At 65.5% G+C, this 90905-nt stretch carries 81 protein-coding genes, 1 tRNA gene and 2 pseudogenes (1 of these 84 only partly in view); 43 read left to right on the top strand and 41 right to left on the bottom strand.

From position 1 onward, the window contains the following. Window positions 1-90: 90 nt before the first annotated feature. Window positions 91-753 (bottom strand): response regulator transcription factor, encoded by a 663-nt coding sequence (locus tag QX132_RS04715; protein ID WP_316160229.1) that lies wholly within the window; start codon window positions 751-753, stop codon window positions 91-93. 565 nt (window positions 754-1318) lie between these two features. Between QX132_RS04715 and opgC the strand changes: the two genes are divergently transcribed. Together opgC and QX132_RS04705 are read left to right on the top strand one after the other, a co-directional pair. After that, window positions 1319-2686, top strand: a complete 1368-nt coding sequence (gene opgC, locus QX132_RS04710; protein WP_316160228.1) for an OpgC domain-containing protein — start codon at window positions 1319-1321, stop codon at window positions 2684-2686. A 415-nt stretch (window positions 2687-3101) separates the two neighbouring features. Further along, window positions 3102-3233, top strand: a pseudogene (locus QX132_RS04705) (IS3 family transposase); the annotation flags it as partial. Between the two features lie 53 nt (window positions 3234-3286). Here QX132_RS04705 and QX132_RS04700 read toward each other — a convergent pair. The 3 genes from QX132_RS04700 to QX132_RS04690 all read right to left on the bottom strand — a co-directional run bounded on the left by QX132_RS04700 (window position 3287) and on the right by QX132_RS04690 (window position 8061). Continuing rightward, the gene (locus tag QX132_RS04700) at window positions 3287-4519 is read right to left on the bottom strand and encodes a GGDEF domain-containing protein (RefSeq protein WP_315797391.1); all 1233 of its coding nucleotides are present in this window, start codon (window positions 4517-4519) and stop codon (window positions 3287-3289) included. Window positions 4520-4674: 155 nt separating this feature from the next. Continuing rightward, the gene (locus QX132_RS04695; protein ID WP_316160226.1) at window positions 4675-6183 is read right to left on the bottom strand and encodes a class I adenylate-forming enzyme family protein; all 1509 of its coding nucleotides are present in this window, start codon (window positions 6181-6183) and stop codon (window positions 4675-4677) included. A gap of 51 nt (window positions 6184-6234) precedes the next feature. Further along, window positions 6235-8061 (bottom strand): extracellular solute-binding protein, encoded by a 1827-nt coding sequence (locus QX132_RS04690; protein ID WP_316160225.1) that lies wholly within the window; start codon window positions 8059-8061, stop codon window positions 6235-6237. A 261-nt stretch (window positions 8062-8322) separates the two neighbouring features. On the opposite strand from QX132_RS04690, the gene QX132_RS04685 reads away from it, so the two are divergent. After that, complete coding sequence (locus QX132_RS04685; RefSeq protein WP_315757443.1) at window positions 8323-9099, top strand: invasion associated locus B family protein; 777 nt, start codon at window positions 8323-8325, stop codon at window positions 9097-9099. Between the two features lie 149 nt (window positions 9100-9248). Here the strand turns inward: QX132_RS04685 and hspQ are convergent, their stop codons facing one another. Beyond that, on the bottom strand, window positions 9249-9581 hold the full coding sequence (gene hspQ, locus QX132_RS04680) for a heat shock protein HspQ (RefSeq protein WP_315711998.1): 333 nt from the start codon (window positions 9579-9581) through the stop codon (window positions 9249-9251). A 142-nt stretch (window positions 9582-9723) separates the two neighbouring features. Between hspQ and QX132_RS04675 the strand changes: the two genes are divergently transcribed. Next, the gene (locus tag QX132_RS04675) at window positions 9724-10677 is read left to right on the top strand and encodes an AEC family transporter (RefSeq protein WP_315737913.1); all 954 of its coding nucleotides are present in this window, start codon (window positions 9724-9726) and stop codon (window positions 10675-10677) included. A gap of 6 nt (window positions 10678-10683) precedes the next feature. On the opposite strand, the gene QX132_RS04670 is transcribed toward QX132_RS04675, so the two are convergent. Next, complete coding sequence (locus tag QX132_RS04670) at window positions 10684-11883, bottom strand: UbiH/UbiF family hydroxylase (RefSeq protein WP_315772113.1); 1200 nt, start codon at window positions 11881-11883, stop codon at window positions 10684-10686. A 118-nt stretch (window positions 11884-12001) separates the two neighbouring features. Between QX132_RS04670 and pcsA the strand changes: the two genes are divergently transcribed. The 3 genes from pcsA (at window position 12002) to QX132_RS04655 (ending at window position 14617) form a co-directional block, all read left to right on the top strand. Beyond that, window positions 12002-12736 carry a phosphatidylcholine synthase gene (pcsA, locus tag QX132_RS04665; protein ID WP_316160224.1) on the top strand — a complete coding sequence of 245 codons (735 nt, stop codon included), beginning with the start codon at window positions 12002-12004 and terminating at the stop codon, window positions 12734-12736. Then, complete coding sequence (locus tag QX132_RS04660) at window positions 12733-13458, top strand: TerC family protein (protein ID WP_315772109.1); 726 nt, start codon at window positions 12733-12735, stop codon at window positions 13456-13458. The genes pcsA and QX132_RS04660 overlap by 4 nt, the downstream gene beginning before the upstream one ends. A gap of 184 nt (window positions 13459-13642) precedes the next feature. After that, window positions 13643-14617, top strand: coding sequence for a quinone oxidoreductase (locus tag QX132_RS04655; protein ID WP_315772107.1), 975 nt, complete (start codon window positions 13643-13645; stop codon window positions 14615-14617). Window positions 14618-14641: 24 nt separating this feature from the next. Here the strand turns inward: QX132_RS04655 and QX132_RS04650 are convergent, their stop codons facing one another. The 3 genes from QX132_RS04650 to QX132_RS04640 all read right to left on the bottom strand — a co-directional run bounded on the left by QX132_RS04650 (window position 14642) and on the right by QX132_RS04640 (window position 17385). Next, window positions 14642-15397, bottom strand: coding sequence for a hypothetical protein (locus QX132_RS04650; RefSeq protein ID WP_316160223.1), 756 nt, complete (start codon window positions 15395-15397; stop codon window positions 14642-14644). Window positions 15398-15517: 120 nt separating this feature from the next. Further along, entirely contained in the window at window positions 15518-15799 is a 282-nt protein-coding gene (locus QX132_RS04645) for a hypothetical protein (protein WP_315737919.1), read from the bottom strand. A 389-nt stretch (window positions 15800-16188) separates the two neighbouring features. Continuing rightward, window positions 16189-17385 (bottom strand): acetylornithine transaminase, encoded by a 1197-nt coding sequence (locus tag QX132_RS04640; RefSeq protein WP_316160222.1) that lies wholly within the window; start codon window positions 17383-17385, stop codon window positions 16189-16191. 418 nt (window positions 17386-17803) lie between these two features. Here QX132_RS04640 and QX132_RS04635 point away from each other — a divergent pair, with 418 nt between their 5' ends. Beyond that, a complete protein-coding gene (locus QX132_RS04635; protein WP_316160221.1) occupies window positions 17804-18925 on the top strand; it encodes a DUF2336 domain-containing protein in 1122 nt (373 codons plus the stop codon). A gap of 91 nt (window positions 18926-19016) precedes the next feature. Here the strand turns inward: QX132_RS04635 and rimO are convergent, their stop codons facing one another. Further along, entirely contained in the window at window positions 19017-20342 is a 1326-nt protein-coding gene (rimO, locus tag QX132_RS04630) for a 30S ribosomal protein S12 methylthiotransferase RimO (RefSeq protein ID WP_316160220.1), read from the bottom strand. 113 nt (window positions 20343-20455) lie between these two features. On the opposite strand from rimO, the gene QX132_RS04625 reads away from it, so the two are divergent. The 5 genes from QX132_RS04625 to QX132_RS04605 all read left to right on the top strand — a co-directional run bounded on the left by QX132_RS04625 (window position 20456) and on the right by QX132_RS04605 (window position 26241). Continuing rightward, window positions 20456-21046: an ANTAR domain-containing response regulator gene (locus QX132_RS04625; RefSeq protein WP_012044202.1), complete on the top strand. Its 591-nt coding sequence runs from the start codon at window positions 20456-20458 to the stop codon at window positions 21044-21046. Further along, window positions 21043-22197, top strand: coding sequence for a CmpA/NrtA family ABC transporter substrate-binding protein (locus QX132_RS04620; protein WP_316160219.1), 1155 nt, complete (start codon window positions 21043-21045; stop codon window positions 22195-22197). Before QX132_RS04625 ends, QX132_RS04620 begins: the two co-directional genes overlap by 4 nt. Window positions 22198-22542: 345 nt before the next feature. Beyond that, window positions 22543-24333: a NirA family protein gene (locus tag QX132_RS04615; protein WP_316160218.1), complete on the top strand. Its 1791-nt coding sequence runs from the start codon at window positions 22543-22545 to the stop codon at window positions 24331-24333. Beyond that, entirely contained in the window at window positions 24330-25931 is a 1602-nt protein-coding gene (locus QX132_RS04610) for a sulfite reductase subunit alpha (protein WP_316160216.1), read from the top strand. The genes QX132_RS04615 and QX132_RS04610 overlap by 4 nt, the downstream gene beginning before the upstream one ends. A gap of 160 nt (window positions 25932-26091) precedes the next feature. Further along, window positions 26092-26241: a hypothetical protein gene (locus QX132_RS04605; RefSeq protein ID WP_315711980.1), complete on the top strand. Its 150-nt coding sequence runs from the start codon at window positions 26092-26094 to the stop codon at window positions 26239-26241. Between the two features lie 6 nt (window positions 26242-26247). Here the strand turns inward: QX132_RS04605 and QX132_RS04600 are convergent, their stop codons facing one another. Genes QX132_RS04600 through pxpB form a run of 3 tightly spaced genes read right to left on the bottom strand, consistent with a single transcriptional unit; the run spans window position 26248 to window position 28828 of the window. Further along, a complete protein-coding gene (locus QX132_RS04600; protein WP_316160215.1) occupies window positions 26248-27015 on the bottom strand; it encodes a 5-oxoprolinase subunit PxpA in 768 nt (255 codons plus the stop codon). 50 nt (window positions 27016-27065) lie between these two features. Continuing rightward, entirely contained in the window at window positions 27066-28100 is a 1035-nt protein-coding gene (locus QX132_RS04595) for a biotin-dependent carboxyltransferase family protein (RefSeq protein ID WP_315797404.1), read from the bottom strand. Next, the gene (gene pxpB / locus QX132_RS04590) at window positions 28097-28828 is read right to left on the bottom strand and encodes a 5-oxoprolinase subunit PxpB (protein ID WP_315797405.1); all 732 of its coding nucleotides are present in this window, start codon (window positions 28826-28828) and stop codon (window positions 28097-28099) included. The genes QX132_RS04595 and pxpB overlap by 4 nt, the downstream gene beginning before the upstream one ends. 248 nt (window positions 28829-29076) lie before the next feature. Between pxpB and QX132_RS04585 the strand changes: the two genes are divergently transcribed. Together QX132_RS04585 and QX132_RS04580 are read left to right on the top strand one after the other, a co-directional pair. Then, complete coding sequence (locus QX132_RS04585; protein WP_315737930.1) at window positions 29077-29775, top strand: ribonuclease activity regulator RraA; 699 nt, start codon at window positions 29077-29079, stop codon at window positions 29773-29775. A 48-nt stretch (window positions 29776-29823) separates the two neighbouring features. Next, complete coding sequence (locus tag QX132_RS04580) at window positions 29824-30231, top strand: cupin domain-containing protein (protein ID WP_315757461.1); 408 nt, start codon at window positions 29824-29826, stop codon at window positions 30229-30231. A gap of 89 nt (window positions 30232-30320) precedes the next feature. Here the strand turns inward: QX132_RS04580 and QX132_RS04575 are convergent, their stop codons facing one another. Continuing rightward, window positions 30321-31208 (bottom strand): DUF2147 domain-containing protein, encoded by an 888-nt coding sequence (locus QX132_RS04575; protein WP_315797406.1) that lies wholly within the window; start codon window positions 31206-31208, stop codon window positions 30321-30323. 91 nt (window positions 31209-31299) lie between these two features. Beyond that, on the bottom strand, window positions 31300-31788 hold the full coding sequence (locus QX132_RS04570) for an Lrp/AsnC family transcriptional regulator (RefSeq protein WP_315797407.1): 489 nt from the start codon (window positions 31786-31788) through the stop codon (window positions 31300-31302). Between the two features lie 134 nt (window positions 31789-31922). Between QX132_RS04570 and QX132_RS04565 the strand changes: the two genes are divergently transcribed. Beyond that, window positions 31923-32942 (top strand): 1-aminocyclopropane-1-carboxylate deaminase, encoded by a 1020-nt coding sequence (locus tag QX132_RS04565; protein ID WP_315757464.1) that lies wholly within the window; start codon window positions 31923-31925, stop codon window positions 32940-32942. A gap of 1007 nt (window positions 32943-33949) precedes the next feature. On the opposite strand, the gene QX132_RS04560 is transcribed toward QX132_RS04565, so the two are convergent. From QX132_RS04560 to QX132_RS04505, 12 genes are all read right to left on the bottom strand, one after another. Further along, on the bottom strand, window positions 33950-34102 hold the full coding sequence (locus QX132_RS04560; protein ID WP_315811132.1) for a GNAT family N-acetyltransferase: 153 nt from the start codon (window positions 34100-34102) through the stop codon (window positions 33950-33952). 198 nt (window positions 34103-34300) lie between these two features. Next, on the bottom strand, window positions 34301-37474 hold the full coding sequence (locus QX132_RS04555; RefSeq protein WP_315779887.1) for an efflux RND transporter permease subunit: 3174 nt from the start codon (window positions 37472-37474) through the stop codon (window positions 34301-34303). Further along, window positions 37471-38895, bottom strand: a complete 1425-nt coding sequence (locus tag QX132_RS04550) for an efflux RND transporter periplasmic adaptor subunit (protein WP_316160213.1) — start codon at window positions 38893-38895, stop codon at window positions 37471-37473. Before QX132_RS04550 ends, QX132_RS04555 begins: the two co-directional genes overlap by 4 nt. Before the next feature lie 76 nt (window positions 38896-38971). After that, complete coding sequence (locus QX132_RS04545; RefSeq protein ID WP_316160211.1) at window positions 38972-39364, bottom strand: FixH family protein; 393 nt, start codon at window positions 39362-39364, stop codon at window positions 38972-38974. A gap of 91 nt (window positions 39365-39455) precedes the next feature. Next, window positions 39456-39824, bottom strand: coding sequence for a hypothetical protein (locus QX132_RS04540; protein ID WP_316160242.1), 369 nt, complete (start codon window positions 39822-39824; stop codon window positions 39456-39458). Between the two features lie 275 nt (window positions 39825-40099). Continuing rightward, on the bottom strand, window positions 40100-40891 hold the full coding sequence (locus QX132_RS04535) for a transporter substrate-binding domain-containing protein (protein WP_316160210.1): 792 nt from the start codon (window positions 40889-40891) through the stop codon (window positions 40100-40102). Between the two features lie 180 nt (window positions 40892-41071). Next, window positions 41072-41482 carry a hypothetical protein gene (locus QX132_RS04530; protein ID WP_315797413.1) on the bottom strand — a complete coding sequence of 137 codons (411 nt, stop codon included), beginning with the start codon at window positions 41480-41482 and terminating at the stop codon, window positions 41072-41074. Window positions 41483-41734: 252 nt separating this feature from the next. After that, on the bottom strand, window positions 41735-42733 hold the full coding sequence (locus QX132_RS04525) for a hydroxyacid dehydrogenase (RefSeq protein ID WP_315774759.1): 999 nt from the start codon (window positions 42731-42733) through the stop codon (window positions 41735-41737). Between the two features lie 28 nt (window positions 42734-42761). Next, window positions 42762-43862 carry a sn-glycerol-3-phosphate ABC transporter ATP-binding protein UgpC gene (locus tag QX132_RS04520; RefSeq protein WP_315737943.1) on the bottom strand — a complete coding sequence of 367 codons (1101 nt, stop codon included), beginning with the start codon at window positions 43860-43862 and terminating at the stop codon, window positions 42762-42764. 19 nt (window positions 43863-43881) lie between these two features. Continuing rightward, window positions 43882-44793: a carbohydrate ABC transporter permease gene (locus tag QX132_RS04515; protein WP_315797415.1), complete on the bottom strand. Its 912-nt coding sequence runs from the start codon at window positions 44791-44793 to the stop codon at window positions 43882-43884. Beyond that, on the bottom strand, window positions 44793-45728 hold the full coding sequence (locus tag QX132_RS04510; protein WP_315737945.1) for a sugar ABC transporter permease: 936 nt from the start codon (window positions 45726-45728) through the stop codon (window positions 44793-44795). The genes QX132_RS04515 and QX132_RS04510 overlap by 1 nt, the downstream gene beginning before the upstream one ends. A 123-nt stretch (window positions 45729-45851) precedes the next feature. Continuing rightward, complete coding sequence (locus QX132_RS04505) at window positions 45852-47192, bottom strand: ABC transporter substrate-binding protein (RefSeq protein ID WP_315779901.1); 1341 nt, start codon at window positions 47190-47192, stop codon at window positions 45852-45854. A 409-nt stretch (window positions 47193-47601) separates the two neighbouring features. Here QX132_RS04505 and QX132_RS04500 point away from each other — a divergent pair, with 409 nt between their 5' ends. After that, complete coding sequence (locus QX132_RS04500; RefSeq protein WP_316160241.1) at window positions 47602-48330, top strand: Spy/CpxP family protein refolding chaperone; 729 nt, start codon at window positions 47602-47604, stop codon at window positions 48328-48330. Window positions 48331-48610: 280 nt separating this feature from the next. Further along, entirely contained in the window at window positions 48611-50044 is a 1434-nt protein-coding gene (locus tag QX132_RS04495; protein ID WP_316160209.1) for a hypothetical protein, read from the top strand. A 115-nt stretch (window positions 50045-50159) separates the two neighbouring features. Here the strand turns inward: QX132_RS04495 and QX132_RS04490 are convergent. After that, window positions 50160-50249, bottom strand: a tRNA-Ser gene (locus QX132_RS04490). A gap of 917 nt (window positions 50250-51166) precedes the next feature. Here QX132_RS04490 and QX132_RS04485 point away from each other — a divergent pair. Then, window positions 51167-52087: a septal ring lytic transglycosylase RlpA family protein gene (locus tag QX132_RS04485; RefSeq protein ID WP_315797417.1), complete on the top strand. Its 921-nt coding sequence runs from the start codon at window positions 51167-51169 to the stop codon at window positions 52085-52087. A gap of 75 nt (window positions 52088-52162) precedes the next feature. Here the strand turns inward: QX132_RS04485 and QX132_RS04480 are convergent, their stop codons facing one another. Further along, window positions 52163-56584 carry an IPT/TIG domain-containing protein gene (locus QX132_RS04480; protein ID WP_316160207.1) on the bottom strand — a complete coding sequence of 1474 codons (4422 nt, stop codon included), beginning with the start codon at window positions 56582-56584 and terminating at the stop codon, window positions 52163-52165. A gap of 1026 nt (window positions 56585-57610) precedes the next feature. Here QX132_RS04480 and QX132_RS04475 point away from each other — a divergent pair. The 4 genes from QX132_RS04475 (at window position 57611) to QX132_RS04460 (ending at window position 59958) form a co-directional block, all read left to right on the top strand. Further along, on the top strand, window positions 57611-58153 hold the full coding sequence (locus QX132_RS04475) for a phage tail protein (RefSeq protein ID WP_316160206.1): 543 nt from the start codon (window positions 57611-57613) through the stop codon (window positions 58151-58153). A 129-nt stretch (window positions 58154-58282) separates the two neighbouring features. After that, entirely contained in the window at window positions 58283-58810 is a 528-nt protein-coding gene (locus tag QX132_RS04470; RefSeq protein ID WP_315711949.1) for a phage tail protein, read from the top strand. A gap of 62 nt (window positions 58811-58872) precedes the next feature. Next, complete coding sequence (locus QX132_RS04465; protein ID WP_315774770.1) at window positions 58873-59421, top strand: phage tail protein; 549 nt, start codon at window positions 58873-58875, stop codon at window positions 59419-59421. 18 nt (window positions 59422-59439) lie between these two features. Beyond that, window positions 59440-59958 carry a GNAT family N-acetyltransferase gene (locus tag QX132_RS04460; RefSeq protein WP_315757478.1) on the top strand — a complete coding sequence of 173 codons (519 nt, stop codon included), beginning with the start codon at window positions 59440-59442 and terminating at the stop codon, window positions 59956-59958. Here QX132_RS04460 and QX132_RS04455 read toward each other — a convergent pair. After that, window positions 59955-60908 carry an alpha/beta hydrolase gene (locus tag QX132_RS04455; RefSeq protein ID WP_316160205.1) on the bottom strand — a complete coding sequence of 318 codons (954 nt, stop codon included), beginning with the start codon at window positions 60906-60908 and terminating at the stop codon, window positions 59955-59957. The genes QX132_RS04460 and QX132_RS04455 overlap by 4 nt on opposite strands. Before the next feature lie 164 nt (window positions 60909-61072). On the opposite strand from QX132_RS04455, the gene QX132_RS04450 reads away from it, so the two are divergent. The 7 genes from QX132_RS04450 to QX132_RS04420 all read left to right on the top strand — a co-directional run bounded on the left by QX132_RS04450 (window position 61073) and on the right by QX132_RS04420 (window position 68579). After that, window positions 61073-62332 carry a D-alanyl-D-alanine carboxypeptidase family protein gene (locus tag QX132_RS04450; RefSeq protein ID WP_316160204.1) on the top strand — a complete coding sequence of 420 codons (1260 nt, stop codon included), beginning with the start codon at window positions 61073-61075 and terminating at the stop codon, window positions 62330-62332. 4 nt (window positions 62333-62336) lie between these two features. After that, window positions 62337-63017 carry a dTMP kinase gene (gene tmk / locus QX132_RS04445; protein ID WP_316160203.1) on the top strand — a complete coding sequence of 227 codons (681 nt, stop codon included), beginning with the start codon at window positions 62337-62339 and terminating at the stop codon, window positions 63015-63017. Further along, entirely contained in the window at window positions 63014-64054 is a 1041-nt protein-coding gene (locus tag QX132_RS04440; protein ID WP_315774775.1) for a DNA polymerase III subunit delta', read from the top strand. Before tmk ends, QX132_RS04440 begins: the two co-directional genes overlap by 4 nt. A 70-nt stretch (window positions 64055-64124) precedes the next feature. Then, entirely contained in the window at window positions 64125-66185 is a 2061-nt protein-coding gene (metG, locus tag QX132_RS04435; RefSeq protein ID WP_316160201.1) for a methionine--tRNA ligase, read from the top strand. Continuing rightward, window positions 66185-66976 (top strand): TatD family hydrolase, encoded by a 792-nt coding sequence (locus QX132_RS04430; protein WP_315779924.1) that lies wholly within the window; start codon window positions 66185-66187, stop codon window positions 66974-66976. The genes metG and QX132_RS04430 overlap by 1 nt, the downstream gene beginning before the upstream one ends. Beyond that, the gene (locus QX132_RS04425; RefSeq protein WP_316160199.1) at window positions 66973-67773 is read left to right on the top strand and encodes an MBL fold metallo-hydrolase; all 801 of its coding nucleotides are present in this window, start codon (window positions 66973-66975) and stop codon (window positions 67771-67773) included. Before QX132_RS04430 ends, QX132_RS04425 begins: the two co-directional genes overlap by 4 nt. A gap of 176 nt (window positions 67774-67949) precedes the next feature. Next, window positions 67950-68579 carry an antibiotic biosynthesis monooxygenase family protein gene (locus QX132_RS04420; protein WP_315774779.1) on the top strand — a complete coding sequence of 210 codons (630 nt, stop codon included), beginning with the start codon at window positions 67950-67952 and terminating at the stop codon, window positions 68577-68579. Between the two features lie 5 nt (window positions 68580-68584). On the opposite strand, the gene QX132_RS04415 is transcribed toward QX132_RS04420, so the two are convergent. Further along, a complete protein-coding gene (locus QX132_RS04415) occupies window positions 68585-69169 on the bottom strand; it encodes a hypothetical protein (protein WP_316160196.1) in 585 nt (194 codons plus the stop codon). A gap of 76 nt (window positions 69170-69245) precedes the next feature. Between QX132_RS04415 and QX132_RS04410 the strand changes: the two genes are divergently transcribed. Then, window positions 69246-69794: a DUF2975 domain-containing protein gene (locus tag QX132_RS04410; protein ID WP_315779930.1), complete on the top strand. Its 549-nt coding sequence runs from the start codon at window positions 69246-69248 to the stop codon at window positions 69792-69794. A 6-nt stretch (window positions 69795-69800) separates the two neighbouring features. Then, window positions 69801-70037, top strand: coding sequence for a helix-turn-helix transcriptional regulator (locus QX132_RS04405; RefSeq protein WP_315711932.1), 237 nt, complete (start codon window positions 69801-69803; stop codon window positions 70035-70037). Window positions 70038-70080: 43 nt separating this feature from the next. Here the strand turns inward: QX132_RS04405 and QX132_RS04400 are convergent, their stop codons facing one another. Genes QX132_RS04400 through QX132_RS04390 form a run of 3 tightly spaced genes read right to left on the bottom strand, consistent with a single transcriptional unit; the run spans window position 70081 to window position 74874 of the window. Next, the gene (locus QX132_RS04400; protein ID WP_316160194.1) at window positions 70081-71724 is read right to left on the bottom strand and encodes an acyl-CoA synthetase; all 1644 of its coding nucleotides are present in this window, start codon (window positions 71722-71724) and stop codon (window positions 70081-70083) included. A gap of 28 nt (window positions 71725-71752) precedes the next feature. Further along, window positions 71753-73819 carry a TRAP transporter large permease subunit gene (locus tag QX132_RS04395; RefSeq protein WP_316160192.1) on the bottom strand — a complete coding sequence of 689 codons (2067 nt, stop codon included), beginning with the start codon at window positions 73817-73819 and terminating at the stop codon, window positions 71753-71755. 35 nt (window positions 73820-73854) lie between these two features. After that, complete coding sequence (locus QX132_RS04390) at window positions 73855-74874, bottom strand: TRAP transporter substrate-binding protein (protein WP_315737989.1); 1020 nt, start codon at window positions 74872-74874, stop codon at window positions 73855-73857. Between the two features lie 568 nt (window positions 74875-75442). Here QX132_RS04390 and QX132_RS04385 point away from each other — a divergent pair. Then, window positions 75443-76195 carry a hypothetical protein gene (locus QX132_RS04385; RefSeq protein ID WP_316160191.1) on the top strand — a complete coding sequence of 251 codons (753 nt, stop codon included), beginning with the start codon at window positions 75443-75445 and terminating at the stop codon, window positions 76193-76195. A gap of 173 nt (window positions 76196-76368) precedes the next feature. Here QX132_RS04385 and QX132_RS04380 read toward each other — a convergent pair. The 3 genes and pseudogenes from QX132_RS04380 to QX132_RS04370 form a co-directional block, all read right to left on the bottom strand. Continuing rightward, window positions 76369-76567 (bottom strand): annotated as a pseudogene (locus QX132_RS04380) (ABC transporter ATP-binding protein); the annotation flags it as partial. A gap of 80 nt (window positions 76568-76647) precedes the next feature. Beyond that, window positions 76648-77373, bottom strand: coding sequence for a site-2 protease family protein (locus QX132_RS04375; RefSeq protein WP_315770706.1), 726 nt, complete (start codon window positions 77371-77373; stop codon window positions 76648-76650). Beyond that, a complete protein-coding gene (locus QX132_RS04370; RefSeq protein WP_315770709.1) occupies window positions 77370-78188 on the bottom strand; it encodes a DUF2167 domain-containing protein in 819 nt (272 codons plus the stop codon). Before QX132_RS04370 ends, QX132_RS04375 begins: the two co-directional genes overlap by 4 nt. Before the next feature lie 359 nt (window positions 78189-78547). Between QX132_RS04370 and QX132_RS04365 the strand changes: the two genes are divergently transcribed. After that, window positions 78548-79372 carry a hypothetical protein gene (locus QX132_RS04365; RefSeq protein ID WP_316160189.1) on the top strand — a complete coding sequence of 275 codons (825 nt, stop codon included), beginning with the start codon at window positions 78548-78550 and terminating at the stop codon, window positions 79370-79372. A 69-nt stretch (window positions 79373-79441) separates the two neighbouring features. Here the strand turns inward: QX132_RS04365 and QX132_RS04360 are convergent, their stop codons facing one another. Further along, window positions 79442-80329 (bottom strand): hypothetical protein, encoded by an 888-nt coding sequence (locus QX132_RS04360; RefSeq protein WP_316160188.1) that lies wholly within the window; start codon window positions 80327-80329, stop codon window positions 79442-79444. On the opposite strand from QX132_RS04360, the gene QX132_RS04355 reads away from it, so the two are divergent. Further along, window positions 80328-80468, top strand: coding sequence for a hypothetical protein (locus QX132_RS04355; RefSeq protein WP_316160186.1), 141 nt, complete (start codon window positions 80328-80330; stop codon window positions 80466-80468). The two genes, QX132_RS04360 and QX132_RS04355, sit on opposite strands and share 2 nt — an antisense overlap. A gap of 103 nt (window positions 80469-80571) precedes the next feature. On the opposite strand, the gene QX132_RS04350 is transcribed toward QX132_RS04355, so the two are convergent. Further along, a complete protein-coding gene (locus tag QX132_RS04350; protein ID WP_315797433.1) occupies window positions 80572-82032 on the bottom strand; it encodes a GH1 family beta-glucosidase in 1461 nt (486 codons plus the stop codon). Between the two features lie 278 nt (window positions 82033-82310). Between QX132_RS04350 and nthA the strand changes: the two genes are divergently transcribed. The 4 genes from nthA to QX132_RS04330 all read left to right on the top strand — a co-directional run bounded on the left by nthA (window position 82311) and on the right by QX132_RS04330 (window position 84958). Next, window positions 82311-82946, top strand: coding sequence for a nitrile hydratase subunit alpha (gene nthA, locus QX132_RS04345; RefSeq protein ID WP_315738000.1), 636 nt, complete (start codon window positions 82311-82313; stop codon window positions 82944-82946). Further along, a complete protein-coding gene (gene nthB, locus QX132_RS04340) occupies window positions 82946-83608 on the top strand; it encodes a nitrile hydratase subunit beta (protein ID WP_316160184.1) in 663 nt (220 codons plus the stop codon). The genes nthA and nthB overlap by 1 nt, the downstream gene beginning before the upstream one ends. Beyond that, window positions 83605-83991: a nitrile hydratase accessory protein gene (locus QX132_RS04335; protein ID WP_315779954.1), complete on the top strand. Its 387-nt coding sequence runs from the start codon at window positions 83605-83607 to the stop codon at window positions 83989-83991. The genes nthB and QX132_RS04335 overlap by 4 nt, the downstream gene beginning before the upstream one ends. Window positions 83992-84178: 187 nt before the next feature. Then, complete coding sequence (locus QX132_RS04330; protein WP_315811010.1) at window positions 84179-84958, top strand: hypothetical protein; 780 nt, start codon at window positions 84179-84181, stop codon at window positions 84956-84958. 52 nt (window positions 84959-85010) lie between these two features. On the opposite strand, the gene queC is transcribed toward QX132_RS04330, so the two are convergent. Next, window positions 85011-85727 (bottom strand): 7-cyano-7-deazaguanine synthase QueC, encoded by a 717-nt coding sequence (gene queC, locus QX132_RS04325; protein ID WP_315770720.1) that lies wholly within the window; start codon window positions 85725-85727, stop codon window positions 85011-85013. 134 nt (window positions 85728-85861) lie between these two features. Here queC and mazG point away from each other — a divergent pair, with 134 nt between their 5' ends. Further along, a complete protein-coding gene (gene mazG, locus QX132_RS04320; RefSeq protein ID WP_315811009.1) occupies window positions 85862-86680 on the top strand; it encodes a nucleoside triphosphate pyrophosphohydrolase in 819 nt (272 codons plus the stop codon). A gap of 23 nt (window positions 86681-86703) precedes the next feature. On the opposite strand, the gene QX132_RS04315 is transcribed toward mazG, so the two are convergent. Further along, window positions 86704-87606 carry a LysR family transcriptional regulator gene (locus tag QX132_RS04315; RefSeq protein ID WP_315738006.1) on the bottom strand — a complete coding sequence of 301 codons (903 nt, stop codon included), beginning with the start codon at window positions 87604-87606 and terminating at the stop codon, window positions 86704-86706. 128 nt (window positions 87607-87734) lie between these two features. Between QX132_RS04315 and QX132_RS04310 the strand changes: the two genes are divergently transcribed. The 3 genes in view from QX132_RS04310 to QX132_RS04300 are tightly spaced (at most 20 nt apart) and all read left to right on the top strand, a layout consistent with a single transcriptional unit that may run on beyond the window. Next, window positions 87735-89108, top strand: coding sequence for an MFS transporter (locus QX132_RS04310; RefSeq protein ID WP_315779964.1), 1374 nt, complete (start codon window positions 87735-87737; stop codon window positions 89106-89108). 20 nt (window positions 89109-89128) lie between these two features. Continuing rightward, entirely contained in the window at window positions 89129-90829 is a 1701-nt protein-coding gene (locus tag QX132_RS04305; RefSeq protein ID WP_315797438.1) for an FAD-dependent oxidoreductase, read from the top strand. Next, window positions 90826-90905, top strand: the 5' portion of a protein-coding gene (locus QX132_RS04300; protein WP_316160181.1) for a thiamine pyrophosphate-requiring protein. It continues 1654 nt past the right edge of the window; only the first 80 of its 1734 coding nucleotides appear in the window; it begins with the start codon at window positions 90826-90828; its stop codon lies off the right edge, out of view. The genes QX132_RS04305 and QX132_RS04300 overlap by 4 nt, the downstream gene beginning before the upstream one ends.

The following is a 90905-nucleotide window of genomic DNA, read 5'->3' as shown; positions in this document are numbered from 1 at the left end:
GGAGACAACACAGCAGTGATCGAATAGTGTCAGGGATCAGCCCGGTCCAAAATGTCAGGGATCAACCCGGTCGGTCACACCGGGGCGGCGTTATGAATCAGATTTCGGCGACAATTCCCAGCCCATTTTTCCGACTTTTATTACTGCCTCGGTGCGACTCGTTACATTGAGTGCCTTGAGAACGACCGTGATGTGGTTCTTTACTGTCGGCACGGCCATATCGAGGGTCTTGGCAATGATCTTGTTGCTTTTTCCCTTCATCAGGAGCGCAAGCACTTCAATCTGCCGATCGGTCAACCCGAGACCCTTGGGAGAGTCGCGCGCCGCTAGCTTATTTGTAAGCCGCGGAGACGTTGGTTCCTCAAGAATCTCCGAGGGAATGTAAATGCCGCCAGAGAACACTAACTTGATGGCGTTGAGCATGACCTCACGTTCGGTAGTTTTCGGGATGAAACCCAGAGCGCCAAGTCTGAAAGCGCGCTTGACTGTATCTTGATCATCCGAGGACGAGAGCATGACGATAGCAATGGTCGCATAGCGGTCACGCAGTTCGCGGAGGACAGAGAAGCCATCTCGATCAGGCAAATTGATATCAAGCAAAATGAGGCTGATGTCAGGATGTTCCTCGACTATGTGCACTGCCTCACGGCCGTTCGAAGCTTCAAAAATGACGGAGTCTCGCTTCAGTTGTTTCACGACAGCGTGCAACGCCTCGCGGATTAATGCATGATCGTCGACAATAAGAACTTTCATAAAAGCTCTCCGTCATCTCATTGCACGGAGATCCAACTTAAAAAACATACACCCACCTTCGGGTCTTTGGCGAGGAAGAAGCTGGCGGAAGACTGGCTCCCGATACCGTCCATCCACCATCATCCTTGGCCCAACCAGCGGTCCGCCGCCGGGCACTCAAGGTAGGAGCCGAATGCCGTTGTGTGGTGTAATTGTAGTCACCTCACGGTAGGAGCGTGAGTACGGACCACGAAAGTCGTGGGACTCAGAGTCTCCCTCGCCTGTAGGCAAAGGTGATTGATGCCGAGATCTGTACGGTACCTTGATCATAGGACCTAGGAACCTCTCTCTGTGGACCTCCGGCTGATTTACGCGCTGTGCCGTTTGAACGATGATCGTCAAACTCACGCGCCAGCAGGTTCTACCAAGCGCCGCCATATGATCGTTATCGTAGTAGCTTTCGTGGCGGGGTCGGCGTGAAGCAGATCTAGATTGCGGCGTTGTCACGATCCGGCAGCGCGGCGGTGATTTTTTGTCAAATTCGGTCCCTCTTGAGGCGTGCTCGTACGCCGGACGGGGCAATCAGATGCATGATCGAACTGCCGACCTGAAGCCATCGGTAGGCGCGTTGCCGGAGCTGAAAGGCTACGGCCGCGATTTGCGCATTGATGCCTGCCGCGGCATCGCGCTCTGGTGCATCTTTCTTGATCATGTCCCCAACAACATCGGGAGCTGGCTGACGCTGCGGAACTACGGCTTCAGCGATGCCGCGGAAGTGTTCATGTTCGTGTCGGGCGTAACCTGCACGTTGGCCTACGGCAAGGCATGGCGCTGCGGGGGCTGGACCGGCGTGATCGGCCGGACGCTGTGGCGAAGCTGGGATATTTATGTCGCATTTCTGCTGCTCACGCTCGCCTGCGCCATCATGGTTCACCTCGCAGGCGGCGGCCATCTTGCCGACGAGAGCAATACGCGCATTCTGTTGGAACAGCCGGGCGTGACGCTCGCGCACGCGGCGATCCTGCAATACTGCCCCGTCAACACCGACGTCTTGCCGCTCTTCGTGCTTTATCACCTTTTGTTCGCGCCGCTGCTGTGGCTGCTGCTGCGAGCGCCGAACGCAACGCTCGGCGCGTCGCTGTTGCTTTACGCACTGGTGCACGTCTTCGGCTGGAGCATCCCGGCATGGCCGAACGGCCACTGGGCCTTCAATCCGCTGGCGTGGCAGCTGCTGGTCGTGCTTGGCGTGTGGTGGATGATCGAAGACAAGAGAGCCCGGCCATGGGTGACCTCACGCACCGCGCTTGTGGCTGCCGCTCTCTATCTGGTGTTCAGCCTCATCATCGCATTGAGCTGGAGCATCAAACCGCTGGAAGCGCTGGTCCCGCAGGCGCTGCTGACGCTGCTTTACCCGATGGACAAATCGAATCTCGATCCATTGCGACTGCTGCATTTCTTGGCCCTTGCGGTTTTGGTGGTATGGTTAGTGCCTCGCAATTGGCGGGGGCTGACGACGGCGATGATGCGCGGCGCCATTCTCTGTGGCCAGAATTCGCTGCCAATCTACTGCCTCGGCGTTCTGCTGACGTTCGCCAGCCGCCTGGCGCTGCTCGGCATCTCGGAGGGGCTGACGATGCAGATCGCGCTCAGTGTTGGTGGCGTCCTGGTGATGATCGTGGCGGCGACGCTGCTGAACTTGATCAAGATCAAGCCGAGGCAGCAGCCGGACGCGAAGCCCGTCGAGCAGACAACCAGGTCTGAGCTGGTCGTCAATCTCAAGCCAGCCAAGGCGCTCGGCGTTGACATTCCGCCCACGTCGCCCGCCTCGGGCCGACGAGGTGGCCGAATAAAGATGCTGTTTGCTCCGGTGCGCGAGTCCGGCTGCGGCGCTGGTCCAGTGCCAGCAATGAGCACGCCTTCGGGCCACCAGCGAAAACTATGGGTCAGGTCGTGAATTAGATCACAAGGATCGTGGAGCCTGCCCTTTATTCTTCCGGCCATCGTACAGAGGAGCCAAGGCCATGATTTTCCACCCAAGGACCCACAAGGGAGCGGTGCTGATCGCGGCGTGTGTGATGTTTGCCTGCGTAGCGGCATTATTGTCGGTCAACCTGACGTCACCCACTAGCGCCGCGCTCGGCGCTGACTGGCAGTGCAGCCGGCTTGCGCTCGTTATCACGACCTGCACCCATGTGCGTGCACACGAGACCGTTTCAACTGGCGTGCGCAAGCGGACCTGGTACCCGGAATCATAGCTCGGTGATACGGCGGTCTTTGAAGCGGCGTTGCCGGGCCTTTTTCTTGGTCCAGACGAAGGGCTCAGATCTGACGTTATATGCTTTGATGTAGTGACCTGCCCCTAAGAATTTGCGGCCTATGCCGCCAACCTCACCGCAACGGGCGATCGGCTGCGCAACCCCGACCAGCTCCGCCAATCGCCCGTTGCTGCACCCGCGCCACTCGGCGTAAAATTCAACAGGACTCTAAATGCTACTGGATGAAACTTCGGTGGCAGGTCACTCGCAATGACGCCCGTGACGCAGGCAACATCGTTCTATGAAGCCGCGCGTTGCGCCTCGCCGTAGACGCGGGCCAGCAGGCTTCGGGCGGTATCGCCGGCCTGCAGCGCGGCGACGGTGACCGAAGGCTCCGTGCGCGTATCGCGCTTGCCGTGGGAGGTGTGGCGCATCACGCTGGAGAGGCGGCGCGCGATGGCGTGAGCCGAGCGCAGATCGGTCTCGGCGAACACGACGACGACCGAGCCGTTGTCCTCGTGGGTGCCGAAATCCATCCGCCGCATCAGGCGGCTGATGATGCGCGCGCCGTCATACTGCGCGCGCGGATTGACCGGATCGAACGCGAAGCGGGCGACGGCAAGGCTGCCGCCGTTCTTCTGGGTCTGGCTGACGGCGCTGGCGAAGTCGCGGGCGAACGCGTTGCGGGTGAGCAGGCCGGTCTGCGGATCGAGCATGCCGCCGGCTTCGATGGCGCGCAGCGTGCGGTTGAGGCGGGCCTCGAAGGCGTGCTGGCGGATCAAGGGCAGCGCGCTGGCCGCGATGTGCGCGGGAGCGCCGGCGATGATCTCGAGATTGGCGAGTTCCTGCAGCGGTGCCGGCTGGTTGGCGGTGACGACCACGGCGAGGTTGCGGAAGCGAGTGTCCTCGGCAAGGACGGCGAGGAACGCATCGACCACGCGCGGCGAAAAACCTTCGCCGAGCACGATCCCGTCGATGTCGCGGCTCGACAGATGCTTCGCGGCGGCTTCGATGCTCAGCGCGCCGACCACGGCCATGCGCTCGCCGAGCGCAACCGAGAGGCCGGGCAGAGAGGTGCCGCGGCCGAGCAGTAGCACGGTCGCATCATCGAGCGGATCTGTTTCCGGCAGCGCGGCGTCGGGCGTCTTCTTCTCGTCGAGACGGCGCAATACGGTGGTGTGCAGAGTGCGGACACGCAGGGCGGCGCGCAGTCGCGCCAGCAGCCGTTCGTGGTTGTCGCTGTCCTGCAGGGGAAGAGCGTGATCGGGCAGGGTTGCGTCACCCGGCGTGATTGCGATCAGCGGCACGTAGGGCTTTCGCGCGCCTATATGACGCGAGAGCGCCGCAAGCTCGGCCGCATCAGCGCCCTCCATCACGGCCACCACTGCGGCCGGCTGCACCTTGGACATCGCGCTCAGCGCATCGGTCCAGCGCGTTTCGACGGAGGGGAGAATCTGCGCCGCCGCGAGGGCAGCCGTCAGCGAAGGCCGCGTGGAAGGAGAGACGATGAGAAGCGGGCCTTGTTGGGACATCCAGGAAACTCAGGATACGCTGACGATACGTCGCGATCCTAGGTCGCTCCCGTTAACGCGGCGTCAACACTGTTCCGAGCGCACCGGTTCCGCTGTCAGAGTGCGCGCCTTTCTCGCGGGCGCACCGGATCGACGATCTAGCCAACGCGGCAATATCAGCCGCCCGAGCTGGCGCGATCGCGGAAGGCCTCGACCATCAGCGGATTGAGTCCGAGTTCGGCGAGCGCTTCCCGTGCGCGCGCATTGTCCATCGCGCGGCCCGCGAGGCGGTGACCGCTGAGACGGTCGGGCAGAGCGGTGAGCAGCGCGCCTTGGCCGAGCCGCCGTGACCATTCGTGCAGATCTTGCGCGAGGAAGCGGTAGCCGCCCACGGCCATCACGCCTGCCGGCGGCGCCGTGATCGAGATCGTGTCCTGGGCGCGGTCGAAACGCACGGCGTATTCGGTGTCGACGTAGTCGCGCGGCGCTGCCGGCAGCAGCGAGTCGCTTGGCGGCGGCGGTGGCGCGTAGGCGGCCAGCACGACCATGGGCCCACGCAGTCCGAGCGTGCCCTTCGGCGTCACCAGGATCTCGCCGGCGATCGACGAGCCCGGCTGTTCGCGCGGCGCGCCCTGGCGTCCCGGTTTGACCGGGCCCGGGCTGCCGTCGGCCGCGGTGCGGCGCACCGCGAACAGGCCGGCTTCGCCGAACAGATAGACATCGGTGAGCTCGATGTCGCGCGTCTTCCACGATGCGCTCGACGCGACCTGCTCGGGCGCGCGCCACAGGCCGAGCACATAGCGCAGGTTCGGCAGCCGCGCGGCGAGGTCGCCCTCGTCGAGACGCAAGGCGAGTTGGGCCGGGGCGATCAGCGTATCGCAGGCCAGCTCCGCGAGCTGCTGTTCCAGCGCATCGGCGTCGAACGGGTGATGTAGTGCAAGGGTGCCTCCGGACAACAGCCATGTCACGACCGAAGCGGCGAGACCGGCGAATGACGACGGCAGGAAGGCCGACATCATGTTCACGCCCTGCGGCAGATCGCTCTCGAGCGAGACGGCGAGCCCGCCGGCGATCAGGCTCAAATGGGTGCGCGGGACGGCGCGGAAGCCGTCGGCGGTCACGTCGAACGAGACGATCGCGGCCTTGCGGCCGTCCGGCATCAGCCCGCGCGTCGAGCGCGAGGGTTTTGCGATCGACTGGTCCAGCGAATACATCCCCTCCGGCAGGTCGGAGCCGAAGCCGCAGACGTGGCGGATCGAGAACGCCTCCGCCGCCGCGTTCATCGCGAGATCGGAGTGGATCACGCCGTCGATCTTCGACATCGTGACGATGGCGCGCGCGCTGGTGCGGTTCAGCGCCGCCACGAGCTCCGACTGACGCCACAGCAGCGGGAACACGGCGACCACGAGGCCGGCGCGATGCGCGGCCAGCACCGTCAGCACGAACTCGATGGTGTTGGGCAGTTGGACCGCGATCACCGAATGAGCGGGCAGGCCGGCGTCGATGAAATGCGCCGCCAGCGCAGAGATCACGCGATCGGCTTCGGCATAGGTCAGGCGCATCGGCGGCCGCCCGGCGACGCGCTGCTTGTTGATCGGATCGACCAGCGCAACCGCATCCGGCTTGCGCGCCAGGATGCGTTGAAACAACGCGTCGAGCGTCGGCGACGTATTGGCCTGATTCACCTGTTGCCCCGTACTTTCACGGACCCGGCCACGACCAATTGCCCCGATTGGTCACTTCTGTGCCGGCTCCGGCCGCTGCCACCAGCTCTCCGGGAGCGCTCCCGTCAAAGCCGTCCTCTTTGGCCGTTCTATACGATTCCACCGAGCAATCCATTCCTCGGCGGCATTGAGCACTGGAATAGCGTAGAACCCCGCCATCAGGGTACGGTCCAATGCGCGAACCGTCGAGATAAATTCCGGCCTGTCGCGGGCGCGCAACAGCGCCGCGATCATGGCGTCGATCGCAGGATCCTTGGCGCCCATGTAGTTGCGGGTTCCGGTGCGGTCGGCGGCCTCGCTGCCCCAATAGAACGCCTGCTCGTTGCCGGGAGACAGCGACTGGTCCCAGCGGTTCTGGATCATGTCGAACTCGAAGCTCAGGCGGCGCTGGTCGAACTGCACGGGATCGACGACCCTGATCGAAGCATTGATGCCGGCCCGCTTGAGACTGCCGGCGTAAGCCAGTGCAATACGCTCCTGATCGCGCGTCGTGACCAGGATCTCGAAGGCGAGGGGGGCCCGCGTCGTCCGATGCCGCAAGACGGTCCCGTCGAAGCCGTAGCCAGCCTCGTTCAGCAGATCGAGCGCCGCCTTCAGCGTTGCGCGGTCGCGGCCGGACCCGTCGGTGATCGGCAGGCGGTAGCTGCCGTCCAGGATGTCGGCGGGGATCTGCGCGGCGTACGGCTTCAACAGCTCGAGCTCGGCCGCATCGGCTGGACGTCCATAGGCCGAAAGCTCGGATCCAGCGAAATAGCCGCCGCTGCGGCGGTACAGCCCGAAGAAGTAGTTGCGGTTGATCCATTCGAAATCGAACAGCAGCGTCAGCGCACGGCGCACCTTCACGTCGGCGAACACCGGCCGCCGCGTGTTGAACACCAGGAACTGCGAGGGCTGCGGCATCCCCGAGGTGAAGCTGTCGCGGATGACCTCGCCATTGCGCGCGGCCGGGAAATCGTACCCGTCGTGCCAGCGCAGCGGCTCGGTCTCGACGCGGAAGTCGTACAGCCCGCGTTTGAAGGCTTCGAACTGTCCATTGGACTCGCGGTAGTAATCGAGCCTGATCTCGTCGAAGTTCCACAATCCGCGGTTGACCGGCAGGTCGCGTCCCCAATAGTCCGGATTGCGGGTGAGGGTGACGCTGGATCCCGGCTGCACCGCGGTGACACGATACGGGCCTGACCCGAGCGGCGCGGTCATCGTCGTGTCCTCGAAGCTCGCCACGTCCGTCGCGTGCTTCGCCAGAATGGGCATCAGGCCGAGGATCAGCGGCAGCTCGCGGTCCTCGGCGCCGCCGAAATCGAACCGGATGGTCAGCGGGTCGAGCACGTTGGTCCTGGCGACCTTGCCGTAGAACTGCCGGTGGTTGGGGCGGCCGTGATCGCGCAGCAGCGCAAAGGAGAACGCCACGTCCTCGGCGAGCACCGGGCTGCCGTCGGAGAAGCGGGCACGCGGGTCGAGTCGGAAGGTGACATAGGTCCTGTTCTCGTCGGTCTCGACGGTTTTCGCCAGCAGGCCATACAGCGTGAACGGCTCGTCATTGCCGCGAGTGAGCAGGCTCTCGACCACATAGCTGCGGATTTGCTGCACCGCGATGCCGCGGACGATGAACGGGTTGAGGCTATCGAAGGTGCCGAGCAGTCCCCAGACCAGACGACCGCCCTTGGGCGCGTCGGGATTCGCGTACGCCATGTGGTCGAAGTCGGCGGGCAAGGCTGGGTGACCATGCATGGCGATCGCCGCAGTTTCTGCCGCGTTCGCCGTGGGAGTGTAGACCGCGGGCAACAATGCCAGAATCACGGCGGCCCATCTCGCGGCCGCGCTGAACATGCGCTGCAGCATCAGGATCGGGGCGCAAGCATTTGATTCGGAACAGGTCACAAGGGGCTTTTACCACAGGCTCGCCAGCGCTAGACCGCGGCTTCGACATGGTCTCGCGGCATTGATTCTTCCGCGCACCGCGTTAAGAAGGCGGGCGATTGAGTGAGGGCGGCAACGCCTGTCACTTAACCGCCTCATTTCCTGAGGAGACAGCCGCTTCAACGGCTTGGTGTGGCGCCTTTGGCGGTCTCGGGCGCTGCCGTTCAGAAAGGGTTTTCCGCAATGAATTTCCGTGACTTGGCCTCGTCGGTTGGGCCGCGTGGGCGGCTCGTCGCGCTGCTCGCGGTCACCGCGCTGGCCGTTTCCTTCGCTCCTTCGGTTGCGCAGGCTCAAGCGCCGAAGGCGAAGGCTCCGGCTGCCGCTCCCAAGGCTCCCGCTCCGGCCGCTCAGGCCCCTGCAACTCCTCCCGCCGGCGGCCAGCCTCAGGCCCAGGCTCAGCAGGAGATGCCGCAGCTGATCTACGCGCCGTGGACCAAGTTCTGCCTGAAGGGGCAGGATGCCAACGCCAAGCAGGTCTGCTTCATCGGCAAGGACGGCCGCATCGAATCCGGTCAGCCTGTGGTTGCAGCCGTCATCATCGAGCCTGAAGGCGAGCCGAAGAAGATCCTGCGCGTGACGCTGCCGCTCGGCATGCAGCTCCAGCCCGGAACCCGCATCGTCATCGACAACAACCAGTTCATGGAAGGCAAATACGTCATCTGCTTCCAGAACGGCTGCATGTCGGACTACGAAGCCACGCCTGAGTTCGTGAACAACCTGAAGAAGGGCCAGACCCTGTTTGTCCAGGCGATCAACTCGAACGGCACCGCGCTGACGCTGCCGCTGCCGCTGCAGGAAGGCAACAGCAGCTTCGCCAAGGCCTATGATGGCCCGCCGACCGACCCGAAGCAGTTCGAGGAGACCCAGAAGAAGCTGCAGGAAGAGCTGCAGAAGCGCGCCGAGGAGCAGCGCAAGAAGCTCGAGCAGACCCAGCCAGGCCAGCCGCAGGCGAAGCAGTAACGCCGGTCGGGTCCATTCCGCAAAATCAAGGGCGCTCCATTCGGAGCGCCTTTTTCGTTCTGCGAACGGATGTGAGGGGAACTTGCGCGCCGGGACCAAAGATCAAGCCTGCGCCGACGGCGCTGGGTTGAAACCCTCCGGTCGACAGGTCAGTTCATCAGCGGATTGCGCGGACGATAGCCGCCCGACTTGTCCTTGATGAAGATCTCCGCAACCTGGGAATGGCGGATCGGCTCGCCGGACTCGTCGGGAACCAGGTTCTGCTCGGAGACATAGGCGACGTATTCGGATTCCGCGTTCTCGGCCAGCAGGTGATAAAATGGCTGGTCCTTGTGCGGACGGACCTCCTCGGGAATCGACAACCACCATTCCTCGGTGTTGTTGAACTCCGGATCGATGTCAAAAATCACGCCCCGGAACGAGAACACCCGATGCCGGACGATCTGGCCGATCTGAAACTTGGCAGTTCGCGCTTTGATCATCCCAGTCGAATAGACCAGGATGGGGAGCGATGCTAGTGCCCCGCGGGCGGATTTGATCTAGACCAATCCGATTCGCGTCAAGCCGCGACGCCCCCGCATTCCAGGCCCTTCCCAGGCCCCCCAGGGGTCATCCTCCGAGCCCATGTTCGACATTCTCAACCTGGCCCTGCCTTATTTCGGCGTCGTTTTCATAGGCTTCGCCTGCGGTAAGTGGAGGAGGCTGCCCGAAGCCGGGCTCGCCTGGATGAACTTCTTCCTGCTCTACGTCTCGCTGCCCGCCTTGATGTTCAACCTCATCGCGCGCACACCGTTCACGGAGTTGAGCAACCCTCCCTTCCTGGTTGCAACGACGCTCGCCACCATGCTCACCTTCGCCCTGGCGCTCGTGCTCGGCAAGGCCATCGGGCGGCTGTCGCTGCGCGAGGCGACCATGGCCGGGCTCGCGGGTGGCTACGGCAATATCGGCTATATGGGGCCGGGGCTGGCGCTGGCCGTGCTCGGGACCAAGGCGGCGGCGCCGACCGCGCTGATCTTCTGCTGCGACAGCATCTTCCTGTTCTCGATCGTGCCGCTGCTCGTCGAACTGACCGAGCGCGACCACGCCTCGGTGGCGCACGCGCTGCGCACCGTGCTGCGCCAGATTCTGCAGAACCCGCTGATCATGGCGACGGCAGCCGGCATCCTGGCGGCCGCGTTTCAGCTGCATCCGCCGACGGTGCTCGATCGCACCCTGCAGTTCCTGCAGAACGCCGCTGCGCCGACGGCGCTGTTCGCGCTCGGCGTGACCGTGGCGCTGCGCCCGTTCGAGCGGCTGCCCTGGGAGGTGCCGGTCCTGACCGTGGTGAAGCTCGTCGTCCACCCGCTGCTGTCGTTCGGGCTGATGCTGCTGTTCGGGCCGTTCGCGCAGCCCTGGGCGGCGACCGCGGTGCTGATGGCGGCGCTGCCGCCGGCGCTCAATGTGTTCGTGATCGCGCGCCAGAATGACAGCTGGATCGAGCCGGCCTCATCGGCGGTGCTGATCGGCACCTTCGCCTCGGTGATCACCCTGACCAGCGTGATGTGGCTGATCCAGACTGGTCGGCTGGTGTTTCCCTGACGGTGCTCAACCGGCCCTGCGCGTGGCTCTCCATGACGGCGCCAGGCCCTCGCGCATCGCGAGCCGCCGCAGCGGGCCGATGCCGCCGATCAGGTGCATGCCGACGGCGCGCAGCGACTGCATCGGCAGGAGATCGCTGAGCAGCGAGCGGTTGGCGACATCGATGGCGAAGGTGCGGCTCAGGATGTCGGCGCGGCGCGCCGCACCATAGCGCGCGAGCACCTGCGGCGCACCGATATCCTCGCCGGCCGCATTGGCCTTGCGCACGACATCGGCGATGTCGATGCCGTCGCGCAGGCCGAGGTTCAGTCCCTGGGCACCGATCGGCGGCACCACATGCGCGGCCTCGCCGACCAGGACGATGCGGTTTTGCGCGTAGCGCAGGGGCCGCTCGATCGCGAGCGGAAACACATGGCGGCCCGGCTCGACGCGAACGCGGCCGAAGATCGAATGCGACTGCCGCTCGGCCGCTGCCGACAGGGCATCGTCGTCGAGCGCGAACAGCCGGTCGGCCTCCTTCGGGGCTGCGACCCAGACGACGCTGGAGCGATCGCCCGGCAGCGGCACGAACACGCAAGGTCCCTGCGGCGTGTGGAATTCCGTCGACACGTTGTGATGCGGCCGTGCATGGGTGATGTTGAAGGTCAGCGCCGACTGCTGCAGCGTGCGCCGGCTCACGCCGATGCCGGCGGCCTCGCGGCACAGCGAATGCCGGCCATCGGCGCCGATCACGAGCCGCGCCGTCAGCACGCGGCCCGATGCGCTGGTGACGGTCACCGCATCGGCATCGCTGCGGACGCTTTCCGCATCCTCGGCGATCCGCATCAGGCCGTCGATCTCGCCGGCGCGTTGTTCCAGCGCCTCGACCAGGACGGCATTGGCGACGTTGTAGCCGAACACGTCGAGACCGATCTCGTCGGCGACGAAGCGCACCTCCGGGGCCCGGATCAGCCGGCCGGTATCGTCGACCAGCCGCATCGCCTTCAGGCCGGCGGCGCGGTCACGGCACGATGACCAGACGCCGATCTCGTCGAGGAAATCGACCGAGCCGCCGAGCAGGGCGGTGGTGCGGTTGTCTGCATACGGGGCCTTGCGGGCCACGAGCGCCGTCCGCGCCCCGGTCTGCGACAAGGCAACGGCGGCGGCGAGCCCGGCGGGCCCGCCGCCGACGACGATGACATCAAAGCTGGCGTCTGTGTTGCTCATGCGGGAACATTTGACGTTCCTGCGGGGCTTTTTCAAGAGTATTGCGTGAGCCTGCGCGGCGCATCGCCGCAACGGCGGATATGCAATTGGCTCCGATTCCTGATAGCACTGGCGCCGCATGGATCAGTTGAGACCAGAGAGCAGGGTGGCCGCAACGCCCGCCCATCGCGCCGCGGCGTTCTCGGTGCACGTCTTCACCGCGCTCGGTGCGGGCGTCGCGCTCCTCGCGCTGCTCGAGGCCGTGCGCGAGCATTGGACAGCGATGTTCTGGTGGCTCGGCGTCGCGCTCGTCATCGACGGCATCGACGGGCCGCTGGCGCGTCGGCTCGACGTCGTTCATGTGCAGCCGGACTGGTCGGGCGACGTGCTCGATCTCGTGGTGGATTTCACGACCTATGTGTTCGTGCCGGCCTACGCCATCACCGCCAGCGGGATGCTGCTGCCGCTCGCCGCGCCGGTGATCGGCGTCGCAATCGCCGTCACCGGCGCACTGTATTTCGCCGATCGCCGCATGAAGAGCGACGACAATCATTTTCGCGGGTTTCCGGGACTCTGGAACATCGCGGCATTCTACCTGTTCCTGCTGCATCCCTCGCCATCGTTGGCGACCTTGGGTCTCGCGGTCCTGATCGCGCTGACCTTCGTCCCATTCCATGTCATCCACCCGGTGCGCGTCGAACGGCTGCGCTGGCTGACGCTGCCGCTGGTCGCGCTCTGGGGTGTCCTGGTCATCGATGTGCTGGGAAATAACTTCGCCGTGGACCCGATCGTGACGACGCTGTTGTGCGCGATCGCCCTCTACATCGTCGCGAGCGACTCCGCGATCCGCCTGTTGAGATCCTTGAAAGCATGATCGACCTTCTGACCAGTCCCGAAGCGTGGGCGGCGCTGCTCACCCTGACCGCCCTCGAGATCGTTCTCGGCATCGACAACGTCATCTTCCTGTCGGTGATCACCTCGCGCATCCCGCAGCCGCAGGCGACACGCGCCCGGCAGGTCGGGCTGGCGCTGGCCTTGATCTTCCGCATCGTGCTACTCAGCGTGCTGGTCTGGCTGATCGGGCTGACGCAGCCGGTGCTCACGATCGGCGGCGTCGGCTTCTCCTGGCGCGACATCATCCTGATCGCCGGCGGCTTGTTCCTGATCGCCAAGGCCACGCATGAGATCCATGCCGAGGTCGAGGCGCGTGAGGACGGCGGGTCGCAGGGCGGCGGCACCAACAAGTTCTTCTGGGTGATCGTGCAGATCATCGTCATCGATCTCGTGTTCTCGCTGGACTCGATCATCACGGCGATCGGCATGGCCCAGGATCTCGAGATCATGATCGCCGCCGTCATCATCGCCATGGTCATCATGTACGTGTCCTCCGGACCGGTCGCTCGCTTCGTGGCGAACCATCCGACCACCAAGATGCTGGCGCTCGCCTTCCTGGTCCTGATCGGCGTCGCGCTGGTCGCCGACGGCTTCAAGTTCCACATCCCGCGCGGCTACATCTACTTCGCGATTGTCTTTGCGCTGGCGGTCGAAGCCTTCAACGTGATGGCCTCGCGCAACCGCAGGAAGCGCAACGCCTGACAGCTGCCGAGTTGACAAGGCCGTCGTGATCGCCTTCGCTTTTGCCTCCGGCAGCGCCCGATGCGCGGCCGGAGTCCGGCTCCTTCAACGGAGCCGGATGTCCGATGAGAATCAGGTAAGTGTCGGAAGTTCTTTCGCCGGATTCTCGGACGCGGCGATGGAGAGTCCGAAGGGAGATGGCGGGATGACCAAGGCGGTGCGCGTGCACAAGGTGGGAGGCCCCGAGGTGCTCGTCTATGAGCCGGTCGACGTCGCCGCGCCTGGCCCCGGCGAGGTCCGCATCCGCCAGCACGCGATCGGCCTGAACTTCATCGACGTGTACTACCGCACCGGACTGTACAAGGCGCCCGGCCTGCCGTTCATCACCGGCAACGAGGCGGCAGGCGAGGTGATCGCCGTAGGGCCGGGCGTCACGAATTTTCATCCCGGTGACCGCGTCGCCTACTACGAAAATCTGGGCGGCTACGCGACCGAGCGCAATATCGCTTGGCAGCGCCTGGTCAAGCTGCCCGACCACATCACCTATGAGCAGGGCGCGGTGCTGATGCTCAAGGGGCTGACGGTCTGGTATCTGCTGCACAAGACGTTCAAGGTCGAGCCGCACCATCGCGTGCTGATCCACGCTGCCGCCGGCGGCATCGGCCTGCTGGCCTGCCAGTGGGCGCGCGCGCTTGGTGCGCACGTCATCGGCACCGTCGGCTCCAAGGCGAAGGCCGATCTCGCCCTGGCCAATGGCTGCGACCACGTCATCCTCTACAACGAGGAGGACTTCGTCGCACGGGTCAAGCAGATCAGCCGCGGTGAATTGTGCGACGTGGTCTATGACGGGGTCGGCAAGTCGACCTTCCCCGGCTCGTTGTCCTGCTTGAAGCCGCGCGGTCTGTTCGTCAGCTTCGGCAATGCCTCGGGTCCGGTGCCGCCATTCTCGATCGCCGAGCTCAACAGCCATGGCTCTTTGTTCGCGACCCGGCCGAAGCTCAACGACTACATCGGCAAACGGTCCGAGTTGCTGGAGGGCGCCGACACGCTGTTCTCAGCGGTGATCAGCGGCAAGCTGCACGTGCAGATCAATCACGCCTATGCGCTGAAGGATGCGGGCCGGGCGCACGCCGATCTCGAAAGCCGCGCCACGACCGGGGCCTCGATCCTCAAGCCATAGGCGCTTGGCGATCGGGATCTGCCGCTAGAATTCGTCCCGGATCGAAGCGCCACCAGCCGAAGCCCGGCTCCAGAGCACCGCGTCCGTCTGCGCTGCCGTCGTCGACGCCTCGATCCGCGCCGGCGCGAGGCTGTCTTGTCCGTCGCGCCAGGCGCGCTCGCGCTCGGGGTCGTGGAGCGCCAGAACGAGACCCTGATTGAGCTCATAGAGGCCAGCGGCGAGTCCTGCGCTGTCGAGCGCCTCCCTGAGCGAATCCTGCACCAGGGCGCGCAGCGCGACGTGTGGCGCCGAGACCGGCACGTCCACCTCGCGGCCGGCCATGGCCTGCGCGCAGGCGCGCCGGTCGAACGAGGCATGGCCGCGGCAGGCGAGCGGACGCGCGGGATGGATGATGCAGCCGCCGCGCACGACGAATGGGCAAGGCTGGCGCAGCTTCATTCGCTCGGTCTCGCCCAAGCCGCGCGTCGCGCGGTTGGCGAGCTTGATCCGGCGTGACAGCGAGCCGAGCGCGGTTGCCGGCATGCGCTGATCGATCTGCCGGGCGTAGCGCGCGAGCAGGAAGATCTCCGGTGCCGTCGCCGTCACGCGCAGCGCGCAACAGGAGGGGCAGCCTTTGGCGCAGGCGAGGGCGGGCAGATGCGCCGTCTGGGCGTCGATGTTGGCTTCGAACAGAACGAAGGCGCGGTCGGCGAGCATGTCCGCCAGTTTCTGCGAGGCCCGCCCGGACGCCAGCAGCGCGTTGAAGACACGTCGCAGTTCGCTGAAAGCTGCTTCGCTCAATGTTTTCCTCCGACGCCCGCACGAACCAAAACGTCAGCGACCGCGGCGCACCCGGCGCACCGCGGTCGACAAGGATGAGGCAGAGAGGACGCCCGCTGCCTCATCCGGAGAGAGCCGACGTCAGGCAGCAACGCCTTTCAGGATCGCGTCGAAGCAGGGGCGGGGGATGCGGAAGAAGCCGCGGCCGCCGGCGAACGTCCGATAGTGCGGACGTGCCATCTCGAGCAGGCGCTCGTACCATTCGTTCGCGGTGAGCCCGGCCGGCTTCTCGCCGATCGAGTTGATGTCCGAGTTCGGAAAGAAGCGGACGTGAATCAAAACCTCTTCGGTGGCGGCAGCGGGGGCGATGTGGCTCGCGGCGTCCGTGACGGGTAGTGCTCGAGCCAGATTGTCTCTCGCCATTCTCGTATCTCCTTGTGTCGTACCGACGTCGTTGTCGGCGGAATGATCATCAGCTTGGTCCGGCAAGCCTCGTCCCTCCGAGCTGATCACATCCCGTACAACGCTATATCCACAAGGATATAGCGTATGTCATCGGACCGCAGGTGTTTGGCTTCGCAAAGATCGTTGGTCAGGCGGCGCGCTGTCTTTGATCTAGGTCAATCGACGTCCGGTTCTGGAGCCTCCGGCGCGACACGATAGACCTGACGCTGTGGCTCCTCGTCTTCGCGCCGGCATGCTTCCGCTCCTCCGACAATCATGTTCTCGGCGATCGCGCGCCCCTCCGGACGCGCATCCCGCAAGGTCGGCTCGACTGATGAATGCCGCGCCGGTCCTAGCGACCTGAGCCGCTACGCCACGCACCGGGCAGCGCCGACCTTGGTCAGGATGCCATCCAGCGTGTCGATCATCGCCGCGATTTCGTCCCGGGTCACGTTGAGCGCCGGCATGAAGCGCAACGCATCCGGACGCGGCGCGTTCAGCAGCAGGCCGAGCTCGAAGGCATGCGCGACGATCGCCGGCGCGATCGGCCTGATCACGTCGAGCGCGAGCAATAGACCACGGCCGCGCACTTCGCCCAGGCCGTGCCTTGCCGAGATGCGCTGCAACTCGCTCTCCAGATATATCCCGTTGTCCGCGACAGCCTTCAGAAACTCCGGCTTCTCGATGACGTCGAGCACGGCGAGTCCCGCCGCGCACATGAGCGGATTGCCGTTGAAGGTGCCGCCCTGATCGCCATGCTCGAAACAAGACGCCGCGTCGGTCGCCAGCAGGGCGGCGAGCGGGACACCACCGCCGATGCCCTTGCCCAAGGTCATGATGTCCGGGAGGACGTCGGCGTGCTCATAGCCGAACAGTTTTCCGGTGCGGCCCATTCCGGTCTGGATCTCGTCGACGATCAGCAGCAGCCCGTGCTCGGCGGTCAGCGCCCGCAAATGCTGCAGGAACTTGTCCGTCGCGGGCCACACGCCGGCCTCACCCTGGATCGGCTCCAGCATGATCGCGACCGTCTGGTCGGAGATCAGCGCCTCGACCGAGCCGATGTCGTTCAGGCGCGCCTTGGGAAAGCCAGGCACCTTCGGCTCGAACAGCGGCTCGAACGCCTTCTTGCCAGAAGCCGACATCGTCGCCAGGGTGCGGCCGTGGAAGCCGCCCTCGAAGGTGATGATCTCATACGCGCCGTTCTTGCGCAGAGCGCCGTATTTGCGCGCGAGCTTGATGGCGCCTTCATTGGCTTCGGCGCCCGAATTTGTGAAGAATACCTGGTCGAAGCACGAGCGGTCGACCAGTGCTTTGGCGAGTTGCAGGCTGGTATCGTTGAAATAGGCTGGGCTCGGCGTGATCAGGCGCGCCGCCTGGTTGGTGAGCGCGCTGGCAAGCTCCGGCGGCGCATGGCCGAGCGCGTTCACGGCCCAGCCCTGGATGAAGTCCAGATAGCGCTTGCCATCGTCGTCCCATAGCCAGGAGCCCTTGCCCTGAACGAAGACGGTGCGCGGACGCGCCGTGATCTCCATCAGAGCGTCGTAGGGATGGGAGGCGGTCAGCATGTGCAATCTCCTGTGCTCAGGGGGAAACGGTGGGCCAAAAAGCGAGAAGGCCGCTCCTTTGCGGGAGCGGCCTTCTCGAAAACCTGGAGCTGATGAGCTAGCTGATCAGCAACGTCTTCGGACATGGCGCGCCCCGGCATCGTCACGGCGGTGACGACGGCAAACGGCGGCGCGGCGGTTGGTCCGGTTGAAGATCATGCGGCGGCCATACAGGCAAATCGCAACCGGTGTCAAGATGCCGGCCTGCAGGCTGCAATACGGGCCGCTGCTCCGGGAAGCGGCGAGGGAAGCGCCGGCCGGTGCGAAGGCCGCACGATCCAATCTCGGGTCTCGCGCTTTAGTGACAACTTTACCAAACATTTAGCGGCTGCGTTTACTTTGCCGGCCAGCTTGAAAATGCGAGCGCTCAGGACGAGCGATGTCGAACCCCCATCTCACGATCGCCGAAGAAGTGCAGGCGGCCATAGCCACCGGTTCAGCCGACCGCTGCTCCGGCGTGGCCGAGCGGGTCGCCGCCCTGTTCGCCGCCTCGGCCGGCAGCCTGGATATCGAGCAGCACGCGCTGTTTGCCGACGTCTTCGAGCGTCTCGTCAACACCATCGAGCTGCGCGCGCTGGCCGACGTCGGTGCCCGGATCGCACTCGCCGAACTCAGCGCCCAGCTTGCCCCGATCCCGCAGGCGCCGGCCGGCGTGATCCGGCGGCTGGCCTATCATGACGACATCGCCGTCGCGGGGCCGGTGCTTTCGGAATCGCCGCGGCTGAGCAGCGAGGATCTCGTCGAGATCGCGCAGACGCGCGGCGAGAAGCACCTGATTGCGATCGCCGGGCGCTGGTGGCTGCAGGAGATCGTCACCGATGCGCTGCTCGCGCGACGCTATCCGAGCGTGAGCCGCCAACTGATGAGGAATCCCGGGGCGCGGGTGTCTCCCGCCGGATTCGCCGCCATCGTGGCGCAGGCGGCTGGAGATGCAGAGCTCACGGTCGCGGCCGGCATCCGCGCCGATCTGCCGGCAGCCTTGCGCAGGACCCTGTTGCAGCGCGCGACGGAGGCGGTGAGGGCGCGGCTGCTCGCGTCGGCGCCGCCGCATCTCTACGAGGAAATCCGCAGCGCCATTTCAGCGGCCACGCTCGACGCCGAGCGCGACATGTCGCGAAACCGCGATGGTGGCAGCTCCAAGGTGGCGGTTGGCCAGCTGAAGCAGGGCGGAAAGCTGACCGAGGCCGCGCTGCTGGAATTTGCCCGTCAGCGGCGCTACGGCGAGACGATCGCGGCCATCGCGGAGCTCGCGAAATGCAGCATCGAGCTGGTGCGGCCGCTGATGCAGAGCCTGCGCAGCGACGGCATTCTCGTGCCGTGCAAGGCCGCCGGGCTGAGCTGGATCACGGTTGCCGCGATCCTCGATAGCCGGTTCGTTTCAGGTGCAACGCCCCCCGACGAGCTGACCAAGCTCAAGAACAAATATCTCGAACTGAAGCAGGACGAGGCGCTTCGCCTGCTGAAGCTCTGGTCGGTTCGCACCACGGGCTCCTCGCACTGAGGGGCGGTCCGCAGGTCCAGGACGCGTTGACACGCCCGTCTGCAATTCCCCCGAGTTCCCGGCGGCTGGCCCGAGACGCGACAGAGCCGCGCTAGAATCCCGCGACCGTGCCGTGCAGGTCGTATTCGTCGGCACGCTCGATCTTGACCGTGACGATCTCGCCGACACGCAGCGGCCGGCGGCTGGACAGATAGACGGCGCCATCGATGTCAGGGGCATCAGCCTTGGTGCGGCCCTTGGCGACGCTCGGCCCGACCTCGTCGATGATCACCTGCTGACGCGTTCCAACCTTGCGCTTGAGCCGGCGTGCCGAGATCTTCTGCTGGCGGGCCATCAGGGCGTCCCAGCGCTCCTGCTTGACCGCGTCCGGGACTTGGTCGGGCAGGGCGTCGGATGTCGCGCCGGCCACCGGCTCGTATTTGAAGCATCCGAGCCGATCGATCTCGGCCTCATCCAGCCAGTCCAGCAGATAGGCGAAATCCGCGTCCGTCTCGCCGGGGAATCCGACGATGAAGGTCGAGCGCAGCGCAAGGTCGGGGCAGGCTGCCCGCCAGGCCTTGATCCGGTCCAGCGTCTTGTCCTGCGCCGCCGGGCGGCGCATCGCCTTCAGAACGTTCGGGCTGGCATGCTGGAATGGGATGTCGAGATAAGGCAATATCTTACCGTCTGTCATGAGGCCAATCACCTCGTCGACATGCGGGTAGGGGTAGACGTAATGCAGCCGGACCCAGGCTCCGAGCTCACCGAGCTCGCGCGCCAGATCGAGGAAGCGCGCCCGGACGCTGCGGTCCTTCCAGGCGCTTTCGGCATATTTCAGGTCCAGCCCATAGGCCGAGGTGTCCTGCGAAATGACCAGGAGCTCCTTGACCCCGGCTGCGACCAGCCGCTCGGCCTCGCGCAGCACGTCGGCCGCGGGGCGCGACACCAGATCGCCACGCAGCTTCGGGATGATGCAGAAGGTGCAGCGGTTGTTGCAACCTTCGGAGATCTTCAGATAGGCGTAGTGCCGGGGCGTAAGCTTGATGCCCTGCGGAGGAACCAGGTCGAGATGAGGGTTGTGCGCAGGCGGCGATGCGCGGTGGACCGCGTCCAGCACACTCTCGTACTGCTGCGGGCCGGTGATCGACAGCACGCCGGGATAGGCCTGCTCGATCTGCTCCGGCTCGGCGCCCATGCAGCCGGTCACGATGACCTTGCCGTTCTCGGCCATGGCGGAGCCGATCGCCGACAGCGATTCCTGCTTGGCACTGTCCAGGAACCCGCAGGTGTTGACGATGACGACGTCGGCGCCGTCATGCTTCCGGGCAAGCTCATAGCCCTCGGCGCGGAGACGCGTGATGATGCGCTCGGAATCGACCAAGGCCTTGGGACATCCGAGCGAAACAAAGCTGATCTTGGGCGCCGAACCCTGCTGCATCTTGGAACTGCCTGATGAGATAGGCGTCAGCTAGTCCGAATTGTCCAGAAAGACAAGGCTTTGAGGCGGCCACGTCCATGCTATGGGTGAGGGCCCGGACAACCTGGTGATCGATGAGCGCCGAGCAATCGCCTAAAATCGTGATCGTCGACGAAAGCCCGATCCGCGCGGCCATCCTGGAGGAGGGCTTGCGGGAAGCGGGCTTTACCGGCGTCGTGCATGTCAGCGAGATGCAGGGTCTTCTGGCGCGCATCTATGCCCTGGATCCGGACGTCATCGTCATCGACCTGGAGAACCCGAGCCGCGACGTGCTGGAGCAGATGTTCCAGGTCAGCCGCGCCGTCCGCCGGCCGATCGCGATGTTCGTGGACCAGAGCGACGCCGCCTCGATCCAGGCCTCGGTGGAGGCGGGCGTCTCCGCCTACATCGTCGATGGCCTGAAGAAGGAGCGGATCAAGCCGATCCTCGACCTCTGCATCTCCCGCTTCAATGCGTTCTCCAAGCTTCAGGACGAGCTGGAGCGCGCGAAGTCCGCGCTCGAGGACCGCAAGGTGATCGACCGCGCCAAGGGCATTCTGATGAAGATGAAGGGCTTCACCGAAGAGGAGGCCTACGTGCTGTTGCGCTCCACAGCCATGCGCGAAAAGAAGAAGATCGGCGAGATCGCACAGTCGATCCTGACCGCCTCGGAGATGTTGAAATGACCGGCCCGCTTCGCATTGGCTTCATTCCGCTGGTCGATGCCGCGGCGCTGATCGTCGCCGTCGATAAGGGCTTCACGGCCGCGGAGGGGCTCGACGTCACCCTCGTCCGCGAGGTCTCCTGGTCGAACGTCCGCGACAAGCTCAACATTGGCCTGTTCGATGCCGCGCATCTGCTGGCACCGGTGGCCATTGCGTCCAGTCTTGGTATCGGCCACGTCAAGGTTCCGATCGTCGCGCCGTTCAATCTCGGCGTGAACGGCAACGCGATCACCGTGACGCCGACGCTGCATGCGGCAATCATGGCCCACCTCGAGGGTGATCGTTTCGACCCGATGGCGACGGCGCTGGCCCTGGCGCGCGTCGTCGCTGAACGGCGCAAGGCCGGCGCCGAGCCGCTGACTTTCGGCATGACGTTTCCGTTCTCGACCCACAACTATCAGTTGCGGTTCTGGATGGCCGCAGGCGGCGTTGACCCCGATGAGGACGTCCGCCTCGTGGTGCTGCCGCCGCCCTACATGGTGGAGAGCATCGCCAACGGTCACGTCGATGCGTTCTGCGTCGGAGCACCGTGGAACTCGATCGCGGTCGATCTCGGCATCGGCCATATTCTCCACTTCGTGTCTGACGTGCTGGTGCGCGCGGCCGAAAAGGTGCTGGCGGTCAGGCAGAGCTGGGCTGACAATAATCCCGGCGCCCTCGCCGGCCTGGTCCGCGCCTGCGCCAAGGCCGCCGATTTCATCGAGCAGAACCATGGGGAGGCCGCGCGTATACTGGCCCAGCCGGAGCGGATCGGCGTCGATGCGGAGGTGCTCCAGCGTACGCTGGACGGCCGCCTCAAGATCTCGCCGGATGGCACCTTCCGCGAAAGCTCGCGCTATCTGCTGGTGGGCCGGGAAGAAGCGGGACGGCCCGAGAAGATCCAGGCGGCATGGCTGTATGCCCAGATGGTGCGGTGGGGCCAGACTCCCCTCAGCAATGAAGCCCTGGGCACCGCCATGGGCGTGTTCCGGCCGGATATCTACGACGCGGCGATGGGCACGGCCGCGGTCGGCACGGATGCCGCCATCGGCGCGTTCGCTGGTCCGCCTTTTGCGGTGGACGACGTGATCGGCCATCTCAAGGCATTCAAGATCGGCCGCTGGACGGCCTGATCCACCGCTCCGATCAGGGTCTGGGCACCGGGCGCCGCCGACCAATTTTTGGGCGGCGTGCCCGTATTTCGGGGCTTGAGCCTGACAACGCGCCTTCATCGATTCGGGCAGCGACCTGATTCTTCGCGCTTTTCCTTGATTTGTCCCGCTGGCACGCAACTTGAATGTTGCGGTGCAGTCGGCCGCCGCAGACGCCGCTGACTGCAATCCATGTCGGATTTCCGCAGCAACGAAGCTGGTCGGATCGCTCACCTGAAGCAGGCCATATCGGCCGGTCGGACGATGCGATCCTCATCCCATTCCCGAACGCCAATCGCCCTGGCCGCTGGAGCTTCGTTCGCCATCATGAAAATCGAATCGTTGCCAGTCGACTTCAACGACGAGCAGAAGCGCTACCTCGAAGGGTTGGCCGCGGGCCTCAAGGTCACGCTCGCAGGACGCGGCCAGGGTGGCGCGCCGACAGCAAGCGAGCCGACCGGTCCGGATGCCATCCACATCAAGGCGCAGGACAAGGTGATCGCGTCGGGACGGAAGCTCGCCGACCAGGAAAAGGTCAAACGGGAAGGACATCCGTTCGATGCCTACGAACGGCTGAAGGAGCAGGCGCGCAACGATGCCGCGCCATCCACGGCCGACAATTTCCGTTGGCGCTACTACGGCCTGTTTCACGTCGCTCCGGCGCAGGACTCCTACATGTGCCGTCTGCGCATCCCCAACGGCATCCTGAAGCATTGGCAGTTGACCGGCCTCGCCGATCTCGCCGACGAGCTTTGCGGTCCCTACAGCCACGTCACCACGCGGGCAAACCTGCAACTGCGCGAAATCCCACCCAGGCACGCGGTCATGCTGCTGGAGGGACTCTCGGATCTCGGTCTGACCGCGCGCGGCTCCGGCGCCGACAACATCCGCAACGTAACGGGAACGCCAACCGCGGGGATCGATCCGCAGGAATTGCTGGATACGCGGCCCTATGCGCGCGAATGGCATTTCCACATCCTCAACGACCGTTCGCTGTACGGCCTGCCTCGCAAGTTCAACGTCGCTTTCGATGGTGCCGGGCAGATCGCGGCGCTCGAGGACACCAACGACATTGCGTTCTCGGCGGTCGAGGTGAAGGACGGATTTGGGGTTGCGCCCGGCGTGTGGTTCAGACTCGGCCTCGGCGGCATTACGGGACACAAGGATTTTGCCAAGCCGACCGGCATCATCGTCGAGCCGGAGCGGGCGACCGAGGTGGCTGACGCCATCGTGCGGCTCTTTATCGAGACCGGCGACCGCACCAATCGTCTCAAGGCGCGGCTCAAATATGTGCTCGACAGCATGGGCCACGACAAGTTCATGGAAGCCGTCGAGACGAGGCTCGGCCGCAAGCTTGCGCGCGTGCCGGACGAGGCGCTCGAGCCGCGGCCCGACTCCGACCGCATGGCCCATGTCGGCGTGCACCAGCAGAAGCAGCAAGGGTTGAACTGGATCGGCGTCGTGCTGCCGCTGGGCAAGCTGACCACGGATCAGATGCGCGCGCTCGCCAAGATCGCTGCGGATCTCGGCGACGGCGAGATCCGGCTCACGGTGTGGCAGAACCTGCTGTTATCGGGCGTCCGCGACGACAAGGTCGCGCTGGCCTGCGCCGCGGTCGAGCAGATCGGACTGTCGGTCAAGGCCTCGCACATCCGCGCCGGACTGATCGCCTGCACAGGCAACGCCGGCTGCAAGTTCGCAGCATCCAACACCAAGAAACATGCGGCCGAGATCGGCGACTGGTGCGAGAGCAGGGTGGACGTCGACACGCCGCTGAACATTCATCTCACCGGTTGTCATCACTCCTGCGCCCAGCACTACATCAGCGACATCGGCTTGATCGCGGCAAAGGTGCCGGTTGGTGACGGCGACGACACGGTCGAAGGCTATCATCTGTTCGCCGGGGGAGGTTTCGGCCCTCAGGCCGATATCGGCCGCGAGGTCTATCGCGACCTCAAGGCGGCGGATGCGCCTGTAACCGTCGAGAAGCTGCTCAAGGCCTATCTCGCCCATCGCGCCTCGCCCGAAGAGACCTTCCTGTCGTTCGCACGCCGTCACGACGGCGAAGCGCTGCGCAATCTCGCCGAAGCCCAGACCTCGTCGCAGGTGTCAGCATGAACCAGATCACGCCCATGCCCAACATCGATATCATTCCTCCGACGGCGCCATTTTCCGAGGCGCAGCGCTCGTGGCTCAACGGCTTCCTGGCCGGAGCGCTCGGTCTAGACGGCTCGACAGCATTGTCGCCGACGCAGAACGGCGCTGTGCTCGCGCCCGCAGGCGACGGTGATGACGGCGAGGCGCCATGGCACGATCAGACCATGCCGATCGCCGAACGCATGAAGCTGGCCGAGGGTCGCCCGCTGCGCCGGCGCATGATGGCGGCCATGGCGCAGCAGGACTGCGGCCAATGTGGCTACAATTGCAACGACTATTCGGATGCGATCGCCGGTCGCAGCGAGGCGCGGCTGAATCTGTGCGTCCCCGGTGGCAAAGAAACCGCGCGGATGCTGAAGGCTCTCTACGAGGAGATCGACACGGCTCCGGCGGCCGCCAAGCCCGCTGCTGCTGCGCCAGCCACCGTCTCCGTCGTCGTCAGCGAGCCCGGCCGCTCGCGCGACAATCCGGTCGAGGCGACGTTCCTGTCGCGGCGCCTGCTCAACAAGCCGGGCTCGGAGAAAGAGACCTGGCACATTGAGTTCGATCTCGGAGAGAGCGGGCTCGACTACGTCGTCGGCGATTCCTTCGGCATCTTCGCCAAGAACGATCTCGGCCTGGTCGACCAGATCATCGCGCTGCTCGGCGCCTCGCACATGACCGAGGTGAAGGGAAAGCCGCTGCGGCAGTGCCTCTTGGAGGATGTCTCGCTGTCGCCGGCACCGGATTCGCTGTTCGAGCTGATCTCCTTCATCACCGGCGGCGCGACCCGCGAGAAGGCGCGGCAGCTGGCGCAGGGCGAGGATCCCGATGGCGACGCGGCGACGCTCGATGTGATGGCAGTGCTGCAGAAGTTCTCCGGCGTCCGGCCGCATCCCGAGGCCTTCGTCGAGGCGCTGGAGCCGCTGCAGCCGCGGCTCTACTCGATCTCGTCGTCGCACAATGCCACGCCCGGCAAGTTGTCGCTGACGGTCGACTGCGTCCGCTACGTCATCGGGAAGCGCAAGCGGCTGGGCCTCGCCTCGACGTTCCTGGCCGAGAGGATCAATCCCGGCGACAAGCTGCGCGTCTATGTGCAGAAGGCGCATGGCTTCGCGCTGCCGGCCGATCCCAAGACGCCGATCATCATGGTCGGCCCCGGCACCGGCGTTGCGCCGTTCCGCGCCTTCCTGCTCGATCGCAGGGCGACCGGCGCGCCGGGCAAGAACTGGCTGTTCTTCGGCCATCAGCGCAGCGACTGCGACTTCTTCTACGCCGACGAGCTCAACGCCATGAAGACCGCGGGCCTCTTGACGCGGCTGTCGCTGGCGTGGTCGCGCGACGGCGACAAGAAGTTCTACGTCCAGGACCGCATGCGCGAGGTCGGCCGTGAGGTGTGGACCTGGCTCGCCGACGGCGCCCACCTCTACATCTGCGGCGACGCCAAGCGCATGGCCAAGGATGTCGAGCGCGCCCTGGTCGACATCGTCGCCCAGTTTGGTGCCCGCTCCACGGATGAGGCTGTCAGCTTCGTTGCGGACCTCAAGAAGAAGGGCCGGTTCCAACTCGACGTCTACTGAGCCGGAACCAGATGGAGAATATTTCTCGGTCGGAACACCGATCGAGAATTTTTTGGTTCCAAGCGGACCCGAAACAGGGGGCTTGTCGTTATTTCGCCGGTTGCCTTGCACCCGGCCGCGGGAACGCTTTTCTCATGGCCGGAACTTCAGGAGACCGGCCATGCGGACGATATCGACGCCCCTGCGACAGATGCCCCAGGCCCGCGCCATTCGCGAGCGCGGCGCAACCGTCGCGCTGGTTGCCTTCTACAGCGCGATGGCGCTGATTGCCGCGATCACCCTAGGCACGTCTTTCACGCATCCGTTCTGATTCTCATCACCTCTTGAACGGCGCGACCGTGATGGCGGCCGCGTCGAGTGCCTTGCGGACCTCGCGTGCGATCTCGACGGCGCCGGCTGTATCGCCGTGGATGCAAACGGTGTCGGTCCGCATCTTCATCACCTTGCCAGTCACCGAAATCACCGCGCCGTCCAGAACCATGCGCACGACGCGATCGGCGATGACCTTGGGATCGTGCAGCACGGCGCCGGGCTTGCTGCGCGACACCAACAGTCCATCGTCGCCATAGGCGCGGTCGGCGAACACCTCGTGAGCCATCCTCAGATTGGCCTTCTCGCCAGCGGTCACCAGCTTGGAGTTGGCGAGCACGACGAAGATCAGGCTGGGATCGACGGCCTTGATCGCTCTGGCGATCGCATTCGCCGTCATGTCGTCCTCGCAGGCGACATTGGACAGCGCGCCGTGTGCCTTCACGTGCGTGACCTTGTGACCGGCCGCGGTGGCGATCGCCTGCAGGGCGCCGATCTGATAGGCGACGAGGTTCTCGATCTCCGAGGATTTCAGCCCCGGCACCGGACGCCGGCCGAAACCGTGCAAATCGCGATAGCCGGGATGCGCGCCGACGCTGACGCCTTTGGCCTTCGCCATCTCGACCGTCCGCCGCATGATGTCGGCGTCACCGGCATGAAAGCCGCAGGCGACGTTCACAGACGTCGCCAGCTCGATCATCGCGACGTCATTGCCCATTTCCCACGGGCCGAAGCCTTCTCCGAGGTCGCAGTTCAGATCGACGGTGCTGGTCATGTCAGGGTCCGCTCGTTGATGGGTTCGAAGCAGCGTGAGATGCGATCAGGTTAATCGAGAGTCACTCCGGGCCAGGTGGTGGCGTCGGTTGCGCTGACGGCATGACCGGCCACATTGGCCGTGAGCAGCGCATCGACGTTGAAGTCGCTGCTCGCGATCGCGGTGACGCGGCCGGGCAGGCTGCGCAACAGGCCCTTATAGCGGCGCAGCTCGGTCTGTGCCTCGACCATGCTCACCGCCTTGAAGCGGAACGGCGTGCCGGCGGGCGTCTGCGCCAGGCGGCCGAAATCGGCTGTGATGACGGTCGCGATCTTCGGATAGCCGCCGCTGGTGCCGCGGTCCGACATCAGCACGATCGGCGAACCATTGCCGGGCACCTGGATGCTGCCGTCCACGGTGCCGTCCGAGACGATGTTGTGACCGTGCAGGTGGCGGATCTGCGGCCCCTCGAGCCGATAGCCCATGCGGTCGCTGGTCGCCGAGACCATCCAGTCGCTGCCGAGGAACAGCGCTTTCATCTCGTCGCTGAACTCGTCGTCCTGCGGCCCCATGACGACTCGAATCGCGCCGCTAATTTTCGGCAGATCGATCCGCAGTTCCGGCGCGTCGCCAGCGGGTGCGACCCCGAACACGTCGCCGGCCTGGAGCGGCCGCGGGTAGGGACTGCCAAGTCCAGCGCGTGCATTCACCGAGAGACTGTTGAACATCGGTTCGCCGGCGATGCCGCCTTCGACGGCGAGATAGGTGAAGGAGCCGCCGCGAGCAAAGCCGAGCGTGAGCTCCTCTCCGTCGTTCAGCGTCACCGACGTGTTGATCTCGACCTGCCGCTTGGCAACATCCGCCGGTCGTTGCGCGCCCGCGAGCGCCACGCGCACCGCGCCGCCCTTCGCCGTGAAGGTCGCGCCGAACGGGCCGATCTCGATCGCAGCCGCCATCGGCTCATTGCCGACGAGGCTGTTGGCTGCCGCCAGCGCCAGCTTGTCCATTGCACCGGACGGTGTCAGCCCGTAGCGCTGCGCGCCGAAACGCCCGCCGTCCTGGACCGAGCTTGCCGGGCCGATCTGTGAGACGACGAGCGTGCTCATGCGGCGATCCGCTCGGCGATGAGCTCGCCGCCCTCGGCGGCGCGCTCCTGCTCGGTGAAGGTCTTCACGTCAACTGCGTAGAAGCTGACCTCGTCGCCGGGCTCGAGCAGGAAGGTCGGGTCGCGATGCAGTTGAAACGTCCGCATCGCGGTGCGGCCGAGCAGGTGCCAGCCGCAGGGGCCCGCAAGGCATTGGATGCCGGTCTGGATGCCGCCGATGGCGATGATGCCTGCCGGCGTCGAGAGCCGCGGATTCTGGCGGCGCGACATCTGCAGCGTGGGATCGAGACCGGACAAATAGGACCAGCCGGGGGTAAAGCCGATCATTGCGACGCGATAAGTTCTGGCGATATGGCGCGCGACGACTTCGTCCGGCGTGAGACTCAACGCCTTCGCGACATCCTCGAGGTCGATGCCATTCTCTCCGCCATAGCAGACAGGAACCCGCCAGCGCCTGACCTCGCTGTCCGGCGCGAGCGACCCGGCCGACAGCGCCAACAGCCTTGCCCCGAGCGTGTCGTGGTCGATGACGTCAGCATCATAATGCACGAGCAGCGAACGATAGGTCGGCACCGCCTCCGTGATGCCCTCGATCCCGGCCGCTGCCACTGCATGGTCGAGCGCCAGGACGCGGCGGTTGGCGATCTCGTCGATGGTCCGGCTGAACTCGACGGTGACGGCGCTGTCGCCGCTGGGCAGCAGGCGGGGAGGTGGAAAGGGATCGGCCATGAGTCCGAAGTGATCCGCGTTGATGGTCCCTGATCTAGCTCGTTTCGATCGCAAGTGGAATTGGGTCAAAGGCAAAAAGTCTCGAAAATTCAATAAATTAATCGGATGCTCGGCGATAAGAAGACTTTATCGGATGGGCGCAAGCCCCGCATGCGCTGGACGCACCGAGCATGCCCTTGACGCCGCCTTCGTCGCTCGCAAGATGCGCCTGCTTTTTCCGCCAGCCTGTTTGGAGCGCCAGTCTCAAGATGTCCCTCACCCCCGAAGCCATCGCCACCCTGTCTCAAGTCACAACCGCGACCATCACGACGGTCTTGCTGAAGAAGGGGTTGCGCAATGTCTGGCTGCGCGGCGCCAAGCCGCTGCGCCCGGGACAGAAGCGGCTGGTCGGTCCCGCCTTCACGCTCCGCTTCGTGCCGGCGCGCGAGGATCTGGCGACGCCGGAATCCTGGTCGTCGCCGATCTCCACCCGCACCGCGATCGAGGCCATGCCCGAAGGCTGCATCGCCGTGGTCGATGCGATGGGCGTCAAGGACGCCGGCATCTTCGGCGACATCCTCTGTGCCCGCATGGTCAAGCGCGGCGTCACCGCGCTGATCACCGACGGCGTGGTGCGTGACCTCGAAGGCGTGCTCGGCACCGGGCTTCCGGTATGGTGCGACGGCTACGCTGCTCCGCCCTCGGTCGCCGGCCTGACCTTCGTCGGTTGGGGCGAGGCGATCGGCTGCGGCGGTGTGGCCGTGTTCCCGAACGACGTCGTCGTGGCCGACCAGGACGGTGCGGTGCTGATCCCGCAGGCGATGCTCGATCACGTGCTCGCCGAGGGCCCCGAGCAGGAACGCATGGAGGCCTGGATCGTCGACGAGGTGAACAAGGGCGCGGTGCTGCCGGGTCTCTATCCGATGAACGCAGAGACCAAGGCGCGTTACTCCGCGTCGAAGAAGTAGTTCACGGCCCCGATCAATCGACGGCACAGATTCAGGAAAGGTAGAACAATGGTCGAAGTCTATCTCGCGGGCTCTCGCCCCACCCGCCGCGCGGCGGCGGAAAGCTTTACGGGCACGGTCTGGCAGGATCCGATCATCACGCCACAGGCTCCGGCTCGCGTCGCCTCGGCGCGTGTCGCGTTCGAGCCGGGTGCTCGCACGGCCTGGCACACCCATCCCCTCGGGCAGACGCTCTATGTCATCCAGGGCGTCGGCCGCGTGCAGGCCAAGGGCGGGCCGGTGCGCGAGATCAAGGCCGGCGACGTCGTCTGGATTCCGCCGGGCGAGAAGCATTGGCATGGCGCCGCGCCGACCACCGGCATGGTCCACGTCGCGATGCATGAATCGCTCAATGGCGAGCACGTGACGTGGATGGAGCACGTCACCGACGAGGAATATGCCACCCCGGTCGGCTGAGGCTGAGCAGCACCCGAGATCAGTTCGAGCGCGCGGTCGCAAGGCCGCGCGCTTTTCATTTGAAAGAGCGTGGACCGCAGGCGCGGCGCTCAGTTCACCCGCGTCCAGGTCTGGCCACCGCAGAACATGCCGCCGAAGGCGCAGCCCTGCACGCGCAGACTGTCCATTCCCTTCAGCGCAATGGTCGAGTCGTAGGTGCTGCCGCTGTTCGGATCGAAGATGCGGCCGGTCCACTTCTTTTCCTGCGTCTTGTCGCTCGGACGCATGTTGATCAGGATCTGCTCGCCGTTCTGGTTGGTCTTCGTATCCACGGCGTAGCCGCAGAGATTGGTGCCGCAGGGCTCGATGCGGATCTGGCCCTCCTTCTCCTCGGTCAACCAGATGCCGACCGGCGAGTTGGGATCGCGACCGGCGGTCTGCGCCGCAGCGGGCGGCGCGGCTGCGGTGGTCACGGCAGGCGTCTGGGCTGGGCGCGGTGGCGGCGGCGCGGCGGCAGGAGCCGGAGCCGCAGCAGGTGCCACAACGGCCGTCGCAGCGGGTGGCGGCGCAACCGGTGCCGCGGCGTTGGCGACAGGGGCCGCCGTAGGCGGCAGCGGCGCTGGTGGCGCGGCTGATTGGACGGGAGCAGGCGCAACCGGCGGGGTCGCCGGTACGGCTGCCGTCGGAGCTGGTGCGGGAGGAACAGGGGCTGGGGCCGCGGCGGCCGGAACCTGCGGCTGCGGGGCCGGCGTAACGGCCGCCTCGGCTGGCGCCTGGGCCGGCTTGTCCGCGCCGGGCTGCGGCCTGGCCGCCGGATCCGGATCGCGCTTGGTGCGCTTGGTCTTCTTCTGCTCGGTATTGTCGTAGACCCCGGGGATCTGCACGGTGCCGCGGTCGGGATCGATGCGGATCGTCTTGCCGCCGTATTCGATGACGTACTGCGCCTCGGCGGCACTGCTGGCCAGAACCAAAGCCACAACAGCCAACAGCCTCTTCATCCGTGTCTCCGCGATGTCGGTTGCTGATGTGAGCGAGCTCACGCGCAATTAAGTCGCTGATGCGGCGTCCCCGGTTCAATGCGCCACCTGCTCAGAAATCGAGCGGCGCATTGTCGACGACCTCCTTCATCACGAAGAACGTGCGCGTCTGGCGCACGCCGGGCAGCGAGATCAGTTGGTCGCCATGCATCCGATTGAAGTCGTGCATGTCGCGGACGCGGATCTTCAGGAAGAAGTCGAAATCGCCGGCCACGAGATGACAGTCGAGCACGAATTTCAGCTTTCGGATCGCGGCCTCGAAGGTGCGAAAGCTCTCCGGCGTTGAACGGTCGAGCACGACCCCGACCAGGACCAGCGCGCTGCGCTCGACCTTCTCGGGCGCGATCTGGGCGCGCACACCGGTGATGTAGCCGTCGTCGAATAGCCGCTGCGTGCGGCGATGGCAGGTGGCGGGGCTGACGTGGACGGCGGCGGCGAGCTCGGCATTGGTCATCCGGCCGTCCTTCTGCAGCCATTGCAGAATGCGCCGGTCGACACGGTCCAGGTCAGGGGTGGAAGCTTCTTTCGATTTTCGTGTCATTTGCGGATGTATCTATCGTCAAATCGCGATAATGCGGAGGTAAGCACGAAAACATGGGGCGATAAAGAGAGCACCTTTCTGAGGGATTTTCGTATGGTGAGGCGACCCTTTTCATCCACCCACGGAGAGATCCCGTGCTTCGGCTCGACAAGTTCAAGAAGTATCCGCTCACCTTCGGCGCCACGCCCATCGAGCATCTGCCGCGCCTCACGGCGGCGCTCGGCGGCAAGGTGCAGATCTACGCCAAGCGCGACGACTGCAATTCCGGCCTCGCGATGGGCGGCAACAAGCTGCGCAAGCTCGAATACATCGTGCCGGACGCGATCGAGTCGAATGCCGACACGCTGGTCTCGATCGGCGGCGTGCAGTCGAACCACACCCGCATGGTGGCGGCGACCGCGGCCAAGATCGGCATGAAGTGCGTCGTCGTCCAGGAGAGCTGGGTGCCGCACGAGGACGCCGTCTATGACCGCGTCGGCAACATCCTGATGACGCGCCTGATGGGCGCCGACAGCCGAATCGTGCCGGATGGATTCGACATCGGCATCCGCAAGAGCTGGGAGGATGCGATCCAGTCGGTGAAGGATGCCGGCGGCAAGCCCTACGGCATTCCGGCCGGCGCCTCCGTGCACAAGTTCGGCGGCCTTGGCTATGTCGGCTTCGCCGAGGAGGTGAGGGCGCAGGAAGCCGAGATGGGCATCAAGTTCGACTACATCATCGTCTGCGTCGTGACCGGCTCGACCCAGGCCGGCATGATCGTCGGCTTCGCCGCCGACGGCCGCGCCGACCGCGTCATCGGCATCGACGCCTCCGGCACGCCGGAGCAGACCCGCACCCAGGTGCGCCAGATCGTCGACAACACCGCCGAGCTCGTCGAGCTCGGCCGCAAGGTCCGCGACGACGAGATCGTGATCCTGAATGACTACGCCTATCCGGCCTATGGCGTGCCGAGCGCCGAGACCAACGAGGCCATCCGCCTCGCCGCCCGCACCGAGGCGATGATCACCGACCCGGTCTATGAGGGCAAGTCGATGCAGGGCATGATCGACCTGGTCAAGAAGGGCTACTTCCCGGAAGGATCGAAGGTGCTCTACGCCCATCTCGGCGGTGCTCCGGCGATCAACGGCTACAGCTACACGTACCGGAACGGGTGAGGGCGGTTTCGTCTTCCGCCGCCGCGTAGCGGTGGTCCGAGGTCCAACACCACATTCCGCTGTCGTCCCGGCCTTCGAGCCGGGACCCATAGCCGCCGGCGGTGCTGTTGTCGTCCTCTGCATCTCCGGCTGTGCCTCAAACTACGGCCTGTGAGTATGGGTCCCGGCTCAAGGCCGGGACGACACCGAATGTGTCGCGCGAGCGATCCACACATGACGTCGCCTTCTCGCGACGCGCCAGCGTCCGAGGGATCCATCAGTTCGCCCCTCTGAATGAAGAGGGTGCAGGGAATGCCGGGTGAGGGCCTCACCCATGGCCCGCCTGCAACAAGAAAAGCAGGCGGCAGTTACCACAGGATCAGCCGAACATCCGGCATTCCCTGCGCGACGGTCTTAACGCTTATACGCAGTCTCCCTGGTGCGCCGGGCTTGTTGGCCACCATGGCGACAATGCGCTTGCGCGCATTGCGCTGGACACCAGCATCGGGGTGTCAGGACGCTGCGATTTCACGTCCGCGCCGTGCCGTTCGTCCGCGTGCAAGCACGCTGCGGCAAAACGCGGCCATCGCCTCCCCACCTCGCGTGTCGTGACGATCGCGCGCAACGCCCCTCTCGTTGAGGTGGGATGGCGGCAGTCAATCATAGTTTCCGGAAAAACGAAAGGTGAATATTTTTAGCGCAAGGACTGGACAGGGGTCTTCGCGTTGAAATGACTGCAGGACTTTGCGTTTTGCGTCCTGCTGGACATTCCATGTCAGGTTCCGGCTGCGGCCTCATCTCGGAATCCGCAGTATCCCAATGGAGACCCTGACCGCCGTCTTGTATAAGCCCCGCGATTATGCTCTCCGGAGACATCCACAGCAGCGAAATCATCGTACTATGCTACACTCACGCTACCACGAACGCCGTCGAGATCACGTTCTCATAGCGGCCGTCGATGCGGACGGCGTTGCGTTGCAGCCCTTCGGCTCGGAAGCCGACGTCCTTAAGGCGATCGCATTCATGTTCTACTCGCGCACGGTCAGCTCGATGCGCGTGAGGCCGAAGGCAAGCGCGGCGTCCATCGTCCGTCGAATGAGAGCACGACCAATTCCGCGGCCGCGATGAGCTGGCAGCAGACCTATGCCGAGGGTGCCGCAATGGGCGTAATCACTCGGCAAGCACGTGTCCTGCGCCAGACGAGGGGAGGCAATGGCGCTGTCGGCGCAACGCAGGTCGCGCAGCTCCCCCAAGGCAGCATATTGGAAGACGGCTGTTCTCGCGTGCCACCGCGAGCGCGCGATCCGCAAGTCCCGTCGACGTGTCCAAGCGAGCCTGGCGGCAGGGCGATGACCTAACCTCCGTCTCGAAGCTTCGGCTCAAGCCGCCTCTGCCACCGGTTCCGATCCATCGCCAGAGGCGCCGCGCGCCGCTGTGCTGCCGGATGACAGGCCACGTCCTTTCACCAGACCGAAGATGGCGGGGATCACGATCAGAGTGAGCAGAGTCGATGAGATCATGCCGCCGATCATGGGGACGGCGATGCGCTGCATGATCTCGGAGCCCGTACCATTGCTCCACATGATCGGAAGCAGACCCGCCATGATGGCGACCACGGTCATCATCTTCGGCCGGACGCGCTCGACGGCGCCCTCCATGATCGCGTCCTGGAGATCGCGCCGGGTCAAGGGCGCGCCCTCAGCGGCCCGCCTGGCTTTCATCTCGGCGAGCGCGTGGTCGAGATAGATCAGCATCACGACGCCGGTCTCAGCGGCCACGCCGGCGAGTGCAATGAAGCCGACCGCGACGGCGACCGATAGATTGAAGCCGAGCCACCACATCATCCAGATGCCGCCCACCAGCGCGAACGGCAGCGACAGCATCACGATCAGGGTCTCCGTCATGGCCCTGAAGTTCAGATAGAGCAGCAGGAAGATGATGGAGAGCGTCACGGGGACGACGATCTTGAGGCGGGCAGCGGCCCGCTGGAGATATTCGTACTGGCCGCTCCAGACCACGTAGGTGCCGGCTGGAAACTGGATGTTCTCGGTGACGGCGTGCTGCGCGTCGGCGACGTAGCTGCCGATGTCGCGATCGCGGATGTCGACATAGATGTAAGTTGCAAGCTGTCCGTTCTCGGTCCGGATCGAGGTGGGTCCCCGGACCGGCTCGATCCTGGCGACCTCGCCGAGCGGCACGGCGCCGCCGGCCGGCATCGGCACCAGGACATCGTCGGCGATGGCCTTCGGATTGTCGCGGAGATCGCGCGGATACCTCATGTTGACCGTGAAGCGCTGGCGGCCCTCCACCGTGGTGGTGACCGTCTGGCCGCCGAGCGCAGCCGCGATCGTATCCTGGACGTCCTGGACCAGCAGGCCGTAACGGGCGAGCGCCTCGCGGTCGGGTGTGATCTCGAGGTAGTAGCCGCCGATGCCGCGCTCGGCATAGGCCGAGGACGTTCCGGGGACGGTCTTGATGACCCGTTCGATCTGCTTTGCCAGACGATCGATCTCGGTCAAATCAGTGCCCATCACCTTCACGCCGATCGGCGTGCGGATGCCGGTCGAGAGCATGTCGATGCGGGCCTTGATCGGCATCGTCCAGGCGTTGGAAACGCCGGGGAATTGCAGCGCCTTGTCCATCTCGGCGATCAGGCTGTCGATCGTGACGCCAGGGCGCCATTGATCCCTCGGCGTGAGGTTGACGACCGTCTCGAACATCTCGATCGGCGCGGGATCGGTTGCGGTCGCCGCCCGCCCGGCCTTGCCGTAGACCGAAGCGACCTCCGGGAACGATTTGATGATGCGGTCCTGCATCTGCATCAGCTCCGCGGCCTTGGTCACGGAGATGCCGGGCAGGGTCGTGGGCATATAGAGCAGCGTGCCCTCGTTCAAGCTGGGCATGAACTCGGTGCCGAGCTGGCGCGCCGGCCAGATGGAGATCGCGAGCACCGCGACCGCGGCGAGGATCACGATCGTCTTGGCCCGCAGCACGCCCTTGATGACGGGCCGGTAGATCCAGATCAGCAAGCGGTTGATGACGTTGCGGCGCTCGGGAATGATTCTGCCGCGCACGAAGATCACCATCAGCGCCGGCACCAGCGTGACCGACAGCAGCGCGGCCGCCGCCATCGAGAACGTCTTGGTGAAGGCGAGCGGGCTGAACAGCCGGCCTTCCTGCGACTCCAGCGTGAAGATCGGCATGAACGACACGGTGATGATCAGGAGGCTGAAGAACAGGGCAGGGCCGACCTCCGCGGCCGCGTCGATCAGGATTTGAACACGCGATTGGTCGGGCTTGGCCCGCTCGAGGTGCTTGTGGGCGTTCTCGATCATGACGATCGCGGCATCGACCATGGCGCCGATCGCAATCGCGATGCCGCCCAGGCTCATGATGTTCGAGCCGAGCCCGAGCAGTTTCATCGCGCCGAACGCCATGAGCACGCCGACCGGGAGCATCAGGATCGCGACCAGGGCGCTGCGGACGTGCAGCAGGAAGACGACGCAAACGAGGGCGACGACGATGCTCTCCTCGAGCAGGGTGTGCTTGAGCGTGGCTATGGCGGCATAGATCAGGTTCGAGCGGTCGTAGACCGGAACGATCTCGACCGATTTTGGCAGACTGCTCGCGATCTCATGCAAGCGCTTCTTGACGTTCTCGATGACATCGAGCGCGTTGACGCCGAAGCGCTGCAGCACGATACCGCTGGCGACTTCGCCCTCGCCGTTGAGCTCGGCAATGCCGCGCCGCTCGTCCGGACCGAGCTCGACGGTTGCGACGTCGCGCAGCAGCACCGGCGTGCCGCCGGACGTCTTCAGCACGATGTTGCCGAGGTCGTTTATATTCTTGATGTAGCCCTTGCCGCGGATGACGTATTCGAACTCCGAGAGCTCGACGGTGCGGCCGCCGACATCGGCATTGCTGGCACGGATCGCGTCGCGAATCTTCTGCATGCTGACGCCGCGATCGCGCATCCGCTGCGGATCGAGAACGACGTTGTACTGCTTGACGAAGCCGCCGATGCTCGCGACCTCGGCGACACCTTCGGCCTTGGCCAATGCGAATTTGAGGGTCCAGTCCTGGATCGTGCGGGCGTCGGCGAGGTTCAGCTCCTTCGACATGACGGCGTATTGATAGACCCAGCCGACGCCGGTGGCGTCGGGGCCGATCGTGGGTGCAATTCCCGCCGGTAGCCGCGACGCTGCGCTGTTCAGGAATTCCATCACGCGCGAGCGTGCCCAATAGATGTCGGTGCCGTCCTCGAAGATGACGTAGACGAACGACACACCGAAGAACGAGAAGCCGCGCACGACCTTCGACTTCGGCACCGTGAGCATGGCCGTGGTCAGCGGATAGGTGACCTGATCCTCGATCACCTGCGGTGCCTGACCGGGATATTCGGTGTAGACGATGACCTGTGTATCCGACAGATCGGGGATCGCGTCGAGCGGCAGATGAATGAGCGCGTAGAAGCCGGCGGCTGCGGCGAAGCCGGTGCCGAACAGGACCAGCAGGAGATTGCGCGCGGACCAGGCGATGATGCGGGCGATCATTTGTGCGCTCCCATCCCGGCGTGATCGGCGTTGGCGGGCTGCTGCTCAGCTGCTTCGGCAAAGCTCTTCAACGCGGCCTTGAGGTTGCTCTCGGCATCGATCAGGAAGTTGGCTGACGTGACGACCGCCTCGCCCTCCGACAGACCGTCCCGCACCTCGACATAGCCGGCGCCGTGGCGGCCGAGCTTGACGGCGCGCGGCTCGTAGCGGCCGTCGCCCTTGTCGATCAGGACCGCCTGGCGACTGCCGGTGTCGAGCACGGCATCCGCCGGCACAGCCAGCACCGGCGCCGGGGCTGCGGTCTCGATCTCGGCATCGACATACATGTCAGGCAGCAGCGCGAGGTCCGGATTCGCGAGCTCGATCCGCACCCGCGCCGTCCGCGTGTCCTTGTTCACCTGGGGATAGATCACCGCGATCGCGCCAGCGAAAGTTCGCCCCGGGAAGCTGCGCGCGCGGATCATCACGGGCTGACCCACCGCGATGCTGCCGAGGTCGCGTTCGGCGACGTCGACCAGGGCCCAGACCAGCGAGATGTCGGCGATGCGGAACAGTACGTCGCCCGGATTGGCCCGCATGCCTTCGATCGCATTGCGCTCGAGCACGATGCCGTCGCGCGGCGCCGACCATTGCACCGTCACGGGGGCGACGTGCGACTTCTCCATAGCCGCGATGACCGGCTCCGGCACGTCCAGATTGGTCAGCCGCTGGCGCGAGCCGCGGCCATAGGCGGCATTGCCGCCGACGATGTTGGAATTGATGGTGGAGAGATATTCGGCGGCGGCCGCCGCGATCGCCGAGCTATAGATCTCCATCAGCGGCTGGCCCGCTCTGACGCGCGTGCCGGTCGTCACGTCGGCGACCTTCTGCACGAAGCTTTCGGCGCGCATCGCGATCACGGAGATGCGCCGCTCGTCGAGCTGGACGGTGCCCGGCGCCTTCACCGCGACGTGGAGCGTGCGCCGCTCGACTGGCGTTGACTTCACGCCGCTGCGCTGGATCTTGCCGGGCGACAGCTTCACCACGCCGTCGTCGGCCTCGTCGCCGTCGTAGACGGGAACGTAATCCATTCCCATCGGGTCCTTCTTCGGAGTGGGAGACGTGTCCGGCAGGCCCATCGGATTGCGGTAGTAGAGAATCTTGCGTGAGGAGTCCGCCTGCTGCTTCGGCTTGGCCGGCTCCGGCCCCGCTTGATCGTCGTCATAGACGGGCAGATAGTCGCGCCCGCGATCGTCCTTCCTGGGGGTCGCCGACCAAGCGGGGGCACCGCTTGGGTCGCGATAGTACAGCGGCATCCGATCCGCCGCGGCGGCGGCAAGAGGGGCGCGAAACGACGGAGGCGTGGTCTGGATGGATACGAGCCCACCCAAGCCGAGGCCAGCACCGACCGCAATGGTCGCGAGCAGACGCAACGTGTTCATGGCATCACCGTGAGGCGCGCTGGGCGCGCGCTATCCGTTGGGAGACTGGGGCGCTCGTCGGGAGCGCCCCGCGAGCTCACTTCGTCGCCTTGACGATGACCTTGCCGGTGACCGTCTCAGGCTCGCCCTGCACCTTGGCGGAGAGCGTGACCTGGTAGCGCCCGGCCATCGGCAGGTCGGTCTTGAAGGCGTAGACGCCCGGTTCCTTCGACGGCAGCGGCGCCACGTCCGACACCATGTCGGCCATCCCGTCGGGAGCCATGTCGACGCGCGTCTTGAAGATGACCGCGTCGGCGACCGGCTTGCCGGTCTGCTTGTTGGTGAGACGAATGGCGACCGTGACATCGTCGCCCTTCTTCATCTCCGGAGTGACCGGCTCGAACGTGTAGTCAGTCACGCCTGCCAAGGCAGCTGATGTGGCAAGCGAAAGGGTGGCGGCGAACGCCGCGATGTTGAATCTGGAAAGCATGGTTCTGTCCTCATGAATGGATCTCGGCCGTGGCGCCGATGGCGCGCACGTCTGCGGTCGGCGCGCAGGCACGCGCGCGTCGGTAACGAGATCAGACTCGAGGAGGTCGGAAAGGAGGACTGCCGCTACCGAGGGAGGCCACCTGGTCGGCGGGAAGTGCCAGCGTGGTCGCCGCGATGGCGAGTGGAGCGACGACGATGGTCCTGATATCGCCGAGGGCAACCGTTCCGCCGGCGCAGCAGAAACCCATCCCGCATTTGTCGCCGTGTGACGGGGAACTCGTCCCCTTCATGTCGTCAGGACAGCACTCGTCCATCGACATGTCGGCGCCATCGCCCATGGCCATGCTTGCCTGCATGTCGTTCGACGACATTGCGACCGCCACCGTCGATGCGCCAATCGGCAGCATCGCCAGCGAGAGGGCGATCGCGAACGCCAGGATGGTCCGAACAAGCCGCATCAGGATCCGAGTTTGCCTTGGCCGCAGCATACCCTACTGCGCTTCTGGAGGCAGTCCTTGAGACGGGTCAAACTGCGCCATCGCGGACGCGATGGCTGCCAGGGTCGACGTCATCGACCACGATATACCCCCATGGGGTAGATTCCGCAAGCCGGGGTGAATGCCCGGGCGAGCCGGGCATGACGACCGAAGGTCTCGTGAATTCCTGCCACTCCGGCGCGCGCCGGGTTTGAAGCGATGGTTCCGGCAGGAGTCGCGCGGGGCAAATGCCGACGTCAATCAAACCAATTCTTGTAGACGGCCTGATAGCTGCCGTTCTCGGTCGAGATGTGGAGCCACTGGTCCACGAATGCCTTCAGCGCCATGTCGCGCTGCAGCCAGTAGGCCTTCTCGGAGAAGTCGAACGGCTTCTCCGGGTGGACGGCGCAGAGCACGCCGGGATGCAGCTTCTGCTGATAGCGCGTCTCCGACGCGTCCGTCATCATCAGGTCGGCGTCGCCCTTGGCGATCTCCTCGAAGATCGTGACGTTGTCGTTGTGGACGCGGATGTCGGCGGCCTTGACGTTGGCGCGGGCGAAACGCTCGTTGGTGCCGCCGGGGTTGACGACGACGCGGGTGCCGGGTCTGTCGATGTCGGCCAGCGTCTGGTATTTCGACGTGTCCGAGCAGCGAGCGATCGGCGTCTTGCCCTCGCGCATGATCGCGGTCGAGAAGTAGCCCTTCTTCTGGCGGTCGAGCGTGATCGACACGCCGCCCATGGCGACGTCGAACTTGTCGGCCTCGAAATCCTTCATCAGTTGCGGCCAGCTGGTCGGCACGAACTCGACCTTGACGCCGAGCGCCTTGCCGAGCGACTCGGCCATGTCGACGTCGAAGCCGGAGAATTTGCCGGTCGCCTTGTCGAGATAGGTGAACGGCTTGTAGTCGCCGGTCATGCCGACCCGCAAGCTACCGCGCTGCATGATCTCGTCGAGGCGCGAGGCCTGCTCGGCGGCCGCCGGGACGGCAAGGCTGCAGACGAGGACGAGCCCAGTCAGAACGGACAGCGGACGATCGAAGAACCCCATGATGCGACACCTCGGCTTGAGTGGGACGAGGTTCTTCTTATACGAAGCGGTGTCGCGGGACGAGGGGCAGGGGGCGGCTGTCGTACCGTTCGGAGCGGCTTACGGCCGCCGCCGGCGGTCGAGCCTGCAGGTCCACCAGGCAATGCCGCGCATCATTCAACGATGCGAGGCGACCGAGCGCTAGGTTCGGCTGGGTTCCACCGGAGCAAACGCACCCTTGCCGGTCATCTCGTTCTTCAGCGCCTCGAAGCGCTCTGCCGCCTCGTGCGCGCGGGTGTCGACCATGTCGATGGCGGCTTCGGCCGTCATCGGGCCGCTGCTGACGGCGATCGAGGTCGGCCCGACGGTCTCGTCGACGTAGTAACCGTCTTCGCCGCGCCGCGCGGTCCAGCGGAAGCGGATTGCAGAGATCGGGCCGGGCCCGATCTTGGTGTAGCCGTCGGCCTGATCGAACGACACCACTGTGCCTGCGGCCTTCTTGGCGGGAGAGTTGGGAGCAGGCGCGGCCGCCCGGTCGTCACGCTTCGCAGACTCCGGCTTGTCGAGGATGCTCGCTATCGTTGCGAGCGCGTGCTCCGTCGCAACACTCATGATCGCCTCTGTTCCTACTGACGCGCGCAAACGCCGACGCCAATAGTTATAGTTGTAGCGAAATCTGGGCGAGATGCAACAATGCGTTCAAAATTGGGCGACAAAGCGGTGGATGAGGATCTCGAGGAGTGCAGGAGGACGCTCGACTCAGCCGGCCCGTTCTCCAAAAATGGATGGCCGGGACGGAGCCCGGCCATGATTATTCGTGAGAATTGAGCATGGGTCAGTCCGAGGACGGTACCAGCTCGCGACTCAGAGCACGTCCTGATTGATCACGTTCTGCCGGATCGGATCGCCGTCGAGCACACTCAGGATGTTGCGCGCGGTCTGCTCGCTCATGCGGTCGACGGCCTCGCGGGTGACGCCGGCGACGTGCGGCGCCATGATCACGTTGGGCAGCGCATGCAGCGCGTGGCCGACCGGCGGCGGCTCCTGCTCGAACACGTCGAGGCCGGCGCCGGCGAGGCGGCCGGACACCAGCGCGTCGTACAGCGCGGCCTCGTCGATCAGGCCACCGCGCGCGGTGTTGATCAGATAGGCGGAAGGCTTCATCAGCCGCAGACGCGCGGCATTGAACAGGCCGATGGTCTCCGGCGTCTTCGGGCAGTGGATGCTGACGAAATCGGCGCGCGGCAGCGCGGCGTCGAGGTCGGTCACCGGCTCGCAGCCGGCGGCGGTGATGTCGGCGGCCGGCTTGTAGGGGTCGTAGACCAGCACCTGCATCTCCATCGCCAGGCAGCGCTTGGCGGTGCGGGTGCCGATGCGGCCGAAGCCAATGATCAGCACGGTCTTGCCGTAGAGATCGAACGGCAGCACGCCGAGCCGCGCGCCCCAGGTGCCGTCCCTGACCATCGCATGCATCTCGTTGGCGCGCTTGGCCAGCGTCAGCATCATGAACAGCGCTTGCTCGGCGACCGACGGCGAATTCGCGGTGCCCGCGACCATCAAGGGCACCTTGTGGCGGCTCAGCGCCGGCACGTCGACCGCGTCGAAGCCGACGCCGATCCGGGTCACGACCTTCATGTCGCCGGCAGCGACGAGCTCCGGCTCGCCGAACCGGGTCGCACCGAGGGCGACGCCATGCACCGGGGCATGGGAGGTGAGTAGCGCAGAAAAGTCCGCCGCCGAGATCATGTTGGGGAACTCGATCATCTCGACGTCGTCGCGCGCCGCGAGTAGCGCGCGTCCCTTGGCCGAGAAGGATTCCGTGACGAGGATCTTGTTCTTGTTGGTTGCCGTCCTGGTGGTCATATCCTGCCCTTGAAGCTTCTTGTGCTCGTCAGATCACGAGCCCGGTCGCCTCGTTTAGCAGGTGCATGTTGTTGAGGTCCATTGCCATGCGCAGAGGGCTGCCATCCCGCGCGCCGGCGTTGGGGTTCACCCGCCCGCAGACCGGCGTCTCGTTGAGGGTGAAGTAGACCAGCGTCTCCATGCCCATCGGCTCGGTGACGTCGAGCAGCGCCTCGAACGGCTCAATCCCAGGCTCTGCATGCGGCTTGGTCTCGGTGATGTGCTCCGGCCTGATGCCGAGCAGCAGCGGCTCATTTCGTGACACGGATTGATAGCGCGCGGCGCGCGCCGGCGGCAGCGGAAAGGCGATGCGGTCGGTGAGGCGGATGTGGAGCCGGCCATTGGCCTCCTCGAGCCGGCACGGCACGAAGTTCATCGCGGGCGAGCCGATGAAGCCGGCGACGAAGCGTGTCGCTGGATTGTGGTACAGCTCGTTCGGCGTGCCGATCTGCTCGATGCGGCCCTTGTTCATGACCACGACACGGTCGGCCAGGGTCATCGCCTCGACCTGGTCGTGGGTGACGTAGACCGTCGTGGTGCGGACCTTCTGGTGCACCTTCTTGATCTCGATGCGCATCTGCACGCGCAGCTTGGCGTCGAGGTTTGACAGCGGCTCGTCGAACAGGAAGACCTTGGGATTGCGCACGATCGCGCGGCCCATCGCCACGCGCTGGCGCTGGCCGCCGGAGAGCTGCTTGGGCTTGCGGTCGACGAGGTCGGCGATATCCAGCATGCGCGCGGCCTCCGCCACGCGGCTCTTGATCTCGGCCTTCGGATAGTGCTTCAGACGCAGCCCGAACGACATGTTCTCGGCCACCGTCATGTGCGGGTAGAGCGCGTAGTTCTGGAACACCATCGCGATGTCGCGGTCCTTCGGGGGGACGTCGTTGACGACGTCGCCGCCGATGGTGATGTCTCCGTCGGAGATGTCCTCGAGCCCTGCGATCATCCGCAATGTCGTCGACTTGCCGCAGCCGGACGGGCCGACCAGCACGACGAACTCGTGGTCGGCGATATCGAGATCGATGCCCCTGACCGCCTCGACGTCGTCATAACGCTTCACGACCTTGCGCAAGCTCACTTCAGCCATGTGTGGTCAACCCCCGTCATCAGCCCTTGGTCGCGCCGGCCGTGAGTCCGGCAATGTAATAGTCCATCAGGAACGCGTAGATGATCAGCGGCGGCGCCGCGCCAAGCAGCGCGCCGGTCATGATCTGTCCCCAGTTGAAGACGTCGCCCTTGATCAGGCTCGTGACGATGCCGACCGGCAGCACCAGTTGGTCGGTCGAGGTCGTGAACACCAGCGGATACAGGAACTGCGCCCAGGAGACGGTGAAGGCAAAGATCGTCGCGGCGATCAGGCCGGGCAGGGCGACGGGAATGAAGATCCGCGTCAGCGTCTGTAGCCAGGAGGCGCCGTCGATGATGGCGGCTTCGTCGAGCTCCTTCGGGATCGACGCGAAATAGCCGATCATGATCCAGGTGCAGAACGGCACCGTCAGCGTCGGATAGATGAACAGCAGCACGTACCAGCGGTTGATCAATTGGATGCCCGTGACGTCGCCGATCAGTGCGAACATCTTGAACAGCGGGATGAACAGCAGGCTGTCCGGAATCAGGTAAGTCAGGAACACGCCGGTCGCGAGCGTGGCCGAGCCCCAGAATTTCATCCGCGACAGCGCGAACGCCGCGGGGATGCTGATCAGCATGGTGATGACCACGACGACGATCGAGACCATGGCCGAGTTGAAGAAGAAGCGCATGAACTGGTTCGAGGTCAGCAGCTCGAGATAGTTCTCCAGCGTCGGGTGGAACACCCACCACGGATTGGTCGCCGCGGAGATCTCCGCGCTGCCCTTCAGCGAGGTGATCAGCATGTAGAGCGGCGGCACCAGCGAGAAGATCGCGAACAGCGTCAGGAAGAAATACGACCAGCGCAACGCCCAGGCGCGGTCGCGGCTCATCGAGCCGTATTTAACATTGCGGGTCGGGCCGGCCTTGTCGATCGTGACGGTGCTCATCAGGATTCGTTCCCCCGCTTGTTGACGTCGCGCAGGATGAAGATGGCGGCCACCGCCAGGATCGGCACCATGAACAGCGAGACGCTGGCGCCGAGCGGAATGTCGCTGCCCTCGATGCCGACGCGGAACGCCCAGGTCGCGAAGATGTGCGTCTTGTCGAGCGGGCCGCCGGCGGTGAGGATGCGGACGATGTCGAAATTGGCGAACGTCACGATCAGCGAGAACAGCGTCGTGATGGCGATGATGTTGCGCATCATCGGCAGCGTCACGTACCAGATGCGCTGCCACCAATTGGCGCCGTCGATCGCTGCGGCTTCGTAGAGCTGCTCCGGGACAGATTTCAGCGATGCCAGGTACATGATCATGAAGAACGGCGCGCCGTACCAGATGTTGACCAGGATCACCGAGAACCGCGCCCAGGCGGCGTCGCCGGTCCAGGGGATCGGGCCGATGCCGAAGAAGGCGAGCGTGTAGTTGAAGGCGCTGTAGGACGGGTCGAACAGCCACAGCCACGCCAGCGTGCTCATCGCCGGCGGGATCACCCAGGGTACCAGCAGCATGCCGCGCCATTTGCGCTGCCCCTTGGCGGGGATGTTGTGCACGAAATGCGCGACGATGAAGCCGATCAGCGCCTTGAACACGACGGCGGTGATCGCGAAGATGCAGGACTGCTTGACGACCAGCCAGAACGTGTCGCGCTTGAACAGGAACTCGAAATTGCCGAAACCGACGAAGCGCTGCATCGACTTGTTCAGCGTCGCCAGATGCACCGAATACAGGGCGGGATAAACGACGAGGAGCACGATCAGCAGGATCAGCGGCAGCGTCATCAGGAAAGCGGCGGTCGATTTCCGCTTCAACGCCCTGTGCAGACCATTGCGACGGGCCGCGCGAGGGCGGGCGACGGCGTTTTCACCGATGGCGGCATCAACCATGAAAAAAGGCTCCTCGTGATGTCCCCCGCGACGGCGGGGTCCTCACTGGATGGGGAACACTGACAAGGTGAAAGGAGGCGGCCCGCCTGCTGAAGCGGACCGCCGGCGTTGCTTCAACATGCCTCAGCTGCGCATGAAGCCTTCGCACTCGCCTTCGGCCCAGGCGAGGGTCGATTCCATCTTCTCGCCCTGGGCGTAGCGCAGGCACATCTTGGTCATCGTTGCCTGCGCATAGATCTGCTGCGCGATCTTGGGCGGAGCAGGGGAGGCTGCGATCGACAGCGTCTGGTGATTATAGGGGTTGGGATAGTGATAGAGCGTCCCCTTCGGCGGGCCCTCCTCCTGCCACACCTTGAGCGTCGTCAGCTTCTGATAGGCCGGCAGATCGTAGCCGCCGCTCGCCACCACCATCTTCTCGATCGATGACGGCTTCGACAAGTGCACGATCAGGCTCTTGGCCGCCTCCTTGTTCTTGGAGAACGACCAGATGCTCCAGAAGTAGGGCAGGAACGGCGCGAAGCGGCCCTTGGGGCCGACCGGGAAGCCGTGGGTCCAGCACTGCTCGGCAATCTGCGGCGCGTCGCGCTTGGCCACCGCCCAGGCGCTCGGCGGATTCATGATCATCGCGCCCTTGCCCGAGACCAGCCATTTGTTGTTCGATGCGTCGTCCCATGAGGCGACATCCGGCGGCAGTGCCGCGATCAGCCGCTTGTAGAACTCGAGCGCCTGGCGCACGGCATCCGTCTTCACCGTGACATCGCCCTTGGCATTCACCAGCTCGGCGCCATACGCCTGGAAGAACGCGCCGGCGGAGTCCACGCTATCGGTGGTTTCGCCGAGCCCGATGCCGAACGGCACGCCAGCCTTCTGGCAGGCCTCCGCCGCTTTCAGGAAGGTCTCTGTGGTCCAGCTGTCGGCCTTCGGTGGAGAGCCGGCCGGATACAGCTCCTGCACGTCGATGCCCGCATGCTTCTTCATGAGATCGATGCGGGTGCAGGGGCCCTTGATCTGACTGCCGACGCAGGCCGGCACGGCGAGCCATTTGCCGCCGGACTGTCCGAGATATTTGACGGTGCCGTTGACCTCGCCATTCTCCTGGATGATCGGCCCCATGATGTCGTTGACCGGCTCCAGCAGTTCGGCATGCGCATGCGGCCACCAGGTCGGCATAGCGATCAGATCGTGGCCGGACTTCGCGGCGCCCTCGGCGGCGATCGTCAGCTCGATCTTCTTGCCCTGGCTGGTGATGTAGTCGATCTGGACCTCGACCTTCTCCTTGGCGGCCCACTCGTTGACGAGATCGGTCGAGGCCTGGTTGGCGCCCGGAACCCAATGGTCCCAGAAGCCTATCGAGAGCTTGCCGGCGGCGTAGGCACCGCGCACATAGGGCGCGGCAATCATGACCGCCGAGGTGGCAGCGGTCGCAGCAACGAATTGTCGACGGTTCAGCTTCCTCCGTGACATGGCGTTCCCTCCCTGGTGAGCCAAGCATTCTGTCAATGCGAATCCGATTTGTTAGTTGTTGCGTCGCGTCATGCGCGCATGGATTTCGCTTGGGTGCAATCAGAGCAGAATTGCGAGCGGCTGTCGAGAAAGCAGGTGAGGCGAATCCTTGAACTAATGGCGGGCACAATTCGTCGCAGGTCCGTAACTGATTGCATCGCAGCGCTGAGCGCTGCAGTGCAAGGCGCGTCCCCGGCAGAGCAGGAAGCAGAGCAGGAATCAGTCTAGCCGAACGCGTTCGATGCATCGCACTGCATGCGGCCGATGGACTTGCGCGTTGCGGCAACGATAGAATTCGTTGGAATCATGGCCGTCACGACCAGCGACTGCGCGCGACGGTCGGACGTGTTGCACGGAGCCTGAACTGATGATGACGAGCCCCGCCGGCATTTGGCGCCGGTCTCTCCGGTGCATCGCAATAGGAGTGTCAATAGGCCTCATCGGCCTCGCGGGCCTGCCGCGTCAGCTTGGCGCGCAGGGCCTGTTCAAGGGCGTCGAGCAGGGCGCGCGCGAAGGCAACAAGGCGGCGGGGCCGGTCGGCGGTGTGCTCGGCGGCGCGATCGGCGGTGTCGTCGGCGTGGTCACCGGCGTGACCGGGGCGTTCACCGGCAACAGCGGCCAGCAGAGTACGCAGCCCGAGGCACCGCCGGCCGAGGGCAGGAAGACGAAGCCTTCCAAGGCGACGAAGACGAGCAAGGTCGCCAAGGCGACGCCGATGTTGACGCAGCCGGGCGTCCCGCAACTCACGGCCGAACAGATCGTCGCCAACAGCGACAGCAATATCGAGCGCCTGAAGACCGGGCTGAGCCTGACGGAAGAGCAGGCGAAGAACTGGGGTCCGTTCGCCGACGCGATGCACGCGCTCGGCCGCAACGGCGCGGATCGACTCGAGCTGCGCATCGCGCGGTCGAAGCGCGATCCGCCGGATGACATCGTCGAGCAGATGCGCAACGAGGCTCAGTTCCTGGTCGATCGTGCCGCCGACCAGCGCGCGGTGGCCGACACGTCCGAACCGCTGTTCACCAGCCTCGACGACAAGCAGAAGCAGATCTTCATCGACGAGATGGTGCGCCTGAGTCGCGAGCGCGGACTGGACTAGCTCAACGGAGCTGGCGTCGTCGGGGCTGCGCCGTTGGCAGCAGCGGCGCCTGCGGCATGCCGTGACGCATAACCCATCGCGGTCGCGCCGCGTCACGGTACATTAATACCCTAAGAATGGCAGTTGGTCGCGTTGACGGCATGGTCGGGAGAAAGCAGGCTCCGCGGCATGCACATTTATCGGGCACGAGCGGGCGCGGCTCGCGCAACGTGCCGGCCACCATCGCTGCCTCTGCAACCGAATTGCGATGCAGGTTTGATGTACATTGCAATTGTATTACATGGAGAGCCGGAGCCGGCAGGGCGGCCTTCGCAGGCGTGCTGAATCGCAGCAGCGATCGGGCGGCAGACGATCAGCAGGCCGTTCGGCTCGATGTCTTGGAGGATTATTGTTGTCGAGAGTGCGACTGCGCCGGTGGATCGAGAACCGATTGGGGATTGGCACCGCCAGCACCGAAAGCCGCCTCGATGCGGACGTGAAACGCTTCGTCGATGCGCTGCAAGCGGAGTTGGTCGCTGCGAAGGATGAGTCCGAGCGGTACAGGCGCATCACCGAAGAGAGGGGCGTGATCATGGGCCGCCTGCGCGACGAGCGGGACGGCTACAGGCTGGAGTGGGAGGCGGCGTCCGCGGAGCTTCGCCGGCTGGCGCGTAAGCGCCCGGCCGTGGTCTCGGACAATGGAGCGACGCGCCCCTCCGGCAATGGCCGCGACGCGGCCCTGAGGAATTCTCCACCTTCCACGCTGCGGGTGCTGTGCGTCGGCACCGGCCGGGACGGCACGACGTCGCTGACGCGGATGATGCAGGAGGTGTTCGACAACCAGGGCAACGGCGACAGGGCCGTGCACGAATGGGCGTCGAGCGAGCTCAATGAGCTGTTCTGCCAGCTCAAGGAAACCAACGATCCCAGCTTCGCGGATCAGATTCGTCAGACGATCCTCGATTGCCCCCATGCTTGCGTCGTCGGCAACGGCTACGCGGCCGTGCTGCCGATCATCGCCGAGCTCCTCGGCGATCAGGTCACGCTGGTGCATCTGCGCCGGCGCGACCGGGCGGCGTGCATCGCAAGCCTGGTGGAGAATGCCGAGATGTCGCCGCAGAACCACCTCTACTACGCCGATTCGCCGGCCGCGCGTCGCAAGCGTCCGACCGCTTTCCACTTCGGAGAGATGTCGAGGCAGCAATGGATGGATCTGTCGCTGGCCGACAAGTTCGGCTGGTACTACGACAAGACCCACGCCTTGATCGAACGCTACAAGAGCCTGTTCCCGAACACGCTCTCCGTCGATACCGAGGATCTCAACGCGGACAACGTGCGCCTCGCGCTGGCCCAAGCGGCCGGCAGTGCCGAGGCGCCGCGAGCCTTCCACGTCAACCGGTTCGTCGATCTGCGCCATGTGCCGCCCGATCGGCGCAGCTTCGTGCAGCGGTTGCTCGGCCAGCTCGATGTCCAGAAGCTCGCCCATGACGACCTGTACGGGCTGCGGCAGGTCCTCAACGAGATGGTCTATCATCTCTCGCATTTTCCCGACGCGGCGCCGGGCGCGCTGGATGAGCTGCGTTGGACGCTCAGCGAGATGCACGGCCTTCTCGACAACCGCATCCGCGACGTTCGCGAACTGATGGAGCGGGTCGGCGTGCCCTCCGAGACCGCCGGCGCCGTGAACGGCCACCGCGCGCCGCAGGCAAGCCCTGGCGCGCACCCTGGTCGTTGACCGGGCGCGCGGCTCTGAGCAGGGGGGCTGCGGGCGCGCTCGCCAGCGTTGTGCGCGGCCAGCCGATCCATCGGGTCCCGGATCAGCGGCAAGTTCGGGGACGTGGAAGGAGACTTGGCGGAAGGGGTGGGATTCGAACCCACGGTACCCTTGCGGGCACGCCGGTTTTCAAGACCGGTGCCTTAAACCACTCGGCCACCCTTCCATCCGGCATCGTCTCCGGAACGGCGATACCCGCGCCATGACGGCGCGGTAGCGACGCGATCCTTGTTTAGGGTGCTGGCTTGCGGCTCGTCAACGGCGCATTCACGCCTGCCCGAACGGCATCAGCTCAAAGCCCGCGGCTTAGCGGAGTGCGAAAACCATCAGACTCGAGCACAACACTGCCGTGCTCAGCGCTGCCAGGGCGAGAAAGCTACTCGAAAGCAAGTCCGGACGTCCAACGTCTTGACGTCGTAGGTATGGGTATCGCATGGGCCACCTTCTACAGCTGGGCTGCCGGTCCGACCTCACGTTGATCGGAAGAAGCGGAGGACCGGACGAAGAGCGGTCTGAAAGATCTGTTGGTCGAAACTGCCGGCTTCAGGGATGTTCCTGAAGTGTCGTTATTGAAGCGGACGAAATCTTTGAAGCGGACGAGAGCCGACCATGACGTCGGCTGTCCGATCCGTCCGGAATCAGGCCCGCGAGCGGACCCCTTCAAACGCATGAGCAAGGAAGATCCCGGCGCCAACCAAGCCCATCACTGCCGTCATTGCTTCGATCATAGCGAACACACCCTGTTGCGCCCCACGTGAAGCAAACGACGTGCAGCCCTGCACAGTCAAAATGATTCAGGTCCCGGGAAATGAGAACACTCTCAAGTGAGGATTTCACGCAACATATGTGTCCAAAAAGGTGCACTCGCAACGAGGAGACGGAGCGGAGCGCACGCTTAGGCGGCTATCGTCCTCCGGAAAGCTCCGGTTAACCACGGCGGGGCCTACCCCATTTCCGCCGTGTTCGGGTTGCGTTATCCTTGTGCGTTGAGTTGCGGGGGACGCGACTCGCGGGGACAAGCGCGCGGCGCGCGGGGCTGATGGGATGGCCCGGCTGCGACCGGCACATTGGTAATTGGGGTCGATGGGGATTGGTCAAACAGATCCGGTCGAGAGAGCGGTGCGCAGTGCCGTCGCCGTCCTCGCCTGCCTGATGGTCGCGAACTGCGCCTCGTCCAACAAGTTCGCCAGCAAGGTCGATCCGAAATACGGCGTGTCGTCGAGCCCGCGCGTCGTCGGATTCGGCGAGCCGGTGCCGAAGGGCGGCGGCGTCTACCGCATCGGCAAGCCCTACACCGTGGCCGGCAAGACCTACGTCCCGGAGGAGGACGCCAACTACCGCGCCGAGGGCATGGCGTCCTGGTATGGCGATGATTTTCACGGCCGCCTGACTGCCAATGGCGAGGTCTTCGACATGACGTCGCTGACGGCCGCCCATCCGACATTGCCGCTGCCGAGCTACGCCCGCGTCACCAATCTCGCCAACGGCAAATCGCTCATCGTCCGCATCAATGATCGCGGGCCATACCACGGCAACCGGCTGATCGACGTCTCCAACAAGGCGGCCGATCTGCTCGAGTTCAAGGGCAACGGTATCGCCAAGGTGCGGGTGGAGTATGTCGGCCGCGCCCCGCTGGAGGGCTCCGACGACGTCCAGTTGATGGCGACCTTGCGCACGGGCATCCCGGCGCCGGCACCGTCCCTGGTGCGCGTCGCCTCGGCCAGGCCGTTCGTGCCCGAGATGGGCACAGGCCGTCCGATTCGCGGCGAGATCCCGCTTCCCGAAGGGCGCCCCTATACGCTCGGCAACGGCTCGGCTGATCTCGCCTCGATCGGCGCGACCTCGGAAATGTCGGCGTCCAGCAGGACGCGGGGCCGCAACCTCGAGAACCCGCGCGCTGTGTCCTACGACCAGGACGGCCGCTACGTCTCGCAGGGCAGGGCAGAGCCGAACGACGGCGCCAACGAGGCGCGCGACATCATGAGCGGCCGCGGGCTGTACTGAACTCCGCCAAGCACGGCTTGTTCACGTGAACCGCCCCATGCCGGGGCGGTTTTGATTCCGGCGATCAGCAAAGCTTTATTGGGCCGAGAACGGCACGCGCGCTCTCGCCGAGTAGGTCCAGACGCGGGTGGTGCTGCCGATGCCGCCCAACTCGGCGCCGAGCCCGACGCTGGCGCCGCCCTGAGTCCTGATGCCGAGACCGCCCGTGGCGCGCGCCGACCAGCCCTGCAGCAGCGGGGTCGAGGCCAGACCGGTGCCGCCGTTGGCGAGCGTGTTGGCATCCTCCTTGTTGAAGTAATAGTCGCCATACATACCGACGAACGGCGTCAGCACGATGCCGCTGTCGAACCAGGCCACCGGGTAGGCGGCTCTCAGGCCACCGGAGGCGCGGCCGCTGGCGAAGTCATTGGTGCCCTGCCGGGTGCCGAGCGAATCGGTATACGCATTCTGGTGCTCCCACAGCCCGTAGACCTTGGCCGAGGGCTCGAGCAGGAAGCCATAGGCCTTGTACATGCCCGTCAGTCCCGTCGACGCCATCCAGCGCTCGCCGTTGAAATTGCCCTGCGCCGTCCCGGCCGTGCCGCTATAGCCGATGCCGGAATAGGCTACCGTCGCATCGTAGCGGAGTGTCGGCAAGATCTTCCAGCCGAGATAGGCGCCAACCGTCCAGCCGTCTCCCTTCAGCTTCCCGTTGATATCCTGCTCGGTATAGCTGAACGTCTCATACCCGCCGAGCACGCCGACCAGGACATTCGGCGTCGCCCTGTAGGTCAACCCCATCAGCGCGTTGAGCTGCCGGCCGTAGAGCGAGGTTTGGCTTGCCTGAGTGACACCGAACGCGCTGGTCGTGCTCCAACGGTCGATGTTGGTGCCACGCACATCGGCCCAGAGCAGCCACTGCTTGTCCTCGTGCCATTTTGGCAACGCCTTCTCCGGCGTCTGCTGGTCGATCGCTGCGAAGGCATTGTCGATGCGCGACCGGCCACGGGCGGATCTGCCGCCCGGGCCGGGGTTTCCGCCACGGTCTGTAAAGGCGCTGCTGCCCGGATTGGCCGAGCTCGGGACCGCCGCGGCGTCGTCCTGGTCCCGCGGGTCAGCCGAGAAATTGAAGCGCATGCGGCCGTTGCTGGGCGTCACGAACGCGCCGCCATCGTTGAAGCCATCAGCGATGGCATCGTCGATCGCCCCGGAAATGGCCTGGCCTGAGTTCTGCGCCACCATCTTGGTGACGTTGAGCTGCAACGCGCGAAGCCTGACGCTGTCGAGCGGAACGTTCACGGTCTGCGCAAGGCCGGGTGAGGTGCTCGCCGCAAAGGTTGGGCTGCCGGTATAGCTTGCGATGATGGTGTGGCTGCCGACCGCCAGCGCGGATGTGGTGAAGGCCGCAACGCCGCCGCTCAGCGTCGCTGTTCCGATCGGTGTGCCGTTGTCGCTGAACGTCACCGTGCCCGTCGGCGTTCCACCCGACCCTGTGACCGTTGCCGTGAACGTCACGGGTTGACCGCCCTGGCTCGGGTTCTGCGACGAGCTCAGGGTTGTCTGCGTCGTCGCCGACAAATAGGTGAACCGGTCCGCGACTGAGGTCGCGGACGTCTGCCCGTTGTTGGTCACGGTCACATCGACCGCCCCGGTGCCGGGGGGCGAGGTGGCCGTAATCGAGGTCGCGGAATTGACGGTGTAGCTCGCCGCATTGACGGCGCCGAACTTCACGCCTCCCGCACCGGCGAGGCCGGTGCCGGTGATGGTGACCGTGGCGCCGCCGGCCGCGGGGCCTGACGTCGGCGAGATCGATGTCACGGTGGGCGCGCCGATATAGGTGAACTGGTCAGCCGCCGAGGTCGGCGAGGTGCCGCCGGCGGTGGTGACCCTGACGTCGACCGTACCGGTCCCCGCTGGCGATGTCGCGGTGATCGAGGTGGCCGAGTTGACCGTGAAGCCGGTCGCGGCGGTGGCGCCGAAATTCACCGCGGTCGCCCCCGTGAAGCCGGTGCCGGTGATGGTGACCGAGGTGCCGCCGATCCCAGGTCCGGAGGTTGGGGAGATCGAGGTGACTGTCGGAGCTGTCGTATAGGTGAATTGATCCGACGCAGAGGTGGCCGAAGTGCCGCCAGCGGTGGTCACCCTGACGTCGACGGTGCCGGTGCCGGCCGGCGCGGTCGCGGTGATCGAGGTGGCGGAGTTGACCGTAAAGCCGGTTGCCGGCGTCGCACCGAAATTCACCGCCGTGGCGCCGGTGAAGCCGGTGCCGGTGATGGTCACGGACGTGCCCCCCGCCAACGGCCCGGCGGTCGGCGCGATCGACGTCACGGTCGGTACCGGCGAGTAGGTAAACTGGTCGGCCGCCGACGTCGCCGAGGTGCCGCTCGGGGTGGTCACGCGGACGTCGACGGTGCCGGTCCCCGCCGGTGAGGTCGCCGTGATCGAGGTGGCCGAATTGACCGTGAAGCCGGTCGCCGGTGTGGCGCCGAAATTGACCGCGGTCGCCCCTGTGAAACTGGTGCCGGTGATGGTCACCGAGGTGCCGCCGGCGACAGGCCCGGATGTCGGCGAAAGCGAGGTCACGGTCGGCGGGCCGATATAGGTGAACTGGTCGGCCGCCGAAGTCGCCGAGGTCCCGCCTGCAGTGGTGACCCTGATGTCGGCGGTGCCGGTGCCGGCCGGCGAGGTCGCGGTGATCGAGGTGGCCGAGTTGACCGTGAAGCCGGTTGCAGGCGTGGCGCCGAAATTGACAGCGGTGGCGCCGGTGAAGTTCGTGCCTGTGATGGTCACCGTGGTGCCGCCAGCCGCCGGACCTGACGTCGGCGAGATCGAGGTGACTGTCGGTGCGGGGATGTAGGTGAACTGGTCGGCTGCCGAGGTCGCCGAGGTGCCGCCGGCGGTCGTGACCCTGATGTCAACGGTCCCAGTGCCGGCCGGCGCTGTTGCGCTGATCGACGTGGCCGAGTTGACCGTGAAGCCGGTCGCCGGCGTGGCGCCGAAATTCACTGCCGTTGCGCCGCTGAAGCCGGTGCCGGTGATCGTCACCGAGGTGCCGCCGGCACCAGCGCCCGATGTCGGCGAGATCGAGGTCACCGTCGGTGCTGCGACATAGGTGAACTGGTCAGCGGCACTGGTTGCCGACGTTCCACCGGCGGTCGTGACGGTCACGTCGACCGTGCCGGTGCCGGCCGGTGAGGTTGCCGTGATCTGGGTGGCCGAGTTGACCGTGAAGCCGGTTGCAGGCGTCGCGCCGAAATTGACCGCCGTCGCCCCGCTGAAGCCGGTGCCGGTGATCGTGACTGACGTGCCACCGGTTGTCGGACCTGCGGTCGGCGAGATCGAGGTCACGGTCGGCACGGCGGCATAGGTGAATTGATCAGCCGCCGAGGTCGCCGAGGTGCCGCCTATCGGAATCGTCACCCGGACATCGACCGTACCGGTCCCAGCGGGCGAGGTCGCGGTGATCGAGGTGGCCGAATTGACCGTGAAGCCGGTCGCAGGCGTGGCGCCGAAATTGACCGCGGTGGCGCCGGTGAAGCCGGTGCCGGTGATGGTGACCGTCGTGCCGCCGGCCACCGGCCCCGAGGTCGGCGAGATCGAGGTGACGGTCGGTGCGGGGATGTAGGTGAACTGGTCGGCAGCCGAGGTGGCCGAGGTGCCACCGGCTGTCGTGATGCGGACGTCGACTGTGCCCGTTCCCGCTGGCGAAGTCGCGGTGATCGAGGTCGCCGAGTCGACCGTGAAGCCGGTCGCCGGCGTGGCGCCGAAATTGACCGCGGTGGCGCCGCTGAAGTTGGTGCCGGTGATGGTCACCGTGGTGCCGCCGGCGCCGGGACCCGAGGTCGGCGAGATCGAGGTCACGGTCGGTGCGGGAATGTAGGTGAATTGATCGGCGGCAGACGTGGCCGATGTTCCGCCCACAGTGGTGACGGTAACATCGACGGTGCCAGTCCCGGAGGGCGACGTCGCGGTGATCTGGGTGGCAGAGTTGACCGTGAATCCGGTCGCAGCCGTAGCGCCGAAATTCACCGCGGTCGCGCCGCTGAAGCCGGTGCCGGTGATGACGACAGATGTACCGCCGGAGCCGGGGCCCGATGTCGGCGCGATCGACGATACCGTGGGCGCGGCCACATAGGTGTATTGATTCGCCGCCGCCGCCTGGGATGGCGCGCCATTGGTGACCGTCACATTGACGGTGCCCGCCGACCCGGCCGGCGCGACCGCCGTGATCTGGGTGTTGGAGTTGACCACGTAGCTCGTCGCATTGTTCGAACCGAACTTCACGCCGCCGGCGCCGGTGGTCCCCGTGAATCCAGTGCCGGTGATGACGACCGAGTTGCCGCCCGCGGTCGGGCCGGAACTCGGTGACAATGCGGTGACGGAGAGGCTGGGCGTGACGTTCGAGAGCGAGATGGTCAGGCCACTATCGGTGGTGCCGAACGTGCCAGTGCCAACATCAGTCGTCGACGAATAGTTCAGAATGATCGTGTCGGAGGTCGTCGGCGGCGCCGTCGTCATCGTCAGATTATAAGTTACGTAGTAGGCATTGCCGTTATTGGGATCAATCGTCTCTATCGGCGTGATCGTGTAGACGCCCCCATTCGAACCAGCGATCGATGCGGACGTGTCGGATCCGGCCCCTGTAATCGGGAAACCAGTATTTGTGTCAGTTCCGCACGCATTGTACAGGCCGCTGTTGGCGATTCGATTGTATTGTGTGCCCGTTTTCGGCACGAGCGTCGCGCCGGGACCGGTGGCGCCATTGACGCTGAATGTGATCTGCGAGTTCAGCTGAATGCTCGTCGAAACCGTCAATGCGGACACTGCCGTGCAGTTGGCAGCCCAGGCGTCACTTGCAGCAAAGGATACGAGGCCCACGACTGCCGAGACCACTGCCGAGACGACGGCGTAGCGCCGCGCGCCGGCTTTGCCGGGCCGTGAGGCAGAGGCTGTCGCATGGGAGGACGGGCGTGCCGGCGGTCTGTCGAGCGAGAAGCCGAAAGCGTGGGCGAATGCGTACCCCATGGCACGGACCACCATCCAGATCCCGGCAGTGAGATTCACGACGCCCCCTCGCGGCCCGTCCTCGAGCTGGATGATGCCGCTGCAAATTCTTTGATAAAAAATTCGACTGTTATTGTGTGTATTAGGTCGTTTGCGTGCATTAGGCCGTGACGGTGCGCGGCGAGCAAGCAGGCAGACGATTGTTCCCGGCAAAACCCAGCCATCGCGAGCACTTTTCGACCGTCAGTTGCGGCTCGGCAACAGGGCAGTGTGTGGTGGAACCGCCTGGGCCCGCCGCGCCCTCCCGCAGCAGCGCCGGTTGCGTGGCAGCCGACTGAGCGGCGCTCGCTGCGCAAGCGACACCGCCAGAAGTTGTTGCTCTCGATGACTGCGCGTGCGGGCTTGACTGTGCCGGTTCCGCCCACTAACAATCTTTGCGAGCATATGCGTCGTGGCGCACTGCGTTTTTGACCCATCGCGCGTCGATATTCCGCGCTTCAATGACAAGGCGATCCATCGCCTGATGGAAGAGGGGGGAGCATGCCGTTACAGCCCATCCTGGGTCAGATCATGCCCTTTGCCGGCACGACGGTGCCGAGAGGGTGGGCGCTGTGCAACGGCGCGCTCCTGGCAATCCAGACCAATCAGGCGCTGTTTTCATTGCTCGGGACGTACTACGGTGGTGACGGCGTCAGGACCTTCGGGCTCCCCGACTTGCGCGGCCGCGCAATTCTCGGGTCCACCGGCGGCAGCGGCACCTTTCCTGCCGGCATGACCAGCGGCACGGTTTCGGTGACCCTGAACGCACAGCAGCTTCCAAGCCATAACCACATCGTTTTGGCATCGACAGCGCAGGGAGCCGGACGAGGCGCTTCGGCGACCAACAATCTGTTCGGCACCAACACCATTCCGCCAGCCGGCCCAAAGTCTATTTTCGTGACCGCAGGCAGCGGAGAGGTGCCGCTGGCGCCGGGCACGAATGTCCTCAATGAAGGCGGCAATCAAGCTCATAACAACATGCAGCCGTACCTCGTCATCAACTACATGATTGCGCTCAACGGCGTCTTTCCGTCTCGCGACTGAGACTTCGACCGCGAAGCGTTCAGCTCCAGCAAACCGCTTCCATGATTGAGCTTTCCCGAACTGCGCTTCGTGAGAGGCGACACGTTCCCGACATTGATTTGCAATCGATACTTGAAAGGGACTTCGGCGATGTCAGACCCCTTTATCGGCGAAATCCGGCTGTTCGGGTTTCCACGGGTGCCGGATGGCTGGCTGGCCTGCAATGGACAAAGCCTGGCGATCGCACAATACGATACGCTCTATGCCATCATCGGCACCACCTATGGCGGCGATGGCGTGCAGACCTTCAATGCGCCCGATCTGCGCGGCCGGGTGCCGATTGGCCAGGGGCAGGGACCGGCTCTGCCGCTCTATGTGCTCGGCGAGATCGCCGGAGAGGACGGACACGTCCTGATCGAGAACGAGATGCCCGCGCATAGCCACGCGCTGATGTCGTCGACCGTCACCGCGGAAACGCAGACGCCGGGTGCGACCGTTCACCTGGCGACGGCGTCGGCCGGAAATCTGTACGCGCCGGCAGCAGACGCCGCGCCGTATGAGACGATGGCGGCCGGCGTCGCGCTTGCAGGCAACAGTTTGCCGCACAACAACATCATGCCGACGGTCGTGGGCAACTACTGCATCTGCTTCGCCGGCATCTTTCCGTCATCGGGCTGATCGCGCCTCGTCCTACGCGCGTCGGCAGATTTCACGCTTCACTGGATTTGAGGAGAGACCACGTGTCGGACCCGTATATCGGCGAAATCCAGGCCTTCCCGTTTACCTTTGCTGCTCAGGGCTTCAACCAGGCTTGGCTGCCATGCTTCGGCCAGTTGGTGCCGATCCAGCGATTCACACCCCTGTTCGCGTTGATCGGCACCGCCTTCGGCGGCAATGGGACCAGCAATTTTCAACTGCCCAACCTCAGCGGCTGCATCACCAACAGTCAAGGCGACGGTCCGGGCCTTCAGCCACGCGTGATCGGCGAATCGATCGGGAGCAGCACGGTCGGCCTGATCACCAGTGAGATGGCGGCGCACACCCACGGTCTGCAGTTGGGGAGCAAGACGGCCGCAAATGCGGCGCCTGGTCCGGGAACGGCCGGGACCATGGCCGCCATCGATCCCATCTTCAATGGTTTCGTGCCGCTGCCGAGCACCACCACGCTCGCACCGAACGCCATGACGTTGACCGGGCAGGGCATTCCCCATGACAACACGCAGCCGACCCAGGCGCTCATCTGGTGCATCGCCTATGCCGGCATCTACCCGTCGTTCAACAACTCCTGACCGATGAGCTCGGTCGGCGTGACGACGATCGAATCCGAGATAGTCTCACGCGACGCCCGATTGCGGCTGCGGCTTGCCGAGGCCGCCGACGAGCCGTTCCTGCACAATCTGTTCAAATCCGTGAAAGGCGCGCAACTTGCCGCAGCCGGCTTGCCGCCTGCGATGCTCGACCTCGTGCTGGCGCAGCAATATCGCGCGCAGGTCGAGGGCCATGCGGCGCAGTGTCCTGCGGCGCAATCGCTGATCATCCTCCGAGACGACGCGCCGGTCGGGCGGCTGCTGCTCGACCGCGCGGCGCAGAGATGGCACGTGGTCGATCTCGCACTGCTGCCGGGCGCGCGCAACGCGGGTGTCGGACGCGAGATCATGCAGGCGGTCGCCACGGCGGCACGGGAGCAGGGCGCCGGCGCGCTCTCGCTCGCGGTCGCGACGACGAATGAGGACGCGATAAGGTTCTACGTCCGGCTTGGCTTCCGCGACGTCGCGGACGAGGCGACGGCGTCGCATCGCACGATGGAGCGGTCGCTCGCGTGCTAGCGAGCAGGAGCCACCTCGCGCAGGAACGCAATCAGCGCCGCATTCACCTCGGCAGCGCATTCCTGCTGGATCCAGTGCCCGGCGCCGTCGATGATCAGCTTGCGCCGGAGATCCGGCAGCACGCGCGCTATCTCCTGAACGCGCTTGGCACCGATGATCCCGGTCACGACCGCGTCCGCGCTGCCGGCGATGAACAGCGACGGCTGGCGGATCTGCGCGTCCTGCCACGGCGCCGTGAGCTCCCAGTTGCGGTCGATGTTGCGATACCAGTTCAGGCCGCCGCGAAAGCCGGAAGCGCGATAGGCCGCGATAAACTCCGCGAGATCGGCCTCGCTGAGCCACGCCGGCAGAGCGAGATCCGGCGTCACGTCGCCGAGAAAGCCTTTGTCCGGTGCGACGAACAGCGACTGCGGATCGGAGAAGCCGCGCGCCAGCATGGTGCGCATCGTCAGCGCCACGTCGCGCTCGAGCTCGGCCTCGGCCGCGCCGGGCGTTTGAAAATACTGCCAGTAGAAATTCTCGATGCCGCCGGCGCGGAGCGTCTCGAGCGGCCGGCTGCGGCCGCGGAACGGCGGCGGCACGCTCAGTCCGGCAACGGCCCTGAACAGGTCCGGTCGGAACAGCGCCGCATGCCAGGCGACCGGCGCGCCCCAGTCGTGGCCGATGATGACGGCCTGGCGCTCGCCGAGCGCCCCGACCAGTCCGACCACGTCTCCGACCGCGTCGAAGATGGTGTAGGCGCCGATGTGGTCAGGCGCCTGCGAGCGGCCGAACCCGCGCATGTCGGGCGCCACGACCCGATAGCCCGCAGCGGCAAGGGCAGGGATCTGGTGCCGCCACGAATATGACAGTTCGGGCCAGCCGTGGCACAGCACGACAAGCGGGCCTTCGCCCTGTTCGCGCACGAACAGCTCGATTCCGTTGGCCTTGATGATCCGCGTCGATGACACTGTTTCCCCCTTGATTGCTCGACCTTTGATTGCCGGCCCAGGACGTATCGCACCGCGCGAAAGGCCGTGCAAATCCACGGGAGAGCGGTCTGATCCGCGGGATTGCCGAGTTGTTTGCGCCCCCCGCAGCTGCTAGATTCCCAGTGCGCTCCAGAGCTTAGCCGATGGATTTCATGACCTTACCGCTGCGTCGCGCCGGTTTCACGTCCGGACGGACGACGCGTGCGCTCATCGCCTTGGCCGTGGCGGTTGCCGTCGGCTGGAGCGGCGTGCTTCTCGCTGCCAACCAGAGCGTCCAGGGCGCGCGCAAGGAGGATGGCGGCTTCGACGGCGACGCGCCGACCGCGATCCTGATCGAGGCCAACAGCGGCAGCGTGCTGTTCGAGAAGAATGCGGACGAGCTGCGGGCGCCCTCCAGCATGATGAAGCTGATGACCGCCGAGGTGGTGTTCAACGCCGTCAAGGAGGGCACGATCAAGCTCAATGACGAATACCGCATCAGCGAGAATGCCTGGCGCCGGGGCGGAGCGCCCTCCGGCACCTCGACGATGTTCGCCGCGCTCAACAGCAAGGTGTCGGTGAGCGACCTCCTGCACGGCGCCATCATCCAGAGCGGCAACGACGCCTGCATCGCGCTCGCCGAGGGCATGGCCGGCAACGAGAAGATCTTCGCCGCCGACTACATGACCAAGCGGGCGCGCGAGCTCGGCCTCACCAAATCGACCTTCGCCAATTCCAACGGGCTGCCGGATCCCGGCAACAAGATGACGGTTCGTGAGCTTGCCATGCTCGCCCGGCACATCATCCTGGATTTCCCGGAGTTCTATAAGATCTTCGGCGAGAAGGAGTTCACCTGGAACAAGATCCGGCAGCAGAACCGCAACCCGCTGCTGAACGCGATGGAGGGCGCCGACGGCCTCAAGACCGGCTACACCAAGGAAGGCGGCTACGGCATGGTCGGCTCGGCCGTGCAGAACGGCACGCGGCTGATCGTGGTCGTCAATGGCCTGGAGGATTCCGAGGACCGCGCCACCGAGGCCAAGAAGATGCTGGAATGGGGCTTCCGCAATTTCGAGACCCGCACCCTGTTCGCCGCGGAGCAGCCGATCGGCTACGCCAAGGTGTTCGGCGGCGAGAGCCGCTCGGTCAAGCTGTCGAGCCCGGTGCCGGTCAAGGTCATGGTGCAGAAGAACGGCGGCGACAAGCTGATCGCCCGCATCGTCTACAGTGGCCCGGTCAGGGCTCCCGTCGAGCCCCGGCAGAAGGTCGGGGTTGTCAGGGTGTGGCGCGGCCCCAATATCGCCATGGAGGCCCCTGTCTATGCTGCGGAAGCGGTGGGCAAGGGGTCCACGATGCGGCGTGCGATCGATGGGGTCAGCGAGCTCGTGATCGGGATGTTCCGCGCCGGGGCCGAGAAGCTCTAGAGACATGGCGGAAGCAGCTTTGAAACGTGGTCCTGGCCGCGGCCGATTCGTCACCTTCGAGGGCGGCGAAGGCGCCGGAAAATCGACGCAGATCAAGATGCTGGCGGACCATCTGCAGAAAGAGGGTGTGCGCCTGGTCCTGACCCGCGAGCCCGGGGGCTCACCGGGCGCGGAGATCATGCGCCACCTCGTGCTGTCGGGCATGGGCAGGCTGCTGGGCCCGGAGGCCGAGACGCTGCTGTTTGCCGCCGCTCGCGACGACCATGTCCGCAACGTGATTCTGCCGGCCCTGAACCAGGGCAGCTGGGTGCTGTGCGATCGCTTCTTCGATTCGACCCGGGCCTACCAGGGCAGCCAAGGCAAGGTTGCGCCGGACGTGCTCAATGCGATGCAGCGGGTGACGATCGGCGACCTCAAGCCGGATCTGACCCTCATCCTCGATGTTCCCGTCGAGATCGGTCTGCAGCGTGCCGGGGCGCGGCGCGGCGCCGGAACCCCGGACCGGTTCGAAGGCGAAGACATCAAGTTCCACAAGGGGCTGCGCGAGGCCTTTCACAAGATCGCCGCCGAGGATCCCCGGCGCTGCGTGCTGATCGACGCTACGGCGAGCGCGGAAACGGTCTCGAAGCTCGTTTGGGACGCCGTGCGCGAGCGCCTGTTCACGGAAGTGGCGGCGGCGTCATGAGCGCGCGCAAGGTCGAGCCGGAGATCGCGGTCCGCCATCCACGCGAAACCACCGCCTTGTTCGGGCATCGCGACGCCGAGGCGGCGCTGCTTTCCGCCTATCGCAGCGGACGGATGGCGCATGCCTGGCTGATCGGCGGCCCACAAGGCATCGGCAAGGCCACCTTGGCCTACCGCATGGCGCGCTTCGTGCTGGCCCACCGCGATCCCACCACCGCCGAGGTGCGTGCTGCCGATTCGTTGTACGTCGATGCGGAGGACCACGTCGCGCGCCTGATCGCCTCCGAGGCTCATGGCGGGCTGCTCACCTTGGAGCGCTCGGCCAACGACAAGGGCGTGCTGCGCACCGTCATCACCGTGGACGAGACCCGCGAGACGATCTCGTTCTTCGGCTCGACGGCGGCGGTCGAGGGCTGGCGGGTGTGCATCGTCGACACCGTCGACGAACTCAATCCCAACGCGGCCAACGCGCTGCTCAAGATCCTCGAGGAGCCGCCGCAGCAGTCGCTGTTCCTGCTGGTCAGCCACGCGCCGGCACGGGTGCTCGCCACCATCAAATCGCGCTGCCGCCGGCTGGCGCTGCGGGCGTTGTCGACCGACGACGTCGTCAGCGCCGCGGCCGAGGCCACCGGAATGGACGGAGCCGATCCGGCGCTGCGCGAGGCCGCCAGGGCTTCCGAGGGCAGCGTCGCGCGGACCCTGATGCTGTTGGGCGGCGACGGGCTGCAGCTGCAGACCCGGACCGCCGCGCTGCTCGCGAGCCTGCCCCGGATCGACCCGGGCGAGCTGCATGCCCTGGGCGATGCGCTCGGCACCAGCGACCGCGTCGCGCTGGCGAGCTTCCTCGACAGCATCGAGCGCTGGGTGGCGGAGCGGCTGCGGGCCGCAGATCCCAACGCGGAACTGCCGCGCCTTGCACGGCTGGCGGAGGTATGGGAAAAGATCGTCCGCGCCGCGCGCGACACCGAATCCTATAATCTGGAGCGAAAACCGCTGGTTTTCTCGGTGTTCGGGATGCTCGCCGAAGCCACGCGGTAACCGCGCCGACCATCATCCCGGGATCATCAGGATCAATCCGTCGACCGACGTCGTCAAAGAGGAATTTGCCGTGGCGAAGGCCAACAAGACCACCGTGAAGAAGGGCAAGCCCGCGGGCAAGAGCGCCGCGAAGAAGGCTACCGCCAAGGCGCCCGCGAAGGGCAAGGCCAGCGCGGCCAAGGCGAAGGCGGCGAAAGCGAAGAAGGACAAGGACGCCAAGAAAAAGACCGCCACGTCCAAGACGGCGCCTGCGAAAGCCAAGAGCAAGGCGCCGAAAGCGAAAGCAACCAAGAGCGCCGCCAAGAAGGCCGTGAAGGTGCCGGCGAAGAAGGCTGCGGCCAGGCCTGCACCACCGCCGGTCAAGAAGACGGCCGCCAAGCCCGCGGCAGCAACGAACAAGCAATCGGCAGCGAAGAAGCCCGCCACGACGAAACAGCCGGCCGCACCGAGGAAGACCTTGCCGGCCATCGTTGAAGCACCGAAGCCGCCACGCGCCGCGAAGCCGAAGGCACCGCGCAAGCCGAAGGTCGAGGCCGTGGTCGTCGAGATCGACGAGGTCGTAGCGCAGGTCGCCGCAGCTCCCGTCGACAAGAACACCTTCTACGTCACGACAGCGATCGCCTATCCCAACGGCAACCCTCATATCGGCCACGCCTATGAGGCGATCGCGACCGACGCCATCGCGCGCTTTGCGCGGCTCGACGGCAAGGACGTGTACTTCCTGACCGGCACCGACGAGCACGGGCTGAAGATGGTGCAGACCGCGCAGAACGAGGGGCTGACGCCATCGGAGCTGGCGACCCGCAACGCCGGCCGCTTCCGCGACATGGACGAGCGGCTGAACGTCTCGTTCGACCGCTTCATCCGCACCACCGAGCCCGCGCATCATCGCTCCGTCCAGGCGATCTGGAACCGCATGCGCGAGAATGGCGACATCTATGCCGACAGCTATGCGGGTTGGTACTCGGTACGCGACGAGGCCTATTACGCCGAGGATGAGACCGTCGTCGGCGAGGACAACGTCCGCCGCGGACCGCAGGGCACGCCGGTCGAATGGGTCGAGGAGAAGAGCTATTTCTTCCGCCTGTCGGCCTATCAGGAGAAGCTGCTGGCGCTGTATGACAGCCAGCCCGATTTCATCGGGCCGGACGCGCGGCGCAACGAGATCATCAGCTTCGTCAAGGGCGGGCTGAAGGACCTGTCGATCTCGCGCACGACGTTCGATTGGGGCGTCCGGGTGCCGCATGACGACGAGCACGTGATGTATGTGTGGGTCGACGCGCTGGCCAACTACATCACCGGCGTCGGCTTTCCCGACGAGAGCGATGCGAACTGGAAATACTGGCCGGCCGACGTGCACGTCATCGGCAAGGACATCATCCGCTTCCATGCGGTGTACTGGCCGGCGTTCCTGATGTCGGCCGGCGTGCCGGTGCCGAAGCGGGTCTATGCGCACGGCTTCCTGTTCAACAGGGGCGAGAAGATGTCGAAATCGGTCGGCAACGTCGTCGACCCGTTCAATCTCGCCGACCAGTACGGCGTCGACCAGCTCCGCTACTTCTTCCTGCGCGAGGTGCCGTTCGGCCAGGACGGCAACTACAATCACGAGGCGATCGTCGCGCGCATCAACGCCGATCTCGCCAACGACCTCGGCAACCTCGCGCAGCGCTCGCTGTCGATGATCGCAAAGCAGCTCGGAGGCCAGCTGCCGGAGCCCGGCGAGTTCTCGGCCAACGACAAGGCGATCCTGGCGGAGGCCGACGCGATGATCGGCGCCGCACGGAAAGCCATGGCGACGCAGCAGATCCACCAATGGCTCAATGCGGTCTGGTCGGTCGTGGCCGAGGCCAACCGCTATTTCGCGGGTGAGGCGCCCTGGGCACTGGCGAAGACCGATCCGCCGCGCCAGCACACGGTGCTCTATGTCACCGCCGAGGTGATCCGTCAGGTCGCGATCCTGACCCAGCCGGTGATGCCGGCCGCGTCGGCCAAGCTGCTCGACAGCCTCGGCATCCCCGAGGACGAACGGAATTTCGCGCAGCTCGGCGGCGAGGTCAGGATTGCGGCCGGGACGCAGCTGCCGGCGCCCCAGGCGGTGTTCCCGCGCTACATCGAGCCGACGGCGGCGTGATGCTGGTCGACAGCCATTGCCATCTGGACTTTCCGGATTTCGCCGAGGATCTGGATGGCATCGTCACGCGTGCCGCCGCCGCCGGCGTCGGCCGCATGGTGACGATCTCGACGCGGGTGCGCCGGCTTCCCGAACTGCTCGCCATCGCCGAGCGTTTCGACAACGTCTTCTGCTCGGTGGGCACCCATCCGCACAACGCGGACGAGGAGGACGGCATTCCGGCCGAGGAGCTGATCGCGCTGACGCGCCATCCCAAGGTGGTCGCGCTCGGCGAGGCCGGACTCGACAATTTCTACGACCACGGCTCTAAGGACGCCCAGGAGCGTGGTTTTCGCGCGCACATCGCGGCGGCGCGCGCCACCGGCCTGCCGCTGGTGATCCACACCCGGGAGGCCGACGAGCAGTGCGGCCGCATCCTCGACGAGGAAATGGCGCGCGGACCTTTCAAGGCCGTGCTGCATTGCTACACCGGCGGGCGTGAGCTGGCGATGAAGGCGATCGATCTCGGACTGCACATCTCGTTCACGGGCATCGTGACGTTCAAGAAGTCCGAGGCATTGCGCGCGCTCGCCGCCGAGGTGCCCGCCGACCGCATCATGGTCGAGACCGACGCGCCGTATCTGGCGCCCGGCAAGTTTCGCGGCAAGCGCAACGAGCCCGCCTACGTCGTCGAGACCGCGAAGGTGCTGGCAGAAGCGCGCGGCGTCTCGCTCGAGGAGTTCTCGCGCCAAACCACCGAGACCTTCTTCAAGCTGTTCTCGAAGGTGCCGCGGCCAAAGGAGGCTGCATGACGCTGACGCTCACCATTCTCGGCTGCGGCTCCTCGGCCGGCGTGCCGCGCCCGGCGCTGGGGTGGGGCGCCTGCGATCCCAACAACCCGAAGAACCGCCGCAGGCGCTGCTCGCTTCTGGCTGAGCGCCGCGGAGCGCATGGCGTGACGCGCGTCGTCATCGACACCTCGCCGGATCTGCGCGAGCAGTTGATCGATACGCAAGTCGATCACATCGACGCGGTGTTTCTCACGCACGAGCATGCCGACCAGACTCATGGCATCGACGATCTGCGCTCGGTGGTGATGCATCAGCGGCGGCGGATTCCGGTCTACCTGAACCAGTCGACCGCCAAGGACATCATGCACCGGTTCTCCTATTGCTTCATCTCGCCACCGGGAAGCGACTATCCGCCGATCCTGACCCAGCACGCGATCGAGGCGGGCGAGACCCAGGCGGTGGAAGGCAAGGGCGGCGAGCTGAAGCTGACGGCGTTCCTGGTCCAGCACGGCAACATCCCCGCGCTCGGCTATCGCATCGGCGATGCCGCCTACACGCCGGACCTCAACGACATCCCCGAGGAGAGCTGGGGCGCGCTGGAGGATCTCGACCTCTGGATCGTCGACGGCCTGCGCCCTGCCTCGCATCCGAGCCATTTCTCGGTCAACGACGCTCTGGCCTGGATCGAGCGCTTCAAGCCGAAGCGCGCCGTCATCACCAACATGACCGCCGATCTCGACTACGAGGTGCTGCGCCAGAGCCTACCCGATGGCGTGGTACCGGCGTATGACGGCATGCGACTGGAGCTGGATTCGTAGGGTGGGCAAAGGCGCGGCCGCGCTCTCTCCCCATGCGGATTGCGATGGCGCCGTGCCCACCATCTTGCTTCTTGAGTCCGCCGCCCGACGGTGGGCACGCGGCGCCTGACGGCGCCGCTTTGCCCACCCTACGCAGCGACTATCATGTTCGCGAACTAACAAGGAGCAGCCTTGCCATGCTGTCGCTGTTCTTCGAGGTCGAGGTCAAGCCAGGTCGGCTCGACCAATATCTGCAACTCGCCGCGGCGCTGCGGCCCGAGCTCGATGCGCTCGGCGGCTGCCTGTTCCTCGACCGCTTCCGGAGCCTGTCGCGTGACAATCTGATCCTGTCCTACCAGATCTGGCAGGACGAGGGAGCCATGACCGCCTGGCGCGTCCACGCCCATCATCACGACATCCAGACCCTCGGCCGCGACAAGGTGTTCTCGGACTATCGCCTGCGTATCGCCGAGTTGGTCCACGAAATCAGGCCAGGGCAGGCCGCCTGGCAGCCGGAGCGGCGCGGCACCTACAATGATCCGAAGCGGCGGGCGCCGACGTATGTGCTGGCCGTCGAGACGGCGAGGCCGCAGTTGGGCAGCGTGACCGACCTGCCGGTCGCGAGCTTCTCGAGCGTCTATCGCGAGGGCCGCTTCGCGCATCTGGTCGAGCTGCCGGACGAGGCCACCGGCCTTGCGCTGAGCAAACAATTACTCACCGAGCCGGGTGCCGACAACATCCGTATCGTCGAGGTCACCCGCGACTACGGCATGTACGACCGCCGCGAGGCGCCGCAATATTACGCGGAGAAGACACGAGACGCGTAGCGAGCTCAGGTGGGGCAGCGCGGAATGCCATCGACCACGGCCTGATCAGGAGCAATCGAGCGCAGATCGACGTCACGTGCCAGCGTAACATAGTCGATGGTCTCCGATGTCCTCAGATAGGTCGTGAAGTTGATGGGGCCAGCCGGCAGCGCTACGGTGGTGCAGGCCTTCGGCGCGACCGAGATCGTGATCGATCCGCCACCGGCAGAGTTCTTTTCCGCCATCAGCTCGGCGCGAAAAGACTGTAGACGCGCCGTGTCGGTCTCCTCGAGGCGGTAGGCGTAGATGCGCGTGCCGGCTCCGGCCTCCTGCGCCAGAGCCGGGGGATCCGGAATTTCCCGCAGCACGAAGTCCCGCTGCTGTTCCGCGCCGCGCCCGCGTTTCACGGCAATCCTCAGCACCACGCCACCTGGCAGCGGCCGCAGACTCGTGGGCAGTCTCACGGCCGCGCGCAGCTGTGCGGGGTCGCTGGTCTGGAAATCGACCCGGGCCAGCTTGACCATTGAGGTCACCGGCATATGGCCACAACCAACAGCGCTCAACGTTAGTCCGATGGCCAGAACGAGCCGCTGGAAGGGATGCATGGGCATGAGGAGGAGCCTTCGTTTGACAGTCATTAATTATCGTAATACGATAAATTATTCACTGGTCAATAGGAGGCTCGTTATGGTGGACCGTGCGGATCAATCCCGTCGCCTGCGCCACTTCTCCCGGGTAATGGCCTGGATCACGGGACTCGGCATCGTCTTGATCGCCGCCGCGACGTGTCTCGTCTTTATGATTCCGGAGTGGACGAGAGGTCTGCTCCTGGCGCGCCTCGGCACGGCTGGCGCGGAGCTGCAAACCACGCCGGATCGCGTGCTTTTGGGCGCGGCGGTGACTGCGATCCCGGTCGGCGTGATGCTGTACGGGTTGTGGCGGGTGAGAGCCCTGTTCCTGGATTTTGCGGAAGGGATGGTTTTCACGCTGGCGACAGCGCGCCGCTTGCGCGATTTCGCCGTCACAGTCCTGGCGCAGGCCTTGCTTGGTCCGCTGTCGTCGACGGCCCTGCTGATCGCCTTCACCATCAGCAATCCGCCTGGCAGCCGGCAACTCGGTATCGCGCTCTCGGTCAACGACTACATCGCGCTGATCGTTGGCAGCGTGCTGCTCGCCGTCGCCTGGGTCATGGCTGAGGCGACCCGGATCGCCGAAGAGAACGCCAGCATCGTGTGAGACGTGATGCCGATCATCGTCAATCTCGACGTCATGCTGGCGCGCCGCAAGATGCGATCCAAGGAGCTCGCCGAACGCATCGGTATCACCGAGCAGAACGTCTCGCTCTTGAAATCGGGCCGGGTGAAGGGCGTGCGTTTCGACACCCTTGCGCTGATCTGTGAGGTGCTGCGCTGCCAGCCCGGTGACATTCTCGAGTATCGCAGAGGCAACGAAGACACCACCACGCCGGAGACCGCATGAGCGAGGCGCACGCGCGCGCCTCGCTCATGCGCATGTCCTTGGCTTACGCCGAGATCGCCTTGGCCGAGTCGATCTGATTGCGCAGCAGAAATTTCTGGATCTTGCCCGTCGACGTCTTCGGGATCGGGCCGAACACCACGACCTTGGGCGTCTTGAAGCCGGACATGTGGCTGCGGCAATAGGCGATGATCTCGGCTTCGGTCGCCTCGGCGCCATCCTTCAGCTCGACGAAGGCGCAGGGCACTTCGCCCCATTTCGGATCGGGCTTGGCGACGACGGCGGCGAACAGCACGGCGGGGTGCTTGTAGAGGATGTCCTCGACCTCGACGGAGGAGATGTTCTCGCCGCCGGAGATGATGATGTCCTTGGAGCGGTCCTTGATGATGACGTAGCCGTGCTCGTCGAGCACGCCGAGATCGCCGGTGTGAAACCAGCCGCCGGCGAAAGCTTCCTGCGTCGCCTTCTCGTTCTTGAGATAGCCCTTCATGACGATGTTGCCGCGAAACATGACCTCGCCGATGGTCTCGCCATCGCGCGGCACCTCCTGCATCGTCTCCGGATTGAGCACGGTGACGGCTTCCTGCAACGGATATGGCACGCCCTGGCGCCGCTTCAGCCGCGCGCGCTCGGGCGCGGGCAGGTCGTCCCAGCCGGGCTGCTCGGCGCAGACCGAGGCGGGGCCGTAGACCTCGGTCAGGCCGTAGACATGCGTCAGCTTGATGCCGATGCTCTCGGCACCTTCGAGCACCGCGACCGGCGGCGCGGCGCCGGCGATCAGGCCGACGACGGGCTTCTCCCGCTTGCCCTTGGGCGCGTCGGGCGCATTGATCAGCACGTTGTAGACGATCGGCGCGCCGCACATGTGGGTGACGCCGTGGGTCTCGATCAGCTCGAATATCTTCGTCGGCTCCACCTTGCGCAGGCAGACATTGACGCCGGCCGCGGCGGCCATGGTCCAGGGGAAGCACCAGCCGTTGCAGTGGAACATCGGCAGGGTCCAGAGATAGACCGGATGCTGGCCGAGCCCGCCCGCGAGAATGTTGCTGACAGCGTTCAGATAGGCACCGCGGTGATGGGTGACGACGCCCTTGGGATTGCCTGTGGTGCCCGAGGTGTAGCTCATCGCGATCGCGTCCCATTCGTCCGCCGGACGGCGCGGCTCGAACAGCGGATCGCCCGAGGCGACGGCGGCTTCGTACTCGATCTCGCCGATGCGGCTGCCGCCGGCATAGGAGGCGTCGTCGACGTCGATCACGAACGGCTTTGCGCCGCTCATCAGCTTCAGCGCTTCGCTGATCACGCCTGAGAACTCCGGATCGACCAGGATGATCCTGGCCTGGCCGTGATCGAGCTGGAACGCGATCGACGGCGCGTCGAGGCGGATGTTGAGCGTGTTGAGCACGGCGCCGGCCATCGGCACGGCAAAATGCGCCTCGTTCATCGCCGGGATGTTCGGCAGCATCGCCGCCACCGTGTCGCCAACGCCGATGCCGCGGCCCGCGAGGTACGACGCGAAGCGCCGGCAGCGGTCATAGGTCTGGCGCCAGGTGAAGCTGCGGCCTTCATAGACCGTGCTGACGTGGTCGGGATAGACGGCCGCGCTGCGCGCCAGGAAGCTGAGCGGGGTCAGCGGCACGTAGTTGGCCGGCGTCTTGTCCAGACCGAGCTGATACTGGTTCGTGCTCATCACCACCCTCCCTCGTCATCTGAAGAGTTTACAGGAACCCGATCGAAATCCACGGAAAAATCGCAACGATGATGAGGCCGATGAGAAGCGCCAGCAGGTAGCCCCAGATCGGACGGATGCCCTCGGCGGGATCGACCCGGCCGATCGCGCAGGCGGCGTAATATCCAACTCCGAACGGCGGTGCGAACAGGCCAATTCCCATCGCCAGGATGATCACCATGGCATAGTGCACCTCGTGCACGCCGACGGCACGCGCGATCGGAAACAGCAGCGGGCCGAACAGCACGATCGCCGGAATGCCCTCGAGCACGCTGCCCAGGATCGTGAAGGCGACGATCGAGACCGCGATGAACGTCGCCGGGCCGCCCGGTAGCCCGGTCATGGCGGAGGCCAGCGCGCGTGAGAAGCCGGACTGCGTCAGGCCCCAGGCCATGCCGGTCGCAGTCCCGATGATCAGCAGGATGGCGCCGGACAGCGCCGCCGTCTCAATCAGCATCGGCATCAGGCGGCGCCAGTCGAAGCGGCGATAGACCAGCAGGCCCGCCAGCACGCCATAGACGATGCCGATGGTAGAGACCTCCGTCGCCGTCGCGACGCCCTCGACGACGGCAGCGCGGATCACGAAGGGCAGGGCCAGGGCAGGGAGCGAGACGATGAAGGCCTTGCCGATCTCGGCTCCGGTCGCGCGGCGGACGCCGCTCATATCCTCGTTGCGGTAACGCCACCACACCAGCGCGCACAGCGTGATCGCCAGCACGACGCCCGGCAGCAGGCCGCCGGTGAACAGCGCCGCAATCGACACGCCGGTGACGGAGCCGATCGTGATCAGAACCAGGCTCGGCGGAATGGTCTCGGTCTGTGCGCCGGTGGCGGCGAGCAGGGCGACGAGATCGCCGGGACGGGCGCCGCGCGCCTTCATCTCCGGGAACAGCACCGGCGCGACCGCGGCCATGTCGGCCGCCTTGGCGCCGGAGATGCCGGACACCAGGTACATCGCGCCGACCAGCACGTAGTGCAGGCCGCCGCGGACGTGACCCAAGAGGCTCGCCAGGAACGCGACCATGGCGCGCGCCATGCCGGTCATCTCGATCAGCAGGCCGAGAAAGACGAACAGCGGCACCGACAGCAGGATCAAGTGGCTCATGCCCTCGTCCATGCGCCCGACCAGCACCATCAGCGGCGTGCGGGTGGTCAGCGCGAGATAGCCGAAGATCGCCAACCCGAACGCGAACGCGATCGGCACGCCGGCGAAGACGCAGAAGCCGACCACGCCGACGAAGAAAATCACGAGATTGATGTTGCCGAGCGGCTTCAGCAGCGGTTGCGCCAGCCAGAACAGCGCGATCACGGCGACGACACACATAATCGCGCCTACGACCAACTTGTTCTGGCTGCTGCGCGCTACTAGCAGGAAGGCAAATAGCACTGCCAAGCAGGTACCAACAGCCAGCGCCCCGAGCCAGCTCTCCGGCTTCGGAACCGGGAGCACCCACAGGTGAGGGAGCGCATACCAGTACAGTCCGATAATGAGGGCAACCGATAGGATCGCGCCCACGACTATCCGGTGCTCGCCGCACCGCGCCAACCGCAGCACCGCGAACACCGCCATCAGGCCAATGCCGATCGGCAGTGCCGCCGCCCGCCAGATATTGGCGATCTGCAGCGCCGGCGTGGTGATGAAGCTTTCCTCATAGGCGTATTCATAGGCCGGCCAAGCCACCATCAGCAGGAATGCCAGTGCCGCGGCGATCGCTGCGATGTCCAGAAAGACCCATAGTCGAGGGCCTGCCATGGCAACGGCCGCCGTCATCCGCATGTGCTCGGACCGGCGGAACGCAACGACGGCGCCGAGCATGGCGAGCCACAGGAACAGGATCGAGGCCAGTTCGTCCGACCAGATCAGCGGCTGGTGCAACACGTAGCGCGCGACCACGCCCGCGAAGAGGATGACGATCTCGGCCACGACGAGCAGCGCGGCTGGAATCTCGACGAGGAGGCCGAGCAGGGCCTCCAGTCCATCCAGCCAGGACCGGCGGCGAGGGGTCTCGATGACCACCTCGCTGATCGCGATTTCCGTGAACTCGGCATGCGCCATGACGTCACCCGAACGCGCCTTCAGCCATCAACCCGTCAGGACAGCTTGCCGACGGCCTTTTCCAAGAGCGCCCAGGCTTCATCGCCGTATTTGCCCTTCCACTCGGCATAGAAGCCGGCGGAGCGCAGCTTGTCGCGGAACGGCGCGACGTTGGGCTGATTGAACGTCAAGCCTTTCGACGCGAGCTCCTGCTGCAGGCCGGCATTGAGCTTGGCGACGTCCTCGCGCTCCTTCACGGCGGCCGCATTGATGTGCTTGGCAACGATGGCGCGCATGTCGGCCGGCACGGCCTCCCAGGCGCGGCGGTTCGCCAGGAACCAGAAGCCGTCCCACATGTGGTTGGTCAGCGAGCAGTATTTCTGCACCTCGTAGAGCTTGGCGGTCGAGATGATCGCCAGCGGGTTTTCCTGGCCCTCGACCACCTTGGTCTGCAGCGCCGAATAGACCTCGCTGAAATTGATCGAGGCGGGCGCCGCCTCGAATGCCTTGAACATCGAGGTCCACAGCGGCGACACCGGCACGCGGATCTTGAAGCCCTTGAGGTCGTCGGGCCCATTGATCGGCTTGGTCGACGACGTCGTCTGGCGGAAGCCGTTGTCCCAGATCTTGTCCATGACCACCAGGCCGGCCTTGTTGATCTGGCCGCGCACGTAAGCGCCGAGATCGCCGTCCATGGCCTTCCAGACCGTGTCGTAGTCTGGGAACGCGAAGCCGATGCCGTTGATCGAGGCCGCCGGCACCAGGGTCGCCAGGATCAGCCCGGACAGCGTGAAGAACTCGACGCCGCCGGAGCGGATCTGGCTCAGCATGTCCGTGTCGGATCCGAGCTGGTTGTTCGGGAAGATCTGCAAGTCGAACTTGCCGTTGGTCTCGGCCTTGATCGCCGCCGCCATCTCCTTGGCACGAACGTTGAGCGGATGGGTGTCGGGCAGGTTGTTGGCGTACTTGTAGGTGAATTCGGCGCTCTGGGCGCGCGCCACATGCGGCGCCGCGATCCCACCCAGTACGGCTGACGCTGCGGAGGCCTTCAGCAGCGCGCGTCGTGACAGGCTCATGCTCGTTTCTCCCTGAGAAGCTTCTTCTTGTTGCATCCAGTCGCCGCATGATGTCGCGGTCCGAATCCCGCGACGTCAGCAGCGTCATCAGCGCTTATTGCAGCGATGAGCCGCAGCAGCAATATGCGGCGTTCGCTGCGGGCGCCTTGGCGCGGGTTTCAGGCGCCAATGGCGAGCGGCGATGGTCGTGCTCGCGACGCGGGCTGCAGGCTCGGTGCTACGGCAGAGTTTGAGGTGTTGGCCGCAAGTCTCTGAATTCCCTGATCATATAAATATTCCATAATATACCTTATGCGAATTGGCTATGGGCGGCTCCTGACGTGAGAAGCCGCACAACGGCCCGCCCAGCGCACGTCGGCGCCTGTGCGAAATCGCCCCCGCCTTGTCACCCCGCAGTCTTCGTTTGGTCAAAGCCCAGAGGTCAAAAGCGCATCCTTCAGGATTGGGCACGGGCGTATCGCGAATGGGACCCGAAGACATGCCAGTTCAGTCGACGCCGAAGGAAGTTGATCCGGGTGATGTCGCGCTGCCGCCCGACGACGATATCTGCGAGGAGATCTATCAGCGGGTGCTGGCCGAGGTGCGCGCACGTATCGACCAGCGGATCGCCGCCATCGAGGCCCAGGCCGCCGCTGATGCAGTCGAGGCTGCTGACCCCGCTGCAGGCAGCGAGCCCGTTGAAACGCCTCCTCCGGCCCGGCGCCGGCCCGTATTGCGGGCGATGATCACGCTGATAGCGTCAGCCGGGCTCGTCGGCGCTGCCGTCACCCTGGCGCGGGACCATACTGAGACCATCACCTCCGTCACCGACCGGATCGAGGCGGCGGTTCAATCCATCCGGCGTGAGAACGCTCAGACGGCGAATCCGGCCGGGTCACCGGAGACGGCGGCGAGCGGATCGAGCGCGGCCGAGACGGCAGAGACGGCCCCTTCCTCGCCATCACCATCCGTTTCGCCGACACCCGAGACATCATCAGCATCAGTATCAACATCAGTATCAACGCGCTCCAGCGATCCATCCTCCGCGATGGCGGAGGCAACGCCGGAGCATGACATGCCGCCCGCTCCCGACCGGGACGTCGCGCCGCTGATCGAGAAGATCGCGCATGATGTCGCCGAACTGCAGAGCGGGTTTCAGGAGCTCAAGGCCAGCCAGGAGCAGGCCAACCGCGATCACGCCAGGGCGATCGAACAGCTGCAGGCGAGCCAGGACCAGCTCGCGCGTGCGTTCCGCGCTGCGAAGACCGAACCGACGACCGTCGGCGCAGCGGCGCGCCTCGCGCCCCGGCCGCCCCAGGCGCGCCCGCCCCGTTTCCCGTAGCTCCGAACGAATGAGATCCGGGCAGGGAGCTGGGACCCCTGCTCCTGTCCTTCAGAGATAGTCCGCCGCAGCCTCCGCCTCGAAGCGTTCAGGCGGGCCTTCCCAGACGATCTTGGCATGATCCAGCACGATGCCGGATCGCGCGATCTGCACCGCCGGGCCGCCGGCAAGGCTGCGACCAGCGCGCCGCCGAGATAGACGCGGCGCACGGTCTCGTCCTGCATCACCCTCGGTCGCCCTGCCCTCGGCGATCCTCTTGCCGAGATACATCGCGAGCACGCGATCGACCAGCGCCGACACGCTCTTGACGTTGTGATCGACCAGCAGCACGTCGCGGATGAGGTCGGAGAAGTCGGCGACCTCGGACGCTGAGGAAGGCCCATGTCCTCACGACGAGGCGGCGCCTTGACCTACATGAAGCTTCTCAACTGAAGCGGCGACCTCAACAGCACTCAGCCAAGCTGACGCAAGTGCCCAAGCATCTCGTGCACGTCGTAGGTCATGACGGCGAGGAGCGCCGCCAGCGCGAGATAAGTCCCGGCATATTCGAGCTTGGTCTGCAGCGTCGTACCGTAATAGGCGACGTTCTCGGGCGCGCCGGGATCGTAGCGCCAGGCCTTCATCAGTTGCGGGGCTGCGAGGATGGCGATGATGATCAGCATCGGGCTCGGCCGATAGAGCATCAAGGTCAGCAGCATGGGAACGCCAAGCAGCCAGATGCGCGGACTCAGCACGCTGGTGACGCGGCCGCCGTCCAGCGGCGAGATCGGCAGCAGGTTGAACAGGTTGAGGAACAGACCGGAATAGGCGATCGCAAGCAGCAGATTGCTGTCGTCCGATCGCGCCCACAGATAGACCGCAAGCGCGGCGGCGGTCCCGACCAGCGGACCGGCGAGTGCCACATAGGCTTCCGTCTCGACGTCGACCGGCTGCTCCTTGAGCGCGATCCAGGCGCCAACGAACGGGATGAAGGCGGGAGCCCCGACGTCGAGGCCGCGCTGGCGTGCGGCGATGTAGTGTCCCATCTCATGGGCAAACAGGAGCGCAATGAAGCCGGCCGCATAGCGCCAGCCCCAGATGCCGGCATAGACGACCAGCGACAGCAGCATCGTGCCGCCGCTCATGGCGAGCTTCCCCCATTTCAGGCCGGAGAACAGGATCAGCAGGAGAGCCTTCACGCCGGCCCGCCCGCGTTGTCGCCGCGCCGCTTGCGGCGCAAGAAGTTCATGACCGCAGCCGCGGCGCCGACGACGGCGAAGATGATGATCTTGGCGAACTTCAGGACGAACGCACCGGCCAGCGCCAGCAGCCCGAGCTTCTTCGCGGCAACGCCGCCGACCAGCGCAAGCAATCCATATTCGGCGATCCGATCCGTGCTCGCGCTGAAATCCTCATAGCGCTTGCCGGCATTGTAGGAGAGATCGGACAGCAGTTCGTGCGCCACCGCCTTGTCCCCCGCGATCCGCTCCGAGCCGGACAGGAGGTTCAGGCTGAAATAGCCGTCACGCCCGAGCGCGTAGGTGTTGTAGTTGACGTTCTTCGGCGCATCGTCGGGCTGGCCCTTCTCCTTCGCGAGCAGCGACCAGACGAGACGATGCGTCGTGGCATCGTAGGCCGGCGGCTCGACCCAGCCGACGACGGCCATTTCCGGAAATCCGCGCGCCGCACGGTCCTTGTTCGCCTCCTCGGCGCCGGCGCGAAGGTTGCTCAGGAGATCGTCCGCGTTCCAGTTCTTGGCGTCGTCGTCTTTGATGTAGCCGTCCTTGATGTGCTTGATGACCACCATCCAATCGTCGTTCTGGCGTCTGCCGACGACCAGCCCGACGAAGGTCGCGTCGTTGACGACGTTGCCGAGCGCGCGTAGGACCCGCAGACCTTCGCTCTTCGGCACGTAGAAGTAGTCGGCCGGCAGCTTCAGCGTGCCCTGATCGATCAGCACGATGTCGCTTGGTCCGTCGGTGCCCGCCTGGCTCGCCGCCTGCCAAGCCGCCATCAATTCAGCCTTGCGCGTGGCCTCATCCGCTGGCGCGGCCTGCACGTGAGCGCTAAGGACTACGAACGCTGCGCACAACACTGCGCGCGCAATGACAATCAAGCTTTGCACCGGCCCCAATCCCCCCAAAAATATCGGTCGGATAGTACCTCGAAGGCTCGGCGGTGCGCAACCAAGGGCGGATTCAAGCCTCTCGAAGCGATCTGCTGGCGCTGCAGCGAGGGAGAGATGGTCCGAAAAGGCCCCCTCCTCGTCACGACGCTGTCTTGCTTTCGGCCAAAGCGGCGGGTCGAGTCACGTTTGAAAATTCAAAGAGAACAGCGGCGTCGGCGGCGGGCTAAGGGGTTTGGGGATCAGCAATGCAGTCCACACAGAACGTGCAACAGATTGATCAGAGCGAGATCGGCCTCGCCCCGGAGAAGCCCGAGAAGGCAAGCTACGATCAACTGTACCGGCGGGTGCTGCGCGAGGTGCTGACCCGGATCGATACGCGGCTCGCGGCGATCGAGAAGCCGGGTGTGGCGGCGGATGCTGCTGCGGCGGCGAGCACGAGCGAGGCGACGGGCAGCGGGGCCGGCCGCTGGGCGCGGATGAAGGCGCCGCTCGGCAAGCTGCGCGGGCGCAACGCCGTTGGTCTCGCTCTGTTGGTCGTGCTGGTCGGTGGCTCCGTCGCCTGGTCGCAGCGCGACGCCGGCGCCTCGCTGATGGACCGCTGGATGCCGGGCGCCAGCGAAGCGTCGCAGGATGAGGCGTCGGTCCAGCAGGGCAGCGAGGATGCCATGATGTCGAATGCCTCGCTGAGGGGAGCGGAAGACACCACCGGCGCCCGTGAGCCGGGAACGTTGATGCAGAGGATGGCGCGCGACATCGCCGAGCTGCAGCAGGGCATCGAGCAGATCAAGTCAACGCAGGATCAGGCCAGCCGCGATCACACCCGCGCCATCGAGCAACTGCAGGCCGGCCAGGATCAGCTGATGCGACTGGTGTCGCGGATGTCGAACCAGGCGGTGCAGGCACGCGGCACTGCGGTCCCCCCGGGCCCGCCCCAGCAGATCATCGTGACGCCGCAGCAGCGGACCACGACGGGAATGGCCCGGCCGCAGCCGGCGCAGCCGCAGGGCTCGACGTTCGGGACACTCTTTACCCGCAACACCTCGGGCATTCAGCCGCCGATGCCGCGTTGATGGTGTGATCGGCAGCGGCGATCGGTGGCGGTCTTGGCCGCCGCCGATGCACCACTTTCCGATCGCTCCTTACGAGCAGGTGTGAACGCGCCCGTCGTAGCCCCGATAGGTGCCCTTCTCCGCGTCATAGGTGCGGAAGCTCTTGCAGCTGGCACCACCCCTCTTCGCCTCCCGCTTCATTTCGCTCTTCGTTTGGCTCTTGGGCTTGCGGGCGCGGTGCTCGCGTTTGGCGGGCTTGGCGTCGTCCTCGGCATGGTGATGCGCTTGGCCGTGCCGTTCGGGCTTGGCTGACGTGGTTGCGGTGTTCTGCTTCGCAGCCGCCTTCTCCGGCGTGGCCGCGGGAGAAGCTGCGGCCGGCGGCTCGGATTTCTTGGGCTCTGCCGGCGCCGCCGCGGGCTTGCTCTCGGCGGCCTTCTCCTCGACCTTCTCCGATGCGGGCGCGTCCTTGGCGACGGCAGCGGGCTGAACGGCCAGAGTGGGCTCTGCCGGTTTCGACTCAGTCACGGCCGGCTTCTGGCCGACGTCGGTGCCGGAGTTCGGTTCGACCTTGGTCCCGGATTTGGCCTCGGCCGGCTTGCTCTCGGCCGCAGCATCCGTCGCGGTTTTTTCAGTCGATGCCTTGTCCGCCGGCGGCTGGCTCGCGCTGTCTGTGGCCTGAACGGGCTTGGTGTCCGCAGCGGCTGGCTCGCCGGGCTTCTCGGCCGTCTTCTCAGGCTCGGCCGCAGGCTTGCCGGCGGCATCCGAGGGCTGCTCGGCGGGCCTGGTTTCAGCGACCGCGGGTTTCGGCTCGGACTCTGCGGGCTTGTCGGCCGTCGGCGCGGCAGACTGCTCCGTGGCGGGCTTGGCCGCATCGTTCGCGGCTCCCTGAGCCCAGGCGCTGGAGCCAGCGATCACTCCGAGGACGCAGAACAGAACGCCGGCGCGGACGGCTGGCGGACAAACAACGGAAACTTGCATGCTGGAAAACTCGCTTGAGGGGCCGGCAGATTGCCGGTTTACGTCATCTGCAGCCACCTTTCGCCACGAAAACGGCATGCGCGCAAAAGAGTCGCACAAGGTGTGCTTTCCGCATCATGAATTTGCAATCGCGGCGTGAAGGCCGGCGTGCCGACACTCAATGCGCCGGATGCCGACGGCACATTGGCCGCCTGAATGGCGCGGACTGCGTCCGGCTGGACCCCGGGTGGCGTCGCGGCGCTTCACGCGCTCACGGCGTTGCGGCTGATCACGTGATGGTAGTAGGACGCGCTGAGCTTGGGCGTGCGCACCTGGGTGTCGAAGTCGACGTGATAGATGCCGAAGCGCTGCTTGTAGCCGAACACCCACTCGAAATTGTCCAGCAGGCTCCACAGGAAGTAGCCCTTCACGGGCACGCCCTCGGACGTAGCGCGCTGCAGCTGGGCGAGATAGTTGCGCAGATACATCACGCGGTCGAGGTCGTGGACCTTGCCATCGGCGGTCAGCTTGTCGTCCGAGGAGGTGCCGTTCTCGGTGATGTAGATGGTCTGGAGATTCCAGATCTTGGCGGCGAGCTTCGGCACCCAATAGGCCGTCTCCGGACCGACCAGCAGCCAGGGTGAGCTCATGTGCGGGAACGAGGACGGCATCGGCAGCACGTCGAATCCGGCCGCGCGGTCCGACGCGACGACATAGGCTTGCGGCGCGTAGATGTTGAGGCCGACGAAATCGACCGGCGCCGAAATGATCTTCAGTTCGTCGGCGGTGAATTTCGGCGCATCCTTGCCGGACCACGCCAGGAACCCTTCGGTATAGCGCCCCTCGAGGATGACGTTGAGGAAGCCGGCATTCAATTCGCGCGTCGCGATCTCGGCGGCGCGGATGTTCTCCGGCGTGTCGATCGCCGGCAGGCAGGCCGTGATGTTCTCGGCCATGCCGACGCGCATGCCGGCGCGCCCGCCGGAGCGGATGGCCCGGACGGCGAGACCGTGCGCCAGCGCCACGTGATGGCGCGCCTGGTTGACCTGCTGCTGCGGCAGCTTCAGCCCGGGCGCGTCGACGCCGAGGCCATAGCCGAACGGGACGAAGCGGCCGCATTCGTTGATGGTGAAGATGGTCTTGACACGGTCGCCGAGATGCTGCGCGACGTAGCCCGCATAATGCGCAAAGGCCTTGGCCGTGTCGGCCGAGAGCCAGCCGCCGACACGGTCCTGCAGCGCCTGCGGCAGATCCCAATGATACAGCGTTGCGTACGGCGTGATGCCGTTCGCCAGGAGCTCGTCGACGAGCCGGTTGTAGAAGTCGAGGCCCTTCGGATTGGGCGTCAGCCCGCCGTCGGGAAACAGCCGGGGCCAGGCGATCGAGAACCGATAGGCCCGGCAGCCGAGCTCCTTGATCAGCCGCACGTCATCCTTGTAGCGGTTGTAGTGATCACAGGCGACGTCGCCGGTGCTGCCGTCCTCGATGTTGCCCTGCAAATGCGTGAACACGTCCCAGATCGACGGCCCGCGGCCATCGGCCGTAGCCCCGCCCTCGATCTGGTACGACGACGTCGCCGTCCCCCACACGAAATCGGCGGGAAACCGCCGCCCGATGTCCTCCTTCACCGCGCCCTCCTCCGCTTGCGCCGGGCCATTGGCCGCCCCGAGGGCGGCCAGCCCGGCCAGCTTCGCAAGATCACGGCGGGAAACGTCGTTCGGCATTGATGAACCTCAAACCTCTGTTGCTATCGTGCCCGATCGGAACGGCGAAAGCACTACGAACCATATCTGCGCTCCGACTTGAACAGCCCGAGGTGGCGGCAATGGAGCGGCCCCGATCACATCTGCGTCCGGAATCGGCGCGTCAATGACCGATGACGCCGCGCTCGGCATTGTGACCGCCGCACGGCTGCGGCGGCAGTGAAACGCGACTGCTCGCACCGTGGGTTCGTAGTGGCCCCGGCTCGACAGCGGTGCCCGATTACGCCTATGGTTGAGTCATGACGGATCACGATCACCATCACGACCATCAGCACGATCACTCGGACCTGTCCGAGACCGATCTGCGCGTCCGCGCGCTCGAAAGCATCCTGACCGAGAAGGGGTATATCGATCCCGCCGCGCTCGACGTGCTCATCGAGACCTATGAGAGCAAGGTCGGTCCCCGCAACGGCGCGCAGGTCGTGGCGCGGGCCTGGAGCGATCCGGCCTATCGAGCGCGCCTTCTTGCCGACGCCACGCCGGCGATCGGCGAGCTCGGCTATGCCGGCCGCCAGGGCGAGCACATCGTGGCGGTCGAGAACACGCCCGATCTGCACAACATGGTCGTGTGCACGCTGTGCTCCTGCTATCCGTGGCCCGTGCTCGGCCTGCCGCCGGTCTGGTACAAATCGGCGCCCTATCGCGCCAAGGCGGTGAAGGATCCGCGCGGCGTCCTGAAGGATTTCGGCTTCGAGCTGCCGCCGACGACGAAGATCCGGGTGTGGGATTCGACGGCCGAGGTCCGCTACTTCGTGCTGCCGATCCGCCCCGCCGGGACCGACGGCTGGAGCGAGGATCAGCTCGCCGCGCTCGTCACGCGCGACAGCATGATCGGCACCGGCTTGCCGAAACAACCGCACGAGGTTGGCCGCTGATGGATGGTGCGCACGACATGGGCGGCGTGGCCGGCTTTGGTCCGGTCCGCCCCGAGCCGAACGAGCCGGTGTTCCACGCCGAATGGGAGCGTCGCGCCTTTGCCATGACGCTGGCGATGGCGACGCCCGGCGGCTGGAACATCGACATGTCGCGCTTCGCGCGCGAGAACCGTCCGCCGGACGACTACCTCGGCATGAGCTACTACCAGATCTGGCTCGCGGGCATCGAACGGCTGATGCAGGAGCGGCATCTGGTCGACGCCGATGAGATCGTCGCCGGCAAGGTGCTGCATCCGGCCAAGCCCGTCGCCAAGATCCTCACCGCCGATGCCGTCGCGCCGACCTTGCGTCGCGGCGGCCCGACCGAGCGCGCGGCGACGAAGCCGGCGCTGTTCGCGGTCGGCGACCGCGTCCGCGCCAAGGACATCCATCCGACGACGCATACGCGGCTGCCGCGCTACGTGCGCGGCCATCTCGGCCGCGTCGAGGCGGTCAGAGGCGTGCACGTGTTTCCGGACAGCAACGCCCATGGCGGCGGCGAAGACCCGCAATGGCTCTACACGGTGTCGTTCAGCGGCGCCGAGCTGTGGGCCGATGCGCCCGATCCGCTGCTGGAGGTCACGGTCGACGCCTGCGAGCCCTATCTGGAGCCGGCCCGATGACACCCGACCGCGAGGCTGCAGCCGCGGCGACGCGCGCCCTGCCCGGCATTCCCGTCGACGACAGCGGGCCCGTGTTTCGCGAGCCGTGGGAAGCCCACGCCTTCGCGATGGCCGTCACGCTGCACGCCCGCGGCCTTTTTACCTGGCCCGAATGGGCGGCTGCGCTCGCCGACGAGATTTCGCGCGCGCAAGCGTCTGGCGATCCCGATTGCGGCGATACATATTACCGGCACTGGCTCGCGACGCTCGAGCGGCTCGTCGCCGAGAAGGGCGTCACCTCCGCCGACGCGCTGACGCGTTACCGCAATGCCTGGGATCACGCTGCCGATCGCACCCCGCATGGCAAGCCGATCGAGCTCAGGCCCGAGGATTTTGTCGGCTGAGCCCTTCGCGCGCGCGTCTGGCGGATGCTTAATGCCCGGTGTGCGGACGATCCTGCTTTTGATGGTCCGGTCTTAACGGCCGGCTATTCATGCCGCGAATAGCGGTATTCGTTCGAAATTGAACGTTCATCAGTGCGTCCGTAGCGTCCCGCGCATCTTCTTTGCTGAAGTTGAGGGGGACGTCGAAATGCCCGCGCCAGAGTTCGCCACCATCGTCGACACGCTCGCCGGCGTGCGTCAGGATTATCACGAGAAGCTCAAATCGATTCCGCAATACGAGGCCTTCCTGCTGATCGAGAGCTCGACCGAGAAGGCTGCGGGAGCCCTGCACGGCACCGAGGCGTCGGGCTCCTCCATCGCCACCGACGTGATCGATTCGCTGCAATATGCGCGCAACCGGTTCGAGCAGCATATGGCCTCGATCCCGGAGTATCGCGTGCTGGTGGCGATCGACAGGCTGATCAAGGAAATCTCGCAGCATCTCGGCCTCGCGCCGCATGATGATGCGCCGGCCAAGGAGGGCCTTGCCGCGGCCGCCGAACAGCCCGCCGAAGCCGCCGAGGCTGTGGCCCGCGCTGCGAGCGCCGACACCGATGCCCCCGCCGAAGAGGCCGCGCCCCCCGAGCCGGAGCAGGCGGAAATGGCCGAGGACGAACCGGCCGCAGCCGCAGCGGAGCCGGTCGAAGCCGAGGCCCCCACCCTGCGTATCGTCGACACCCCAGTGAAGTCGCCGTCGATCGTGCCCGCCGATCACGACGGTGCCGCCCACCACGACGACGACATCGTCGTGCTCAACGCGCCTGCCTGGGAGAAGAGCGGCAAGGACGCCAAGGACGACATCACCGCGCGCCTCGTCGCACAGGCGGCATCCGCGGCAGCCAATGAGGCCGATGACGGCCACCACCTCGCCGATGCGGATCTCGTCATCGTCAGCCAGCGTGAGCCGTCCGACAACGAAGCCGCCTGAGCGCTCGTCTGTCGCGCAGCTCTCCGCGGGGCCCGAGGGCCCCGCTTCCGATTCAGGATGGCCCGCCCGCCGCGATGTACGCGCGCCATCCTTTGGCGCGCAGCTCGCAGGCGGGGCAGTGACCGCAGCCGTGACCCCAGTCATGCCGCGCGCCGCGCTCGCCGAGATAGCAGGTGTGCGACTGGTCGCGGATCAGGTCGACGAGGCCGGCGCCGCCGAGGTCATGCGCCAGCTGCCAGGTCGCGGCCTTCGACAGCCACATCAGCGGCGTGTGCAGCTCGAACGCGCGCGCCATGCCCAGGCTCAGCGCATTCTGCAGCGCCTTGATGGTCTCGTCGCGGCAGTCCGGATAGCCCGAATAGTCCGTCTCGCACATGCCGCCGACGATGTGGCGGATGCCGCGGCGATAGGCGAGCGCCGCCGCAAAGGTCAGGAACACCAAGTTGCGGCCCGGCACGAAGGTGTTGGGCAGGCCGTCGGCGCCCATCTCGATCGCGACGTCGCGCGTCAGCGCGGTCTCGGAGATCGCAGCCAGCGTTGGAATGTCCAGCGTGTGGCTGTCACCGAGCTTGGCTGCCCAGTCCGGGCGCAGGCGCGCGATGCCCTCGACCAGCCGGTCGCGGCAGGCGAGCTCGATCGCATGGCGCTGCCCGTAGGCGAAACCGATCGTCTCGACGCGCGCGAAGCGGTCGAGCGCCCAGGCCAGGCACGTCGTGGAATCCTGCCCGCCCGAGAACAGCACCAGGGCCGTCGTGTCCTGCTCACTCATGGCCCCCGCTTAGCATCATCGACGGGTCGGGCCAACCCGCCGGGCGCATCCCGTGCAGTCGCCCTTTTCGCTGGGAGCCGCGCGCGGCTTGGGGCATACAGGACCCGATCGAACGATGCTGTCAGGACCTGCCCATGATCCCCTCCCGCGACATCTCACGCCTGATCGAGATCATGGCGGCGCTGCGCACGCCGGTCACCGGCTGCCCGTGGGATATCGAGCAGACGTTCCGGACCATCGCGCCCTACACCATCGAGGAAGCCTATGAGGTGGCGGACGCGATCACGCGTGACGACCTCGACGATCTGCGCGAGGAGCTCGGCGATCTCCTGCTGCAGGTGGTCTATCACGCCCGCATCGCCGAGGAACAAGGCGCGTTTGCATTCGGCGACATCGTCGAGGGCATCACGAAGAAGATGGTCCGCCGCCATCCGCATGTGTTCCCGGACAAGGACGGCAACGTCACCCAGCCCACCAAAGGCACCTGGGACCGCATCAAGGCCGAGGAGAAGGCCGAGCGCGCCGCGCGGCGGCCGCCCGAGGCGCAGACGAGCAAGTCCTCGCTGCTATCGGGCATCAAGGCCGGACAGCCGGCGCTGGTCCGCGCCATGGAGCTGCAGCGCAAGGCCGCGACCGTCGGCTTCGATTGGAACGATCCGCGCGCGGTGTTGCAGAAGATCCGCGAGGAGGCCGACGAGATCGAGGCCGCGCTCGACAACAAGGATGCGACCGAGCTGACCGAAGAGACCGGCGATCTCCTGTTCGCGCTGGTCAATCTTGCCCGCCACGCCGAGGTTGATCCGGAGACCGCATTGCGCGGCACCAACGCCAAGTTCGAGCGCCGTTTCGCGCACATCGAGCAGGCGTTGACGGCGAAGGGCCGCACACTCGAAGAAGCGTCGCTCGACGAGATGGACGAATTGTGGAACGAGGCGAAGCGGCTGGAGAAGTAGCGTCCCCGGTTCCGAGGTCGTGATCAGCCGCCCTTGCGCGACAGCTCGGCCCTTGCGATCTCGACGAAGCGCTGGGCGGCCGGCGACAATCCGAAGTCGGCGCGGCTCAGCAGCGAGACGTGCCGATGAATCGTCGGCTGCGACAGCGGGATCGCGGCCAAGGTCGGAAATTGTGCCTTGGGCAGCATGTGCGCGGGCAGGATGCTGATGCCGGCGCCCTCCGCCGTGAGCGCCAGCGCGGTCGTGATCAGCGACACTTCCCAGGCAGGCTTCAGCGACCGCCCGGTCTCCGCCAGCGCCTCGTCGATCTGGCGGCGGATGCGCGTGCCGTGACGCATCGTGATCAGGTCGGAGCTCATGATGCCGTCCCACGTCAGACGGCGGTGCTTCTCGAACCGGCCGTCCTTGATGCCGATCGCCGAGAGCGGACTTTGCATCAGCGTCTCGATCCTGACCTCCGGTACGCCCTCGTCCTCCACGCTGCCGAGGCCGAACTCCGCATGCCCGGCCATCACGATCGCGAGCAGCTCGTCGGGCGCGACATCACGCAGATCGATGCGCACCTCGGGATGGCGCGATCGAAACGTCGCAAACACGCGTGGAAGCAGCGCCGACGCGACGCCCGCTGAGACCGCGATGGAAATTCGGCCGGCCTTGATCTCGGCCAGGTCGCGCATCCGCTGCGACAGCCCTTGCGTCCCCGCCAGGATGCGTTCCGCCGCGGTAATCGCCTCGCGGCAGGCCGCCGTCGGGTGCAGCGCCCGCGTCGTGCGATCGAACAGCTTGAGCTGAAAGTTCTCCTCGATCTGCCGGATCAGCAGGCTGATCGCCGACTGCGTGACGCGCAGCTCGGCGGCCGCCTTGGTGATGCTGCCGAGCCGATACACCAGGACCAGGGCCTCCAATTGCCGCAAGGTCGGGGGCATTAGCTTTCCTCATGAATGAATGAGAATTTTGTGGCTAATCGAAAGAGTTTGATCATGCAACATATTTGCAAACAGCCGGCGGCTGCGGTGAAGCGGCCAGGCAACAACAAGCACATGGGGAGGGACATTTGACGCAAGCGATCAATCTCACGCGCTACGTCGACGAGCGGCCGCTGTCGGGATTCCAGATCAGGGTGATCTGCCTGTGCGCGCTGGTCGTCGGGCTCGACGGCTTCGATGCCCAGGCGCTCGGCTTCGTCGCCCCTGCCCTCAGCAAGGACCTGCATCTGGCGCCGGGCGCCCTGGGACCGGTGTTTGGCGCGTCCCTGTTCGGCGTGATGATCGGCTCGCTGGTGTTCGGCGCCCTGGCCGATTATCTCGGGCGCAAATGGCTCGTCGTCGCCGGCGTTCTCGTGTTCGCGCTTGGATCGCTGGCGACCACCCAGGCCACGAGCGTATCCGACCTCGTCATCATTCGGTTCCTCACCGGCCTCGGGCTCGGCGGCGTCCTGCCCAACACGATCGCTCTGACCGGCGAATATTCGCCGCAGCGTCGCAGGACCCTGTTGATCATGCTGATGTTCATGACGGTGTCGCTGGGATCGGCGATCGGCGGAGCGGTCGCGGCCAAGCTCATCACCGCCTATGGCTGGCAGATCATCTTTCTCATCGGCGGCATTCTGCCGCTCATCCTCTGTCCGGTCCTCATTATCTGGCTGCCGGAATCGCTCTCGCTGCTGGCCCTCGACGACAGCAAGAATGATCGCGTGCGCGCGCTGCTGACGCGGATCGATCCGTCGGACCGCCTGCCCGCCGACGCGCGCTTTACGATCATCGAGGAGAGCGGCAAGGGCTTTCTGCTGCCACAGCTGTTCACCAAGCGGCGTCTGCTGCCGACCTTGCTGCTGTGGGTCATGTTCTTCATGAACATGATGGACATCTATTTCCTCAACAGCTGGCTGCCGACGCTCACACATGGTGTCGGGCTCGACGTCCAGGCGGCGATCGCCGTCGGCATCGCCTTCCAGCTCGGCGGCATGCTCGGCACCGTCGGGCTCGGCCTGCTGATCGAAAAGTTCGGCTTCGATCGCGTCCTGTTCGCGACCTACGTTGCCGGCTTCCTCTCGATCATCACCATCGGTATCGCGGGAGCCTCGTTGCCGATTCTCGTGCCGGCCGTCTTCATTGCCGGCGTCGCGGTGATCGGCGGACAGATCGGCTGCAACGCCTATGCGGCGCGCATCTATCCGACCTACATCCGCGGCACCGGCATCGGCTGGGCACTGGGCATCGGCCGCTTCGGCTCGATCCTCGGCGTCACGATCGGCGGGTTGATGCTCGCGGCGAAATGGGACGTCTCCTCGCTGTTTCAGGCCAGCGCGGTACCGCAACTGTTCTCGGCGCTGGTGATCCTCGGCCTCGCTGTCCTCGGCATGCGCGGCAGTCTTCCGAGCGCCGACGATGCGCAACGCAGTGCGCTCTCCACGCCCGAGCGCGCGTAGATCAAAGCAAGAGAACCGACATGAAGACGATACGAACCCAGGTGCTCATCGTGGGCGCCGGCCCGGTCGGACTGACCGCCGCCATGGATCTCGCCTCGCGCGGCATCGACGTCGTGGTCGCGGAGATCAGGCGCGCCGGAGAGCCGCCCAACGTGAAATGCAACCACGTCTCCGCGCGCTCGATGGAGGTGTTCCGCCGCCTTGGCATCGTCCGCGAGGTGCGCGAAGGCGGCCTGCCGGCTGATTTTCCAAACGACTGCGCCTATCGCACCGCCGTCGTCGGCCGCGAGCTGACGCGCATCCCGATCCCATGCCGCCAGGACCGCTACACGGCAACCGGTGGGCCGGACACCGATTGGCCGACGCCCGAGCCGCCGCATCGCATCAATCAGATCTATCTCGAGCCGATCCTGTTCGCTTGCGCAGAGGCGCAGCGCGGCATCACGATTCTCAACCGCGTCCAGGTCGATCGGTTCGACCAGGATGAAAACGGCGTGATCGCGCGGGCGCGCGATCTCGACGCCGGCCGGGACATCACCATCTCAGCCGACTATCTGATTGGCTGCGACGGCGGCCGCTCCACGGTGCGCAAGCTCATCGGCTCACGGCTCAGCGGCACCGATGTCGTGCAGCGGGTGCAGTCGACCTACATCCACGCTCCCGCGCTGAAGGAGCTGATCACCCAGAAGCCGGCCTGGATGACGATGTCGCTCAACCCGCGGCGCTGCGGCACCACCGTCTCCATCGACGGCCGCGACAACTGGCTGATCCACAACCACCTCGCGGCCGAGGAGCTCGAGTTCGACAGTGTCGATCGCGATTGGGCACTGCGCACCATTCTCGGTGTCGACGACCGTTTCCAGTATGAGATCATCAGCAAGGAGGACTGGATCGGACGTCGCCTGGTGGCGGATCGCTTCCGCGATCGCCGCGCCTTCATCTGCGGTGATGCGGCGCATCTGTGGATCCCCTATGCCGGCTACGGCATGAATGCAGGGATCGCCGATGCGGTCGACCTGTGCTGGATGCTTGCCGGCGTCCTCCACGGCTGGGCCACCCCTGCCCTGCTCGACGCGTACGAAGCGGAGCGGCAGCCGATCACCGAGCAGGTGTCGCACTTCGCGATGAACCACGCGCTCGCGGTGATGAGCCAGAGACGCGCCGTGCCTGCGGAGGTGGAGATCGATGGCCCCGTCGGCGACGCGGCGCGCAGCAAGGTCGGCAAGGCCGCCTATGATCTCAACGTGCAGCAATATTGCTGCGCCGGCTTGAATTTCGGCTATTACTACGACCGGTCTCCGGCGATCTCATACGATGGCGAGACGCCGCCGCCCTACGGCATGGGCCATTTCAGCGCGTCCACAGTGCCCGGCGCACGCGCGCCGCACGTCTGGCTGGCCGATGGCCGATCGCTGCTGGATGCGCTTGGCCCGGCCTACACGCTGGTGCGGTTCGATCCGGCCGTCGATGTCATGCCACTGGTCGACGCCGCGGCCCACCAGGGCCTTCCCTTGACGCTCGTCGACGTCGAGCGCGCAAAGGCCGGCTATGGCTTCCCGGACAGCCTGCTCGTGTTGCGGCCGGACTCGCACATTGCCTGGCGCGGCTTGGCCGCACCGCTCGAGCCCAACGACCTGTTCGATCGCCTGCGTGGACAGGCAAGTCAGAGCATGCGCCGTGACGATGCCGTCGTCGCCCTGACCCGCGTCATCGCGCCATGACCCGCCACACCACCGCGCATTACTTCCTCGAGGCGCTCGTCGAGATCGGCATCGATTACATCTTCGCCAATCTCGG

The sequence above is a fragment of the Bradyrhizobium sp. SZCCHNRI20481 genome, from assembly GCF_032485055.1.
GTDB lineage: Bacteria > Pseudomonadota > Alphaproteobacteria > Rhizobiales > Xanthobacteraceae > Bradyrhizobium.
Note: the sequence above shows the minus strand (reverse complement) of the source record. Positions and strands in the feature narration are given on the sequence as shown.

Excerpts from the sequence above, each read along its gene's own strand:
- QX132_RS04715 (WP_316160229.1), bottom strand. The coding sequence starts at position 753 with ATGAAAGTTCTTATTGTCGACGATCATGCATTAATCCGCGAGGCGTTG.
- opgC (WP_316160228.1), top strand. The coding sequence starts at position 1,319 with ATGCATGATCGAACTGCCGACCTGAAGCCATCGGTAGGCGCGTTGCCG.
- QX132_RS04700 (WP_315797391.1), bottom strand. The coding sequence starts at position 4,519 with ATGTCCCAACAAGGCCCGCTTCTCATCGTCTCTCCTTCCACGCGGCCT.
- QX132_RS04690 (WP_316160225.1), bottom strand. The coding sequence starts at position 8,061 with ATGCTGCAGCGCATGTTCAGCGCGGCCGCGAGATGGGCCGCCGTGATT.
- QX132_RS04685 (WP_315757443.1), top strand. The coding sequence starts at position 8,323 with ATGAATTTCCGTGACTTGGCCTCGTCGGTTGGGCCGCGTGGGCGGCTC.
- hspQ (WP_315711998.1), bottom strand. The coding sequence starts at position 9,581 with ATGATCAAAGCGCGAACTGCCAAGTTTCAGATCGGCCAGATCGTCCGG.
- QX132_RS04675 (WP_315737913.1), top strand. The coding sequence starts at position 9,724 with ATGTTCGACATTCTCAACCTGGCCCTGCCTTATTTCGGCGTCGTTTTC.
- QX132_RS04670 (WP_315772113.1), bottom strand. The coding sequence starts at position 11,883 with ATGAGCAACACAGACGCCAGCTTTGATGTCATCGTCGTCGGCGGCGGG.
- pcsA (WP_316160224.1), top strand. The coding sequence starts at position 12,002 with ATGGATCAGTTGAGACCAGAGAGCAGGGTGGCCGCAACGCCCGCCCAT.
- QX132_RS04660 (WP_315772109.1), top strand. The coding sequence starts at position 12,733 with ATGATCGACCTTCTGACCAGTCCCGAAGCGTGGGCGGCGCTGCTCACC.
- QX132_RS04655 (WP_315772107.1), top strand. The coding sequence starts at position 13,643 with ATGACCAAGGCGGTGCGCGTGCACAAGGTGGGAGGCCCCGAGGTGCTC.
- QX132_RS04645 (WP_315737919.1), bottom strand. The coding sequence starts at position 15,799 with ATGGCGAGAGACAATCTGGCTCGAGCACTACCCGTCACGGACGCCGCG.
- QX132_RS04640 (WP_316160222.1), bottom strand. The coding sequence starts at position 17,385 with ATGCTGACCGCCTCCCATCCCTACGACGCTCTGATGGAGATCACGGCG.
- QX132_RS04635 (WP_316160221.1), top strand. The coding sequence starts at position 17,804 with ATGTCGAACCCCCATCTCACGATCGCCGAAGAAGTGCAGGCGGCCATA.
- rimO (WP_316160220.1), bottom strand. The coding sequence starts at position 20,342 with ATGCAGCAGGGTTCGGCGCCCAAGATCAGCTTTGTTTCGCTCGGATGT.
- QX132_RS04625 (WP_012044202.1), top strand. The coding sequence starts at position 20,456 with ATGAGCGCCGAGCAATCGCCTAAAATCGTGATCGTCGACGAAAGCCCG.
- QX132_RS04620 (WP_316160219.1), top strand. The coding sequence starts at position 21,043 with ATGACCGGCCCGCTTCGCATTGGCTTCATTCCGCTGGTCGATGCCGCG.
- QX132_RS04615 (WP_316160218.1), top strand. The coding sequence starts at position 22,543 with ATGAAAATCGAATCGTTGCCAGTCGACTTCAACGACGAGCAGAAGCGC.
- QX132_RS04610 (WP_316160216.1), top strand. The coding sequence starts at position 24,330 with ATGAACCAGATCACGCCCATGCCCAACATCGATATCATTCCTCCGACG.
- QX132_RS04605 (WP_315711980.1), top strand. The coding sequence starts at position 26,092 with ATGCGGACGATATCGACGCCCCTGCGACAGATGCCCCAGGCCCGCGCC.
- QX132_RS04600 (WP_316160215.1), bottom strand. The coding sequence starts at position 27,015 with ATGACCAGCACCGTCGATCTGAACTGCGACCTCGGAGAAGGCTTCGGC.
- QX132_RS04595 (WP_315797404.1), bottom strand. The coding sequence starts at position 28,100 with ATGAGCACGCTCGTCGTCTCACAGATCGGCCCGGCAAGCTCGGTCCAG.
- pxpB (WP_315797405.1), bottom strand. The coding sequence starts at position 28,828 with ATGGCCGATCCCTTTCCACCTCCCCGCCTGCTGCCCAGCGGCGACAGC.
- QX132_RS04585 (WP_315737930.1), top strand. The coding sequence starts at position 29,077 with ATGTCCCTCACCCCCGAAGCCATCGCCACCCTGTCTCAAGTCACAACC.
- QX132_RS04580 (WP_315757461.1), top strand. The coding sequence starts at position 29,824 with ATGGTCGAAGTCTATCTCGCGGGCTCTCGCCCCACCCGCCGCGCGGCG.
- QX132_RS04575 (WP_315797406.1), bottom strand. The coding sequence starts at position 31,208 with ATGAAGAGGCTGTTGGCTGTTGTGGCTTTGGTTCTGGCCAGCAGTGCC.
- QX132_RS04570 (WP_315797407.1), bottom strand. The coding sequence starts at position 31,788 with ATGACACGAAAATCGAAAGAAGCTTCCACCCCTGACCTGGACCGTGTC.
- QX132_RS04555 (WP_315779887.1), bottom strand. The coding sequence starts at position 37,474 with ATGATCGCCCGCATCATCGCCTGGTCCGCGCGCAATCTCCTGCTGGTC.
- QX132_RS04550 (WP_316160213.1), bottom strand. The coding sequence starts at position 38,895 with ATGAACACGTTGCGTCTGCTCGCGACCATTGCGGTCGGTGCTGGCCTC.
- QX132_RS04545 (WP_316160211.1), bottom strand. The coding sequence starts at position 39,364 with ATGCTTTCCAGATTCAACATCGCGGCGTTCGCCGCCACCCTTTCGCTT.
- QX132_RS04540 (WP_316160242.1), bottom strand. The coding sequence starts at position 39,824 with ATGCGGCTTGTTCGGACCATCCTGGCGTTCGCGATCGCCCTCTCGCTG.
- QX132_RS04535 (WP_316160210.1), bottom strand. The coding sequence starts at position 40,891 with ATGGGGTTCTTCGATCGTCCGCTGTCCGTTCTGACTGGGCTCGTCCTC.
- QX132_RS04530 (WP_315797413.1), bottom strand. The coding sequence starts at position 41,482 with ATGAGTGTTGCGACGGAGCACGCGCTCGCAACGATAGCGAGCATCCTC.
- QX132_RS04525 (WP_315774759.1), bottom strand. The coding sequence starts at position 42,733 with ATGACCACCAGGACGGCAACCAACAAGAACAAGATCCTCGTCACGGAA.
- QX132_RS04520 (WP_315737943.1), bottom strand. The coding sequence starts at position 43,862 with ATGGCTGAAGTGAGCTTGCGCAAGGTCGTGAAGCGTTATGACGACGTC.
- QX132_RS04515 (WP_315797415.1), bottom strand. The coding sequence starts at position 44,793 with ATGAGCACCGTCACGATCGACAAGGCCGGCCCGACCCGCAATGTTAAA.
- QX132_RS04510 (WP_315737945.1), bottom strand. The coding sequence starts at position 45,728 with ATGGTTGATGCCGCCATCGGTGAAAACGCCGTCGCCCGCCCTCGCGCG.
- QX132_RS04505 (WP_315779901.1), bottom strand. The coding sequence starts at position 47,192 with ATGTCACGGAGGAAGCTGAACCGTCGACAATTCGTTGCTGCGACCGCT.
- QX132_RS04500 (WP_316160241.1), top strand. The coding sequence starts at position 47,602 with ATGACGAGCCCCGCCGGCATTTGGCGCCGGTCTCTCCGGTGCATCGCA.
- QX132_RS04495 (WP_316160209.1), top strand. The coding sequence starts at position 48,611 with ATGGAGAGCCGGAGCCGGCAGGGCGGCCTTCGCAGGCGTGCTGAATCG.
- QX132_RS04485 (WP_315797417.1), top strand. The coding sequence starts at position 51,167 with ATGGGGATTGGTCAAACAGATCCGGTCGAGAGAGCGGTGCGCAGTGCC.
- QX132_RS04480 (WP_316160207.1), bottom strand. The coding sequence starts at position 56,584 with ATGACGACGGCGCCGCCGACGACCTCCGACACGATCATTCTGAACTAT.
- QX132_RS04475 (WP_316160206.1), top strand. The coding sequence starts at position 57,611 with ATGCCGTTACAGCCCATCCTGGGTCAGATCATGCCCTTTGCCGGCACG.
- QX132_RS04470 (WP_315711949.1), top strand. The coding sequence starts at position 58,283 with ATGTCAGACCCCTTTATCGGCGAAATCCGGCTGTTCGGGTTTCCACGG.
- QX132_RS04450 (WP_316160204.1), top strand. The coding sequence starts at position 61,073 with ATGGATTTCATGACCTTACCGCTGCGTCGCGCCGGTTTCACGTCCGGA.
- tmk (WP_316160203.1), top strand. The coding sequence starts at position 62,337 with ATGGCGGAAGCAGCTTTGAAACGTGGTCCTGGCCGCGGCCGATTCGTC.
- QX132_RS04440 (WP_315774775.1), top strand. The coding sequence starts at position 63,014 with ATGAGCGCGCGCAAGGTCGAGCCGGAGATCGCGGTCCGCCATCCACGC.
- QX132_RS04430 (WP_315779924.1), top strand. The coding sequence starts at position 66,185 with ATGCTGGTCGACAGCCATTGCCATCTGGACTTTCCGGATTTCGCCGAG.
- QX132_RS04425 (WP_316160199.1), top strand. The coding sequence starts at position 66,973 with ATGACGCTGACGCTCACCATTCTCGGCTGCGGCTCCTCGGCCGGCGTG.
- QX132_RS04420 (WP_315774779.1), top strand. The coding sequence starts at position 67,950 with ATGCTGTCGCTGTTCTTCGAGGTCGAGGTCAAGCCAGGTCGGCTCGAC.
- QX132_RS04415 (WP_316160196.1), bottom strand. The coding sequence starts at position 69,169 with ATGCCCATGCATCCCTTCCAGCGGCTCGTTCTGGCCATCGGACTAACG.
- QX132_RS04410 (WP_315779930.1), top strand. The coding sequence starts at position 69,246 with ATGGTGGACCGTGCGGATCAATCCCGTCGCCTGCGCCACTTCTCCCGG.
- QX132_RS04405 (WP_315711932.1), top strand. The coding sequence starts at position 69,801 with ATGCCGATCATCGTCAATCTCGACGTCATGCTGGCGCGCCGCAAGATG.
- QX132_RS04400 (WP_316160194.1), bottom strand. The coding sequence starts at position 71,724 with ATGAGCACGAACCAGTATCAGCTCGGTCTGGACAAGACGCCGGCCAAC.
- QX132_RS04395 (WP_316160192.1), bottom strand. The coding sequence starts at position 73,819 with ATGGCGCATGCCGAGTTCACGGAAATCGCGATCAGCGAGGTGGTCATC.
- QX132_RS04390 (WP_315737989.1), bottom strand. The coding sequence starts at position 74,874 with ATGAGCCTGTCACGACGCGCGCTGCTGAAGGCCTCCGCAGCGTCAGCC.
- QX132_RS04370 (WP_315770709.1), bottom strand. The coding sequence starts at position 78,188 with ATGGCGGCTTGGCAGGCGGCGAGCCAGGCGGGCACCGACGGACCAAGC.
- QX132_RS04365 (WP_316160189.1), top strand. The coding sequence starts at position 78,548 with ATGCAGTCCACACAGAACGTGCAACAGATTGATCAGAGCGAGATCGGC.
- QX132_RS04355 (WP_316160186.1), top strand. The coding sequence starts at position 80,328 with ATGCTGGAAAACTCGCTTGAGGGGCCGGCAGATTGCCGGTTTACGTCA.
- QX132_RS04360 (WP_316160188.1), bottom strand. The coding sequence starts at position 80,329 with ATGCAAGTTTCCGTTGTTTGTCCGCCAGCCGTCCGCGCCGGCGTTCTG.
- QX132_RS04350 (WP_315797433.1), bottom strand. The coding sequence starts at position 82,032 with ATGCCGAACGACGTTTCCCGCCGTGATCTTGCGAAGCTGGCCGGGCTG.
- nthA (WP_315738000.1), top strand. The coding sequence starts at position 82,311 with ATGACGGATCACGATCACCATCACGACCATCAGCACGATCACTCGGAC.
- nthB (WP_316160184.1), top strand. The coding sequence starts at position 82,946 with ATGGATGGTGCGCACGACATGGGCGGCGTGGCCGGCTTTGGTCCGGTC.
- QX132_RS04335 (WP_315779954.1), top strand. The coding sequence starts at position 83,605 with ATGACACCCGACCGCGAGGCTGCAGCCGCGGCGACGCGCGCCCTGCCC.
- QX132_RS04330 (WP_315811010.1), top strand. The coding sequence starts at position 84,179 with ATGCCCGCGCCAGAGTTCGCCACCATCGTCGACACGCTCGCCGGCGTG.
- queC (WP_315770720.1), bottom strand. The coding sequence starts at position 85,727 with ATGAGTGAGCAGGACACGACGGCCCTGGTGCTGTTCTCGGGCGGGCAG.
- mazG (WP_315811009.1), top strand. The coding sequence starts at position 85,862 with ATGATCCCCTCCCGCGACATCTCACGCCTGATCGAGATCATGGCGGCG.
- QX132_RS04315 (WP_315738006.1), bottom strand. The coding sequence starts at position 87,606 with ATGCCCCCGACCTTGCGGCAATTGGAGGCCCTGGTCCTGGTGTATCGG.
- QX132_RS04305 (WP_315797438.1), top strand. The coding sequence starts at position 89,129 with ATGAAGACGATACGAACCCAGGTGCTCATCGTGGGCGCCGGCCCGGTC.